Annotated in this window: 110 protein-coding genes (2 of these 110 only partly in view); 54 read left to right on the top strand and 56 right to left on the bottom strand. The window is 65.8% G+C overall.

The window, feature by feature from the left end; genetic code table 11:
* From tpiA to rpsO, 4 genes are all read right to left on the bottom strand, one after another.
* Positions 1-58: the 5' end (the start) of a triose-phosphate isomerase gene (gene tpiA, locus AC07OC_RS15260; RefSeq protein WP_218340156.1), read on the bottom strand. Its footprint begins 692 nt before the window's first position; only the first 58 of its 750 coding nucleotides appear in the window; its start codon is at positions 56-58; its stop codon lies off the left edge, out of view.
* 2 nt (positions 59-60) lie between these two features.
* Complete coding sequence (locus AC07OC_RS15255) at positions 61-1,047, bottom strand: NAD(P)H-quinone oxidoreductase (protein ID WP_218340155.1); 987 nt, start codon at positions 1,045-1,047, stop codon at positions 61-63.
* Positions 1,048-1,151: 104 nt separating this feature from the next.
* On the bottom strand, positions 1,152-3,398 hold the full coding sequence (pnp, locus tag AC07OC_RS15250; protein WP_494601637.1) for a polyribonucleotide nucleotidyltransferase: 2,247 nt from the start codon (positions 3,396-3,398) through the stop codon (positions 1,152-1,154).
* Between the two features lie 207 nt (positions 3,399-3,605).
* Entirely contained in the window at positions 3,606-3,872 is a 267-nt protein-coding gene (rpsO, locus tag AC07OC_RS15245; RefSeq protein WP_005793232.1) for a 30S ribosomal protein S15, read from the bottom strand.
* Between the two features lie 173 nt (positions 3,873-4,045).
* On the opposite strand from rpsO, the gene AC07OC_RS15240 reads away from it, so the two are divergent.
* The 10 genes from AC07OC_RS15240 to AC07OC_RS15195 all read left to right on the top strand — a co-directional run bounded on the left by AC07OC_RS15240 (position 4,046) and on the right by AC07OC_RS15195 (position 16,300).
* Complete coding sequence (locus tag AC07OC_RS15240; protein ID WP_218340304.1) at positions 4,046-4,330, top strand: hypothetical protein; 285 nt, start codon at positions 4,046-4,048, stop codon at positions 4,328-4,330.
* A gap of 108 nt (positions 4,331-4,438) precedes the next feature.
* Positions 4,439-5,038 carry a GspH/FimT family pseudopilin gene (locus tag AC07OC_RS15235; protein WP_218340154.1) on the top strand — a complete coding sequence of 200 codons (600 nt, stop codon included), beginning with the start codon at positions 4,439-4,441 and terminating at the stop codon, positions 5,036-5,038.
* Positions 5,039-5,043: 5 nt separating this feature from the next.
* Positions 5,044-5,688, top strand: coding sequence for a type IV pilus modification protein PilV (gene pilV, locus AC07OC_RS15230; RefSeq protein ID WP_218340153.1), 645 nt, complete (start codon positions 5,044-5,046; stop codon positions 5,686-5,688).
* Positions 5,689-5,727: 39 nt separating this feature from the next.
* Positions 5,728-6,621, top strand: a complete 894-nt coding sequence (locus AC07OC_RS15225; protein ID WP_255591108.1) for a PilW family protein — start codon at positions 5,728-5,730, stop codon at positions 6,619-6,621.
* A gap of 24 nt (positions 6,622-6,645) precedes the next feature.
* Positions 6,646-7,482 carry a pilus assembly PilX family protein gene (locus tag AC07OC_RS15220; protein ID WP_255591107.1) on the top strand — a complete coding sequence of 279 codons (837 nt, stop codon included), beginning with the start codon at positions 6,646-6,648 and terminating at the stop codon, positions 7,480-7,482.
* 82 nt (positions 7,483-7,564) lie between these two features.
* Entirely contained in the window at positions 7,565-11,308 is a 3,744-nt protein-coding gene (locus tag AC07OC_RS15215) for a pilus assembly protein (RefSeq protein WP_218340152.1), read from the top strand.
* Between the two features lie 28 nt (positions 11,309-11,336).
* Positions 11,337-11,774 (top strand): type IV pilin protein, encoded by a 438-nt coding sequence (locus AC07OC_RS15210; RefSeq protein WP_218340151.1) that lies wholly within the window; start codon positions 11,337-11,339, stop codon positions 11,772-11,774.
* A 24-nt stretch (positions 11,775-11,798) separates the two neighbouring features.
* On the top strand, positions 11,799-12,908 hold the full coding sequence (ribD, locus tag AC07OC_RS15205; protein WP_218340150.1) for a bifunctional diaminohydroxyphosphoribosylaminopyrimidine deaminase/5-amino-6-(5-phosphoribosylamino)uracil reductase RibD: 1,110 nt from the start codon (positions 11,799-11,801) through the stop codon (positions 12,906-12,908).
* A gap of 154 nt (positions 12,909-13,062) precedes the next feature.
* Complete coding sequence (locus AC07OC_RS15200; protein WP_218340149.1) at positions 13,063-14,265, top strand: ammonium transporter; 1,203 nt, start codon at positions 13,063-13,065, stop codon at positions 14,263-14,265.
* Between the two features lie 118 nt (positions 14,266-14,383).
* A complete protein-coding gene (locus AC07OC_RS15195; protein WP_494601632.1) occupies positions 14,384-16,300 on the top strand; it encodes a phospholipase D family protein in 1,917 nt (638 codons plus the stop codon).
* Between the two features lie 46 nt (positions 16,301-16,346).
* Here the strand turns inward: AC07OC_RS15195 and AC07OC_RS15190 are convergent, their stop codons facing one another.
* A complete protein-coding gene (locus tag AC07OC_RS15190; protein WP_369642971.1) occupies positions 16,347-17,306 on the bottom strand; it encodes a tRNA dihydrouridine synthase in 960 nt (319 codons plus the stop codon).
* A gap of 244 nt (positions 17,307-17,550) precedes the next feature.
* Between AC07OC_RS15190 and AC07OC_RS15185 the strand changes: the two genes are divergently transcribed.
* Positions 17,551-18,066, top strand: coding sequence for a hypothetical protein (locus AC07OC_RS15185; protein ID WP_218340146.1), 516 nt, complete (start codon positions 17,551-17,553; stop codon positions 18,064-18,066).
* 41 nt (positions 18,067-18,107) lie between these two features.
* Here the strand turns inward: AC07OC_RS15185 and AC07OC_RS15180 are convergent, their stop codons facing one another.
* The 3 genes from AC07OC_RS15180 to AC07OC_RS15170 form a co-directional block, all read right to left on the bottom strand.
* Positions 18,108-19,283 (bottom strand): methyltransferase, encoded by a 1,176-nt coding sequence (locus AC07OC_RS15180; RefSeq protein WP_218340145.1) that lies wholly within the window; start codon positions 19,281-19,283, stop codon positions 18,108-18,110.
* A 185-nt stretch (positions 19,284-19,468) separates the two neighbouring features.
* Entirely contained in the window at positions 19,469-19,990 is a 522-nt protein-coding gene (locus AC07OC_RS15175; protein WP_055393295.1) for a GNAT family N-acetyltransferase, read from the bottom strand.
* Between the two features lie 199 nt (positions 19,991-20,189).
* Positions 20,190-20,789 carry a hypothetical protein gene (locus AC07OC_RS15170; RefSeq protein WP_218340144.1) on the bottom strand — a complete coding sequence of 200 codons (600 nt, stop codon included), beginning with the start codon at positions 20,787-20,789 and terminating at the stop codon, positions 20,190-20,192.
* Positions 20,790-20,952: 163 nt separating this feature from the next.
* Here AC07OC_RS15170 and AC07OC_RS15165 point away from each other — a divergent pair, with 163 nt between their 5' ends.
* Entirely contained in the window at positions 20,953-21,588 is a 636-nt protein-coding gene (locus tag AC07OC_RS15165) for a response regulator (protein WP_218295534.1), read from the top strand.
* The gene (locus AC07OC_RS15160; protein WP_255591106.1) at positions 21,575-23,455 is read left to right on the top strand and encodes an ATP-binding response regulator; all 1,881 of its coding nucleotides are present in this window, start codon (positions 21,575-21,577) and stop codon (positions 23,453-23,455) included. The genes AC07OC_RS15165 and AC07OC_RS15160 overlap by 14 nt, the downstream gene beginning before the upstream one ends.
* Here the strand turns inward: AC07OC_RS15160 and AC07OC_RS15155 are convergent.
* The 6 genes from AC07OC_RS15155 to AC07OC_RS15130 form a co-directional block, all read right to left on the bottom strand.
* The gene (locus tag AC07OC_RS15155; RefSeq protein WP_218295535.1) at positions 23,427-24,866 is read right to left on the bottom strand and encodes a coniferyl aldehyde dehydrogenase; all 1,440 of its coding nucleotides are present in this window, start codon (positions 24,864-24,866) and stop codon (positions 23,427-23,429) included. The two genes, AC07OC_RS15160 and AC07OC_RS15155, sit on opposite strands and share 29 nt — an antisense overlap.
* Positions 24,867-24,986: 120 nt before the next feature.
* Positions 24,987-25,346, bottom strand: a complete 360-nt coding sequence (locus tag AC07OC_RS15150; protein WP_218295536.1) for a hypothetical protein — start codon at positions 25,344-25,346, stop codon at positions 24,987-24,989.
* A gap of 75 nt (positions 25,347-25,421) precedes the next feature.
* Positions 25,422-28,028 (bottom strand): ATP-dependent chaperone ClpB, encoded by a 2,607-nt coding sequence (gene clpB, locus AC07OC_RS15145; RefSeq protein ID WP_218340143.1) that lies wholly within the window; start codon positions 28,026-28,028, stop codon positions 25,422-25,424.
* A gap of 159 nt (positions 28,029-28,187) precedes the next feature.
* Positions 28,188-31,436: an IPTL-CTERM sorting domain-containing protein gene (locus tag AC07OC_RS15140; protein ID WP_218340142.1), complete on the bottom strand. Its 3,249-nt coding sequence runs from the start codon at positions 31,434-31,436 to the stop codon at positions 28,188-28,190.
* Between the two features lie 183 nt (positions 31,437-31,619).
* Entirely contained in the window at positions 31,620-32,096 is a 477-nt protein-coding gene (locus AC07OC_RS15135) for a molybdenum cofactor biosynthesis protein MoaE (protein WP_218340141.1), read from the bottom strand.
* 57 nt (positions 32,097-32,153) lie between these two features.
* Positions 32,154-32,384 (bottom strand): hypothetical protein, encoded by a 231-nt coding sequence (locus AC07OC_RS15130; protein ID WP_218295540.1) that lies wholly within the window; start codon positions 32,382-32,384, stop codon positions 32,154-32,156.
* Between the two features lie 76 nt (positions 32,385-32,460).
* Between AC07OC_RS15130 and AC07OC_RS15125 the strand changes: the two genes are divergently transcribed.
* The 4 genes from AC07OC_RS15125 (at position 32,461) to dapA (ending at position 35,252) form a co-directional block, all read left to right on the top strand.
* On the top strand, positions 32,461-32,715 hold the full coding sequence (locus tag AC07OC_RS15125; protein ID WP_218295541.1) for a hypothetical protein: 255 nt from the start codon (positions 32,461-32,463) through the stop codon (positions 32,713-32,715).
* Positions 32,716-32,744: 29 nt separating this feature from the next.
* Positions 32,745-33,656, top strand: coding sequence for a hypothetical protein (locus AC07OC_RS15120; RefSeq protein ID WP_494601628.1), 912 nt, complete (start codon positions 32,745-32,747; stop codon positions 33,654-33,656).
* Between the two features lie 60 nt (positions 33,657-33,716).
* Entirely contained in the window at positions 33,717-34,076 is a 360-nt protein-coding gene (locus tag AC07OC_RS15115) for a hypothetical protein (RefSeq protein ID WP_218295543.1), read from the top strand.
* A 279-nt stretch (positions 34,077-34,355) separates the two neighbouring features.
* Positions 34,356-35,252 (top strand): 4-hydroxy-tetrahydrodipicolinate synthase, encoded by an 897-nt coding sequence (gene dapA / locus AC07OC_RS15110; RefSeq protein WP_218340139.1) that lies wholly within the window; start codon positions 34,356-34,358, stop codon positions 35,250-35,252.
* Here the strand turns inward: dapA and moaD are convergent.
* From moaD to AC07OC_RS15070, 8 genes are all read right to left on the bottom strand, one after another.
* Positions 35,239-35,493 (bottom strand): molybdopterin converting factor subunit 1, encoded by a 255-nt coding sequence (gene moaD / locus AC07OC_RS15105; RefSeq protein ID WP_218295545.1) that lies wholly within the window; start codon positions 35,491-35,493, stop codon positions 35,239-35,241. The genes dapA and moaD overlap by 14 nt on opposite strands.
* 79 nt (positions 35,494-35,572) lie before the next feature.
* On the bottom strand, positions 35,573-36,814 hold the full coding sequence (locus AC07OC_RS15100) for a molybdopterin molybdotransferase MoeA (RefSeq protein ID WP_218340138.1): 1,242 nt from the start codon (positions 36,812-36,814) through the stop codon (positions 35,573-35,575).
* Complete coding sequence (gene mobB, locus AC07OC_RS15095; RefSeq protein WP_218340137.1) at positions 36,811-37,368, bottom strand: molybdopterin-guanine dinucleotide biosynthesis protein B; 558 nt, start codon at positions 37,366-37,368, stop codon at positions 36,811-36,813. The genes AC07OC_RS15100 and mobB overlap by 4 nt, the downstream gene beginning before the upstream one ends.
* A 148-nt stretch (positions 37,369-37,516) precedes the next feature.
* Positions 37,517-38,956 (bottom strand): threonine synthase, encoded by a 1,440-nt coding sequence (thrC, locus tag AC07OC_RS15090; RefSeq protein WP_218340136.1) that lies wholly within the window; start codon positions 38,954-38,956, stop codon positions 37,517-37,519.
* Positions 38,957-38,973: 17 nt separating this feature from the next.
* A complete protein-coding gene (locus tag AC07OC_RS15085; protein WP_218340135.1) occupies positions 38,974-39,288 on the bottom strand; it encodes a response regulator in 315 nt (104 codons plus the stop codon).
* Between the two features lie 28 nt (positions 39,289-39,316).
* A complete protein-coding gene (locus tag AC07OC_RS15080; RefSeq protein WP_218340134.1) occupies positions 39,317-40,651 on the bottom strand; it encodes a homoserine dehydrogenase in 1,335 nt (444 codons plus the stop codon).
* Positions 40,652-40,718: 67 nt separating this feature from the next.
* Positions 40,719-41,741: a DUF1176 domain-containing protein gene (locus AC07OC_RS15075; RefSeq protein WP_218340133.1), complete on the bottom strand. Its 1,023-nt coding sequence runs from the start codon at positions 41,739-41,741 to the stop codon at positions 40,719-40,721.
* 31 nt (positions 41,742-41,772) lie between these two features.
* Positions 41,773-43,014, bottom strand: a complete 1,242-nt coding sequence (locus AC07OC_RS15070) for a pyridoxal phosphate-dependent aminotransferase (RefSeq protein WP_218340132.1) — start codon at positions 43,012-43,014, stop codon at positions 41,773-41,775.
* Positions 43,015-43,164: 150 nt separating this feature from the next.
* On the opposite strand from AC07OC_RS15070, the gene AC07OC_RS15065 reads away from it, so the two are divergent.
* The 4 genes from AC07OC_RS15065 (at position 43,165) to AC07OC_RS15050 (ending at position 46,594) form a co-directional block, all read left to right on the top strand.
* The gene (locus AC07OC_RS15065; protein ID WP_218295551.1) at positions 43,165-43,536 is read left to right on the top strand and encodes an Mth938-like domain-containing protein; all 372 of its coding nucleotides are present in this window, start codon (positions 43,165-43,167) and stop codon (positions 43,534-43,536) included.
* Positions 43,537-43,772: 236 nt separating this feature from the next.
* Entirely contained in the window at positions 43,773-44,258 is a 486-nt protein-coding gene (locus tag AC07OC_RS15060; RefSeq protein ID WP_184858228.1) for a peroxiredoxin, read from the top strand.
* Between the two features lie 190 nt (positions 44,259-44,448).
* Positions 44,449-46,206, top strand: coding sequence for a PhoH family protein (locus tag AC07OC_RS15055; protein ID WP_218340131.1), 1,758 nt, complete (start codon positions 44,449-44,451; stop codon positions 46,204-46,206).
* A 1-nt stretch (position 46,207) separates the two neighbouring features.
* Positions 46,208-46,594 (top strand): hypothetical protein, encoded by a 387-nt coding sequence (locus tag AC07OC_RS15050; protein WP_218340130.1) that lies wholly within the window; start codon positions 46,208-46,210, stop codon positions 46,592-46,594.
* Between the two features lie 125 nt (positions 46,595-46,719).
* On the opposite strand, the gene dnaB is transcribed toward AC07OC_RS15050, so the two are convergent.
* The 5 genes from dnaB to rpsF form a co-directional block, all read right to left on the bottom strand.
* Positions 46,720-48,132, bottom strand: coding sequence for a replicative DNA helicase (gene dnaB / locus AC07OC_RS15045; protein ID WP_218295554.1), 1,413 nt, complete (start codon positions 48,130-48,132; stop codon positions 46,720-46,722).
* A 249-nt stretch (positions 48,133-48,381) separates the two neighbouring features.
* Positions 48,382-48,834, bottom strand: a complete 453-nt coding sequence (gene rplI / locus AC07OC_RS15040; RefSeq protein ID WP_218295555.1) for a 50S ribosomal protein L9 — start codon at positions 48,832-48,834, stop codon at positions 48,382-48,384.
* Between the two features lie 12 nt (positions 48,835-48,846).
* The gene (gene rpsR / locus AC07OC_RS15035; protein WP_005795932.1) at positions 48,847-49,128 is read right to left on the bottom strand and encodes a 30S ribosomal protein S18; all 282 of its coding nucleotides are present in this window, start codon (positions 49,126-49,128) and stop codon (positions 48,847-48,849) included.
* Between the two features lie 17 nt (positions 49,129-49,145).
* Positions 49,146-49,436 carry a primosomal replication protein N gene (priB, locus tag AC07OC_RS15030; RefSeq protein WP_218295556.1) on the bottom strand — a complete coding sequence of 97 codons (291 nt, stop codon included), beginning with the start codon at positions 49,434-49,436 and terminating at the stop codon, positions 49,146-49,148.
* 15 nt (positions 49,437-49,451) lie between these two features.
* Positions 49,452-49,841 (bottom strand): 30S ribosomal protein S6, encoded by a 390-nt coding sequence (rpsF, locus tag AC07OC_RS15025; RefSeq protein ID WP_094285575.1) that lies wholly within the window; start codon positions 49,839-49,841, stop codon positions 49,452-49,454.
* Positions 49,842-50,150: 309 nt separating this feature from the next.
* Between rpsF and grpE the strand changes: the two genes are divergently transcribed.
* The 3 genes from grpE (at position 50,151) to dnaJ (ending at position 53,987) form a co-directional block, all read left to right on the top strand.
* Positions 50,151-50,702: a nucleotide exchange factor GrpE gene (gene grpE, locus AC07OC_RS15020; RefSeq protein ID WP_218340129.1), complete on the top strand. Its 552-nt coding sequence runs from the start codon at positions 50,151-50,153 to the stop codon at positions 50,700-50,702.
* A 94-nt stretch (positions 50,703-50,796) separates the two neighbouring features.
* The gene (gene dnaK, locus AC07OC_RS15015) at positions 50,797-52,752 is read left to right on the top strand and encodes a molecular chaperone DnaK (protein WP_218295558.1); all 1,956 of its coding nucleotides are present in this window, start codon (positions 50,797-50,799) and stop codon (positions 52,750-52,752) included.
* 89 nt (positions 52,753-52,841) lie between these two features.
* The gene (gene dnaJ / locus AC07OC_RS15010) at positions 52,842-53,987 is read left to right on the top strand and encodes a molecular chaperone DnaJ (RefSeq protein ID WP_218295559.1); all 1,146 of its coding nucleotides are present in this window, start codon (positions 52,842-52,844) and stop codon (positions 53,985-53,987) included.
* 40 nt (positions 53,988-54,027) lie between these two features.
* Here dnaJ and AC07OC_RS15005 read toward each other — a convergent pair whose 3' ends face one another.
* A complete protein-coding gene (locus AC07OC_RS15005) occupies positions 54,028-54,966 on the bottom strand; it encodes a lytic transglycosylase domain-containing protein (protein ID WP_218340128.1) in 939 nt (312 codons plus the stop codon).
* 245 nt (positions 54,967-55,211) lie between these two features.
* Here AC07OC_RS15005 and AC07OC_RS15000 point away from each other — a divergent pair, with 245 nt between their 5' ends.
* The 6 genes from AC07OC_RS15000 to leuB all read left to right on the top strand — a co-directional run bounded on the left by AC07OC_RS15000 (position 55,212) and on the right by leuB (position 61,094).
* Complete coding sequence (locus AC07OC_RS15000; RefSeq protein ID WP_218340127.1) at positions 55,212-56,582, top strand: MBL fold metallo-hydrolase; 1,371 nt, start codon at positions 55,212-55,214, stop codon at positions 56,580-56,582.
* Positions 56,583-56,721: 139 nt separating this feature from the next.
* Positions 56,722-57,675 carry a LysR family transcriptional regulator gene (locus AC07OC_RS14995; RefSeq protein WP_218340126.1) on the top strand — a complete coding sequence of 318 codons (954 nt, stop codon included), beginning with the start codon at positions 56,722-56,724 and terminating at the stop codon, positions 57,673-57,675.
* A 32-nt stretch (positions 57,676-57,707) separates the two neighbouring features.
* Positions 57,708-59,129 carry a 3-isopropylmalate dehydratase large subunit gene (gene leuC, locus AC07OC_RS14990; RefSeq protein ID WP_218340125.1) on the top strand — a complete coding sequence of 474 codons (1,422 nt, stop codon included), beginning with the start codon at positions 57,708-57,710 and terminating at the stop codon, positions 59,127-59,129.
* A gap of 12 nt (positions 59,130-59,141) precedes the next feature.
* Positions 59,142-59,267 (top strand): entericidin A/B family lipoprotein, encoded by a 126-nt coding sequence (locus AC07OC_RS14985; RefSeq protein ID WP_010463809.1) that lies wholly within the window; start codon positions 59,142-59,144, stop codon positions 59,265-59,267.
* A gap of 13 nt (positions 59,268-59,280) precedes the next feature.
* Positions 59,281-59,931 (top strand): 3-isopropylmalate dehydratase small subunit, encoded by a 651-nt coding sequence (gene leuD, locus AC07OC_RS14980; protein ID WP_218340124.1) that lies wholly within the window; start codon positions 59,281-59,283, stop codon positions 59,929-59,931.
* Positions 59,932-60,020: 89 nt separating this feature from the next.
* Positions 60,021-61,094, top strand: a complete 1,074-nt coding sequence (leuB, locus tag AC07OC_RS14975; RefSeq protein WP_218295565.1) for a 3-isopropylmalate dehydrogenase — start codon at positions 60,021-60,023, stop codon at positions 61,092-61,094.
* 75 nt (positions 61,095-61,169) lie between these two features.
* On the opposite strand, the gene AC07OC_RS14970 is transcribed toward leuB, so the two are convergent.
* Positions 61,170-61,844 carry a dihydrodipicolinate reductase gene (locus tag AC07OC_RS14970; protein WP_494601621.1) on the bottom strand — a complete coding sequence of 225 codons (675 nt, stop codon included), beginning with the start codon at positions 61,842-61,844 and terminating at the stop codon, positions 61,170-61,172.
* A gap of 297 nt (positions 61,845-62,141) precedes the next feature.
* Between AC07OC_RS14970 and asd the strand changes: the two genes are divergently transcribed.
* The 7 genes from asd to accD all read left to right on the top strand — a co-directional run bounded on the left by asd (position 62,142) and on the right by accD (position 70,955).
* On the top strand, positions 62,142-63,272 hold the full coding sequence (asd, locus tag AC07OC_RS14965) for an aspartate-semialdehyde dehydrogenase (RefSeq protein ID WP_218340122.1): 1,131 nt from the start codon (positions 62,142-62,144) through the stop codon (positions 63,270-63,272).
* Between the two features lie 289 nt (positions 63,273-63,561).
* Positions 63,562-66,222: a motility hub landmark protein FimV gene (locus AC07OC_RS14960; protein WP_218340121.1), complete on the top strand. Its 2,661-nt coding sequence runs from the start codon at positions 63,562-63,564 to the stop codon at positions 66,220-66,222.
* Positions 66,223-66,271: 49 nt separating this feature from the next.
* Positions 66,272-67,093 (top strand): tRNA pseudouridine(38-40) synthase TruA, encoded by an 822-nt coding sequence (truA, locus tag AC07OC_RS14955; RefSeq protein ID WP_218340120.1) that lies wholly within the window; start codon positions 66,272-66,274, stop codon positions 67,091-67,093.
* Entirely contained in the window at positions 67,090-67,845 is a 756-nt protein-coding gene (locus AC07OC_RS14950; protein ID WP_218340119.1) for a phosphoribosylanthranilate isomerase, read from the top strand. The genes truA and AC07OC_RS14950 overlap by 4 nt, the downstream gene beginning before the upstream one ends.
* A complete protein-coding gene (gene trpB / locus AC07OC_RS14945) occupies positions 67,823-69,100 on the top strand; it encodes a tryptophan synthase subunit beta (protein ID WP_218295571.1) in 1,278 nt (425 codons plus the stop codon). The genes AC07OC_RS14950 and trpB overlap by 23 nt, the downstream gene beginning before the upstream one ends.
* Positions 69,097-69,906 carry a tryptophan synthase subunit alpha gene (trpA, locus tag AC07OC_RS14940; protein ID WP_218295572.1) on the top strand — a complete coding sequence of 270 codons (810 nt, stop codon included), beginning with the start codon at positions 69,097-69,099 and terminating at the stop codon, positions 69,904-69,906. Before trpB ends, trpA begins: the two co-directional genes overlap by 4 nt.
* A gap of 176 nt (positions 69,907-70,082) precedes the next feature.
* Positions 70,083-70,955 (top strand): acetyl-CoA carboxylase, carboxyltransferase subunit beta, encoded by an 873-nt coding sequence (accD, locus tag AC07OC_RS14935; RefSeq protein ID WP_218295573.1) that lies wholly within the window; start codon positions 70,083-70,085, stop codon positions 70,953-70,955.
* Positions 70,956-71,194: 239 nt separating this feature from the next.
* Here accD and AC07OC_RS14930 read toward each other — a convergent pair whose 3' ends face one another.
* Positions 71,195-71,743 carry a YggT family protein gene (locus AC07OC_RS14930; RefSeq protein ID WP_218295574.1) on the bottom strand — a complete coding sequence of 183 codons (549 nt, stop codon included), beginning with the start codon at positions 71,741-71,743 and terminating at the stop codon, positions 71,195-71,197.
* Between the two features lie 79 nt (positions 71,744-71,822).
* Between AC07OC_RS14930 and AC07OC_RS14925 the strand changes: the two genes are divergently transcribed.
* The 12 genes from AC07OC_RS14925 to AC07OC_RS14870 all read left to right on the top strand — a co-directional run bounded on the left by AC07OC_RS14925 (position 71,823) and on the right by AC07OC_RS14870 (position 84,276).
* The gene (locus AC07OC_RS14925; protein WP_218295575.1) at positions 71,823-72,464 is read left to right on the top strand and encodes an LON peptidase substrate-binding domain-containing protein; all 642 of its coding nucleotides are present in this window, start codon (positions 71,823-71,825) and stop codon (positions 72,462-72,464) included.
* A 46-nt stretch (positions 72,465-72,510) separates the two neighbouring features.
* Positions 72,511-74,421, top strand: coding sequence for a polysaccharide biosynthesis protein (locus tag AC07OC_RS14920; protein ID WP_218340118.1), 1,911 nt, complete (start codon positions 72,511-72,513; stop codon positions 74,419-74,421).
* Positions 74,418-75,650: a lipopolysaccharide biosynthesis protein gene (locus AC07OC_RS14915; protein ID WP_218340117.1), complete on the top strand. Its 1,233-nt coding sequence runs from the start codon at positions 74,418-74,420 to the stop codon at positions 75,648-75,650. The genes AC07OC_RS14920 and AC07OC_RS14915 overlap by 4 nt, the downstream gene beginning before the upstream one ends.
* The gene (locus AC07OC_RS14910) at positions 75,634-76,212 is read left to right on the top strand and encodes an acyltransferase (RefSeq protein ID WP_218340116.1); all 579 of its coding nucleotides are present in this window, start codon (positions 75,634-75,636) and stop codon (positions 76,210-76,212) included. Before AC07OC_RS14915 ends, AC07OC_RS14910 begins: the two co-directional genes overlap by 17 nt.
* Position 76,213: 1 nt before the next feature.
* Positions 76,214-77,269 (top strand): glycosyltransferase, encoded by a 1,056-nt coding sequence (locus AC07OC_RS14905; protein WP_218340115.1) that lies wholly within the window; start codon positions 76,214-76,216, stop codon positions 77,267-77,269.
* 5 nt (positions 77,270-77,274) lie between these two features.
* Positions 77,275-78,306, top strand: a complete 1,032-nt coding sequence (locus tag AC07OC_RS14900; RefSeq protein WP_218340114.1) for a glycosyltransferase family 2 protein — start codon at positions 77,275-77,277, stop codon at positions 78,304-78,306.
* Positions 78,303-79,001 carry a class I SAM-dependent methyltransferase gene (locus tag AC07OC_RS14895; protein ID WP_218340113.1) on the top strand — a complete coding sequence of 233 codons (699 nt, stop codon included), beginning with the start codon at positions 78,303-78,305 and terminating at the stop codon, positions 78,999-79,001. Before AC07OC_RS14900 ends, AC07OC_RS14895 begins: the two co-directional genes overlap by 4 nt.
* A gap of 28 nt (positions 79,002-79,029) precedes the next feature.
* Positions 79,030-80,205 (top strand): DegT/DnrJ/EryC1/StrS family aminotransferase, encoded by a 1,176-nt coding sequence (locus tag AC07OC_RS14890; protein ID WP_218340112.1) that lies wholly within the window; start codon positions 79,030-79,032, stop codon positions 80,203-80,205.
* A 1-nt stretch (position 80,206) separates the two neighbouring features.
* Positions 80,207-80,818, top strand: a complete 612-nt coding sequence (locus AC07OC_RS14885; RefSeq protein ID WP_218340111.1) for a sugar transferase — start codon at positions 80,207-80,209, stop codon at positions 80,816-80,818.
* Between the two features lie 87 nt (positions 80,819-80,905).
* Positions 80,906-82,450 (top strand): lysine--tRNA ligase, encoded by a 1,545-nt coding sequence (gene lysS, locus AC07OC_RS14880; RefSeq protein ID WP_218295584.1) that lies wholly within the window; start codon positions 80,906-80,908, stop codon positions 82,448-82,450.
* Between the two features lie 81 nt (positions 82,451-82,531).
* Positions 82,532-83,557: a GGDEF domain-containing protein gene (locus tag AC07OC_RS14875; RefSeq protein WP_369643777.1), complete on the top strand. Its 1,026-nt coding sequence runs from the start codon at positions 82,532-82,534 to the stop codon at positions 83,555-83,557.
* A gap of 62 nt (positions 83,558-83,619) precedes the next feature.
* Positions 83,620-84,276, top strand: a complete 657-nt coding sequence (locus AC07OC_RS14870) for a mechanosensitive ion channel family protein (protein ID WP_218295818.1) — start codon at positions 83,620-83,622, stop codon at positions 84,274-84,276.
* 60 nt (positions 84,277-84,336) lie between these two features.
* Here AC07OC_RS14870 and nagZ read toward each other — a convergent pair whose 3' ends face one another.
* The 9 genes from nagZ to lepA all read right to left on the bottom strand — a co-directional run bounded on the left by nagZ (position 84,337) and on the right by lepA (position 92,469).
* Positions 84,337-85,428 carry a beta-N-acetylhexosaminidase gene (nagZ, locus tag AC07OC_RS14865; RefSeq protein ID WP_494601614.1) on the bottom strand — a complete coding sequence of 364 codons (1,092 nt, stop codon included), beginning with the start codon at positions 85,426-85,428 and terminating at the stop codon, positions 84,337-84,339.
* A gap of 50 nt (positions 85,429-85,478) precedes the next feature.
* Complete coding sequence (acpS, locus tag AC07OC_RS14860; protein ID WP_494601612.1) at positions 85,479-85,895, bottom strand: holo-ACP synthase; 417 nt, start codon at positions 85,893-85,895, stop codon at positions 85,479-85,481.
* A 66-nt stretch (positions 85,896-85,961) separates the two neighbouring features.
* Positions 85,962-86,741: a pyridoxine 5'-phosphate synthase gene (locus AC07OC_RS14855; protein WP_494601610.1), complete on the bottom strand. Its 780-nt coding sequence runs from the start codon at positions 86,739-86,741 to the stop codon at positions 85,962-85,964.
* Complete coding sequence (gene recO, locus AC07OC_RS14850; protein WP_218340107.1) at positions 86,738-87,502, bottom strand: DNA repair protein RecO; 765 nt, start codon at positions 87,500-87,502, stop codon at positions 86,738-86,740. Before recO ends, AC07OC_RS14855 begins: the two co-directional genes overlap by 4 nt.
* A gap of 95 nt (positions 87,503-87,597) precedes the next feature.
* On the bottom strand, positions 87,598-88,602 hold the full coding sequence (gene era, locus AC07OC_RS14845; protein ID WP_218295590.1) for a GTPase Era: 1,005 nt from the start codon (positions 88,600-88,602) through the stop codon (positions 87,598-87,600).
* On the bottom strand, positions 88,599-89,282 hold the full coding sequence (rnc, locus tag AC07OC_RS14840; protein WP_218340106.1) for a ribonuclease III: 684 nt from the start codon (positions 89,280-89,282) through the stop codon (positions 88,599-88,601). The genes era and rnc overlap by 4 nt, the downstream gene beginning before the upstream one ends.
* On the bottom strand, positions 89,282-89,647 hold the full coding sequence (locus tag AC07OC_RS14835) for a DUF4845 domain-containing protein (RefSeq protein ID WP_218340105.1): 366 nt from the start codon (positions 89,645-89,647) through the stop codon (positions 89,282-89,284). The genes rnc and AC07OC_RS14835 overlap by 1 nt, the downstream gene beginning before the upstream one ends.
* A gap of 39 nt (positions 89,648-89,686) precedes the next feature.
* Positions 89,687-90,661, bottom strand: a complete 975-nt coding sequence (gene lepB, locus AC07OC_RS14830) for a signal peptidase I (RefSeq protein WP_218295593.1) — start codon at positions 90,659-90,661, stop codon at positions 89,687-89,689.
* Complete coding sequence (lepA, locus tag AC07OC_RS14825) at positions 90,661-92,469, bottom strand: translation elongation factor 4 (protein WP_218295594.1); 1,809 nt, start codon at positions 92,467-92,469, stop codon at positions 90,661-90,663. The genes lepB and lepA overlap by 1 nt, the downstream gene beginning before the upstream one ends.
* On the opposite strand from lepA, the gene AC07OC_RS14820 reads away from it, so the two are divergent.
* Positions 92,459-92,857 carry a hypothetical protein gene (locus tag AC07OC_RS14820; protein WP_218340104.1) on the top strand — a complete coding sequence of 133 codons (399 nt, stop codon included), beginning with the start codon at positions 92,459-92,461 and terminating at the stop codon, positions 92,855-92,857. The genes lepA and AC07OC_RS14820 overlap by 11 nt on opposite strands.
* A 119-nt stretch (positions 92,858-92,976) precedes the next feature.
* Here the strand turns inward: AC07OC_RS14820 and AC07OC_RS14815 are convergent, their stop codons facing one another.
* From AC07OC_RS14815 to AC07OC_RS14755, 13 genes are all read right to left on the bottom strand, one after another.
* Positions 92,977-94,443, bottom strand: coding sequence for a Do family serine endopeptidase (locus AC07OC_RS14815; protein ID WP_494601607.1), 1,467 nt, complete (start codon positions 94,441-94,443; stop codon positions 92,977-92,979).
* Positions 94,444-94,609: 166 nt separating this feature from the next.
* Positions 94,610-95,491 carry a MucB/RseB C-terminal domain-containing protein gene (locus AC07OC_RS14810; RefSeq protein WP_370627793.1) on the bottom strand — a complete coding sequence of 294 codons (882 nt, stop codon included), beginning with the start codon at positions 95,489-95,491 and terminating at the stop codon, positions 94,610-94,612.
* Between the two features lie 231 nt (positions 95,492-95,722).
* Positions 95,723-96,391, bottom strand: coding sequence for a sigma-E factor negative regulatory protein (locus AC07OC_RS14805; protein WP_218295597.1), 669 nt, complete (start codon positions 96,389-96,391; stop codon positions 95,723-95,725).
* 9 nt (positions 96,392-96,400) lie between these two features.
* Positions 96,401-97,027 (bottom strand): RNA polymerase sigma factor RpoE, encoded by a 627-nt coding sequence (gene rpoE, locus AC07OC_RS14800; RefSeq protein ID WP_218295598.1) that lies wholly within the window; start codon positions 97,025-97,027, stop codon positions 96,401-96,403.
* A 6-nt stretch (positions 97,028-97,033) separates the two neighbouring features.
* Positions 97,034-97,546 (bottom strand): hypothetical protein, encoded by a 513-nt coding sequence (locus AC07OC_RS14795; protein ID WP_218340102.1) that lies wholly within the window; start codon positions 97,544-97,546, stop codon positions 97,034-97,036.
* 135 nt (positions 97,547-97,681) lie between these two features.
* Positions 97,682-98,926 carry a beta-ketoacyl-ACP synthase II gene (fabF, locus tag AC07OC_RS14790; RefSeq protein ID WP_218295600.1) on the bottom strand — a complete coding sequence of 415 codons (1,245 nt, stop codon included), beginning with the start codon at positions 98,924-98,926 and terminating at the stop codon, positions 97,682-97,684.
* Between the two features lie 48 nt (positions 98,927-98,974).
* Complete coding sequence (gene acpP / locus AC07OC_RS14785) at positions 98,975-99,214, bottom strand: acyl carrier protein (protein ID WP_003058049.1); 240 nt, start codon at positions 99,212-99,214, stop codon at positions 98,975-98,977.
* Between the two features lie 103 nt (positions 99,215-99,317).
* Positions 99,318-100,064 (bottom strand): 3-oxoacyl-ACP reductase FabG, encoded by a 747-nt coding sequence (gene fabG / locus AC07OC_RS14780; protein WP_218340101.1) that lies wholly within the window; start codon positions 100,062-100,064, stop codon positions 99,318-99,320.
* On the bottom strand, positions 100,061-101,011 hold the full coding sequence (fabD, locus tag AC07OC_RS14775; RefSeq protein ID WP_218295602.1) for an ACP S-malonyltransferase: 951 nt from the start codon (positions 101,009-101,011) through the stop codon (positions 100,061-100,063). The genes fabG and fabD overlap by 4 nt, the downstream gene beginning before the upstream one ends.
* Positions 101,012-101,071: 60 nt before the next feature.
* Positions 101,072-102,049, bottom strand: a complete 978-nt coding sequence (locus tag AC07OC_RS14770; protein WP_494601604.1) for a beta-ketoacyl-ACP synthase III — start codon at positions 102,047-102,049, stop codon at positions 101,072-101,074.
* A complete protein-coding gene (plsX, locus tag AC07OC_RS14765) occupies positions 102,049-103,104 on the bottom strand; it encodes a phosphate acyltransferase PlsX (protein WP_218340100.1) in 1,056 nt (351 codons plus the stop codon). Before plsX ends, AC07OC_RS14770 begins: the two co-directional genes overlap by 1 nt.
* Before the next feature lie 108 nt (positions 103,105-103,212).
* Positions 103,213-103,395, bottom strand: a complete 183-nt coding sequence (gene rpmF / locus AC07OC_RS14760; protein ID WP_005794249.1) for a 50S ribosomal protein L32 — start codon at positions 103,393-103,395, stop codon at positions 103,213-103,215.
* Positions 103,396-103,503: 108 nt separating this feature from the next.
* Positions 103,504-104,055, bottom strand: a complete 552-nt coding sequence (locus AC07OC_RS14755) for a YceD family protein (protein WP_218295605.1) — start codon at positions 104,053-104,055, stop codon at positions 103,504-103,506.
* Between the two features lie 25 nt (positions 104,056-104,080).
* Here AC07OC_RS14755 and AC07OC_RS14750 point away from each other — a divergent pair, with 25 nt between their 5' ends.
* The 3 genes from AC07OC_RS14750 (at position 104,081) to AC07OC_RS14740 (ending at position 106,761) form a co-directional block, all read left to right on the top strand.
* A complete protein-coding gene (locus tag AC07OC_RS14750; RefSeq protein ID WP_494601601.1) occupies positions 104,081-104,680 on the top strand; it encodes a Maf family protein in 600 nt (199 codons plus the stop codon).
* 121 nt (positions 104,681-104,801) lie between these two features.
* Positions 104,802-105,578 (top strand): SAM-dependent methyltransferase, encoded by a 777-nt coding sequence (locus AC07OC_RS14745; protein ID WP_218295607.1) that lies wholly within the window; start codon positions 104,802-104,804, stop codon positions 105,576-105,578.
* Positions 105,579-105,660: 82 nt separating this feature from the next.
* A complete protein-coding gene (locus AC07OC_RS14740) occupies positions 105,661-106,761 on the top strand; it encodes a toxin-antitoxin system YwqK family antitoxin (RefSeq protein ID WP_494601600.1) in 1,101 nt (366 codons plus the stop codon).
* Positions 106,762-106,925: 164 nt separating this feature from the next.
* Here the strand turns inward: AC07OC_RS14740 and AC07OC_RS14735 are convergent, their stop codons facing one another.
* From AC07OC_RS14735 to AC07OC_RS14720, 4 genes are all read right to left on the bottom strand, one after another.
* Entirely contained in the window at positions 106,926-107,972 is a 1,047-nt protein-coding gene (locus AC07OC_RS14735; RefSeq protein ID WP_218340097.1) for a S49 family peptidase, read from the bottom strand.
* Between the two features lie 101 nt (positions 107,973-108,073).
* Positions 108,074-108,451 (bottom strand): Rieske (2Fe-2S) protein, encoded by a 378-nt coding sequence (locus tag AC07OC_RS14730; RefSeq protein ID WP_218340096.1) that lies wholly within the window; start codon positions 108,449-108,451, stop codon positions 108,074-108,076.
* A 32-nt stretch (positions 108,452-108,483) separates the two neighbouring features.
* Positions 108,484-109,158 carry an HAD family hydrolase gene (locus tag AC07OC_RS14725; protein ID WP_218340095.1) on the bottom strand — a complete coding sequence of 225 codons (675 nt, stop codon included), beginning with the start codon at positions 109,156-109,158 and terminating at the stop codon, positions 108,484-108,486.
* A gap of 20 nt (positions 109,159-109,178) precedes the next feature.
* The gene (locus tag AC07OC_RS14720) at positions 109,179-110,192 is read right to left on the bottom strand and encodes an RluA family pseudouridine synthase (protein ID WP_218295611.1); all 1,014 of its coding nucleotides are present in this window, start codon (positions 110,190-110,192) and stop codon (positions 109,179-109,181) included.
* A 598-nt stretch (positions 110,193-110,790) separates the two neighbouring features.
* Here AC07OC_RS14720 and AC07OC_RS14715 point away from each other — a divergent pair.
* Positions 110,791-113,077 carry the 5' portion of an Rne/Rng family ribonuclease gene (locus AC07OC_RS14715; RefSeq protein ID WP_494601598.1) on the top strand. Its footprint extends 848 nt past the window's final position, so 2,287 of the gene's 3,135 nt are visible here — the first part of the coding sequence; its start codon is at positions 110,791-110,793; the stop codon falls past the right edge of the window.

Below are 113,077 nucleotides of genomic sequence, written 5' to 3'. Positions count from 1 at the left end.
CAGCCAGGCTGCCGTTCATCTTCCAGTTGCCTGCGATGAGTTTTTTCTTGCTGTTCATGGTCACCACGTCAAAACAATCTTGCCGATGTGCTGGTTCGACTCCATCAGGGCATGGGCCTTGGCGGCATCCGCCGCGGCAAACGTGCTGTGGATGACGGGACGCACCCTCCCCTGCGCCAGCAAGGGCCACACATGCTCGCGCAACGCGCGGGCGATGGCGCCCTTGAATGCCACGGGACGCGGGCGCAGGGTGGAACCCGTGATGGTAAGCCGGCGCCGCAGCACCAGGCCCGCATTGAAGTCACTCTTGACACCACCCTGCACCGCGATGATGACGATGCGCCCGTCTTCGGCCCCGCACTCCACCTCGCGCGCCACATAGTCGCCAGCGACCATGTCCAGCACCACGTCCACGCCCTTGGCCTGCGTGATGCGCTTTGCTTCCGCCACGAAGTCCTGCGTCTTGTAGTTGATGGCATGGTGGGCCCCCAACTGCAGACAGGCCGCGCACTTGTCGTCGCTGCCCGCCGTGGCAATGACGGTCGCTCCGAACGCCCGCGCCAGCTGTATGGCAGTCACGCCAATGCCGCTGGTGCCCCCCTGGACCAGCAGGCTTTCGCCCGCCTGCAGACGCCCCCGGTCGAAGACGTTGCTCCACACGGTAAAGAACGTTTCCGGCAACGATGCCGCCTCGACGTCGCTCAAGCCCTCGGGCACGGGCAGGCACTGCGCGACAGGTGCCACGCACCACTGCGCATACCCCCCGCCCGCCACCAAGGCACAGACGCGGTCGCCCACGCCAATGCCCGCCTGCGCCATGGCAGCAGGATCACCCGACTCCACCACGCCCGCGACCTCCAGGCCCGGCAGGTCCGAGGTGCCGGGCGGCGGAGCATAGTGCCCCAGTCGCTGCAGCACGTCAGGGCGGTTGATCCCGCTGGCGGCAACACGGATCAGCAACTCGCCGGCGCCCGGCTGCGGCATGGGGCGTTCCCCCAGCTGCAACACCTCCGGCCCACCAAAGGATGTGATCTCGACAGCACGCATGTTGCGATTCCTTGGACAGTTGGTTGGTTTGTTTGAGTGATTTTGATTGCCAACGCCCTTTTCACAGGCGCCAGCAGCTACAAAATCAATAGCAAATCACCAACTCAGCCCACGATCTGCCCGGAACCGTTGTCCGAAGGCAGAGATTGCTGTTGTTGTTGCTGCTCCGCCGGCTGGCGGCCGCCGTCGCGCCCTTGGTCACGGCGAGGCTCACGGTCACCGCGCTCCGCGGGAGCAGGACGATCGCTGCCACCCGCCGGGCGGTCGGCCAGCACCTTCATCGACAGTTTGATGCGGCCCTTCTCATCGGTCTCCATGACCTTGACCTTCACGATCTGGCCTTCGGTCAGGTAGTCGGACACCTTCTCGACACGCTCATGGGCGATCTGGCTGATGTGCAGCAGGCCATCCTTGCCGGGCAGCAGGTTGATCAGCGCGCCGAAGTCCAGGACCTTGGTCACGGGACCTTCGTAGATCTTGCCGATCTCGACCTCGGCCGTGATCTGCTCGATGCGCTTCTTGGCTTCGTCCGCCTTGGCAGCGTCGGTGGCCGCGATGGTGATGGTGCCGTCTTCCTCGATGTTGATCTGGCAGCCCGTTTCCTCGGTCAACGCACGGATCACGGCGCCGCCCTTGCCGATCACGTCGCGGATCTTCTCGGGGTTGATCTTCATGGTGTAGAGCTTGGGCGCGAAGGTGGACACCTCGGTCTTGGCTTCGCCCATGGCTTCCTGCATCTTGCCCAGGATGTGCATGCGTGCTTCCTTGGCCTGCGCCAGGGCGATCTGCATGATCTCCTTGGTGATGCCCTGGATCTTGATGTCCATCTGCAGCGCGGTGATGCCGCCGGTGGTACCCGCCACCTTGAAGTCCATGTCGCCCAGGTGATCCTCATCACCCAGGATGTCGGTCAGCACGGCGAAGCGGTTGGCATCCTTGATCAGGCCCATGGCGATACCCGCCACGTGGGCCTTCATGGGCACGCCGGCGTCCATCATGGACAGGCAGCCGCCGCAGACCGAAGCCATGGACGAAGAGCCATTGGACTCGGTGATTTCCGAGACCACTCGCATGGTGTAGGGAAATTCTTCCTTGGTGGGCAGCACAGCCACCAGGGCACGCTTGGCAAGGCGGCCGTGGCCGATTTCGCGGCGCTTGGTCGAACCCATGCGGCCCACTTCGCCCGTGGCGAAGGGAGGCATGTTGTAGTGCATCATGAAGCGGTCTTCGTACTCGCCAGCCAGGGCGTCGATGCGCTGCGCATCGCGCTCGGTACCCAGCGTGGTCACGACCAGCGCCTGGGTTTCGCCACGCGTGAACAGCGACGAGCCATGGGCGCGCGGCAGCACGCTGCTGCGGATTTCGATGGGGCGCACAGTGCGCGTGTCGCGGCCGTCGATGCGGGGCTCGCCGGCCAGGATCTGGCTGCGCACGATGCCCGCCTCGATGTCGAACAGCATGCCTTCGACCTTCACGGCATCGAACTCGACGCCATCGGCCTTGAGCGCTGCCATCACGGCGGCGTAGGACTCGCGGCAGGCCTGGGTGCGGGCCTGCTTGTTGCGGATCTGGTAGGCGGCGCGCAGCTTGTCGTCGGCCAGCGCAACCACCTTGGCGATCAGGGCTTCGTCCTTGGCGGGCGCTTCCCACTGCCACACGGGCTTGCCAGCATCGCGCACCAGTTCATGAATGGCGTTGATGGCCACATTGCCTTGCTCATGGCCAAACACCACGGCGCCGAGCATGATTTCTTCGGACAGTTGCTGGGCTTCGGATTCGACCATCAGCACGGCTGCTTCGGTGCCGGCCACGACCAGATCCATCTGCGAGCTCTTGCGCGCCGTCTGGCCGGGGTTGAGCACGTACTCGCCATTGATGTAGCCCACGCGTGCGGCGCCGATGGGGCCGTTGAACGGGATACCGGAGATGGCCAGCGCCGCACTGGTGGCGATGAGGGCAGCGATGTCAGCATCCACTTCGGGATTCAGCGACACCGTGTGGATCACCACATGCACTTCGTTGAAGAAACCCTCGGGGAACAGCGGGCGGATCGGGCGGTCGATCAGGCGGCTGGTCAGCGTTTCGTGCTCGCTGGGCTTCGCTTCGCGCTTGAAGAAGCTGCCGGGGATCTTGCCGGCGGCGTAGGTCTTCTCGATGTAATCCACCGTCAGGGGGAAGAAGTCCTGGCCGGGCTTGGCGCCCTTGGATGCCACCACGGTGGCCAGCACCACGGTGTCATCAATGTTCACCAGCACGGCGCCAGAGGCTTGGCGTGCGATTTCGCCGGTTTCCATGACGACGGTCTTGTCGCCCCATTGGAAGGTCTTGGTGACTTTGTTGAAAATGCTCATGTTCAGCTCCTTTTTTAATAGCTGGTAGCGCTCTACCAGACTGCGGCGGAGAGCAATTCAGAACACGATGCCATTCCAGTGGACCTGCCTGCTGCACTGCGGCGGCAACCCCATTGGAATGACACAGCTTCGCTCTGTTTTGCGGCTCCGAAGTAAAAAACGCCTGAGCTAGCGGACTAACCCAGGCGTTTTCGCATGCAATGAAGATTACTTGCGCAGACCCAGCTTGGCGATCAGCGCGGTGTAACGGTCAGCGTCCTTGGCCTTCAGGTAGTCCAGCAGCTTGCGGCGGCGGCTCACCATGCGCAGCAGGCCGCGGCGACCGTGGTGGTCCTTGGCGTGCGTCTTGAAGTGAGGGGTCAGTTCGTTGATGCGGGCCGTCAGCAGGGCCACTTGCACTTCTGGACTGCCAGTGTCGTTGGCAGCACGGGCATTGGCCTTGACGACTTCGGCCTTGATGGAGGATGCGATCATAATTTTTCCTTGATGGAGTCTCGACAGACTTGCCGAGCCTTGGTTTTTACTTGCGCCAGCAGCTGGAACGGCCGCAGGCGTGCGTCTTGCACCATGCAAAACTTGTCGATTATAACCCCCACGTGGAATTCTTGCCCCGCCCAGGTTCCCGCCCCACACCTGAAAGCCCCCTCATGACGCAACTTGACGCTTTCCTTTCACACACCACAGTCCGCCATGCCTTGCTGGCCACAGGCGTCGCTTTGGTCCTGATCACAAGCCCTGGCTACGCACTGGCCAAGCGCTCTGCCAGTGACACCGCCACCACCGCCAACACCTCTTCCAAGAAGAAAAGCGTTAGCAAAGTCACCTATCAGCGCAGCAGCTCCGAAGAGACACCCGCCCAGCGTGATCGCCGGATGTACCGGGAATGCAAAGGCATGCACAACGCGGGGGCTTGCCGGGGGTATACGAGATAGGGAGAAGGAGCGCTCGGTGCACACCAACAGCACCGTTCATCTCGGCCTGCCAGCCACTCGTCAGACTTAGCCCCTGACATCAATGAGACAGGCCTAGCATCCACCAATATGCAGGTATCGCAATATCAATTCAGCACGCTTGGCGCCCACCACGGCGGTTGGCAACAACCACACGCTTTCCGAGGGTTCACCGTCATCGAATTGATGGTGGTGGTTGCCATTCTGGCCATTCTCACCGCCCTGGCGACGCCCAGTTTCACTCCGTTGATCGAACGTTGGCGCGTGCGACAGGCGGTGGAGGGCCTCCAATCCTCGCTGTACTACGCGCGCTCCGAGGCTATCAAGCGCGGGGGTAGAGTTTCCATTCGCAAGGAGCCCACGGGAACCAGCGGCTGCACCTTAGCAGCAGATAATGACGAATGGGACTGTGGCTGGGTTGTCTTTGTTGACACCGACAGCGACGGCACCCAGGACCCAGGCGAAGAAACCCTACAGAGTTTCACCATGCCGCCCAATGTGACAGCCTCTCGCACCAGTGGGGGCGCCAGCATTCAATTCGACCGGTGGGGCCGGGTCACCGGACCCTTCATTGGATTCAGCGTGGTTCCATTGCATAAAACGCTTTCGGACCCTGCTGCCCGAGGCCTGTGCATGAGTTCGGGCGGACGCATCAGAGTCATTACAGATCTCCCTTGCACTTCCGGTTGAACAACATGCAAACCCCCTTCATCCACCCCCAACGCGGCATCACCCTGATCGAATCCTTGGTGGCCATTGTTGTTGCCGCACTGGGCATTCTGGGAATCCTGGGTGTGCAGATGCGCACTCTTACTGACACTTCAACCACCGTACGGCGCGCACAGGCTGTCAGACTGATAGAAGACTTGGGCGAACGCCTTAAAGTCAACCCCAACGCCCTGGGCAACATCAACAACTACGCGGTAGGTTGGCGCTCGGGTGCCGCCCCTACTGCGCAAGCCTCCAAGCTCTGCGATACCGGCACCTGCACCCATGCCGAGTTCGCCGCCTACGATGTGCGCGAATGGAAACGAACCGTAGAGCGCGCCCTACCTCTAGGCAATGCCAGTATCTTTTTTGCCCCAGGAGACAACACCGTCGGCAACCGTCGCCAGCTAGGCGTTTTGATTAGTTGGCGCGAGAACGAGCGTGAAACCAGCAGTGCATACAAGGACAGCTTGAGCACCACATCCGCAGCCCTGGGGGGCGACGGTACTACTGCGACAACCTGCCCTACAGACTTCACCTGCCACTTACAGTACATCCCAGTTAGCAGCCGTTGCGCACCGTACTTTGCAGATACGGCAGTCCAGTATTTCTGCCCAGGTCCCAAATCCTGAAGGAGACATTCATCCATGTGTACTCCATCATTTGTAAGCATGCTGACAACAAAACACATGCACCCAGGGCATGCCGTTCAGCGCGGCGTCACCTTGATCGAATTGCTGGTGGGCATTGTCATAGGCCTGCTCACCGTCGCTGTGGCAATGGGCGCCCTCATGGTCTCGCGCGGTATTTCAGGCACAGTCAGCGATTCCAGCGACATCCAGCAACAGGCATCCTATGCTTTTCGCGTCATGGGCCAACAGCTTCGTCAAGCCGGCTCCCTCAAACTCAAATTGTCGGCAGCCAAGGTAGAAGGCGACACCACTCCCACCATAGTAGGGGACCGTGTGGCCTTTGAAACCGACTTCGTGGCGACCTCAGGAGATGGCAGCGCCTTCACCCTTTCCACGGATACTCTGAGCGGTAAGGATTCGCCCAGCGCGACAGAATACAAGCTCACAACCGGCTACCGCAACTATAAAGAACTTGTTTACCACCCCAAGGACCCTCTCAAGCCGAGCGAATCCCTGCAGCGCAATTGCTTGGCAGAAAACGGCACCGACGCGTTGATACAAAGCCGCTTTGTATTGAAGAACAACGAACTGCACTGCGCCGGTACAGGCAATTCGCAACCCCTTGTACGCAATGTCGCCAACTTTCAGGTCCGCTATCTCATGCAAAGCAGTGCGGGAACAGGCAACCCGCAGATGCGCTACGTCGATGCCACCACCGTGGGCGCTACAGGCTGGCCTCAGGTCTTTGGCGTGGAGGTGTGCCTAGTGCTCTATGGCAGCGAATCCCTCGACCTACCCACGAACAGCACCTACACCGACTGCGACGGTACGACGGCCGTCAACATGACCTCCCTCGCCGCCCCCCGCAACCGGCGCATGCACACAGTGTTCCGCAACGTATACCAACTGCGCAGCCAAGGGCTGTCAGGCTGATCCACACACCACACAACCACGTTCATGCAACGCATGCCCTCCCCCTCTTTTCGACAATCTCAGCGACACCAGCGTGGCATCTCGCTGTTCATCGTCATCGTCTTTGTCATGCTCTCCATGCTGTTGGCGTTGTGGGCCTCGCGCACGTCGATGTTCAACGAAATGGTGGTAGGCAACGATGCCGACTATCAGCGCGCGTTTGAAGCCGCCCAGGCCTTGCTACTCGACGCAGAGTTGGACATTCGCGGTGAAAAGGCCGATGGCAGCGACTGCCGCATACCCACCGCCACGGCGTGCCGCAATGGCAATTCCACCCAAGCACAAATTCCGTTGGAAGCCAAGGAGACCGCAGCCCTTTTGGCAAAACTGGAAGGAATCACCTCAGGCCCGCGCTGCATTGATGCCCTCTGCCTCAAGCGCCCTGGTAGACAGGATTTTTGGAACAACACCGGTAGCACCCCCGACCTCACTACCCCTGGCGAAGACGTGTCGCTGGAACAAATGATGGTTAGTACCAATGCCAACCGTATAGGTGCACGCTACGGCCAATACTCCGGTGCCAACGTTGGCAGCGCTAGCAACCCCATCCTGCAAATAGGCAACAAAGGCGCGGATACCACCAGGAACAATGAAGGTGGCTGGTACTGGATTGAAGTGCTGCCCTACGACAGTGATGCCGACAAATCACGCCTGATTGCTGATGGCCTCAACAACTTGGCTCTCAACCTGCAACCCAGCGTTGTGTACCGAATTACTGCAGTGGCGCACGGACGCAAACTCAGAAACGAGGGCGGTGTAGATGTGCCCGTTACCCGCGTGGTGCTGCAGCAAACCTATGCTCGTCAAAAACTCGTGGACTGAATTACTATCAAATCAAGAGCATTCAGCCCTCAGCACTTAAGCCCTGCAGTAGATTTCAACCCAATTCGACTTGGAGCACATAATGCCCCGTCCGACGCAACCTCACCCCAATTTCAAAAAGACGCTGCTCGCCATCGCGGCTAGTGCGGCACTTGCACCGCATGGTGGGTGGGCGCTTGATTTTGCACAATCTCCACCAGGCACAGTCACGCCCTACGTTGCACCCAATGTGATTATTTCTGTCGATGACTCAGGCAGCATGGACTTCCGTCTGGACATGGAAAGCGAAAACGGGGCAACCGGAGAAACTGCTCCACTAGCAACTCCGACCCCCACGGACCCAAACAAGAAGACTTGGCCTACGACCAGCCGCCGCATCAACGTGTTGAAGTACGCACTGAAGAATGTGTTCAACGATACAACCTTGCTGCCTGATGGAAAAATCCGCCTCGCTTGGCAAGTCATGTGGAACAACGGGGGCTCACCCGGTGTCGGCCCCCGGCAAAGGGATGACAGCAATACTCTTCGTGGCCTTGCGGGAGCTACTAGCGTAGACAGCGCTACGATGGGTGAAAACTCGATGCGCGTGCTCAAAGACGACGCAACAGTTACCCATCGCCAAAACTTCAAGAATTTCATTGACAAATTGAAGCCTGGCAATGGAACGCCAACTCATCGTATGTTTAAGCAGGCCGATGACTACATGCGGCGCACGCTAAGCGCGAACGGTCCTTGGGCCACCAAACCAGGCGATAGCAGTACTACCGCAGAGTATCTTGGTTGCCGTCGAAACTACCACATTGTGATGACTGATGGCAGATGGAACAATTACGTCAACACTTATGCGGCAGGCGGCAACATAGATACCCCTGGAACAGTGGACTTGCCAGATAGTACTAAGTATGGTTCCAGCACCACTACCGGCACCACAAATTACACAAAAATGTACCGCGATGGCACGGACAACACCTTGGCTGATTGGGCCTTTAAAAGTTGGTCACAAAGACTCCAGCTTCCCGCTGACTTGACCGGCACGATATTGCCAGAGCCGGAGTATGACCAGGCACCGGCAACTGAGACCATCGGGGGCGTGGCTCTGCCAAAGTACTGGAATCCAAAATACAACCCTGCGACTTGGCCTCATATGGTGACCTACACCATTGGCTTCAGCAAGATGGCCTATGAATGGAAGACCGATTTTTCCGACGCCAAGTACAACATCACACGCCCCACGGAGATGGTGCCGTTCGGTTATGACGGCGACTTTCCAAATCTGGTCAAGGGAGACAAGACTTGGCCTGCCATGAGCAACGAAGACCGCCGTTCGCTAGACCTATGGCACGCTGCTCTCAATGGCCGCGGTCGCTTCTTCGCCGTAGAACAAGGCGAAGATCTGGAAAAAGCCTTCCGCATGATCATCCAGCAGATCAATACCCAGAACGAACCTGACCGGGGTTCCACCGCCACTAGCGGTAGCAATGCGTCCCGTAACGACGTGGGTAAATACGTGGCGAACTACATGCCCAAAGAGGCTTGGAGAGGTTGGGTTGAAGCGGAAACCGTGAAAAAGGACGGCACCACAGTGCCCGCGGTGGGGTGGGCAGGCAAAACAACGGCCGACCTGCTGGATGCCACAGGTTTCAGTGTCGGCAGTCGCCTTATCTTGAGTTGGAGCAGCAAACAAATTGACGCTACGACGGGTCAGGAAAAAGGGGGGGTGCCATTCAAATGGGCTAGCGATGAAACTAACCTTAGCACCGCGCAAAAAGCATTTCTCAATATGAAGAGTGATGGCACCACTGATGCCCTAGGACAGGACCGCCTGAATTATGTGCGCGGTGATCGCACCAAGGAGGGAACGGAAAGCCCGGCCAATTACCCATCCACCAACCCCTTCCGTCAACGCAAATCTCGCCAAGGGGATATCGTCAACTCCGAGGTCTGGTATGTGGGCGCACCCGTCAGCAACTATGCTTGGAAAGGCTATACCGCTTTTACGCGCGCGCAGAAGGATCGCTTGCCCATGATCTACGTGGGTGGAAACGATGGCATGTTGCACGGTTTTTCGGCCGAGAATGGCTCAGAGAAGGTGGCCTACGTGCCCCGTGGGGTGATACCTGCCGTGGGCCGCCTCGCTGACCCCGCTTTCAACCAGAATCATCGCTACTATGTAGATGGCTCTCCCATGACCGGTGATGTGGACATGGGCACCGGTGACACCACGGATCCCACTTACGCCCCCAACTGGCACACGCTACTGGTCGGATCGCTAGGCGCTGGTGGGAAGGGGTTCTTTGTGCTGGACGTGACCAACCCGGGCAATATCGCGGGTGATGACGCTGGCAACTTTACCGAAGGCAATGCCCAGCAACTGGTAGTGATGGACAAGACGCGTCATGCCACCGAGGCCACCACCAGCGTGGAGGATTGCGAGAACACGGTCATCACCCCTGTCACCAAGAAAGAGGCATGCCTGGCTCTTGCCGACATGGGACACATCTTTACCAAGCCGGTGATGGACGAGGCAAACCCGCAGCGTACGACGCAAATCGTGCGCTTGAACAACAACCGCTGGGCGGCGGTGATGGGTAACGGCTACAACAGCAAAAGCGGCCGGCCCGTGCTGCTGGTCCAGTACTTGGATGGCAGCAAGGAACTGTTGCGTTTAGTGGCTACGGGTACCACCGCCACGAATGCCCACCTCGATACCACCGACAATGGCCTCTCCGCACCGCGCCTCGTAGACATCAACGGCGATGGCCGCCCCGATGTTGTGTATGCAGGTGATCTCAAGGGCAACATGTGGAAGTTCCTGCTCACCAGCAATGACGATACCGCCTGGGGTGTGGCGCGATGGGGTAGTTCTGCCGCGACCACCACCAACCATACGACCAGCGGAGTGCCACTGTTTACCGCCAAAGGGGGCACGGAAGGCTCCCCTGATTCGCGCACGTTGGCGCAACCGATAACCATCGTGCCCACAGTGCGTGCCAATGACCGAAAGAAGGAAATCGATATCGGTGGCGGCAAAAAAGAAACTGTATCGGTGGGTGGACTGATGGTGGCCTTTGGCACAGGAAGCAACTTGGCAACGTACAACGCGAGCAACCCGAACGACCCCAACACCCCCGTCAACGCGAACAAGCAGACCTTGTACTCGGTGCTCGATAACACACGCTACAAGCTGGTAGGCACCAAGAAGGACCGTGTGGAAGTTTGCGCATCCTCTACCGACGCACCTTGCAACAAGCTGGTGAAGTCGAGTGCGGACCTGCCAGCACCGGTTACCCAGTCGAGTCTGGTCCAACGCACAATTCCCACTGCGTCCGTGAACACCCGCGATGGTCATGAGTTCTGGACCATTACCGATGCCACCGTACTGAATTGGGGAACCAGCAGCGGTTGGTACATGGACCTGCCCCAGACCCGCGAACGCCTGCTCAAGCCTATCGAATTCTATGACGGCAGCAACCTGCTGACCGTCTTCTCGCAGGTGCCGGCCAAGGGCTCCAGACTAGACCCTGCCGTTGAAACATGCGAAGCAGGCACGGTGGACAAGGAACGCCAATACATGACCCTTATCAACATCATGGATGGCAAGAAGCCCAGCGTGCAGATCATGGATACGGATGGCAATGGCAAATACAACTTGGCAGCCGACCAAGGAGCATCGAGAGTGTCCGTCACTGCTGGCGCACAGACCATGATCAAGCGTGGAGAAAAGATGCGAGTCACTGGGAAAAAACCTGACGGGACAGACGACAGTTTGGACAACGCCCTCCTCCCAGAACAATCCATGCGCCCCAGCTGGCGTCAAATGCAATAAACCAGCTTTAGCAGGAGCACACTGTCTTATGAAAAGGCAACATCGGGGCTTTACGCTGATTGAGCTAATGATTGTGGTGGCAATCGTTGGCATCCTCTCAGCCATCGCTTTCCCCAGCTACACGGAGTACATCCGGCGGGGTCACCGCGCCGATGCTCGCGCAGGCCTTCTTCAGGCGCAGCAGTGGTTGGAGCGGGCCTCCACGGCGAACGGCGTGTACCCGACGACTCTTCCAAACTCTCTTCAATGGCGTCTTGCGGATGGAACCCTCGATCCAAACAAACGGTACACCTTGTCCATTGGTGGTCCCGCGACAACATCCTCATTCACATTGACCGCCACACCCCGAGGCGCGCAAATTGGGGACAAGTGCGGGAACTACACATTGACCCACACGGGCATACGCGGCGCGAACGGCAAGATTCAAACTGACGCTGGCTTTGACGCCACATGCTGGAGCAAGTAAGCACTGCGCTACCATCCTGGAGCAATGACCACTACAGCGCTCCACTATGCGAACCAAGCGCTTGGGCTAGCCGCCCAGGCACTTTTTCTTTCCAGCCCCAATCCTCGCGTTGGTTGCGTCATCACCGCTCCCGACGGTGAGGTGCTGGGCCGAGGATTCACTCAGCGTGCTGGTGGCGCCCATGCAGAAATCATGGCGCTGCGCGATGCCGCAGCAGCTGGCCGCGACGTGCGCGGTGCCACCGCCTATGTCACCCTGGAGCCATGCTCTCACCATGGCCGCACCGGTCCATGCTGCAATGCATTGATCGAAGCCGGGATTGCAAAAGTGGTGGCATCCATCACCGACCCCAACCCTCTGGTCGCAGGCCACGGATTCGAGCGATTGCGGGCGGCGGGTATCGAGGTTGTCGTGGGCCCAGGGGCAGAAGAATCACGCGAACTCAACATCGGTTTTTTCAGCCGCATGGTTCGGGGCACGCCATGGGTGCGGCTCAAGACGGCAGCGTCCCTGGACGGCACCACGGCGCTTCATAACGGCGCCAGCCAGTGGATCACCTCGCGCACGGCACGCGCGGATGGGCATGCCTGGCGGGCAAGGGCCTGTGCCATTTTGACCGGCATTGGTACCGTGCTGGACGACAACCCCCGCCTGGACGTCCGGGAAGTACCTACACCCCGCCAGCCCCATGTGGTCTTGGTGGATAGTCAATTGCAGCTGCCCCCGCATGCCAACCTGCTGATGGGCGGACGTGATTGCCTTGTCTACACAGCCAACACAAGCAAGGAAAAGAAAGCCGCCTTGGAAGCTCGCGGTGCCACGGTGATCCATCTGCCCAATGCCAGCGGCAAAGTGGATCTGGCAGCGATGCTGAAAGACCTTGGCCAGCGGGGAATCAATGAGCTGCATGTGGAAGCAGGCCACAAGCTCAATGGATCCCTCGTCCGAGAAGGCCTCGTCGATGAACTGCTTGTGTACTTGGCCCCTCGCCTGCTGGGCCCCGGGCTGGGCATGGCGAACCTGGACCCGCTCCATGCGCTGGCGGACGGGCTTGCGCTGCAGTTCACATCCGCAGAGATGATCGGACCGGACCTTCGCGTCCTGGCACGGGTCCAGGGTCGGGATAGTTTTTAATCCGGCCCTCGCGATCGCCTTCGGCCGCACCGCCCCAAGGCAGTGCAAAAGCCACGCACCAACCTCTGGCGCGCTTCTTGCTTCAATTTGGTGCAAATCTGGTGCACCCACTCAAACCGCACCAGAACGGATCAATTTACTGCAAGAGGACGTTATGGAAGCACTCAAACAGGGCACGGATGCCCTGTTCATTCTTCTGGGGGCCATCATGGTGCTGGCCATGCACGCCGGTTTTGCCTTCCTGGAGCTGGGCACGGTCCGCAAGAAGAACCAGGTGAATGCGCTGGTGAAGATCCTGGTGGATTTTTCTGTGTCCACGGTCGTGTACTTTGCCGTGGGGTACAGCGTGGCCTACGGCACGCACTTTTTCGTGGGGGCCGAGTCGCTGGTGCAGCAAAGCGGCTATGCACTGGTGAAGTTCTTCTTCCTGCTCACCTTTGCAGCGGCCATTCCGGCCATCGTGTCGGGGGGGATCGCGGAACGCGCCAAGTTCTGGCCGCAGCTCATGGCCACGGCGGTCATCGTCGGCTTTGTGTATCCATTCTTCGAGGGCATTGCCTGGAACCAGCATTTTGGCGTGCAGGCCTGGATCAAAGGGTTCGCCGGCGAGGAGTTCCATGATTTCGCCGGCTCCATCGTGGTGCACGCGATGGGCGGCTGGATCGCCCTGCCTGCCGTGATCCTGCTGGGCTCCCGCGCCAACCGGTATCGCAAGGATGGCGCCATCTCCGCGCACCCGCCTTCCAACATTCCGTTTCTGGCGCTGGGCGCATGGGTGCTCGTCGTGGGCTGGTTCGGCTTCAATGTGATGAGCGCGCAGACCGTGGACAAACTTTCCGGCCTGGTGGCGGTGAACTCCCTGATGGCCATGGTCGGCGGCACGCTGGCCGCCCTGGTGCTGGGCAAGAATGACCCCGGCTTCGTCCACAACGGCCCGCTGGCGGGGCTGGTGGCGGTGTGCGCGGGCTCCGACCTGATGCACCCGCTGGGTGCGCTCGTGGTGGGTGCGGTGGCTGGCGCCATTTTTGTGCTGATGTTCACGCTCACGCAGAACCGGTGGAAGATCGACGACGTGCTGGGTGTCTGGCCGCTGCACGGCCTGTGCGGCACCTGGGGCGGGCTGGCGGCTGGCATTTTTGGCAGCAAGGCGCTGGGCGGGCTCGGCGGGGTGAGCTTTTCCGCCCAGCTTGTCGGCACCGCCCTGGGCGTGGCCTGGGCACTGGCGGGCGGCTTCGTGGTGTATGGCATTCTCAAAAGCACGGTCGGCCTGCGGCTCTCGCAGGAAGAGGAGTTCGACGGTGCGGACCTGTCGATCCACAAGATCAGCGCCACACCCGATCGCGAAGTGAGCTGGTAGCCGCCGCGGCGCCAGGGCACCGCACCGCGATGCGCCCGCATCCACCCGATCGCCACCGTGGCTGCGTTGGCGCCGCGTCTGACAAGCGCGAGCGGCGCCGCACGGTCACAATCGCGCCATGCCTGCACTGCCCCCTGCTCCCGCCGCTCCAGCGCCGTTCCTGGGCACCACCGCCCGCTATGGCTGGCTGGCCGTCCTGGCCATGTGCATTGCAAGCGCCATCACCGGCTGCGCCGGCCTGCCCAAGGATGTGGACCGGCCGGTGTCGAGCGCATTGGCGTCGCCTGCGGACACGGCCCTGGGCCAATTGGTGGAAACGCGCCGCGCGTCGGTGGGCGGCCGCCATCCTTCCGGGTTCCTGCTGCTCAGCGGGCCCCAGGCGGCCTACAGCAGCCGCCTCGCCCTGGTCGACGCCGCACAGAAGACGCTGGACCTGCAGTACTACGCCATCCACGCTGACGCCAGTACCGAGCGCCTGCTGCTGGGCGTGATCGCGGCGGCCCAGCGCGGCGTGCGTGTGCGTGTGCTGCTGGACGACTTCCACAGCACGGGGCGTGATGCGCAGGTCATGCGGCTGGCCTTCGTGCCCAACATCGAGATGCGCATGTTCAACCCGCTCACGGGTGCGCGCGGCTCGCCCCTGGGGCGCATGCTGGGCGCGCTGGGGGACTTCTCCCGCGTGCAGCAGCGCATGCACAACAAGCTCTTCATCGCCGACAACGCCATGGGCGTGACGGGTGGCCGCAACCTGGGCGACGCGTACTTCGGCAACGCCGATTCCGGCAACTTCGTGGATCTGGACGTGCTGGCGGCCGGGCCCGTGGTGCAGGACCTCTCCCGCAGTTTCGACAGCTACTGGAACAACGAGCGCGCCTATCCCGTGCAGTCGCTCGTCACGCAGCAGGAGCTTGACACCCTGCGCGAGCGCACGCGCACTTCCGACGCGGCGCGGCGGGACCGGATCGCCGGCCAGGGCGGCACCCTGGCGCCCGACAGCCAGCCGGTGCAAGACGGCAGCCAGACCACCACCGCGCAACGCGCCCGCATCTGGGACTACCAGCCCATGGACCTGGCGCAAGCGCAGTTCACCTGGGCCCCCGCGGCGGTGCTGGTGGACAAGCCCGCCAAGATCCCCCCAGACGGCACGTCCACGGGTGCGCTGCCGGAAAAAGCCCCCGCCAGGGCATCCCCCATGGCGATCACCTCGCGCGGGCCGCGTGCGGCGACGGCTGGCGCCGTAGCATCGGCGCCAGTACCTGCACGTGCCACGGACACCGCCAGCGGCACCCTCCCCGGCCCCAACCCACCCTCCACCGCCTCCGCCGCGCCCGGGGTGCCCGGCGCCGAAGCCCTTGATGCCCAGACCGACACCGTGGTGGACGGCCTGCTGCAGCTGATGGGCCAGGCACGGCAGGATCTGCTCATCATCTCGCCCTACTTCGTGCCCGGCCCGGACATGAAACAGGCCTTCGCGGCGGCGCGCGCGCGCGGCGTTCGGGTGCGGGTGCTCACCAACTCGCTCGCCTCCAACGATGCGCCCATTGCCCACGCAGGCTATGCGCGCCACCGCCCCGACCTGCTGGCCATGGGCGTCGAGCTGTATGAGATGCGCAGCGAACTCACGGGCGTGCTGCGGGGCGCCCTGGGCTCCACGGGCAGCACCGGCGGGGGCGGCAAGGCTGGCGCTTCCGGTGCCGTGGGCAGCTCGCGGGCCATGCTGCATTCCAAGCTTCTGATCCTGGATGGCCGCCTGCTGGCCGTGGGCTCGATGAACCTGGACATCCGGTCGCAGCGCCAGAACACGGAAATCGCGCTGCTGATCCGCAGCGGCGACCTGTCGCGCCGCGCCACCGCGCAGATCGAGGCCGCATTGCGCGAGGTCGCCTGGCATGTGCAGCTGAACGACGGCCACCTTGTATGGCGCGCGCCCGAGGGCAGCGGCCTGGCGGACGCGACGTCCGAACCCGACGCCAGCGCCCCGCTGCGGTTGATGCTGCAGCTCCTGGGCCCGCTGGCGCCCGACCACCTGCTCTAGGCACCTGTCCAGGCGCCTCTTTGCGGCACCGCGCCGCGATGCGCGGCTAGTCCCCGGCCCGCAGCGCCTCCACCCAGGCGGTGATCGCCCGCTGGTCCGTCATCGTGCGCACGTGCTGGTAGGCGGCCTCGGCTTCCGGAAAGCGCCTGCGCAGCAGATTGAGCCACTGCTTGAGACGCCCCGCGCGCTGGCGGGGCTCCAGGTCCTCGCACACCAGTTGCCAGAAGGCCGCGATGTGCGCCAGCAGGTCGCTCCAGGCCACCGTGTCCGAGCCAGGCCGGCCCGCATCGGCCGCGCGGATGGCGCGGGCCAGCCCCGGGTCTGCCACCATGCCGCGCCCGAGCATGAGCGTGGCGCAGCCCGACACCTCGCGGCAGCGCAGCGCATCGGCCACCGTCCAGATCTCGCCATTGGCCACCACCGGTATCTGCACCGCCGCGCGGATGGCGGGAATGTGCTCCCAGTACGCCGGGGGCCGGTAGCCATCGGCCTTGGTGCGCGCATGCACCACCAGCTCGGCGGCGCCGCCCGACTGCATCGCCTGGGCGCATTCGCGCATCAGCCCGGTGTCGTTGAAGCCCAGCCGCATCTTGGCGGACACCGGCAGGTGCGAAGGCACCGCGCGGCGCACGGCGGCCACGACGGCGGCGATGCGTTCGGGCTCCTGCAGCAGCGCGGCGCCGCCACCATGGCGGTTGACGACCTTGGCAGGGCATCCAAAGTTCAGGTCGATCCCCTCGGGCCCCAGGTCCGCCAGGCGGGCCGCGTTCTCGGCCATGCTGACCGGATCGGAGCCCAGCAACTGCGCACGCACCGGCACACCCGCGAGCGTGCGGCTGCCGTTGCGCAGCTCGGGCACATAGCGCAGGAACACCTTGTCGGGCAGCAGGGTGCCGGTGATGCGGATGAACTCGGAGACACAGCGATCCACCCCGCCCACGCGGGTCAACACATCACGCAGCACAAAATCCAGAAGCCCCTCCATGGGGGCAAGCAGCAAGGTCATCGCGAGAAAGGCCGCCGCGCCCTGCGCCCCGCACGGGGCGCGGCCGGCACACAGCCAGGATATGAGTCAAAAAGGGCCACAATGCTTGATGCACAAGCGCTAGAAGCTATTAAATATATAGCATCCATCCCCCCAGGGCCCTGCACGGCCGGGGAGCAGCCCGCCATTGTGCGGCAGCGAGGTCATCACCGCGTCACGGCGGACTGATGCAATCGCCGCCATCCACCCGTGAATGGAGGCTCCCATGCTGCTACAAAAAACCGAAAAAGCCCGCCTGGAACTCTTGCCCGGCGTCCGCACCCTGAGCCTGCGCGAGCGCTCTCTGCTGCTGCTGGTCGACGGCAAATCGCTGTCGGACCTGCAGGCCATGTACAACGGCATCGGCGCGCAGATCGTCGACAACCTCATGCGCCAGGGCTATCTGGCCGGCCCCGCGGCCGGGCTGCCCTCCGCCGCGCCCTCGCCCAGCACCGCGCCACCGGGGCCATCGGTCCAGCGCCCGGAGCCTGGCGAATCCCTGCGCTCGCTCGCCGGTGCGCGCATGTACCTTTTCGACACCTGTGAGCGGCTGTTCGCGCGCCGCGACCCCACGCTGGCAGAGCAGTTCCGCCAGGCGCTGCGCGCCGCCAAGGACCGCACGAGCATGCTGGACGTGGGCGAGGCCATGTTCGAGGAAGTGGCGCTTGCCGCCGGCGCCGAACGGGCCGCGAGCCTGCGCGAAAGGTTCGAGCAGCTGCTGCCCCGGCATGCGCAGTCCTAGAGGCCCCGGGGCAATGGAGTGGAGACGGGCCGGGCCGTCCGTCAGGCGGCGGCCAGGCGCCACAGCGACGTGACCTCGGCCGCGCGGGCCGCATGCAGCGCATCGCCCGCATCTGCCGCCTTGGCATGGCCCGGCTTCACATCGTGCCGGCCCCGCACCACCAGCCCCGCATCGGCAATCCACTGCAGCAGCTGCTCACGCGGGCGCAAGCCCAGGTGCTCGGCCAGGTCCGACAGGATCAGCCAGCCTTCGCCGCCTGGCTCCAGGTGCTCCGGCAGGCCCGCCAGGAAGCCCTTGAGCATGCGGCTGCCTTCGTCGTACACCGCGTGTTCGATGGGCGAGCTGGCGCGGGCCGGCACCCAGGGCGGGTTGCACACCACCAGCGGCGCGCGCCCCGGGGGGAACAGGTCGACCTGCAGCAGTTCCACCTGGGCAAGCACACCCAGGCGCTGCAGGTTCTCGCGCGCGCAGGCCAGGGCGCGCGGGTCCTGGTCGGTGGCCACCACGCGCTGCACGCCACGGCGCGCCAGCACCGCAGACAGCACCCCGGTGCCCACGCCAATGTCAAAGGCCAGTGTCTTGGTGGGCAGCGCCGTGTCGGCGACCAGGCCCACATATTCGCCGCGCACGGGCGAGAACACGCCGTAGTGCGGGTGGATGCGGTTGAGCGGCGGCGCACCCAGGGCGGGCACTTCCACGCCTTTCTTGCGCCACTCGTGCGCGCCCACCAGGCCCAGCAGCTCGCGCAGCGTGGCCACCGAACGCTCGCCCGTGGCCGGGCCCCAGGCCTCGGTGCACGCCTGGCGCCAGTCGGGCGCACGGCGCAGGTCGATGCCGTAGTCGCCTTCGAGCGGGATGAGCACCGACGCCAGCACCCGCGCGCGCTGCGCCTGCGCCTGGCGGTGCAGGTGAAAGGCCTCGGCCGGGGTGGCGGCAGCGGCTTTGTCGGCCGCCCTGGCGGCGGACTTACGGGGTCTGGCCGACTTGCCCCCCTTGCCGGACCTGGCATCGGCCCGGCGCATCAGCGCCTGCAGCAGCATGCGGGCGTTCTGGAAGTCGCCCTGCCACAACAGGCCGGTGCCTTCACAGGCCATGCGGTAGGCCGTGTCTGCGGCCAAGGTATCGTCGGCGGTGACGACCCGGCGCGGGGCCGGGGCACCGCTCTCGGAGCGCCACTGGACTTGTTGAATCTGGCCCTGGCGGCTCCATTCGATCATAGGAAGAAGTGTGGGCATCAGATTGCTATTGCTTCGGGCGTTAACAGCAGCCCGTGAAACTGGCGCGGCCCCTGCCAAGGCCGCCGCGCAAGGGCCGCCCCGCCGCGCTGGCGGCGTCCCCCTTCCCGCGCAAAGCGCGAGAGAAGGAGGAAGCGACGAAGTCGCTCAGGGGGTGGTTGTTCATCCTACGCGTTGATGGGGCGCTTCAGGCGCACTTCTTCGATCTTGACGCCCCCCACCACGGCCGTCTTGGCGGTGGAGAGTTCGCGCTTGAAGCCCGCCAGCTCGTGGAACCGGATGGCGCGCTCGTTGCGCAGGGGCACCCACGCCGTGACGTTGGTGCAGCCTTCTTCCTGCAGGCCGTCGCGGGCGGCATCCCACAAGGCCAGGCCCACGCCCTGGTTCCAGTGGGTGGGGGCGGCGTAGATGGCCCAGATTTCACCGGTGGTGGGGCGGGATTTTTCATCGCGCGAGCGGTCGTAGCCCACGAAGCCGACGATCTTCTCGCCGTCCACGGCCACCTGGACCTGGGGCTCGCAATATTCGATGGCCTCGCGCCAGTAGGCCTGGCGCTTTTCGACCGACATGGATTTCAACTGCTCGTCTGGCACCAGCCCTTTGTAGACCTCTTGGGCTGAGACGGTATGGATCTGGGCAATGGCTTTGGCATCGCGAAGCGTGGCGGGACGAACCTGGATACTGGACATGGAAAAACCGAACGAAAACGGGGAATGAAAAAACGAAAGGACCGGCATTGTCGCCGCAAACGGTTTTTACCCTTGTACGGCCCCCCGCCCGGCCCCCCATTCACGCCCTATCCACCCCCTGCGTCCACCGCGTCCAGCCAGGGCTGGCACACCGCTGATGCTGCACCGCAGCACGCTGGCGCGGGCGGCCCTGCGCGCGTCAGGCCAGCGCCATGGAACCCGAGAGCGAGGCACCGGCCGCGGCGGCGGCGGCACGCTGGACCAGCGCACGCTTGTTGCGGGGGCGCGGCACATGCACCGCCGGGGGCGTGCCATTAATGGCCGCAAGACCCAGCACCAGCGTGACCGTGCGCGACCCGTCCTCGCGTTCGTCGCTGGCATAGGCCCGGTAGCTGCCATTGCCCTGCGCATGGCTGCGCTGCACGGTGTGAAATGCCACGCGCGCCCCGCTCACGCGGTGGCCCCCAAAGGGCAGCACGCGCAGCCGCGCATCCCGGTCCAGCGCCAGGCCCAGGTTGCCGGGGCGGTTGACGAGGTCGGTGCGGATGGCGCGCCATGTGCACCCGTCGTCCGTCGAAAACTGCCAGGTCCCGGCCTGGGCGTCCAGGTGCTCGATCACCACCCCGGCCGATGCCAGCATGCCGGGGCAGTTTTCCTCCACGATCCGCGCCACCGTATTGCCCCCCAGGCCCGAGGAGGCCGTGCCATGCCCTCCCCCTGCGGCGGCCGGTCGTCGCTCATCGCGGCGGTGGGACGCATCGGGGGAAGCTGAACCATCGAGGAAGGCATTGGCTGTCATGGGAGCACCTTTGAAAAACGAAGGATGAAGACGAGGTTTGCGCATTGGTGCGCACTCCAGGTGCTTTTCAATGCTTGACGGAAAGTCTAGAAAGTGCATAACCGGGCGTCCATCGCACAAATGGACTAGTCCGCAACAGCGTGTTGTGCGCAATACTTGCCGTATGACTGCCCGCCTTTTGCTTGTGGATGACCACAACCTGTTCCGCACAGGCCTGCGCCTGATCGTGCAGGACCATCCGAGCGTCGGCACGATTGCGGAGGCGGGCTCCATCGCCGATGCCTGCGCGCAGCAGCTGGCGGACACGGATCTGGTGCTGCTCGATATCCAGTTGCCCGGCATGAGCGGCCTGGACGGCCTGCGCCTGCTGCGCCAGGCCTGCCCCAGGGCCCGCATCGTCCTGGTCTCGGCCAGCGTGGCGCCCGATGCGATCCACGAAGCGCGCGCGCGCGGCGCCGATGGATTCCTGCCCAAATCCGCCAGCGCCGAAGACATCCTGGAAGCCATCACCTGCGCCCTGTCGGGCCAGCCGTGTTTTCCGATCAACAGCGGCAACAGCGCCACCACGCGCGGCCCCGACACGCCCTCGCTGACCGCGCGCCAGCTCGACGTGCTGTCGCTGCTGTGCACCGGCAAGCCCAACAAGGTCATCGCGCGCGACCTGGGCTTGAGCGAGAACACGGTGCGCGTGCACGTGGCCGCCATCTTCGCGCAGCTGGGCGTCAACAGCCGCAGCGCGGCCTTGCTCGCCGCGCAGCGCCTGGGCCTGTCCACACCCCAGCTCCATGACACACTCTGAGGCCCTGCGGGGGGCGCCTGCCGCCGATGCCGTGCTGCCCCCCACCCGCTGGGGGTGGCCGGTGTGGGAGCGCGACGAGGTGCTGCGCGAACAGGTGGCCCTGCTGCGGCAAAACTTCCCGATGACGCTGCTCGCGTCGCTGGCCACCGCCCTGGGCACGCTGTGGGTCATGGCGCGGGTGGCCGACACGCAGGCCATCACGGTCTGGCTGGTGTCGCACACGCTGGTGGTGGCCGGGGTGTACCTCACCCTGCGCAGCATCGCGCCCTTCACCGACCCGGCGCCGCAGGCGGCGCGCAAGCTGATCGCCTGCATGGCCGCCATGGGCCTGAGCTGGGGCAGCCTGGGGTATGTGGTGCTCTACTGGGGCACGTCCGACAGCGTGATCTACGCCATCGGCATCATCAGCACGGTGTCGTCCGGCGCGCTGGGGCTGGGCGCCCCCCTGTACCGCGCCTATGTCACCTACCTCACCTGCGCGATCGGCGGCGTGATGATGGCCGTCGCCCTGGCCGGCGGGCCCGTGATGTGGCCCGCGCTGTTCCTCACGGGGGTCTACTACGCGCTCACCGGCATGCAGGCGCGCACCGCCGACCGGGCCACCCGGCGCAGCATCGCGCTCAAGCTGGAGAACGACCGGCTCGTCAACGAGCTGCGCGCCGAGTCGCAGCGCGCCCTGGCCGCGCAGGGGGCCGCCGAGCAGGCCGACCGCGACAAGTCCCGCTTCCTGGCCGCCGCCAGCCACGACCTGCGCCAGCCCCTGCATGCCATGGGCCTGTTCCTGGAGTCGCTGCAGCGCAGCCCGCTCAACGACCACCAGCTCACCGTGCTGGGGCACGCCCATGCGGCCTCGGGCGCCGCCGCCGAGATGCTGACCACCCTGCTCGACTACTCGCGGCTGGAAGCCGGTGTCGTCAAGGTGCGGCCCGAAGCCTTTGCCGTGCAGCCGCTGCTCACGGCGCTGGAGCAGGAATTCGGCGTGCAGGCGGATACGGCGGGCCTCGTGTACCGCACGCGGGAGACCTCGGCCGCGGCCCATGCCGACCGCTCGCTGGTCGGGCTGGTCATGCACAACTTCATCTCCAACGCCCTGCGCTACACCGCCCGGGGTGGCGTGCTGATCGCGTGCCGCACACGCGGCAAGCGCCTGGCACTGGAGGTGTGGGACACGGGGGCCGGCATCCCGCAGCACCAGTGGGAACACATCTTCAAGGAGTTCCACCAGCTCGGGAACCCCGAGCGCGACCGGCGCAAGGGCCTGGGGCTGGGCCTGGCCATCGTGCAGCGGCTGGCGCGGGAGATGAACACCTCCGTGGAAGTGCTCTCCCAGCCGGGACGGGGCTCGGTGTTTCGGCTGTGGCTGGACCGCTGGCAGGGCGCGCTGGAAGACGACACCGCCCCCGCGCCGGATGCCCGAAGCCTTGCGGGCCTGAAGGTGCTGGCCATCGACGACGACGAAGCCGTGCGCATCGGGATGCAGTCGCTGCTGCAAAGCTGGGGCTGCCAGTGCATCACCGCGGAATCGAGCGCCGATGCGCTGGAGCGCCTGGAAGACATCACGCCGGACATCATCATCACGGACTTCCGCCTGCGCCACGAAGAAACCGGCAAACAGGTGCTGCAGGCCCTGCGCGCCTACCTGGGAACACCGGTGCCCGCGATCATCATGACGGGGGACACATCGCCCCAGCGCCTGCGCGATGCGCAGTCCACGTCAGCGCTGCTGCTGCACAAGCCCGTGTCCACGGGCCAGCTGCGCAGCGCCATGGTCCAGCTCATCACGCACCCTCAAACCGCCAGCACGATGGAGCCCTTGCCGCCGGACGGCGGCACGGAGGCTACAGCCAGCGCCGCAGCAGCCCCATGACCTGGTCGAACTTCGCGCCGTACGGCGGATAGAACAGCGAACCCATCGCCCAGCGCGACTGCACCAGCACGGATTTCTGGTGGCAAAAGCGCAGAAAGCCCTGCTCGCCATGGTAGGCGCCCCAGCCGCTGTCGCCCACGCCGCCAAACGGCAGGTTGTCGTGGGCAATGTGCATCAGCGTGTCGTTCACCGTCACGCCGCCGCTCACGGTGCGGCGCAGCACGTCGTCGCGCACCGCTTCGCTCTGGCCGAACCAGTACAGCGCCAGCGGGCGCGGCCCGGCATTGATGTGGGCAATGGCGTCGTCGAGCCGTTCATAGGAAATCACGGGCAGGATGGGGCCGAAGATCTCCTCCTGCATGAGCTGCATCTGGGACGTGGCCCCGAACACCAGCGTGGGCAGCATCTGGCGGCTGGCGCCATCGCCCAGCGTGCCCACGGTGTGGACGACAGGCTTGCCCTCGGCCGGCTCGATGGTCTGCACCTCGGCGCCCTGGGTCTGCGCCTGCTGCAGCATGGTGCGCAGGCGGGCATGGTGGCGCGCCGTGATGATGGAGGCGTAGTCCGCATTGCCCTCGATGGTAGGAAACAGGCGGCCCACGGCGGCCCGGTAGGCCTGCGCGAACTCCCCCTCGCGGCCCCGGGGAAGCAGCACATAGTCGGGGGCAATGCAGGTCTGGCCGGCGTTGAGCAGCTTGCCGTGCGCGATCTTGAGCGCCGCGTCCTGCATGTCGCAATGGCCGTCGATGATGCACGGCGATTTGCCGCCCAGCTCCAGCGTGGTGGGCGTGAGGTGCTGCGCCGCCGCCTGGGCCACCTTGCGGCCCACGGCGGTGGAGCCGGTGAACACCAAGTGGTCGAACGGCAGCGACGCGAACAGCGCCGACAGGTTCGCATCGCCCTGCACCACGCAGAACTCGTCGGGCGAAAAGAACTGCGCCACCAGCAGCGCCAGCTGCGCCGAGGTGTGCGGCGTGAGCTCGCTGGGCTTGAGCATCACGCGGTTGCCCGCCGCCAGCGCGGTGATGGCGGGCGCCAGGGCCAGCTGGACGGGGTAGTTCCACGGCGCGATCACACCGACCACCCCCAGGGGCTGGCGCTGGATCCAGGCACGGGCGGGCTGCAGGTACAGCGGCGTGCGCACTTTCCGGGGCTTCATCCATTTCGCCAGATGGCGCAGCGTGTGCGACAGCAGGGTGCGCAGCACGAAGAAATCGGCCACCTCGGTCAGGCGCGGGGACCGCATGCCGAAATCGGCCTGCACCGCAGCCGCCAGCACCGGGCCGTGCTCGTCGAGCATCTTGGACAGGCGCAGCAGCCGCTCGCGGCGCACCAGCAGCGGCACATCGACATGCTCGCGGCTGGCCTGGCGTTGAAGATCGAAGTGGGCGTGGATATCGGCAGGTGTCATGGTCGGATCATAGAAGACGCCCCGACAGGCGCGCCACGAAAAAACCGGGGAGGCAGGGCGCGGACGGGCCGCGCAGGCGGGGGCGCCGCGCAGTGCAAGAAGGCAGGGTGCGGCGCCGGGTCAGCGCACGTCCCGCGCTTCGACGTCGGTCACCTCGGCGGCGCCGGGCAGGATGCCGCCACGGCGCGACGCGGCCGCGGCCTCGCCGCCGGCATCGTCGGGCGCGGGCGCCGGGCCACGGCGGCCGGACGACCAGCGCTCGGTGGAGCGGAACACGGTGCTGAAACCCGTGCGGGGGTCCATGCGCATCACCCAGGGGGTCACCGGCTGGCCGGTGAGGCGCGCCCAGCCTGCGCGCAGCGCCCACACCAGCGCGAGCACCATCACGGCGACCAGCAGGCTGGCGAACAGCACCAAGCCCATGGCGATGACCACCACCCGCAGCAACAGGCGCACAACGCCCGCAACAAATTCATTCAAACGACACCTCTCCTTCACAACTTGGGGTCGGGATTGCAGCCCTGGCCAGCGCCGCAATCCCTTTCCCGGCCCACATCACTCCTGCGGGGCCACGCCGAACTGGAACACACCCGGCTCCAGCACGGGGTTCACGGTGACCGGAATCACGCTCTTGGGCGGGAAACGCCCTTCCAGCAACAACTTGGACAGCGGGTTCTCGATGCGCTGCTGGATCGCCCGCTTGAGCGGCCGCGCGCCGAACACCGGGTCGAACCCCACCTTGGCCAATTCTGCCAAGGCCGCATCCGACACCTGCAATTCCAAATCCATCTTGGCCAGCCGGGATTGCAGCAGCTGCAGCTGGATCCTGGCGATCGAGGCGATGTGCTGCGCGTCCAGCGCGTGGAACACCACGGTCTCGTCGATGCGGTTGAGGAACTCGGGCCGGAAGTGGTTCTTGAGCTCGCCCCACACCGCTTCCTTGATGTCCTCGGAGTCCTGTCCGACCATGGCCTGGATCAGGTGCGAGCCGATGTTGCTCGTCATCACGATCACCGTGTTCTTGAAGTCCACGGTACGTCCCTGGCCGTCGGTCAGGCGGCCGTCGTCCAGCACCTGCAGCAGCACGTTGAACACATCCGGGTGGGCCTTCTCCACCTCGTCGAGCAGCAGCACGCTGTAGGGCTTGCGGCGCACGGCCTCCGTGAGGTAGCCACCCTCCTCGTAGCCCACGTAGCCGGGCGGCGCGCCGATCAGGCGGGCCACCGAGTGCTTTTCCATGAACTCGCTCATGTCGATGCGCACCAGGTGGTCCTCGCTGTCGAACAGAAAGCCCGCCAGCGCCTTGCACAGCTCGGTCTTGCCCACGCCCGTGGGGCCCAGGAACAGGAACGAGCCCGTGGGGCGGTTGGGGTCACTCAGGCCCGAGCGCGAACGGCGGATGGCGTTGGCCACGGCGGCGATCGCCTCCTCCTGGCCCACCACGCGTTCATGCAGCTTGGCCTCCATCAGCAGGAGCTTGTCCTTTTCGCCCTGCATCATCTTGGCCACCGGAATGCCCGTGGCGCGGCTCACCACCTCGGCAATTTCTTCGGCACCCACCTGTGTGCGCAGCAGGCGGCGGGTGGCGGGGGCGCCGTCCTTGCCATCCTCCTGCGCCTGCGCTTCCTTCAGCTGCTTTTCCAGGTCGGGCAGCTTGCCGTACTGCAGCTCGGCCACCTTGTTGAAGTCGCCCTTGCGGGTGAATTCCTCGATCTGGAACTTGAGCTTGTCGATGGCCTCGCGCACGTGCGCGCTGCCCTGCGCCTGGGCTTTTTCGGACTGCCAGATCTCGTCGTAGTCGGCGATTTCCTTTTGCAGCTTGGCGATCTCTTCCTCGATGAGCGCAAAGCGCTTTTGCGAGGACTCATCCTTCTCGCGGCGCACCGCTTCGCGCTCGATCTGCAGCTGGATCAGGCGGCGGTCGAGCTTGTCCATCACCTCGGGCTTGGAGTCCATCTCGATCTTGATCTTGGACGCGGCCTCGTCGATGAGGTCAATCGCCTTGTCGGGCAGGAAGCGGTCGGTGATGTAGCGGTTGGACAGCTCGGCCGCGGCCACGATGGCCGGGTCGGTGATGTCCACGCCGTGGTGCACCTCGTACTTTTCCTGCAGGCCGCGCAGGATGGCGATGGTCGCCTCCACGGTGGGTTCGCCCACGAGGATCTTCTGGAAGCGCCGCTCCAGCGCGGCGTCCTTCTCGATGTACTTGCGGTACTCGTCGAGCGTGGTCGCGCCCACGCAGTGCAGCTCGCCGCGCGCAAGCGCTGGCTTGAGCATGTTGCCCGCATCCATCGCGCCCTCGGCCTTGCCCGCGCCCACCATGGTGTGCAGCTCGTCGATGAAGACTATTGTTTGCCCCTCGTCCTTGGCCAATTCGTTCAGCACGGTCTTCAGGCGCTCCTCGAACTCGCCGCGGAACTTGGCGCCCGCGAGCAGCGCCGCCATGTCCAGCGACAGCACGCGCTTGTTCTTGAGCGACTCGGGTACCTCGCCGGCCACGATGCGCTGGGCCAGGCCTTCGACGATGGCCGTCTTGCCCACGCCGGGCTCGCCGATGAGCACCGGGTTGTTCTTGGTGCGGCGCTGCAGCACCTGGATGGCGCGGCGGATCTCGTCGTCGCGGCCGATCACGGGGTCGAGCTTGCCGATGCGCGCGCGCTCGGTCAGGTCGATGCAGTACTTGGCCAGGGCGCCGCGCTGGCCCTCGGCCTCGGCACTGTCCATCTTCTGGCCGCCGCGCACGGCGTCGATGGCGGCTTCCAGGCTCTTGCGCGTCAGGCCGTTGTCCTTGGCGATCTTGGCGGCCTCGCCCTTGCTGTCGATCACGGCCAGCAGGAACAGCTCGCTGGCGATGAACTGGTCGCCGCGCTTGATGGCCTCCTTCTCGGTGGCCTGCAGCACGCGGCCGAGCTCCGGGCCGCCCTGCACCTGCTCGTTGCCCTGCACCTGGGGCAGGCGCTTGACGGCGGCCTCGGCCGCCGCCAGCAGGCCGGGCACATTGGCGCCCGCACGCTGCAGCAGCGCCTTGGGGCCGTCGTCCTGCTTGAGCATGGCCACGAGCATGTGCACGGGCTCGATGTAGGCGTGGTCATTGCCCAGGGCGATGCTCTGGGCATCGCTCAGGGCTTCCTGGAACTTGGTGGTGAATTTGTCGAGACGCATGGTGGATGTCCTCCGAATTGCAGAGCACTTGAGGCGGGGTATGCCTGATTTCAAGACACTGCCCCCGCCCACCGATTGACCTGCGTCAGCGAATCATCCAGCCGATGGCTTCCCCATTAGCTACCATTTTTATAGCTTCCAGCGCTTTACCATCAAGCGCTAGCGGCTGATTTCTCTCGAAACTCCGGACCAGGTACCGGCCCAGTGGGCCCGCAGGGCCGTGCGCCGGCCGCCCCGCAAGGCCAGCAACCCCAGAAGGGCAGCCAGCCCACCCAGGCCCCCGGCCGACAGCGTGGGGATCGCCACCGGGCCAGGCGCCAGCAGCACGGGGACGACAGGGTCGTTGATGGTGCCATCCTGCGCGCCAAAGCTGTCGTCCCCCCAGCCACCGTCCGTCACATCGTAGGTCACGGTGTTGCCGCTGATCTGCAGGTTCACGGGGTCGTAGTATCGGCTGGAGGAAGGGCTGTCGGGTGTGGGCCCGTACTTCTTCACGGTGAAGCCCGTGAGGTCTGGAAAGGTCACCGCCACACGCACCGTCTCACCCGGCTGGCAATGGATGAGCCGCAGGCGGAACGCCCCGTGCGGCAAGGTGGCGCCGGGGTACGGCGCCGGCACCGCCACCGGGCCGGTGCCCGCCAGATCCAGCTGACAGCCCGTGCTGCCATCCACCACGCCCACGTTGACGGGCCCCGACCCGGTGTTCGTCGGTGTGGGCAGGGTTTCAAAACGCGCCTGCACGGTGCAGGCGGCCGTCACCGCTGCCGTGGTGTAGGTGCTACCGGCCAGGCTGCCGCCACAGCCCGCCACGGACGCGATGCGGTAACCCGCGCCGGGCGTGACGGTGAAGGCCTGCGTCTGTCCCTGCGCCACGTCGACCGTGCCGGCCGGGCCGATGCTGCCACCCGAGCCCGCCAGGGCCGTGACCGCGTGCCGGACCGTCTGGTCGCGGACCACGGTGATGGTGTACGTCCGGCGGGCCACGCCGTTCTGCGCGAGCACCTCCACCTGGATCACATTGGTACCCGGCACCAGGGCCAGGGGCGGCGTCGCGGAGCTGCTGGCCACGGGCGTGCCGTTCACGGTGATGGAGGCCCCGGCATCGGCGGCGACGGGCGTCAGGGAAAGCGCGGTCACCGCATGCGGCACGCCAGCCGCATACGCCACTACCTGCGGCTGGAACGCGGGGCTGAGGACACCCTGCGACAGCGCCAGGGAGGCCAATGCGGCATCGGCCGACGGGGAGGCATTCATCAGCACCGTGATGCCCGCGATACCGTTGGCAATGGCGACGTCCGGCCTGCCGTCGCCATTGAAATCGGCCACCGCCATCTGCTCGGCCGTGCCTCCGGCGAACCGCGCGACAGGCAGGCCCAGAGCGCCCACCCCGGCCTGCCCGCGCAGGATGGCGATCCCACCCGACGCGTCGGCGCCCACCACGTCGGGCAGCCCGTCGCCATCGAAATCCGCGGCCGCGAGCGCCTTGGCCGCGAGCCCTGCGCCGTACTGTCCCACCACGCCCAGCGCCTGCCCGGGCGCCGCGGCCAGGGACGCGATCTGCGTGCCGGCGGCCGTGAACACCCCCGCCCGCCCCGCGACGCCCCACCCCGCGACCGCGCCCAGCGGGCCAGCCGAGACAGGCAGGTAGACCGGCTCCAGCGGCTGCGAAGCGGCGGACAGCGAAGTGCCCACGGTGCCCGCCGAGGTCGCGGCCACCAGGTCGGTGCGCCCATCCTGGTTGACATCGACCGGCGCGAAGCCCCGCACGCCCTGCCACACCGTCATGTCCAGCATGTCGACGGCGCCTTGGGGCGTGACGCCCACCCATCGGATGGCTTCGAGCGAGCTGGTCGTCTCCAGCGCCCACACGGCGGCATGGGCAGGGTAGCCCGGCCCGCGAAATGTCCCGGTGACGATCGACCTGGGCGACAGCCCGGTAAAGAAACCCTGGCCCGCCAGGGAGAAGTCGCCCGCCCCCCGGCCCAGATAGACCATGACGCTCCGGTCGGTTTCGCTGACCACCGCCAGGTCCGCGTGGCCATCCCCGTCGAGGTCGCCAGCGGCCAGCGCGCGCACCTGCGCCCCGGTATCGAGCCGCGTGGACAACACGAAGCCGCCCTGGCCATCGCCCCGCAGGATCCAGACGCTGGATTCATCCGCGTAGGCGACGGCCAGGTCGATCCGCCCGTCCTCGTTGAAGTCGGCCACCGCCACAGCGCGCGCGTCCCGCTCGGGGATGCCGTAGCTGCGTGCGGCGGCAAAGCGGCCCGCGCCGTCTCCCAGCAACCGGACCATTCGCCCGCCCCACCCGTTGGCCACGGCAATGTCCGGGTGGCCGTCGCCGTTGAAATCGGCCACCGCCAGGGTGCTTTCGTCATCACCCACCGAGTACTCCTGGCCCCCTGCGTTGAAGCCGAACCCGCCACCGGCGAGGCCGGGCCACACCACAACGGTGCCGCTGGAGCGCGCGAGCACCAGGTCCGCCCGTCCATCGCCCGTGGCATCCACGATGGCAGCGCTCGAGAACCATCCGGGGGAGCCCACGCCGCGGCGTGAAAAGTTTCCCGTGCCGTCCCCGGTCAGGAGGATCGGGCTGGCCGAGGTGTTCTGCACCAGCGCCAGGATGTCCAGGTGGCCGTCTCCGTTGGCATCGCCGACGGCCACGAAAGGCACGTACTCATCGCCCGTCAGGCGCTGGGCCGCCGCGAAGCCGCCCGCGCCGTCTCCCCGCAGCCAGAAGACGCCATCGCCCGAGCCCACCACGATGTCGGCATGCCCGTCTTCATTCCAGTCGCCCGAGACGATGCGTGTCGTCGACACACCCATGCCGATCTCCGTGCGGGGACGCCCATCCAGCCGGCCTGTCCCGTCGCCCCACAGCACCGAAACCCCCTTGGCCGCGCCCGAGAAGACCGCAACGGCCACGTCCAGCCGCCCGTCGCCATCGAAGTCCGCCACCGCCAGGCCATAAGGATTGGGGCCGGCGCCGAAGGCGGTTGCTGCAGACAGCCCGCCATGGCCGTCGCCCAGGCGGACCGTGACGGTGCCTTCGTTGAAGCTGGCCACCGCGATGTCCAGATGCCCATCCCCATTGAAGTCGGCCGCCACCAGGCCGTAAGGGGCCGCGCCCACGCCGAACGAACCCGCGGCCGAAAAGCCCGCAGCGCCGCCGGTATTGAGCAGGATCCTGACGGTGTTGTCTTGCCGGTCCACCACGGCAAGGTCCGGCTGGCCGTCTTCATTGAAGTCGCCGCGCGCCGTCTCGCCGAGCAGCCCCCCCAGGGAAAGGCTGCTGGCGGCGACAAAGGCCACGTCGGCCCGGGCCGGACCCGAAAGCGCCAGCATGAGCCCCACGGCCGCCAGGCACCATCGGCACGCGCGTGAAAATGCCCGCGCTTGAAGTTCCATGACACATTCCTCCCTGTCAGCCCTCGCCGGGCAGAAGAAAGGTGCCAGCGGGACAGCAGGCGATTCTCAAAAGGGGACCAGCGCCGCACAAGTCCAAAGATTGCATCGATCTGCGAAACCGCCGGCCTGGCGCGCGGCTGCAGCGCCGGCAGCAGGGGCATTCCGGCCGGCCGGCGGGTGCGTTCAGGCGTTGGTGGCCACGATGCCCCAGCGCGCCAGCGCAGCGTCGTCGCTCACCCGCGCGTCCACCCAGCGCGCGCCCTGGGCGGTTTCTTCCTTCTTCCAGAACGGGGCCTGGGTCTTGAGGTAGTCCATGAGGAACTCGCAGGCCTGAAAGCTCTGACCCCGGTGGGCGCTGGTCACGGCCACCAGCACGATCTGGTCCAGCGGTTGCAGCAGCCCCACGCGGTGGATCACGCGGGCGCCAAAGATGTCGAAACGCCGGAACGCCTCGTCCACCATGGCCTCGATGGATTTTTCGGTCATGCCGGGGTAGTGTTCCAGCTCCATGGAGGACACCTGGTCGCCTTCGTTGCGGTCGCGCACCGTGCCCACAAAGCTGCACACCGCGCCCACGCCCTTGTTCTCGCGGCGCAGGGCGGCGATTTCGGTGGACAGGTCAAAGTCCTCGGTCTGGATGGAAACGCGGGGCAAGGTCATGGCAGAAGCTCTCTACAGGGCGAATGGCGGCAAGGCGGAATGGCGCGGCGTGGCCGCTTACGGCGAACGGTGCAGCCGTGGCGCGGCCAGCAAGGCACGCTCTTCTTCCACCACCTTGTTCAGCTGCGCCAGCGCGGGCGAAGGGGGCAGCTGGGCCAGCAGGGTCTGCAGCCGGGTGACGTCGCCGACGGTGGGTGCCACCTTGATCTGCGCGATGGCGGCGGGCAGGTTGCCGCCGCGGACCAGCGCCAGCACCTTGGAGGGCCATTCACTTTTGTTGCGTGCCATAGATTGGTAAAAAGGTTTGTCTGTACGATTCGCCCGCACTGTACCCGTACTGCAGCCACCCTCGCACCTTAAGCCCATGGCCACACAAACGATCGAGACCGATCTCTACAAGCTCTACCCGTCCCCGCGCAACACGGTCCGCGATGTGTTCAAGCACCAGGTCTTCGTGCCCCACCCCTACGCCATCATCGACCTGGAGGTGATGGAGCTGGCAGGCAAAACCACCCTGTTTGGGGCCTGCCGCCTGTCGGACATGAAAATGGGCCAGGTGGTGACCTTCGAGCTGGCCGCAGACCAGGCCAAGTTCGAGCGCCTGTTCACGCCGGACTGAAACAGCAACCCTGCACCGCAACACGCGCCATGGACCTGCAAGAATCCTTCGAAGCGCTCGACTCCCAGGCTCCGGACACCTACACCCAGGCCGTGGAGGCCTACTGCGACGGCATCCTGCGCCTGCACTGGAACGAACGGCTCATCAACAAGATCTTCGGCCGGGCGCTGCAGTCGCACGCGGCGGGCCGGCTGGTGGTGCAGCACTACCAATGGCAGCTGCGGGGCGCGCCACGCCCCACGCTGACGCTCCTGCAGCAACGCATGCCGGGGGGCGCCCGCACGCTGGCCACGTTCTTCGCCGTGCTGCGGCTGGCGGGCATGGTGGCGGTGGACACCGATCCCGCCGACCGCCGGCTCCGCTACCTCGCGCCCACCCCCCGGCTGCTGGACGGCCTGCGCACCTGGGTGCGGCACCACCTGCACTGCGCCGAGGCCCTGGGCGCCCTGCCCGCGGGCCATGCGCAGCGGCTGGACAGCGACGCGGACTACTTTGCCGCCTTTCTGGCCGGGGCCGACCACATCCTGGATCGCCTGGCCGAAACCCGGGGCCGCTTCGGCGGCTGGGACTGGTTTGACCAGCGCGAAGGCGGCGGGCGCATTGCCATGCTGCTGCTGCGCGAACACTGCCGGGTGCACCGCCCCGGCGATCAAGGGCCCAAGCCGTTTGCCCTGCGCGCCAGCGAGCTTGCGCAGCGCCTGGGCTTTTCGCACTCGCATGTGCGCAACCTGGTCAACGAGGCAACGGCGCAGGGCCACCTCACCCAGGATGCCCCCCGGGGCCTGGTCGCGCTCACGCCCCGCTTTCAGGCTGAACTGCGAATCTGGCTGCAACACCTGCTGGGCTGGTTTGCCGAGACAGCGGCCATGGCGCACAACCACCTGCAAACCTGCTCGCAAGCCCCCGCGCACCACCAAGCCGCGGATATGCAAAGCCCCTGACTGAACCGCTCTGGCGGGCATTTTTTCTGCCGCCTGATCGCTCCCACCATCTACCCAGCCATGTACGACGACAACCAGATCCACGTGCCGCCCTCCTTCATGGCGGTGTACACCGACACCCGAGGACGCCTGACGGAAAAGGCAGACGGCGTGCGCGCCCGCTACGAGCTGTGCGAAGACCTGGCGGGCCACCTGGTGGAGCACGCACAGACGCTGTACCACGTGCAGGCGCCTTCCGAGGCCGAGATCCTGCGGCGCATCCATGCGGGGCTGTGCACCCTTGAATCCGGCGTGTCGGTGCCCGAGGCCACGTGGATCGTCACGCGCCTGGCCGAACTGCTGGCGTGGCCATGCCCCGGGCTGGTGCCGCCCCAGCCTGAACCTGCACACGATGCGGCCCAGCCACCGCAGGCAGGCTGACCACTCCTGGGACACGGCAGGCGCTTCGCTATACTGCGGCGCATGTCCACACACACCCCCTTTGCCATGACCGCCGCACCTGCGGTGGCGTTGCGGTGCGTGGGCAAAGCCAAAAAACCAGAGCTCATCTGACCGGAGCTGTGGTTCCGTCCGGATGAGCGACGGAACCACCTGGTAGAGAAATTCCCTTTTTTCTTTTCTCTTTTCACTCCCCGGCATTCCGCACGCACTCCCTCCGGACGGTTCTTCCCCTGGTCGAACCCTGAAAGGATGCTTCGCATGTCTGCCACCGATACCGCCACCTCCCACCAGCCGCCGTTCAGCGGGCTCTGGATCGCCCTGGTCACGCCGTTCAAGGACGGCGCCGTGGACCATCCGGCCCTTGCCGCCCTCACCGCCCGGCTGTGTGCCGACGGTGTTTCGGGCTTCGTTGCCTGCGGCTCGACCGGTGAGGCTGCGGCCCTCGACAAGGCCGAGCAGCTGCAGGTGCTGGAAACAGTGCTCAGCGCCGCACAGGGCTTGCCCGTGGTGATGGGCGTGTCGGGCTACCACCAGGGCCGGGTGCTGGAGCAGGTGCAGGCCCTTGCGCACTACCCGGTTGCAGGCCTGCTGGTGTCCGCCCCCCACTACATCCGTCCCTCGCAAGAAGGCCTGCTGCACTGGTTCCGAACCCTGGCCGACGCCAGCGCGGCGCCCGTGCTGATTTATGACATTCCTTACCGCACGGGCGCCACGCTCACCACCGAGACGCTGCTGGCGCTGGCGGGGCATCCGCGCATCCAGGCCATCAAGGACTGCGGCGGCAACCCCGCCAAGACGCAGGCCCTGATCGCCGATGGCCGGCTGCAGGTGCTGACGGGCGAAGACGCGCAGATCTTCCATACGCTGGCCCTCGGCGGCGCGGGTGCCATCTCTGCCTGCGCGCACTGGCAGACACCGCGTTTCGTGGAGTTGATGGCCCTGCTGCGCCTGGGCGATCTGCCCGCGGCCCGCGACTTGTGGCAGGCCCTGCAACCCTGGGTGGAAGCGTGTTTTGCAGAGCCCAACCCTGCCCCGCTCAAGGCCATGCTGGCGCACGCAGGGGAGATCTGCAATGGCCTGCGGGCACCCATGACGGCGGCCTCCAAGGCATTGGAGCAGCGCCTGCGGGCGCTGCCTGGCGTCAGCCGCCCGTAACCGGAGGGAAAAATGCCACCTCGGCCCCCTCGGCCAGGGTGGCGGATTCGTCGCTCAAGGTCTGGTTGAGCGCCATGCGCACCGCCCTGCCGCGCGCCAGGCTGCTGGCGTGGGCGCCGCCGCGTGCGATGAGTTCGTCGCGCAAGGCACCCAGCGTGGTGGCGGAGGTCTCCAGTGCCTCGCTGCCCTGCCCGATGGCCTCGCGGATCGAGGCGAAGTAGCGCACGGTGATCTTTTTCATCGCCGGGCCGCCCCAAGATGAAAAGCGGCCCCCTCGGGGGGCAGCGACCACACACAGTGGGGAGCGTGGGGCTGGTTTCTCATGACAACAACTCCGCAAAGGAGATAAATCGCACCGTATCGCCAGATGCAATGGTCTGGCCCGCCGGGTTGTCCACCACGCCGTCGCCCCAGGCGGCGGAGGTGAGCACGCCCGAGCTCTGGTTGTTGAACAGCTCCAGCCCCCCCGCCGCGTTGTGCCGCACGCGCAGAAATTCGCGGCGTTTGTCGGCCTTGGGCCAGGTGAAATCAGCGCGAGCAGCCAGGGATTGAGGAGCGACGTCGTGCACACCCTGCAGGCGCAGCACAAACGGCCGCACGAGGAGCGCAAAGGTCAGGAAGCTCGACACGGGATTGCCCGGCAAGCCCATGAAATGGGCCGCACCAATGCGGCCATAGGCGAAGGGTTTGCCGGGCTTCATGGCGATCTGCCACAGGTCCAGCGTGCCCAGCGTCTCCACGGCGGGCTTGATGTGGTCTTCCTCGCCCACGCTCACGCCGCCGCTGGTCAGGATCAGGTCGTGTGCGGCACTCGCCTCGCGCAGGGCGTCGATGGTGGCGTCGCGCCGATCCGGCACGATGCCAAAGTCGGTCACCTCGCAGCCCAGGCGCAGCAGCATGGCGCGCAGGAAGAAGCGGTTGCTGTTGTAGATGGCTCCCGGCCGCATCTGCTCGGGCGGTACCTGGCCGGGCATGACGAGTTCATCGCCCGTGGAGAACAGCGCCACGCGGGGGCGGCGGGCCACCTGCAGCTGGTGCAGCCCGATGCTGGCGGCCAGCCCCAGTTCGGCCGGGGTGAGGCGTGTGCCGGCCGGCAGCACCACGGCACCCCGGGTGATGTCCTCGCCCGCACTGCGGATCCATTGGCCCCGCCGGGGCACGGCGTTGATGCGCACCTGGCCCAGGCCGTCCTCCATGGCCAGGGCTTCGCAGTCTTCCTGCATCAGGATCGCATCGGCCCCGGCAGGCACGGGCGCGCCCGTGAAGATGCGGGCGGCGCTGCCCGGCACCAGCGGATCGCCCGCGCTGCCCGCCGCAATGCGCTGCGACACGGGCAGCACCACCCCCACGGCCGCCACATCGGCGCAGCGCACCGCGTAGCCGTCCATGGAGCTGTTGTCCTGCGGGGGCACCTGCAGGGCCGAGACGCAGTCCTGCGCCAGCACGCGGCCGTCCGCATCGAAGGTGGTGACCGTCTCGGTGCCCTGCAGGGGCGCGGCCTGCGGCAGCAGGTCCTCCAACGCTGCGTCGAGGGGCTTCAAGGGGTTGTTCGGGCGGTTCATGCGAGACCGGCTCCATAGAGTTCGCAGTCGTAGTCGAAGCGGTGCTGGTTCTCGATCAGCCAGTCCACCACCTGCCCCGGCGCATTGAGGTCCAGCAAGGGCAGCTGCGTGGACACGGGCAGGCCCCGCGGTGCATCGGTGGCGATGGCGACCACGAAGTCGTCCTCGGGGTAGCGCACGGGCTTGGCCACCTGCCCGGGCTCGGGTGCACGCCACACCTCCACCTTGAGCAGGTCGCTGTCCTTGAAGCCCTCCACCAGCACCCAGTCCACGCCCGGGTACAGCTCCGCGATCAGGTGGTGCACGCTGAGCGTGGCGGGCCGCTCGAACTCGCGCACGAGCATGAGCCGCTTGTCGGAGGCCGCCACCACCTCGAAGGCGCCTGCCTCGCGGTGGCGGTAGGTGTCCTTGCCCGGATGGTCGAGGTCAAAACTGTGGTGGGCATGCTTGACCACCGACACGCGCAGCCCCCGCAGCCGCAGCTCGGGAATCAACTGCTCGACCAGCGTGGTCTTGCCACTGCCGGAAAAACCGGCGAAACCGACAACCTTCATCCACTGCTCCTTGGTTAGCTATTGTATTTATAGCTGCTAACGCTTATCAGACAAGCGCCAGGGGCATTTTTCATATCAAATCAAGCCATCCAGAGCCGTCCACCGCCTGCGCAGCGGCATAACGTCTCTGGATTGTCTGGCCACCCGCCTACAGGGCTGGCGCGCAGTGGCGCTCGATGTATTGCTTCACCAACTGCACGTTGGCAGGCATGACGTGCACCCGCTTGGGCAGGTCTTCGATGCCCGCGAACTTGGCGGGCCGCTCGGGCGCATGGCCCAGGGCTTCGACGATGGTCTCGGCGAACTTGATGGGCAGCGCGGTCTCCAGCACGATCATGGGCACCGTGGCGTCCTGGTGGTGTTCGCGCGCCACCTTCACGCCATCGGCCGTGTGGGTGTCGATGGTGACGCCATGGCGCTCATAGTTGTCCTTGATGGTGGCCAGGCGGTCGGCATGGGTGCTCTTGCCGCTTTCAAAGCCGTACTTGGTGGCGGCCTCGGCAAACAGCGGGTCGGCGCTCAAATCGAACCGGCCATATGCGGGCAGTGCTTTGGCAAACAACGCGTTCGTGCGCTGGCCGTTGCGGCCCAGCAGGTCGAAGATGAACCGCTCGAAGTTGCTGGCCTTGCTGATGTCCATCGAGGGGCTCGATGTTTCGTGTGTATCGGCCGCGGCGCGCACGCGATACGCACCAGTGCGGAAGAACTCGTCGAGCACGTCGTTCTCGTTGGTGGCCACCACCAGCTTGTCGATCGGCAGGCCCATCATGCGCGCCACATGGCCGGCGCAGACGTTGCCGAAGTTGCCCGAAGGCACCGTGAAGCTGACCTTCTGGCTGTTGTTCTCCGTGGCCTGGATGTAACCCGCGAAATAGTACACCACCTGCGCCAGCAGGCGCGCCCAGTTGATGGAATTGACGGTGCCGATCTTGTACTTGCGCTTGAAGGCCAGGTCGTTCGAGACGGCCTTGACGATGTCCTGGCAGTCGTCGAACACGCCTTCGATGGCGATGTTGTGGATGTTCTCGTCCTGCAGGCTGAACATCTGCGCCTGCTGGAAGGCGCTCATGCGGCCGTGCGGGCTGGTCATGAAGACACGCACGCCCTCTTTGCCGCGCATGGCATATTCGGCCGCGCTGCCGGTGTCACCGCTCGTGGCGCCCAGAATGTTCAGCTCTTCGCCGCGGCGCTTGAGTTCATATTCGAAGAGGTTGCCCAGCAACTGCATGGCCATGTCCTTGAAGGCCAGCGTAGGGCCGTTGGACAGGGCTTCGAGCCACAGGCCGTCTTCGAGATGGCGCAGGGGCACGATCTCGCCCGTGCCGAAGACTTCGGCCGTGTACGTCTTGGCGCACAGGGCCTTCAGGTCTGCAGCGGGGATGTCGTCGATGTACAGCGACAGGATCTGGAAGGCCAGCTCGGCGTAGCCCTGCTCGTGGTAGGCCTTGCGCAGGCGCGTGAGCATGGCGTCGTTGACCTGCGGGTAGTGCTCGGGCAGGTACAGGCCGCCATCGGGGGCTAGGCCTTCGAGCAGGATGTCGCAGAAATGCTTGCGGTCGGCATGGCCGCGGGTACTGATGTATTTCATGAGGTTTCCGTCTGTGATCACAAGCTGATGCCGTATACCCGGATATCGATGTATAGACGCGAGGCAATTAGCAAAAAAAAGCCACTGACCAGCACGAGCCAATGCAGTGCCCGATCGATCCGATTGTCCGTGCGATCAAGCAATACAAAATACAGCCATGCAGCGAGGAAGCTACCAAAGCCGTTGAGAATCGCATCGACGCGCGGCATGGACCTGAAGAGTGCAAGCCCCACCAACAACCCAAACCAGAACGCCAAATGCCATCGTGGTAACTCTACCAACGACAGTCGCAGCAAGGCGGCAAGGGTCAGCGCAGCAACCAGTGTGGGCATGGCTATCGCCTAGCGAACGCACCAAAGGTTAATTGAGTTCCTCTTTGCGGATGCGCGTGATGGGCGCCAGCACCGTGGGCAGGGCCTGCATCTGGGCGATGACGGCGTCCATGGTGCCTTCGCGGGTGTCGTGCGTGAGGATGATGAGGTCGGTCTGGGTGGAGCCTTCGCCGCCCACTTCATCGGCCTCGCGCTGCAGCACCGCGTCGATGCTCACGCCCGCCTCGGCCAGCAGGCCCGTGACCTTGGCGAGCACGCCGGCCTGGTCGGCCACGCGCAGGCGCAGGTAGTAGCTGGTGACCACTTCGCTCATGGGCAGCACCGGCGACGCGCCCATGGCGTCGGTCAGCGTGTGCGGCTGGAAGGCCAGGTGCGGCACGCGGTGCTCGGGGTCGGCCGTGTGCAGGCGGGCGATGTCCACCAGATCGGCGATCACGGCGCTGGCGGTGGGCTCGCTGCCCGCGCCCTTGCCGTAGTACAGCGTGGTGCCCACGGCATCCCCCTGCACCACCACGGCGTTCATGGCGCCCTCCACGTTGGCGATGAGGCGCTTGGAAGGCACCAGGCTCGGGTGCACGCGCAGTTCGATGCCCTTGTCGGCGCGCTTGGTGATGCCCAGGAGCTTGATGCGGTAGCCCAATTGCTCGGCGTACCTGATGTCGGCGGCACCGAGCTTGGTGATGCCTTCGACATAAGCCTTGTCGAACTGCACCGGGATGCCGAAGGCGATGGCGCTCATCAGCGTGACCTTGTGCGCGGCATCCACGCCTTCGATGTCGAAGGTGGGGTCGGCTTCGGCGTAGCCCAGGCGCTGGGCTTCCTTGAGCACCACGTCGAAGTCCAGGCCCTTGCTGCGCATCTCCGACAGGATGAAGTTGGTGGTGCCGTTGATGATGCCCGCGATCCACTGGATGCGGTTGGCGGTGAGGCCTTCGCGCAGCGCCTTGATGATGGGGATGCCCCCCGCCACGGCGGCCTCGAAGGCCACCATCACGCCCTTGGCCGATGCGGCCGCGAAGATCTCGGTGCCGTGCACGGCCAGCAACGCCTTGTTGGCGGTGACCACGTGCTTGCCGGCGGCGATAGCCTCCAGCACCAGTGCGCGGGCGATGCCGTAGCCGCCGATGAGTTCGATGACGATGTCGATGTCGGGGTTGGCGATGACGGCGCGGGCATCGTTGACGACCTGGATGCCGGCGCCCACGACCGATCTGGCACGCTCCACGTCCAGATCGGCCACCATGGTGATCTCGATGCCACGGCCAGCGCGGCGGCTGATCTCGTCCTGGTTGCGTTGCAACACGTTGAATACGCCGCTGCCGACGGTGCCGATGCCCAGAAGGCCTACTTGGATGGGTTTCATAGCCATGGTGGTGGAGTAACTAAGGATTTTTTAAAGGAACCAGGAGCGATGGGGTGCAGCACCCGGATCACCGCGTGACATAGGTGGGCAATTGCCATGCGCCACCGGCAAAGCCACGGCACATGCTGTCTCCGGATTCGCTGGCCAGCACAAAGCCCTGGCCATCGAACTGCCACTGGCGCACCCACCAGCAGTCGCCGATGCCGCGCCCTTTCATCGCCGAATGCACGCTGCCCGTGGCGGGGTCGAAGTCCCCGTCCACATCGGCCAGGAACACTGGCTTGTGGGGAGGCCGGTCGCTGGCGATCCAGAGCAGGCTGCTGAAGTTGTAGGCTCCCATGCCGCAGGGCACGGACAGCAGCACCTTGCGCTCCGTCAGGCGGTGCACCTGCGCATTGGCCGGGTTGAACGGGTCGCCATTGCACTGGTCTTCCACGCTGGCACGGTCCAGCGCCGCGAGCAGGGGCTTGGCCAGGGCGGCATCCCCCGGGCGCGTGGGCAGCGGGCTCACGGCCTTGACCACCGGGGCCGGCACGGGTGGCAGCACGGAAGACTCGGGCCGCGTGCCACGGCGCACCAGCGCGCCCGGGGTGCCCACGCGGCCCTGGGCCTCGTCCATCTTGAGCAGCACGGCACTGGCCCCGGCGAGCGAAAGCGCCCACTGGTCCTTGCCAGCGCTCACGGTGGCCTCTTCATTCTTGAGCAGTTCCTGCAGCAGGCGGGGCACCTGGTCCGCGGGCACCTGCGGGGCGCCGCCTTTCAGCCCGACCAGCGACAGCCTGCCCACCTTGAGGTGCAGCGCGGCGGGGCTGGCTTTTTCCGTGGACACCTGCAGATCGACCCGCACCGGCGTGCCGGGCCCGGCTTCGCGCACCAGGAGGATGGAGACGGGCCCGGAGTCGCCGGACTCGGACTGGTAGCCCACGGCCCGGCAGGCGAGGGTGTTGTCGCATTGCAGGGCCCAGTCCTTGTGCCGGAAGCTGACGGCGCCCTTGCCATCCGCCTGCGCAGGCGGCAGGAATGCGGCGGCGAGCGCCAGCGCATACGCCAGGAACACCCCGGTGCGGCAGGCAGCTGAGCGGATGCGCATGGAGCAGGCCTTCACGCCGCGGCGCGCCGCCTCATGCGGCCACCGCAGCCGCCTGCGCGCGCTTGCGGTATTGCTCCAGGAAGCGCGCCACGCGGCCGATGGCGTCGCGCAGGTCGTCTTCGTGGGGCAGGAATACGATGCGGAAATGGTCCGGCGCGGCCCAGTTGAAGCCCGTGCCCTGCACCAGCATGACCTTGGTCTCCTGCAGAAGCTCCAGGAAGAACTGCTGGTCGTCCGCGATGGGATAGACCGCAGGGTCCAGGCGAGGAAACATGTACAGCGCCGCACGCGGCTTCACGCAGGTGACGCCGGGGATGGCGGTGATGAGCTCATACGCCAGATCACGCTGCTTGCGCAGGCGCCCGCCTTCGTTCACCAGCTCATTGATGCTCTGGTAGCCGCCCAGCGCCGTCTGCACCGCCCACTGGCCCGGCACGTTGGCGCACAGGCGCATGTTCGAAAGCATGTTCAGGCCCTCGATGTAGTCCCTGGCGGGCTTCTTGTCGCCCGACACCACCAGCCAGCCGGCGCGGTAGCCGCAGGAGCGGTAGCTCTTGGACAGCGAGTTGAAGGTGAGCGTGAGCACGTCCTCGCTCAGCGAGCCAATGGCCGTGTGCTTGGCGCCGTCGTACAGCACCTTGTCGTACACCTCGTCGGCAAAGATCACCAGGCCATGCTCGCGCGCGATGGCCACGATGCCCTTGAGCAGATCGTCCGAATACAGCGCGCCCGTGGGATTGTTCGGGTTGATGACCACGATGCCCTTGGTGCGGGGCGTGATCCTCGCGCGGATGTCATCGAGGTCCGGCATCCAGCCATTGGCCTCGTCGCACAGGTAGTGCACGGGCGTACCGCCCGACAGGCTGGCGGCCGCCGTCCACAGCGGGTAGTCGGGTGACGGCAGCAGCAGTTCGTCGCCGTTGTCCAGCAGGGCATTGGTGGCCATCACGATGAGTTCGCTGGCGCCGTTGCCCAGGTAGATGTCATCGAGCATCACGCCCTTGATGCCCTGCTTTTGCGTCTCGTGCATCACCGCCTTGCGCGCCGCGAAAATGCCCTTGCTGTCCGAGTAACCCGCCGAATTGGGCAGGTTGCGGATCATGTCCAGCTGGATTTCCTCGGGCGCATCGAAGCCGAACACGGCCAGGTTGCCGATATTGAGCTTGATGATCTTGTGGCCGTCTTCCTCCATCTGCTTGGCCGCGTCCATGATGGGCCCCCGGATGTCGTAGCAGACGTTGGCGAGCTTGGCGGATTTTTGGACGGTTTTCATGCGCTGACGGTGGTGCAGTGAGGTCAGGTGGCGGCCAGAGCGGCTGGCACCTTGGCGAAACCTATAATTTGACCACAGATCACCACCGCTGCCGGGCCGTGTGCCCTTGCGCACCCGCTGCGCCAGCGCCTGCAACCCGCACCAACGCCCATGAAATTCCAGCCCGACCGCTCGAACGCACAGACCATCAGCGGCTACGGCCCCGGCTGGATCGGCATCGACGCGGAAAAGATCACCCACAGCGTCATCGTGGGGTCTGGCGGATTGCGCCAGGCGTGGCCGTGTGCCCGCTTCGAAGACCTGACGCCGGAACACTTCGCACAGCTGGCGCAACTGGAGACGGAACTCATCATCTTCGGCAGCGGCACGCGCAACCGCTTTCCGCCGCCGGCCTGGCTCGCCCCCCTCATTGCGCGGAGGCTGGGCCTGGAGACCATGGACACGCCCGCGGCCTGCCGCACCTACAACATCCTGGCCAGCGAAGGCCGCAACGTGGTGGCCGCGCTGATCCTGGAAGACTGAAACGCCGCCAGAGGGCAGGCCGCCCGCCGGCGAAGACCCGGCTCCCCAGCCCCGCAGCGCCACGGCAGCCCCTCCCTCCATACCCGCAGACGCCGACGCGGACACACTGTCTTACATTTGGCTGGCAATCGATTTCGGGGTAAAATCACCGGTTGCGGTCGGGGGCACTTCCAAGAGCAATAACACACCCGCTCCCCCGGCTTACCAACGACTACATCCTGAGAGATTGAAGTGATATGGCGATCGTTGTCAACAAACCCCTCCCTGAATTTGAAGCCAACGCAACCGGTGGTATCAAGGTTTCCAATACCTCCCACCTTGGCCAGATTCTGGTTCTCTACTTCTATCCCAAGGACAACACGCCTGGCTGCACGACGGAGGCCATGCAGTTCCGCGACAAGTACAAGGACTTCGTGAAGGCAGGCGCCGCGGTGTTCGGCGTTTCGCGCGACAACATGAAGTCGCACGACGATTTCAAGGAAAAGCTGGAACTGCCCTTCGAACTGATCGCCGACACCGAAGAGAAGATGTGCCACATGTTCGGCGTGGTCAAGAACAAGATCATGTACGGCAAGAAGGTCAAGGGCATCGAGCGCAGCACCTTCCTGATCGGCCCCGATGGCCTGCTGGTGCAAGAGTGGCGCGGCCTGAAAGTGCCGGGCCACGTGGACGAAGTCCTGAAGGCCGTCAAATCCATCAAGGCCCTGAAAAAAGCCGCCTGATCCGCACCTTGGGGCTTCAAAGCGACAACCCGCTGGTTTTGCCCAAGCAAGACATCGCGAGTAGGCATAATGGATTTATGCCCCTGGTTACCGCAACGCCTGCCCCCTGCCACCCCAAAGCCGCCTTGGTCTCCAGGCGGCTTTTTGCTTTCTGACCGTCTTTCCCATTACCGACCGAGGCCCCGCCACCATGCCCCTGCCCCCCGCCCCCAGCCGGCGCGCCGCACTCCTCGCGCCAGAAGCCTTTGAAGTCGCAGCCCGCCCCCGGGTGTCGCAAGCCTCCGCCAATGAACCCGTTGTGGCGCCACCAGCACGTGCGGCCACACCCGCTGCCCGCTCGGGGCGCAAGGCGGACAGCGTGGCTTCGGCCACGGCCGCACCGAGCACGGCACCCCTTGTCCAGGTGGAGACCCGCTCCCGCGCGCCGGAGCCCGCAGCCGTGCCCGCCTCCCGCCCGACCAGCACCCGCAAGGCACGCACCACCGGCGGCAACTCCGTGGCGGCCGGCGCTGCTGCCGCACCCGCCAGCACGCGCGGCAGAAAGTCCGCGCCGCAAGGTCCCACCAAGCTCTTCGTGCTGGACACCAACGTGCTGCTGCACGACCCGACCAGCCTGTTCCGCTTCGAGGAACACGACATCTTCCTGCCGATGATCGTGCTGGAAGAACTCGACGGCCACAAGAAGGGCATGACCGAAGTGGCCCGCAATGGCCGCCAGGCCAGCCGCACGCTGGATGCGCTGGCAGCCGCACAAGGCGCCGACATCGCGCGCGGCCTGAAACTTGACTCCACGGGGCAGCGCGCGGCCGGCGGCTGCCTGTATTTCCAGACCGCGCCCCTGGACTACAGCCTGCCCACCAGCCTGCCACCGGGCAAGGCCGACAACCAGATCCTGGGCGTGGTCGAGGCCCTGCGCAAGCTGCACGCCCCGCGTGAAGTGGTGCTGGTGTCCAAGGACATCAACATGCGCGTGAAGGCGCGCGCGCTGGGCCTGACGGCGGAGGACTACCAGAACGACAAGACGCTGGAGGACGGCGACCTGCTCTACGCCGGTGTGCTGGCCCTGCCCCCGGACTTCTGGGCCAAGAGCGGCAAGAACGTCGAAAGCTGGCAAAGCGGCGCGCACACCTACTACCGCATCGGCGGGCCCATCGTGCCGCAGCTGATGATCAACCAGTTCGTGTACTTCGAAGCGCCCGGCGAGCCCAGCCTGTTCGCCCGTGTGAGCGAGATCCGCGAGAAGACGGCGGTGCTGCAGACGCTCAAGGACTACGGCTCGGCCAAGCACGCGGTGTGGGGCGTGACCACGCGCAACCGCGAGCAGAACTACGCCATGAACCTGCTCATGGACCCCGAGATCGACTTCGTGACCCTGACGGGCACGGCGGGCACCGGCAAGACCCTGCTGGCCCTGGCCGCGGGCCTGACCCAGGTGCTGGACGACCGCCGCTACACCGAGATCATCATGACCCGCGCCACGGTGAGCGTGGGCGAGGACATCGGCTTCCTGCCCGGCACCGAGGAGGAAAAGATGGGCCCCTGGATGGGCGCGCTGGACGACAACCTGGAGTTCCTGGCCAAGGGCGACGGCGGCAATGCGGGCGAGTGGGGCCGCGCGGCCACCAACGAACTCATCCGCAGCCGCATCAAGATCAAGAGCATGAACTTCATGCGCGGGCGCACCTTCCTGAACAAGTACGTGATCATCGACGAGGCACAGAACCTGACGCCCAAGCAGATGAAGACGCTGATCACCCGGGCCGGCCCCGGCACCAAGATCATCTGCATGGGCAACCTAGCGCAGATCGACACGCCCTACCTCACCGAAGGCTCGTCAGGCCTGACCTACGCCGTGGACCGCTTCAAGGGCTGGCCACACAGCGGGCACATCACGCTGGCGCGCGGCGAGCGCTCGCGCCTGGCGGACTTCGCCAGCGAGGTGCTCTGAGTTGGCGGCGGGCTGGGTCGCGGCACTGAAACTGGTGCCCTGGGGCGACGTCATCGAGGCGACGCCCCAGATCCTGCAGGCGGCCAGGAAGCTGCTGGGCACCACGCAAAAAGGGAATGCCGATGCTGCGGCAGGTGCACTCGAGAGTGCCGGCGGCGAGCCCGCCATTCCGGTCGCGCTGCAGTTGCAGCATCTGCGGGACCGCGTCGCGCGGCTGGAGCAGGAGCAGCAGGAATCAGCGGTGCTGATCCAGTCCCTGGCCGAACAGAACGCCCAGGTGGTGCAGGCGGTGGAAGTGCTGCGCCAGCGCCACCGGCGGCTCACGGTGGCCATGGGTGTTCTGGCGGCCGGCTGCGCTGGCTTGCTGGTGTGGGCGCTGCGACAGTAAGGGCAACCACCACACAACTCAGCAGCCACGCAGGCGTTGCACAGTCCCTCACCCGGGTACTGCGAGATTGCTATCAATTCAATAGCTTCCAGCGCTTATACAACAAGCGCTGGCAGCTATTTTCATTAGAAATCGTCGCCCGAGCCCATCGCCAGGTTCTCGAAACGCGTCTGGTTCTTCTGGAAGAACAGTTTCACGGTGCCGGTGGGGCCGTTCCGCTGCTTGCCGATGATGACCTCCGCGACGTTGGGCTCCTTCGAGTCCTTGTTGTAGTAGTCGTCGCGGTAGATGAACATGATGATGTCGGCATCCTGCTCGATGGCGCCGGATTCGCGCAGGTCGGACATCATGGGGCGTTTGTCGGTGCGCTGCTCCACCGAGCGGTTGAGCTGCGACAGCGCGATCACCGGGCACTGCAGTTCCTTGGCCAGCATCTTGAGGCCCCGGGAGATTTCGCCCAGCTCAGTGGCACGGTTGTCGGAGCTGCCGGCCCCCGAGCCGCTCATGAGCTGCAGGTAATCCACCACGATCAGTCCGAGCTTGCCGCATTGGCGCGCGAGGCGCCGGGCGTTCGCGCGCAGCTCGCCAGGTGTCAGGCCCGGCGTCTCGTCGATGTGCAGCGACACGGTGCGCAGCTTTTCGATCGCCTCGGTCAGGCGGGGCCACTCGTCGTCGGTCAGCTTGCCCGTGCGCAGGTTGCCCTGGTTCACGCGGCCGATGGAACCCACGATACGCACCGCCAGTTGGGCGGCGCCCATTTCCATCGAGAAGATGGCGACCGGCAGGCCTTCGTTGAGCGCCACGTGCTCGGCGATGTTCACCGCGAACGAGGTCTTGCCCATGGACGGACGCGCCGCCAGCACCACCATGTCGCCCGCCTGCAGGCCCGAGGTCATGCGGTCCAGATCGGCAAAGCCGGTGGGAACGCCAGTCACGTCCACCGGGTTGTCCGCCATCTCCTGCACCCGGTCGAGCAGGTCGATCACCAGGGTGTCGAGCGACTGGAAGCCCTGCTTGGTGCGGGAACCCTCCTCCCCGATCGCAAAGATCTTGGCCTCGGCCTCGTCCAGGATGCGCTCGACCGTCTTGCCCTGCGGGTTGAACGCATTGGTGGAGATTTCATCGCTGGCCGTGACCAGCTTGCGCAGGATGGCGCGCTCGCGCACGATTTCCGCATAGCGGCGGATGTTGCTGGCGCTGGGTACGTACTGGGCCAGGTTGTTCAGGTAGGCCAGCCCGCCCATTTCCTGCGCCTTGCCCTGGTTTTGCAGGTGCTCGAAGACGGTGATGACGTCGGCCGGCTTGCTGGCATTGATCAGCGCACCGATGGCCGAATACACCATCTGGTGCTCGTGCCGGTAGAAGTGGCTCTCCACCAGCAGGTCGCCCACGCGGTCCCAGGCGTTGTTGTCCAGCAGCAGGCCGCCGAGCACGCTGGATTCGGCCTCGATGGAGTGCGGCGGCACGCGCAGCTGCGCCACTTCACGGTCGGGCACGGGCGTGAAGCCATCATCAAGGGCAGGAAAGACGGCGGACATGGGCAACAGTTTCTTGAAAGCGGAAAGGGATGCGTCGACGGCCGGCTGGGCGCGTGGTCCGGCGGCAAACCGCAGCGCACGGCAAGCCTTGCATGCTAGCGTGCGCACGGCGCGCCGTCATGGCACAAGTCTGTGGATAACGGGTGGGCAGCCGGTGGGCAAGCCTGTATGGCGCAGTGGGGCCAAAAAAACAAAGGCCGCCCGAAGGCGGCCTTGCGACATTCCAGCTCCAGGGCCGGAAATGGCCGATCAGGCGGTTTCGCCGTAGACCGACACGGTCACTTCCACCACCACATCGGTGTGCAGAGCAACGTTCACGGTGCTTTCGCTCACGACCTTGATAGGGCCGTTGGGCAGGCGGATCTGCGACTTCGCGACCTTGTAGCCTTGCTTGTTCAACTCTTCGGCGATGTCGTGGTTGGTCACGGAACCAAACAGACGGCCGTCCACGCCAGCCTTTTGCGTCAGCTTGACGGTGGTGCCAGCCAGCTTCTCGCCTTGGGCCTGGGCTTCTGCCAGCTTGGCGGCAGCTGCCTTTTCGAGTTCAGCGCGCTTGGCTTCGAATTCTGCCTTGGCAGCTTCGGTGGCACGGCGGGCGCGGCCAGCGGGGATCAGGAAGTTGCGGGCGTAGCCGTCCTTGACCTTGACGATTTCGCCGAGGTTGCCGAGGTTCACAACCTTGTCGAGCAGGATGATTTGCATGGGTTGTGCTCCTTAGATCTTGTGCTGGTCGCTGTAAGGCACCAGGGCCAGGAAGCGGGCGCGCTTGATGGCGGTGTTCAGCTGACGCTGGAAGATGGCGCGCGTGCCGGTCAGGCGCGCGGGGATGATCTTGCCGTTTTCGGCGATGAAATCGCGCAGCGTGTCGACATCCTTGTAGTCGATTTCTTCAACACCCGTCACCGTGAAGCGGCAAAAGCGCTTGCGCTTGAACAGCAGGGACTGGGTGTTGCGCTTTGGGCGCTTGTCTTTGTTGAACTTCTTGAACGTGGCCATTGCGGACCCCTTGCAAATTAATTTTGTTGAATATCCTGGATGTGGAGCACTGCGTTCTTGCCATTGCGCGGTGTGGCGAGGAATCCACTGAAAGTCCAGAGACTTCCGATGTTCTGCCTTGCCAGGCGCTCGGCCATCGCACCAAAGGCGACGGCTTTCATGGTGGCCTTGACCTCGCGGGGATGGCCTGCTTCGGTTTGCTGGGACTCGTGTTCGAGCCGCAGGGCGATGGCAGGCAATCCGGCGGGCGTGTAGCGCAAGGGCTCAGCCTCTGCGATACAGGCGGTCAAGACAACGCGGTTCTCCACTCCAACGAGGAAGGATCAGCGCTCGCCGCGCTCGCCGCCGGCCGCTGCGTATTCAGCTTGGCTGGCCTTGCGGGCTTCTTCGCGCTCGACGGTCTTCATCATGGAAGACGGGCCGGTATCGGCCTTCTTCTTCTGAACCGTCAGGTGGCGCAGCACGGCGTCGTTGAACTTGAAGGCGTGCTCCAGTTCAGCCATCACGGCCTGGTCGGCTTCGATGTTCACGCACAGGTAGTGGGCCTTGGCCAGCTTGTTGATCAGGTACGCCAGTTGACGGCGGCCCCAGTCTTCCACGCGATGCACCTTGCCACCGCCAGCGGTGATCATGCCCTTGTAGCGCTCCAGCATGGCTGGAACCTGTTCGCTTTGATCCGGATGGATCAACAAAATGATTTCGTAATGACGCATGCATACTCCTTTTGGGTAAGACCACCTGCTGCGTCGTGAGCAGTGTGGCAAGGCAAAGCCGGCAATTATAGCCCGCTCCTGGCCGCTTGTACACTCAGGAGCTTTCCAAGAGCGGCATCCCTCCCGAAAATGCGGCCTTGTCGCGCCCTGGCCCTTGCAAATCCGCCGGGCGGGACGACATGCTTTACAGCAAAACACGCCGGGCATGGGCCCACAGCCACATGCCCCTTCGCCAGACCTTGAAATGCGCGGGCATGTCCCCACCTCCCGCGCGTACTACTGTTTGTTTATCCACTTTTAGACCACGACATGTCAGACACCAGCCAACCCATCCCCCCACAGAGCGCCCCCGCCCCCGAAGAAGTTGAAGCCGCCATGGCAGCCCACGCCTCCGACGAGCTGGCGCGGCTGCAGGGCGAGCTGGCCGAACTCAAGGCCAAGAGCGCTGACCTGGCCGACCAGTTCCTGCGTGCCAAGGCCGAGGCCGAGAACGCCCGCCGCCGCGCCGAAGACGAGGTCTCCAAGGCGCGGAAATTCGGCATCGAGAGCTTTGCCGAAAGCCTGCTGCCCGTGGCCGACAGCCTGGATGCCGCGCTGGCCATCAAGGAAGCCACGCCCCAGCAGCTGCGCGAGGGCGCCGACGCCACCCTGCGCCAGCTGACCTCGGCCCTGGAGCGCAACAAGGTGCTGGCCATCAACCCTGCCGCCGGCGCCAAGTTCGACCCCCACCAGCACCAAGCCATCAGCGTGGTGCCTGCCGAGCAGGAAGCCAATACCGTCGTGGCCGTGCTGCAAAAGGGCTACGTGATCGCCGAGCGCGTGCTGCGCCCGGCGCTTGTCACCGTCACGGCCCCGAAGTAAATCCTCAAATAAATCAGCACGGATGACTTGAACCCCCACGAGTTATCCACAAGTTACTAGCCATCCAAACCATTCCAGCATTCGGAGAAAAATCATGGGAAGAATCATCGGCATTGACCTCGGTACCACCAACAGCTGCGTGTCCATCATGGAAGGCAACACGACGCGCGTGATCGAGAACAGCGAAGGCGCGCGGACCACGCCCTCCATCGTGGCCTACCAGGAAGACGGCGAGATCCTCGTCGGCGCCTCGGCCAAGCGCCAGGCCGTGACCAACCCCAAGAACACGCTGTACGCCGTCAAGCGCCTGATCGGCCGCAAGTTCACCGAGAAGGAAGTGCAAAAGGACATCGACCTGATGCCCTACAAGATTGTGGCCGCCGACAACGGCGACGCCTGGATCGAAGTGCGCGGCAACAAGCTGTCGGCCCAGCAGGTGTCCGCCGACATCCTGCGCAAGATGAAGAAGACGGCCGAGGACTACCTGGGCGAGCCCGTGACGGAAGCCGTCATCACCGTGCCCGCGTACTTCAACGACGCACAGCGCCAGGCCACCAAGGACGCCGGCCGCATCGCCGGCCTGGACGTCAAGCGCATCATCAACGAGCCCACCGCCGCGGCACTGGCCTTCGGCCTGGACAAGCAGGAAAAGGGCGACCGCAAGATCGCGGTGTATGACCTGGGTGGCGGCACGTTCGACGTGTCCATCATCGAAATCGCCGACGTGGACGGCGAAAAGCAGTTCGAAGTGCTGTCGACCAACGGCGACACCTTCCTGGGCGGAGAAGACTTCGACCAGCGCATCATCGACTACATCATTGACGAGTTCAAGAAGGAGTCGGGCGTCAATCTCAAGAACGACGTTCTGGCCCTGCAGCGCCTGAAGGAAGCGGCCGAGAAGGCCAAGATCGAGCTGTCGAACTCGGCTTCGACCGACATCAACCTGCCCTACGTGACCGCCGATGCCTCGGGCCCGAAGCACCTGAACATCAAGCTCACGCGCTCCAAGCTCGAAGCACTGGTGGAAGAGCTGATCGAGCGCACCATTGCGCCTTGCCGCATGGCGATCAAGGACGCCGGCGTGTCGGTCTCCGACATCCATGACGTGATCCTGGTGGGCGGCATGACGCGCATGCCCAAGGTGCAGGAGAAGGTCAAGGAATTCTTCGGCAAGGAACCCCGCAAGGACGTGAACCCCGACGAAGCCGTGGCCGTGGGCGCCGCCATCCAGGGCCAGGTGCTCTCGGGCGACCGCAAGGACGTGCTGCTGCTGGACGTGACGCCGCTGTCGCTGGGCATCGAGACGCTGGGCGGCGTGATGACCAAGATGATCACGAAGAACACGACCATCCCGACGAAGTTCGCGCAGACCTTCTCGACGGCTGACGACAACCAGCCCGCCGTGACCATCAAGGTCTACCAGGGCGAGCGTGAGATGGCCACGGGCAACAAGCTGCTGGGCGAGTTCAATCTGGAAGGCATTCCACCCGCATCGCGCGGCGTGCCGCAGATCGAGGTGTCGTTCGACATCGACGCCAACGGCATCCTGCACGTGGGCGCCAAGGACAAGGGCACGGGCAAGGAAAACAAGATCACCATCAAAGCCAACTCCGGCCTGTCGGAAGAAGAAATCCAGCAGATGGTGAAGGACGCCGAGCTCAACGCCGCCGACGACAAGAAGAAGCTGGAGCTGGTGCAGGCCCGCAACCAGGGCGAGGCCGCCGTGCACAGCGTGAACAAGAGCCTGGCCGAACACGGCGACAAGCTCGACGCGGGCGAGAAGGACGCGATCACCGCCGCCGTGAAGGCGCTGGAAGAAGTCCTCAAGGGCGAGGACAAGGCCGCGATTGACGAGAAGACCACGGCCCTGATGGCCGCCAGCCAGAAGCTGGGCGAGAAGATGTATGCCGACGCACAGGCAGCGCAGGCGGCAGCCGGCGCCGGTGCGGGCGACGCATCGGGCGGCCAGCAGGCATCGTCCTCCTCCAGCAGCAAGCCCGACGACGACAACGTGGTCGATGCCGAGGTGAAGGAAGTCAAGAAGGGCTGAACACGCCCCGTTTGACCCGAGCCGCCGCGCGAGTTTCCTGACAGGGGGGCTTGCGCGGCGTTCCTGTTCCAACCGGGCTCAGAAAGACCATGTCCAAACGAGACTTTTACGAAATCCTGGGCGTTCCCAAGAACGCCTCGGACGAAGAAATCAAGAAGGCCTATCGCAAGCTGGCGATGAAGCACCACCCTGACCGCAACCAGGGGGATGCGGCCAAGCCTGCCGAAGAGAAATTCAAGGAGGCCAAGGAGGCCTACGAAATGCTCTCCGACCCGCAAAAGCGGGCCGCGTATGACCAGTACGGCCATGCCGGGGTGGACCCCAACATGCGCGGCCCCGGGGGCCCGGGCGCGGAAGGCTTCGGCGGGTTCGCCGAGGCCTTCGGCGACATCTTCGGCGACATGTTCGGCCAGCAGGGCGGGCGTGGGCGCGGTGCTGGCGGACGCCAGGTGTACCGGGGCAGCGACCTCAGCTACGCCATGGAGATCACCCTGGAAGAAGCCGCGCGCGGCAAGGATGCGCAGATCCGCATCCCCTCGTGGGAAAGCTGCGACACCTGCCACGGCAGCGGCGCCAAGCCCGGCACCAGCGCCAAGACCTGCGGCACCTGCCAGGGCGCGGGCACGGTGCAGATGCGCCAGGGCTTCTTCAGTGTGCAGCAGACCTGCCCGCACTGCCGCGGCACGGGCAAGATCATTCCCGAACCCTGCACCACCTGCCACGGCCAGGGCAAGCTCAAGAAGCAAAAGACGCTGGAAGTGAAGATCCCCGCCGGCATCGACGACGGCATGCGCATCCGCAGCACGGGCAACGGAGAACCGGGCACCAACGGCGGCCCGCCGGGCGACCTGTACATCGAGATCCGCCTGAAGAAGCACGACATCTTCGAGCGCGACGGCGACGACCTGCACTGCCAGGTGCCCGTGAGCTTCATCACGGCGGCGCTGGGCGGCGAGATCGAGGTGCCCACGCTCGCGGGCAAGGCGGCCATCGACATCCCCGAAGGCACCCAGGCCGGCAAGCAGTTCCGCCTGCGCGGCAAGGGCATCAAGGGCGTGCGCGCCAGCTACCCCGGCGACCTGTACTGCCACATCGCGGTGGAAACGCCGGTCAAGCTCACCGAGCACCAGCGCAAGCTGTTGCGCGAGCTGGAAGACTCCCTCAAGAAGGGTGGCGCCCGCCACTCGCCCAGCGGCGAGAGCTGGACGGACCGGCTGAAGAACTTCTTCAGCTGATCCGGGCGCCAGCGCCTGCCAAAAACCGCCTGCGGCCTATCTACGGCCCAGGCGGTTTTTTTGCGCGCGCCGACGCCAGCGATGCCGGGCCGGCCACAGGCCGCTCGTGCTGCGCAGAGCGGTAAAAACCCAGGATGCGGCGCACGTACTCGCGGGTCTCCGCATAGGGAGGAACACCGCCGTGGCGCTCCACGGCCTTTTCGCCAGCGTTGTAGGCGGCCGATGTCAGGGCGACATCGCCGGCAAAACGGTCCAGCAGCCAGCGCAGATAGGCCAGCCCGCCCCGCACGTTCTGCTCGGGGCTCCAGGCGTCCCGGACGCCAAAACGCTCCGCCGTCTCCGGAATCAGCTGCATCAGCCCCTGCGCATTGCGGGGCGACAGCGCACGGGCCTGGAAGTTGGACTCCGACCGCACGATGGCCAGCGCCAGCCGTGGGTCCACGTCGAAGCGGGGCGCGAGCCGCCGCACCAGTTCCGCGTGGCGGCGCTTGTCGTCCGGCAGGTTGCTCACGTAGCGGTCCACCACCTCCTGCGGCACCACCTCCTGGGCGGAGTCCCTGACCTCCAGCCGAGGGGCCTCACCCGTGGTGAGGCAGTCGGGGAGGTGGTCGCCGGGCACCATGCCCTGCGCCAGGCTGCGGGCCTTCTCATGCCCACGCTGGGCGGCCATGGCGAGCAGGGTGGCCGCCGCCGCGGGATCGGGCATCACGTCACGTCCATGCAGCAACAGGCGGCCCAGGCGGTACTGCGCCTCCACGCTGCCATAGCGCGCCGCGTCGCAATACCGCGAGGCAGCGCGGTGCGGCTGGCGCCGCACCTCCGCGTCGTAGCCCTCTTCCAGCCAGCGCGACAGCACGGGGGGCTCGTCGGCCCACTCGGGCGGCTCGTCCGGCACCTGCGCGTGCACACCCGTGCCCGCGGCGATCAGGACCGCCGCCAGCACGGGACCGTGCGCTGGAGGGGAAAACCAGGGTTGCATGCCAGAACCCGCCTGCGGAGACAACCGCCCAAAACCCCGCCCCCGACTGGAAGCGGCGCCCCACGGTAGCACCGAAGTCCCCATGGCAACAGGAAAACATTGCCAGCCGCCATTTCTTGATCTGAGGCAAGAAGCTGCCGGCAGGCCGCCCCCGCCCACCCGCCCGCGAAGTAGCATGGAAATCCACGCTGCCGCCCTCCAGGGCGGCGCCACGGCCCCAGGAACATCGCGCAGGAGCATCCGGCATGAACAACGACGTCAACCTCACCTTCCTGGGCGGCTCCGGCACGGTCACAGGGTCCAAATACCTGGTCCGCCACAACGGCAGGTGCCTGCTGGTCGATTGCGGCCTGTTCCAGGGGTACAAGCAGCTGCGCCTGCGCAACTGGCAGCCCTTGCCCGTCACGCCCCGGCAGATCGACGCGGTGGTGCTGACCCATGCGCACCTGGACCACAGCGGCTACCTGCCCCTGCTGGCCCGCGACGGCTATGCCCGCGCCATCCACTGCACACCGGCCACACGCGACCTGTGCACCATCCTGCTGCCCGACAGCGGACACCTGCAGGAGGAAGACGCCGCGTACCTCAACCGGCACCAGCTCAGCAGCCACACCCCCGCCCTGCCCCTGTACACCCGGCTCGACGCACTGCACTGCCTCAAGCAGTTCCAGGTCCATGCCTTCCACCAGGTGTTCGAGCCCCTGCCGGGCTGGCGCGTGACCTTTTCCCCCGCAGGCCACATCCTGGGGGCGGCCAGCGTGCTGCTGGAAGCGGGGGGCCGCCGCATCCTGTTCTCGGGCGACCTGGGGCGACCCGACGACCTGCTCATGAACCCGCCCGATGCTCCGCCCCCGGCGGACACGGTCCTCATCGAGTCCACCTATGGCGACCGCGAGCACCCCGCAGAAGACTTGCAGGGCGATCTGGGTGCCGCCCTGCAGCGCCTGGCGGCCCGTGGCGGCATTGCCGTGGTGCCGGTGTTCGCCGTGGGCCGCGCGCAGGTGGTCCTGCATGCCATCGGCCAGCTCAAGGCGCGCGGGGTGGTGCCCGCCTCGCTCAAGGTGTTTTTGGACAGCCCCATGGCGGTCAGCACCACGGGGCTGTTCCAGCATCACATGCAGGAACACCGGCTGAGCGGCCGCGAGGTGCAGGCGCTGGAGCATGGCGCCACCATGGTCCAGACGCCCGAACAATCCAAGGGGCTGGCCAGGCTGCATGGCCCCATGGTCATCCTGTCGGCCAGTGGCATGGCCACGGGGGGCCGCGTGCTGCACCACCTGGCGCTGCACGCGGGTGACCACCGCAACATGGTCATCCTGACCGGCCACCAGGCCCCCGGCACCCGGGGCGCGCGCCTGGCGGCGGGCGAGAAGAACATCCGCATCCACGGCCAGGACGTGGCCGTGCGCGCGGAGGTGGTGCATCTGTCGTCCGCCTCGGCGCATGCGGACGGCCACCAGCTCATCGCCTGGCTGCGCAGCATGGGCCATGCGCCGGACCAGGTGTACGTGGTGCACGGAGAAATGGGCGCTGCCGACATGCTGCGCCAGCGCATCGAGCACGAACTGCGCTGGCACGCCCTGGTGCCGGAGCACGGCAGCACCTGCGCCGCCTGAGCCCGGCGGCTTCTTGAGCACGCGTCGCCCGCTGGGGTCACAGCGGAGCGGCAGCCCAGCCATCGCGCACAACGATGGCAACCAATTCATAATAGGACGAAAATACAGAACCTTCTCTTTTCGAGAAGACAATGACACGATGAAAAGCTCCGAGCGCAGTTTTGCGCGCCGTATCGACCTGACCTCGCTGCAGCTGTTTGTGGCGGTGTGCGAGCTGGGCAGCATCGGCCGGGCGGCCGAGCGGGAGTTCATTGCCGCATCGGCCGTGAGCAAGCGCCTGTCCGACCTGGAAACAGCCGTGGACACCGCCCTGCTCTACCGCCACAGCCGCGGCGTCACGCTGACGCCCGCGGGCGAAAGCCTGCTGCACCACGCGCGCACCGTGCTGTTCGGGCTCGAACGCATGCAGGGTGAACTCAGCGAATACGCCGACGGCGTGCGCGGCCATGTGCGCATGCACGCCAACATCTCGGCCATCTTCCAGTTCCTGCCGGAAGACCTGGGCGCGTTCGCCCGGGAGCACAGCCAGATCAAGATCGACCTGCAGGAACACCTGAGCAGCGACGTGCTGCATGCCGTGCAGGAGGGCGCGGCAGACCTGGGCATCTGCAATGTCAGCATGGCCAGCGGCAACGGCACCATGGAACTGCAAAGCCGCCCGTACCGCGCCGACAACCTGGTGCTGGTTGTGCCGCAGGCGCATGAACTGGCGGGACGTGACGCTATCAATTTTGAAGACATCCTGGACTGGGACATCGTTGGCCTGCATGCCAACAGCAGCATCAGCCTGGCCATGCGCTCGGCGGCTGCGGCGGCCGGGCGCCCGCTGCGCCAGCGCATCCAGGTCACCGGGCTGGACGCCATGTGCCGGATGATCGACAGCGGCCTGGGCGTGGGCTTGCTGCCCGACCGCGCCTTTGAGCTCATGCGCGGCGTGGGCCGGCTGCAGGCCATTGCACTGACGGACGCCTGGGCCCACCGCGAGCTGCGCGTGGTGGCCCGCGATTTCGATGCCCTGCCCGTCACCGCCCGGCTGCTGGTGGAGCACCTTGCTCCCCGCGCCGCGGCCATGCCGCCCAGACCCCAACACTAAAATCACCCCACCTGAAGGAAGAGAGCCACCCCATGGGACGCACCCTGTACGACAAGATCTGGGACGAGCACGTCGTCCATACCGAAGAGGACGGCACCTCCATCCTCTACATCGACCGGCACCTGGTGCACGAAGTCACCAGTCCGCAGGCCTTCGAAGGCCTGCGCGAGGCGGGCCGCAAGGTCTGGCGCATGAGCTCCATCGTGGCCACCGCCGACCACAACACGCCCACCACCGGCTGGGAAAACGGTTACGACGGCATCACCGACCCAATCAGCAAGGAACAGATCACCACGCTGAACGACAACATGGCGCAGATCTCGCCCGCTGCGTTCTTCCCGTTCATGCACAAACGCCAGGGCATCGTGCACGTGATCGGCCCGGAGAACGGCGCCACCCTGCCCGGCATGACCGTGGTCTGCGGCGACAGCCACACCAGCACCCACGGCGCCTTCGGAGCACTGGCCCACGGCATCGGCACCAGCGAGGTGGAGCACGTGATGGCCACGCAAACCCTGCTGGCCAAGAAGGCCAAGAACATGCTGGTGCAGGTGGACGGCACGCTCGCCAGGGGCGTGACCCCCAAGGACGTGGTGCTGGCCATCATCGGCAAGATCGGCACGGCCGGCGGCACGGGCTACACCATCGAGTTTGCGGGCTCCGTCTTCCGCGCCATGAGCATGGAAGGCCGCATGACCGTGTGCAACATGGCCATCGAAGGCGGCGCGCGCGCGGGCCTGGTGGCGGTGGACGACAAGACCATTGACTACGTCAAGGGCCGCCCCCTCTCGCCCACGGGCGTGGAATGGGACCAGGCCGTGGCGTACTGGAAGACCTTGCATTCGGATGCCGACGCGAAGTTCGACACCGTCGTCAAGCTCGACGCCGCCGACATCGTGCCGCAGGTCACCTGGGGCACCTCGCCCGAGATGGTGCTGGGCGTGGACGCCCGCGTGCCCGACCCCGACAAGGAAAAGGACGCCAACAAGCGCGGCGCCATCGAGCGCGCGCTGACCTACATGGGCCTGCAGCCGGGCAAGCCGATCAACGACATCACCATCGACAAGGTGTTCATCGGTTCGTGCACCAACAGCCGCATCGAAGACATGCGCGAAGCCGCCGCCGTGGTGAAGAACCTGGGCCGCAAGGTCGCCAGCAACGTGAAGCTGGCCATGGTCGTGCCCGGCTCGGGCCTGGTCAAGGAACAGGCCGAGCGCGAAGGCCTGGACAAGATTTTTGTGGCCGCGGGCTTTGAGTGGCGCGAACCCGGCTGCTCCATGTGCCTGGCCATGAATGCCGACCGCCTGGAGCCCGGCGAGCGCTGCGCCAGCACCAGCAACCGCAACTTCGAAGGGCGCCAGGGCGCTGGCGGCCGCACGCACCTGGTGAGCCCCGCCATGGCCGCCGCCGCCGCCGTGCACGGCCACTTTGTGGACATTCGTCAATTTGCCTGAAGGAGCCCTGTCATGAAAAAGACCGCAACCCTCATCGTGCTCGCCATCACCTTCGTGCTGGCCGGCTGCAACACCGTCAAGGGCGTGGGCCAGGACGTACAGCGTGCCGGCGGCGCCCTCGAGCGCGCCGCCAAGTAATCCAGAGAACGCCATGCAGAAATTCACCTTGCTCAAAGGCCTCGTGGCCCCGATGGACCGCGAGAACGTCGATACCGACGCGATCATCCCCAAGCAGTTCCTCAAGTCGATCAAGAAGACCGGCTTTGGCGTGAACCTGTTCGACGAGTGGCGCTACCTGGACCACGGCGAGCCCGGCCAGGACCCCGCCAGCCGTAAGCCCAACCCCGACTTCGTGCTGAACCAGCCGCGCTACGCGGGCGCCTCCGTGCTGCTGGCGCGCAAGAACTTCGGCTGCGGCTCCAGCCGCGAGCACGCGCCCTGGGCGCTGGACCAGTACGGCTTTCGCGCCGTGATCGCGCCCAGCTTCGCCGACATCTTCTTCAACAACTGCTTCAAGAACGGCCTGCTGCCCATCGTGCTGCCCGAGGCCACGGTGGCCCAGCTGTTCGACGAAGTGCTGGCCTTCCCCGGCTACCAGCTCACCATCGACCTGGAGCGCCAGGTCATCGTGCGTCCGCAGGGCCAAGAGATTCCGTTCGAGGTGCAGGCCTTCCGCAAATACTGCCTGCTCAACGGCTTTGACGACATCGGCCTGACCTTGCGCCAGTCCGACAAGATCAAGGCCTTTGAAGTAGAGCGGCTGGCCACCAAGCCCTGGCTGGCGCACACCATGGTGTCGTGAGACGGCGCAGGCATCCAAAATATCATTCAAATTGGCTTCTAGCGCTTTACCCATAAGCGCTGATAGCTATCAAAAACAAAGCAAATTCAATGAAAATCGCAGTTCTGCCGGGTGACGGCATTGGCACCGAAATCGTCTCTGAAGCCGTCAAGGTTCTGGAGGCCCTGGAACTCCCGTTCGAGATGGAGTCCGCCCTGGTGGGCGGCGTGGCGTACGACGCGCACGGCCATCCACTGCCCGAGTCCACGCTCAAGCTCGCCAAGGAAGCCGACGCCATCCTGTTCGGCGCCGTGGGCGACTGGAAATACGACAAGCTCGACCGCCCCCTGCGCCCCGAACAAGCCATCCTGGGCCTGCGCAAGAACCTGGGCCTGTTCGCCAACTTCCGCCCCGCCATCTGCTACGAGCAGCTGGTGGGTGCATCCAGCCTCAAGCCCGAGCTGATCGCGGGCCTGGACATCCTCATCATCCGCGAGCTGACGGGCGACATCTACTTCGGCCAGCCCCGCGGCCGCCGCGTGGCCACCGACGGCCACTTCCCCGGTGCCGAGGAAGCCTTCGACACCATGCGCTACAGCCGCCCCGAGATCGAGCGCATCGCCCACGTCGCCTTCCAGGCTGCGCGCAAGCGCAACAAGAAGGTCACCAGCGTGGACAAGGCCAACGTGCTCGAAACCTTCCAGTTCTGGAAGGACGTGGTCACCGACGTGCACAAGGAATACCCCGACGTCGAGCTGCAGCACATGTATGTCGATAACGCCGCCATGCAGCTCGTGAAGGCGCCCAAGGCGTTCGACGTGGTGGTCACGGGCAACATGTTCGGCGACATCCTGTCGGACGAAGCCTCCATGCTCACCGGCTCCATCGGCATGCTGCCCTCGGCCAGCCTGAACAGCACCAACCAGGGCCTGTACGAGCCCAGCCACGGCAGTGCGCCGGACATCGCCGGCAAGGGCGTGGCCAACCCGCTGGCCACCATCCTGTCGGCCGCGATGATGCTGCGCTTCAGCCTGAACCAGGAAGCCGCCGCCCAGCGCATCGAAGCCGCGGTGCAGAAGGTGCTGGCCCAGGGCCTGCGCACCCCCGACATCTACAGCGAAGGCACCACCAAGGTGGGCACGGCGCAGATGGGCGATGCAGTGGTCAAGGCGCTGGCCGCCTGAACCCCACCGCCCGGCGGTCACGAAAAAGCGCCGGTCCTCCGGCGCTTTTTTATTGTTGTGGCGCCCGCGTGCCGCCTACACCCACGCGTTGTCGATGAACTCCATGATGGAATAGCACCGGTTTTCCAGCGGCCGCTCGCGCACGGCCGCCACGATGTGCGCGACACCCTCCGCATACGGTGCATCGCCATAGACACGGGTTTCCAGCGTCACGCTGCACGCGCCATCCTCGATCAGCACCCGGTGGTAAGCGTGGCGGGCGAGATGCTCCTGGGGAATGTGCAGCACGTCCCGTTGCACCCCGGCATCGCGCACGGACCGGATGTCCCCCGGCGCCAGGCCCAGTGCCTGCGCCATGCTGACGGCCGTGCCCGGCACCGAGGACTTCTGGGCCTGGTGGGATTCGGTCAGCCCGGTGCGGTAGCCGCGAAACAGAGGCCCGCCGCGCTCCAGCATGGCCATGAACTTGAGCATGAGGATGTTGGTGTTCGGACACAGGACGACCGGAAAACCCACCACACGCCCTTCCAGCCCGGACCCGGTGGCCAGTTCTACCAACGGGGAGTGCGTGGATTCGCAAAAGGCGCAGGCAGCCTCCAGCTCCCTGCCGGAACCGGCATGCAGCACGACAGATTTTTCTGCACGCTGCCCCTCACCGGCCCATGGCAAAACCTGCGCTTCGCCACGGGCAGGCAGCGCCCCCAGAAGCTCCTTGGCCAGCTTGCCTGACCCCACAACGATGACTTGCATTTCTACTTTCGAATTGAACAAAGGAGGCAAAGGCAGCACTGTAGACCGCCGCAGGGCCGCCAGCGCACCCGGATCCAGGCCGTATCCGGTACAATATTCGCCTATGTTTGCCGCCCGCCCGTTCGCCCTGAACATCGCACCCGCCGCCCTGGCCGGTGTGGCTGCGCGCGCAACCATCACCAAAACCACGACCATTAAGGGCTGACTCAGCCTGGTTCGTCGTGCGCCCTCCCTGGCCAGACGAGCCAGGCGAGCAGTCCGGTCTGGCACTGTTTCTTATTTAGAAAGGGCGTTGAAATGAGCAAGTTGGTAGGGTTGGTTGGCTGGCGCGGAATGGTCGGCTCGGTCCTGATGGACCGCATGGCGCAGGAGAAGGATTTCGACCTGATCGAGCCGATGTTCTTCTCCACCTCGAACGCAGGCGGCAAGGCTCCCGCGCAGGCAAGGAACGAGAGCACCCTGCAGGACGCGTTCGACATCGAGGCCCTCAAGCGCTGCGAAATCATCATCACCGCCCAGGGCGGCGACTACACCAACGAGGTCTATCCCAAGCTGCGCGCCGCCGGCTGGAACGGCCACTGGATCGATGCCGCCTCCTCCCTGCGCATGGAGAAGAACGCCGTCATCGTGCTGGACCCGGTCAACATGCCCGTGATCAAGAACGCCCTGGCCCAGGGCGGCAAGGACTGGATTGGCGGCAACTGCACCGTGAGCTGCATGCTGATGGGCGTAGGCGCCCTGTACAAGGCGGGTCTCGTGGAATGGATGAGCACGCAAACCTACCAGGCGGCCTCCGGCGGCGGCGCGCAGCACATGCGCGAGCTGCTCACGCAGTACGGCACGCTCAACGCCGAAGTGAAGGCCCTGCTCGATGACCCCAAGAGCGCCATCCTGGAAATCGACCGCAAGGTGATCGCCAAGCAACGCGCCCTGACGGGCGCTGAAACCGCCAACTTCGGCGTGCCGCTGGGCGGCAGCCTGATCCCCTGGATCGACAAGGACCTGGGCAACGGCATGTCCAAGGAAGAATGGAAGGGCATGGCGGAAACCAACAAGATCCTGGGCCAGGGCGAGGGCTTCAGCGCCCCCGCCGTGCCGGTGGACGGCTTCTGCGTGCGCGTGGGCGCCATGCGCTGCCATAGCCAGGCGCTGACCTTCAAGCTGAAGAAGGACGTGCCCCTGGCGGACCTGGAGGCAATGATCGCCGCCGACAACGAGTGGGTGAAGGTCGTGCCCAACACCCGGGAAGCCACCATCAAGGACCTGACGCCCGTGGCGGTGACCGGCACCATGGACATCCCCGTGGGCCGCATCCGCAAGCTGGCCATGGGGCCTGAATATGTCGGCGCGTTCACCATTGGCGACCAGCTGCTGTGGGGCGCGGCCGAACCGCTGCGCCGCATGCTGCGCATCCTGCTCGACGCCTGAACTCCGGCCCCCCGAAAAGCGCGCGCAGCCCCGGCTGCGCGCGCTTTTTTGCGCCAGGAGCCTTGACACACTCAGTTACGCCACGTTGGCAATTGGCAACATCTTGGCGCCCCAAGTTGGGGCGCCAGGACCCCTCTCAAAGCTTCGGCGCCACCTCAGCTTGTCAGTGCAAAACATTGATGCTATGGTGCTTTTTACATATTTTCACGCGCCGGGGCGGGACCAGACCATGAGAAAAAAAGCACCGCTCGACCGAGCCGCACAAAAACCTACTCAGTTGTTGGCAAACATGCATCGTTGGAAATTCTCTGCCCTGGCGGCGGCAGCCGTAGTGTCGGCCGGCTTGTACGCGGGCGACGCCTCGGCCCTGGCGCTGGGCCGCATCACCGTGCAGTCTGCCCTGGGCGAGCCCCTGCGCGCTGAAATCGACCTGCCCCAGATCACTCCCGCCGAAGCGGACAGCTTGCGGGCCACCACGGCCTCCCCGGACGTGTTCCGCGCCCAGGGCATGGAATACACGCCCACCATCAACAATCTGCAGATCCAGCTGCAGCGCCGCCCGGATGGCACGGCCGTGCTGCGCCTGACGAGCAGCCGGCCCGTGAACGAACCCTTCCTCGACCTGGTGCTGGACGCCAACTGGGGCTCGGGCCGCATCGTGCGCAGCTACACCATGCTGTTCGACCCGCCCACGCTGCGTCGTCCCGCGCCAGCGGTGACGGCCTCTCCGCAGCTGCCTGCGCCGGCCACCCAGCAGGCTCCTGCCGTGCGCGCGCCGGTCGCCCCGCGGGCCAGCGAATCTCCCGCAGCGGCGGCCCCTGCCGCACCGCCGACGCCGCGTCCGCCAGCCGTGGCCGCCCGCCCCGCCCCCGCCGATGGAGTCAGGGTGCAGGCAGGCGACACGGCGGGCCGCATTGCGAATACCCACCGCCCCGCCGACGTGTCCCTCGACCAGATGCTGGTCGCCATGATGCGAGCGAACCCCGATGCCTTCATCCAGGGCAATGTCAACCGCCTGAAGGCTGGCGCGGTCCTGCAGATGCCCGACCAGGCTGCGGCGCAGTCCACGCCGGCACCCGAGGCGCGCCAGATCCTTGCCGCGCAGGCCCGGGACTTCAACGAATTCCGCCGCAAGCTGGCGGGTGCCGCCCCCACCGCCGCGGTCGCCGCCGCAGAACGCTCGGCCTCCGGCGCGGTGCAGGCCCGTGTGGAGGACAAGAAACCTGCCACGGCCGCGCCCGACAAGCTCACGCTGTCCAAAGGTTCCGTCAAGGGCCAGAAGGCGGCCGAGGACCAGCTCGCCAAGGACAAGCAAGCCGGAGAGGCCGCCACGCGCATGGCCGAGCTGTCCAAGAACATCACGGACCTCAACAAGCTGGGCGCCGCGTCGGCCGCTGCGGGCAGCGCCGCACCGGCGCCCGCCGGCGCCGCCAGCGCTCCTGCCGCGGTGGCAGTGCAGGCACCCGCCGTTCCTGCCACACCCACGGCCCCTGCCGTGCCGGAAACCCCGGCACCAGCCCCTGCTCCCGCAGCCAGCGCGCCGGCAGATGCAGCCGTGCCGGCGGAAGCCGCGTCCGAGCCTGCCTCCGCACCCGCTCCGGCCGCATCGGCGCCAGCGAAGCCAGTCCGCGTTCCCGCACCGGCTCCCGCACCAGTTGAAGAGCCGGGTTTCCTGTCCGGCCTCATGGACGACCCGCTGCTGCCGCTCGCCGGTGGCGGGCTCCTGGCCTTGCTGCTGGGCTATGGCGCCTACCGCGTGGTTCAGCGCCGCCGCCAGAATGCGGGCGTCGACAGCTCCTTCCTGGAAAGCCGCATCCAGCCGGATTCGTTCTTCGGCGCCAGCGGCGGGCAGCGCGTCGATACCGCCAACAGCGAGATGACCACGGGCTCGTCCATGGCCTACTCACCCAGCCAGCTCGATGCCGGCGGCGACGTGGACCCTGTGGCCGAAGCCGACGTGTACCTGGCCTATGGCCGTGACCTGCAGGCCGAGGAAATCCTCAAGGAGGCGATCCGCCACAACCCTGCCCGCGTGTCGGTGCATGTGAAGCTCGGTGAGATCTACGCCAAGCGCCAGGACCGCAAGGCCCTGGAGGCGGTGGCAGGGGACGTGTTCAAGCTGACCCAGGGCGAAGGCCCGGACTGGAACCGCATTGCCGAGCTTGGCCGCGATCTGGATCCCGAAAACCGCCTTTACCAGCCTGGCGGCCGCCCAGGCATGGCCGAGGACGAGTCGCCATCGCTGCCCCCAGGCGGATTCCCGAGCACGTTCACGGGCGTGGGCGGCGCGGCGGCGACGGCTGCGTTGCCCCCCGACCTGGACCTCGACCTGGATCTGGACCTGCCCGACGACGCGCTGACCGATGCGCCAGCGGTGGCCCCGGCACCTCCCGGCGGATTTGCCGCAGCGGCAGCCGCGGCCGCGGCATCGGGCGGTGCCCGCCGCGCAGCGGACCCGGCCGACGAGCCGCAGACACTGCGCCCTGAACTGGACCTGCCGGAGTTGCCGTCGGCGACCGCTCCCGCCTGGAATGCGCCAGAAGTGGCACCAGCCTCGGGCACGATGGCGCCTCCGCCCGTGGCCAATCTGGACTTTCCTTCGGCGGACGACCTGAGCATGGCACCCTCGGGCCCCATGCCGCTCACCGCGGATGCCCAGGACTCCGGCCCGATGGAGTTTGACCTCGGCGACCTGTCGCTGGACCTGAACGCCCCCTCCAAGCCCATGGCGGCCCCCGCAGCCAAGGCCCCTCTGCCGACCCCTGAATTGAGCGACGACGGCTCGGCGGCGGCGCAGGACGACCCACTGGCCACCAAGCTCGCGCTGGCCGAAGAGTTCAATGCCATCGGTGATACGGATGGTGCACGCACGCTGATCGAAGAAGTGGTTGCCGAGTCCAGCGGCGCCCTCAAGACCCGCGCCCAGCGCATGCTGGCCGAACTGGGTTGATGCGGCCCGCCCCGCAGGCCGCCCCCGCCCGCCCCCAGGCCGCCACCCCATGACCCGGGTGGCGCTGGGTGTCAGCTACAACGGCCAGGCCTACAGCGGCTGGCAAAGCCAGCTGTCCGGCGACACCATTCAAGACAAGCTCGAAGCGGCCCTGGGCCGCTTTGCCACGCACCCCGTCAGCACGCTGTGCGCCGGCAGAACGGATGCCGGCGTCCATGGACTGATGCAGGTGGTGCACTTCGACACGCCACTGAACCGCCCCTGCGCTTCGTGGGTGCGCGGCACCAATACCTTCCTCCCTGCCGACATTGCCGTGCAATGGGCGCAGCCCGTGCCGGACAGTTTTCACGCCCGGGCCAGCGCCGTCGCGCGGCGCTATGCGTATGTGCTGCTGCAATCACCCGTGCGGCCCAGCGTGGACTCGGGGCGCGTGGGATGGGTATTCCACCCGCTCCATCACGATGCGATGCGCCAGGCCGCAGACCACCTGCTGGGCGAACATGACTTCACCTCGTTTCGTGCATCCGCGTGCCAGGCCAAGTCGCCCGTCAAGACCCTGCAGCGCATCGATATCTCGCGCCGGGGCCTCAACGCCCCGCACCCGGAACTGGGCTGGAGTTCCTGCTACTGGCGCTTCGAGTTCGAGGCCAACGCGTTCCTGCACCACATGATCCGCAACATCATGGGCTGCCTGGTGGCCGTGGGCCAAGGCAAATACCCTCCGCAGTGGGTAGCGCAGGTACTCGCGGCAAGATCGCGCGACGCCGCGGCACCCACGTTCTCTCCGGATGGACTGTATTTTCAAGGCCCTGTCTACGACGCCTCGTGGGGCCTGCCCCAGCGCACGGCTGCGTATGATTGGCTGCCATGAAAGCCAAAGAAGTCCCCTCCCCGGCCCGCACCCGCATCAAGATCTGTGGCCTGACCCGCGAAGAAGACGTCGACGCGGCCGTGGCGGCTGGCGCGGATGCCGTCGGATTCGTGCTCTACGCCCCCAGCCCACGGGCCGTGACACCCGAACGCGCGGCACAGCTGGCCTGGCGCCTGCCCCCTTTTGTCACGCCGGTTTTGCTCTTCGTGAATGAAACCGCTCCCAAAGTGATAGCTGCCAGCGCTTTGATAGCGGGCGCCACCATACAATTTCATGGTGACGAGACGCCCGAGGATTGCCTGGCCGCCACCGGCCAGGGGGCACGGCCTTACCTGCGGGCCGCGCGCATTCCCCTTGGCGACGGTGCGGCACGGTTCGACCTCGTAAAATACGCGCACGATTACTCCCACGCCCAGGCCATCCTGCTCGACGCCCATGTCGAGGGGTACGGCGGCGGCGGCAAGGCATTCAATTGGTCACTCCTTCCACCAAGCGTCAGCTCTCACCTCGTTTTGTCTGGTGGACTCACGCCTGCAAACGTGACCGATGGCATTTTGCAAGTCCGCCCGCGTTGCAAGACGCTGGCGGTTGATGTCAGCTCCGGCGTCGAGGCCGTAGATCCGAACAGCCCCGATGGCAAGCCCCTGAAGGGCATCAAGGACGCCGGAAAAATCCATCGGTTCATCGCCGCCGTGCGCGCGGCCGATGCCCAACTTGCAAAGAACCCTCATGAATTCCTATCAGCAACCTGATGCTTCAGGCCATTTCGGCTCCTACGGCGGCAGTTTCGTCAGCGAGACACTGACCCACGCCATCCAGGAACTGCGCGAGGCGTATGCCCGCTACCAGAACGACCCGGAGTTCCTCGCAGAATTCCACTACGAGCTCAAGCACTTCGTGGGCCGCCCATCGCCCGTGTACCACGCCGCGCGCACCAGCCGCGAAACGGGCGGCGCGCAGATCTACCTCAAGCGCGAAGACCTCAACCACACCGGCGCCCACAAGATCAACAACGTGATCGGCCAGGCCATGCTCGCCAAGCGCATGGGCAAGCCCCGCATCATTGCCGAGACGGGCGCCGGCCAGCACGGCGTGGCCACGGCCACGATCTGCGCGCGCTACGGCCTGGAATGCGTGGTCTACATGGGCAGCGAGGACGTGAAGCGCCAGAGCCCGAACGTCTTTCGCATGAAACTGCTGGGCGCCACCGTCGTGCCTGTCGAGTCGGGCAGCAAGACCCTGAAGGACGCGCTCAACGAGGCCATGCGCGACTGGGTGGCCAATGTGGACAACACGTTCTACATCATCGGCACGGTGGCGGGCCCGCACCCCTACCCGATGATGGTGCGCGATTTCCAGAGCGTGATCGGCAAGGAAGCCATCGAACAGATGCCCCCCATGCTCGCCGCGCAGAAGATCGCCGCCGAGCAGCCCGATGCCGTGATCGCCTGCGTGGGCGGCGGCAGCAATGCCATGGGCATCTTCCATCCGTACATCCCGTTCGAGAAGACGCGCCTGATCGGCGTGGAGGCCGCCGGCGAAGGTCTGGACAGCGGCAAGCACTCGGCATCGCTGCAGCGTGGCTCCAGTGGCGTGCTGCACGGCAACCGCACCTTCATCCTGCAGGATGCCAACGGCCAGATCACCGAGACGCACAGCATCAGCGCGGGCCTGGACTACCCCGGCGTAGGTCCCGAGCACGCATGGCTGCAGGAGATCGGACGCGCCGAGTACGTGGGCATCACCGACCAGGAAGCGCTGTCCGCCTTCCACCACCTGTGCCGCACCGAAGGCATCATCCCGGCGCTGGAATCGAGCCACGCCTTCGCCTATGCCCTCAAGCTTGCACCCACGATGCGGCCGGACCAGTCCATCCTGGTCAACCTCTCGGGCCGGGGCGACAAGGACATCGGCACCGTGGCCGACCTGTCAGGAGAAGATTTCTACGACCGCCCCTCCATGCGCGGCCTGACCGTCAAGGGCGCCCCAGGAGACGCCAAGCCATGAGCCGCATAGACACCACTTTCGAACAGCTGAAAGCCCAGGGCCGCAAGGCGCTGATTCCCTATGTCACCGCCGGTTTTCCGTTTGCCGACATCACGCCCGCCCTCATGCACGGCATGGTGGAGGCCGGTGCCGACGTGATCGAACTGGGCGTGCCCTTCTCCGACCCCATGGCCGACGGCCCCGTCATCCAGAAGGCGGGCGAAAAGGCGCTGGGCCTGGGTGTGGGCATGGTGCAGGTGCTGGACCACGTGCGCGAGTTCCGCAAGCGCAACAGCACCACGCCCGTGGTGCTGATGGGCTACGCGAACCCGGTGGAGCGCTATGACCAGATCCACGGCGCAGGCGCCTTTGTGCGCGACAGCGCCGAGGCCGGTGTCGATGGCGTGCTCATCGTGGACTACCCGCCCGAGGAATGCGAGGCCTTCGCGGCCAGCCTGCGCGCGCACGGCATGGACCTGATCTTCCTGCTGGCCCCCACCAGCACGGATGAACGCATGGCCCAGGTGGCGCGCGTGGCCAGCGGCTATGTGTACTACGTATCGCTCAAGGGCGTGACCGGTTCGGGCGCGCTCGACACCTCGGCCGTGGAGCAGATGCTGCCCCGCATCCGCCAGCATGTGACCATCCCCGTGGGCGTGGGCTTCGGCATCCGCGATGCGGCCACGGCCCAGGCGATCGGCAAGGTGGCGGATGCCGTGGTCATCGGCAGCCGCATCATCCAGCTCATCGAGGACCAGGAACACGCCAAGGTGGTGCCCCTGACCATCGACTTCCTGCGCGGCATCCGCAAGGCTTTGGACGCGTAGAATAAAGAGCATCTCCCTGAGCGGCTTTGCCGTTTCCCCCTTCTCTCGCGCTTCGCGCGGGAAGGGGGACGCTCCCAGCGCGGCGGGGCGGCCCTTGCGCGGGAGCCGTGGCCTTTGGGCCGCGCCAGTTTCAAGGCCGTGCCGCCGCTGCTGGCCCATTCATACAGAGGAAAACCATGTCCTGGCTCGAAAAACTTCTGCCCTCCAAGATCCAGCAAACGGACCCCACCGAGCGCCGCCAGGTGCCTGAAGGCCTGTGGATCAAGTGCCCGAGCTGCGAGACGGTGCTTTACAAGGCCGATCTGGAGCACAACCAGAACGTCTGCCCCCACTGCAGCCACCACCACCGCATCGGCGCCCGCGCGCGGCTCAATGCCTTCCTGGATGCCGAAGGCCGCTACGAAATCGGCCAGGAAGTGCTGCCCGTGGACGCCCTCAAGTTCAAGGACAGCCGCAAATACCCCGAGCGCCTGAAGGAAGCCCTGGAGAACACCGGCGAGACCGACGCCCTCATCGTCATGGGCGGCGCGGTCAAGAGCATCAACGTGGTGGCCGCGTGCTTCGAGTTCGACTTCATGGGCGGCTCCATGGGCTCCGTGGTGGGCGAGCGCTTCGTGCGGGGCGTGGAAACCGCCATCGAGCAGAAAGTGCCTTTCATCTGCTTCACCGCCACCGGCGGTGCGCGCATGCAGGAAGGCCTGCTGTCGCTGATGCAGATGGCCAAGACCAATGCCGCCCTGACCCGCCTGGCCAAGAAGGGCCTGCCCTACATCAGCGTGCTGACCGATCCGACCATGGGCGGCGTGAGCGCGGGCTTTGCCTTCGTGGGCGACATCGTGATCGCCGAGCCCAAGGCCCTGATCGGCTTTGCCGGCCCGCGCGTGATCGAATCCACCGTGCGCGTGACGCTGCCAGAAGGCTTCCAGCGCGCCGAATTCCTGCAGACCAAGGGCGCCGTGGACTTCATCTGCGACCGCCGCGAGCTGCGCAACACCGTGGCCAGCAGCCTGGCCATGCTGCAGCGTTTGCCCGCTGACGCAGTGATGTAAGTCATCCGCGGGACAGCGGGTCCGCAAAGGTACCTCACGAGAGGATCGCTTCTTTTTTGATAGCTGTCAGCGCTTACCAGATAAGCGCCAGAGGCATATTTGATCACCCACCGGACAGCACGCAGCCGTTGATACCGCGCGGTGCCTGCCAGAGAGGGCAAGGAAGGGCTGCTCCGCAGCGAGGCCCGCGTCCCCCTCATCCCCTTGAGCGGGAAGGCGCCGAAGGCGACTCAGGGGGGTTACCTCATCACGCTGGCCTGCAGATGGCCCAGCACGATCATGGCCACCTGCAGCAGCACCAGCACGGCCAGGGGCGACAGATCGATCCCTCCGACCAGCGGGATGATGCGGCGAAATGGCCGCAACACCGGCTCGCACAGCCGGGCGATCACGTCCGAGAGTTGCGACCGTGCCTGCACCCAGGACATCACGGCATGGACGATCAGGAGGCCGATCAGCCCCGACACCGCCACACGCGCCAGCCCGAACAAGGCAAGCCACGGCAGCCACGCCCATGCGGACGCCGCGCCCAGCAGGAGCGTGAGCAGGAAATACTGCAGCAGTTGCAACAGCGCGGCCGCGACGAGGCTTGACACATCCCAGCGCCCCACGGGCCGAATCACCTTGCGCAGCGGCATGACCAGCCAGTCCGTCAGTGCAAAAACCAGCCCGCCGACAGGGTTGGAAAACGGGATGCGCTGCCATTGCATATACAGGCGCAGCAGGCAGGCCCCCGTGAGCAGGCCACCAACAACGTCGAGCAGGAATGAGGCGATCTGGTAGAGCATGGATGAGACAAAAGCAAGGGGCCGCTGCGAAAGCAGGCTGCGCCATGGGATGATAGCGGGCCAAGGCATTCCCCCATTCATGACACAACCCCTCACCCTGTCATCCTTGCCCCTTTTCCCCCTGGGTTCCGTGCTGTTCCCGGGCGGTGTGCTGGCCCTGCGCGTGTTCGAGGTGCGCTACCTGGACATGGTGCGCAAATGCCATCAGGCCGGTGCGCCTTTTGGCGTGGTGGCCCTCACGCAAGGCCGCGAAGTGCGCCAGGCCGGCGCGCCCGAAGAGCAATTCAACGACGTGGGCACCCTGGCGGTCATCGAGCAGATCGACACGCCGCAGCCCGGCCTGATCACCCTGCTGTGCCGGGGCGGCCAGCGCTTTCGCATCACCCAGCGCAGCCACCTGCCCCATGGCCTGTGGATCGCCGATGTGGGGCATATCGACCAGGACCTGACCGTCGCGGTGCCAGAGGATCTCAAGAAGGCCGCGACGGCGCTCGCGCAGGTGCTCCACACCCTGCACCAGCGTGACCCGGACACCCCGACCGCGATCATCCCGACGGCTGCGCAGCTGGACGACTGCGGATGGGTGGCCAATCGCTGGTGCGAACTGCTGCCCGTGCCCCTGGAACTCAAGCAGCGCCTGATGGAACTGGACAACCCGCTGGTGCGGCTGGAGCTGGTCGGGGACGTGCTCGAGCGTACGGGGATTGCGCCAACACAATGAGCCGCAAACCCGCCGCCATCCCACCCAGCCTCCCCTTTGAACGCCCATGCTGAACCGCATCCTGGGCTGGTCGCGCGCAGCCAAGCGCGTTGTGGTGGTGGCGATGGACGTTTGCCTGGGCCTCGTCGCCATGTGGCTCGCCTTCACGCTGAGGCTGGAGACACCGCACTGGCCCGAAGGCATGCAGTGGCTCGCGTATGCACTGGCCCCGGCCCTGGCGTTTCCCATTTTCGCCAAACTGGGGCTGTACCGCGCGATATTCCGCTATACAGGAATCACGGCACTCATCACCACCGGCAAGGCGGTGGCCATCTATGGAGCACTCCTGCTGGGCTGCCTCCTGGCAGCGCAATGGGAAGGCGTGCCACGCAGCGTCGGCGTTCTGCAGCCCCTGCTGTTCATGCTCCTGGTGGGCTCCAGCCGCGCACTGGGGTGGCTGGCGCTGGCCGGCCACAGCAGCCATGCCCCCTACCGCCTGCTGATCTACGGAGCCGGCAGCGCTGGCGCCCAGACCGCAGCGGGACTGGGCGCCATGCGCCAGTACGTGCTCAAGGGCTTTGTCGATGACGATCCGAGCAAGGTCGGACGCAGCATCAACGGAGTGCGGGTGCATTCCCCCACTGCACTGCCCGAGGTGGCGCGCCGGCTCGCGATCACCGATGTGCTGCTGGCACTGCCCAGCACCACGCGCCTGCGGCGCCGGCAGATCATCGAAAGCCTGCGCCAATTGCCCGTTCGGATACGCACCCTGCCCGGCCTGTCGGACCTCGCCAGCGGCCGGGTCACGGTCACCGACTTCCAGGACCTCGAGATCGAGGACCTGCTGGGCCGCGAACCGGTGGCCCCGGACCCTGGCTTGCTGGGGCGCGATCTCGAGAGCGCCGTGGTGATGGTCACCGGCGCCGGCGGCAGCATCGGCAGCGAACTGTGCCGGCAGATCGTGCGCGAGGGCCCCCGCCAGCTGCTGCTCGTGGATCACAGCGAATATGCGCTGTATTCCATTCACCACGAGCTGCAGGCGCTCGCCCACCAGGGCGCGCACCAGTGCGCCCTGGTACCCCTGCTCGCCAGCGTCAACCAGAAGCAGCGCATGGACGACATCTGCCAGCAGTACAGCCCCACCTCCATCTACCACGCAGCCGCCTACAAGCACGTGCCCATGGTGGAAGCCAATCCGGGCGAAGGCATCCTGAACAACGTGTTCGGCACGCTCAATATGGTGCAGGTCGCGCTGAAGCATGGCGCTCGCCACTTCGTCCTGATTTCCACAGACAAGGCTGTTCGCCCCACCAACATCATGGGCGCCACCAAGCGTGTGGCAGAAATGGTGCTGCAAGCCGTCGCGGCGTCCCAGCGCATGCCTTTCGGGCTCTCGGCCGAAAGCCCACCGGGCTGGAGATGCCCGACACGCCTGTCCATGGTGCGCTTTGGCAATGTGCTGGGCTCCAGCGGCAGCGTGATACCGCTGTTCCGCCAGCAGATCGCGGCCGGCGGCCCCCTCACGGTGACGCATCCCGATGTCACGCGCTATTTCATGACCATCGCCGAAGCGGCCCAGCTCGTGCTGCAGGCGGGGACGATGGCGGACGGGGGCGACGTATTCCTGCTGGACATGGGCGAGCCGCTACAGATCCTGGACCTCGCGCAACGCATGGTGGCCCTGTCGGGCCTGACAGTGCGCGACGACCAGCACCCCGAGGGCGACATCGAAATCGTCTTCACGGGATTGCGCCCCGGCGAGAAACTCTTCGAAGAGCTGCTGATTGGAGACAACCCGCTGCCCACCGTCCACCCCCGCATACTGCGGGCCCGCGAGGAGTTTCGCCCCTGGGCCGAACTGCAGGCCCTGCTGCAGTCACTGCAGCAGGCCGCGCGCGATGGCGATCGGGCCGCCATGACGGCCCTGCTGGGCCAGCTGGTGCCGGGCTACCGTCCTGAAACACAAGCACTGCCATGAAGCCGGGACTCCTGCGGGCAACGCTGACCCTGCTCACGGGCAGCGTTGCGGCCCACGCCATTCCACTCGTGCTGGGCCCGGCGCTCACGCGCCTGTACAGCCCGGAGGCCTTCGGGCAGTTCGCGCTGCTGTGGGCGTTGGCCACCAACATGGCGGTGGTCGGCTGCGCGCGCTACGAATTCGCACTCCCCCTGGAATCCACGGAGCCACGGGCTGCCGAACTCATGGCTTTGTGCGCGCGCGTGCTGCTCGCGGTGACGGCGGCTTCCGCCGCAACTGCTGCCGTGCTCATGCTCTGGCAACCCATGCCGATGGCCTGGGCACTGCCCTTCGCGGTGCTGGCGGGCGGCGCCATGCAATGGCTCACCATGTGGGCCACCCGGTCGCAGCGTTTTGGACTGCTGTCGGCGGCAAGGCTGCTGCAGCAAGGTGGGGGCGCCATCCTGCAGCTCGTGCTCGGCCTGCTGAAGGCCGGCCCCCTGGGCCTGGTGCTCGGGGCCACGCTGGCCAGCCTGGGAGGGGCTTGGATGCTGGCCCGGCCGGCGCCAGCCGGGGGCTGGACGGCCATGTGGCGCCAGCCCCTTGCCAGGCTGCGGTCCATGGCCCTGCAGCACAAGGACTTCCCGCTGCTCAACACGCCACACGCGTTCATGGGTGCGCTGCAGGATACGCTCACGCTGGTGCTGGTGGCGGCGTGGACAGGGGACGCCTCAGCGGGGTTCTGGGCCCTGGCACTGCGCTATCTCAAGGCCCCGGCAACCCTCGTCGGGGGTGCGCTGTCGCAAACCCTGTACCCGCGCCTTTTGAAGGCAGAGAGCCCTGGCGACGCCCGGGCGCTGGTGCGCCGGGCCATGCTGGGGCTCGCTGCCCTGGCCTGCCCGCTCGCGGCGATCCTTCTCCTCTGGGGGCCGGATATTTTCGCCCTGGCCTTTGGGGCAAGATGGGCCCAGACGGGGGAACTTGCACGGGCCATCGCCCCGTACATCGCCCTGCACTTCGTGGCGTCACCCCTCGCCGTGGTCACCATGGCCTGGAATGCACAGGCCTGGGCGCTGCGCCTGGCATTGATCGGACAATGCCTTTTCTTCGCCGGACTGCTGCTGGGCCTGTACCTGGGCGGCCTGCAAGGTGCCGGATGGGGCGTGTCAGCGAGCATGCTGGCCTACTTTGCCTATTATTTCTGGGTGTTGGCGAACTGGAGGGAGGTGCCCCATGAGAGCCGTGTTTAACCGATGGCGCCGCCGCCTCTGGCATGCGCTGCTCCATCGCATCGTCTTCGGGGAAAGCAACCACCTCGGCCAGCCTCTGCCAAACACCCGCATCGCCCCCAGCACCTGCATCGAGGGGGAGCATGCACTGCGGCTGGCAGACCACGTGTTCATCGGCCAATTCAATTTCATCGACGCCACAGCGGGCCTGCAGATTGGGCAAGGGGTCCAGATCACCAACTTCGTCAGCATCGTGACGCACAGCTCCCACCGCGCCATTCGCCTCCTGGGCAGCGGCTACGCAGTCCACGAGGGCTCCAAGCCTGGCTACATCAGCGCGCCCATCGAGATCGGCGCCTACACTTTCATCGGCCCCCACAGCCTGATCGAAGCCGGCACGCGCATCGGCAAGGGGGTGGTGGTGTGTGCCTACTCGCAGGTGCGCGGCGAGGTGCCCGACTTCGCCATTGTTGCGGGGGTCCCGGCGCGCCAGATCGGCGACGTGCGCGAACAGGATGAGCGCCTGCTTTCGCAGCATCCAGAACTGCGCCCGCACTACGAATCCTGGACGCGGACGATCTGACATGGCAACACACCTGTGCCTCCTGGGTGATGCCACCAGCCCCCATGTTCAGCGGTGGGCGCGGGAAATGCTCCAGCGTGGCTACCGCGTTTCGCTGATCACGGCACGCCCCGCGTCCATCGATGGCGTCACCGTGCGGGCCATCCGGCCCGTGCACCGCTCGCTCGACTGGCTGTTCCGTGTCCGGGAAACCAGGCGCCACGTGGCCGAACTGGCCCCCGACCTCCTGCATGCCCATTACGTCACCTCCTACGGCTATCTGGCCGCACGTTGCGGCAAACATCCGCTGGTGATGACCGCCTGGGGAAGCGACCTGTTGGTGACCCCCGGCAAGAGCGCCTGGATGCGCTGGCTGACCGGCTGGATACTGCGCCAGGCCGACCTCATCACCGGCGACTCCGCCAGCCTGATGAGCGCAGTGGCCCAATTCCAACCCCGCTGCACCACCGAGGAAATCCACTGGGGGGTGGAACTGCAGCGCTTCCACCCCGTTCCCTGGAGCCACAAGCAAGGCAGCCAGCTGGTGAGCCTGCGCGCCTGGGAACCCAACTACAACATCGACACCATCATCGAGGCATTCGCTCTTCTGCAGGCGCGGTTGCCCTCGGCCGACCTGCGCTTGCACCTGCTCGGAGGAGGCAGCATGGAAAGCGCCCTGCGCAGCCAGGTGCACAAGGCGCAGCTGGACAACAAGGTGCAGTTCCACGGCCGACTCGATGATGCGGGCATGACCCGGGTACTGGGCGAAGGCAAGATATCTGTCTCGGTGCCCAGCAGCGACGCAACATCCGTCGCCATGCTGGAGAGCATGGCGTGTGGCCTCGCGGTGGTCGCCAGCGAACTGCAGGCCAACCGGCACTGGATCGACCCGCAGTGGCTGGTTGAGGCGGGGAACGCCACAGCGCTCGCCGCCCGGCTGGAAGCCCTGATCGCCAACGACACCCTGGCGGAACAAGCCGGCCTGCACAATGCCACCCGCATCGCCCAGGACGGCGACCGCGCGGTACAGATGAACCGCATGCACGCGCTGTACCAGCAGTTGCTCCGTACACCTTGAACTCCATGCCCAAAGGCCCTGAATTGGACACATTGCTCAGCGTCATCGTGCCGTGCCGCAATGAGCGCCAGTACATCGACGCTTTCTGCGACTCGGCCCTCCGCCAGCAACTGCCGGCGGGCTGGCGCATGGAAGTGCTGATTGCAGACGGCGACAGCGATGACGGCACGCGCGATCACCTCCTGCAGCGCTGTGCTGCGGACCCACGGCTCGTTCTGGTGGACAACCCCGGCCGCATTGTCTCCACCGGTCTCAACGCCTGCATTGCCCGCGCGCGGGGCGGCACCATTGCCCGCATGGACGTGCACAGCCAGTTTGCCCCCGACTACCTTGCGCAGTGCATCGAGGCGCTCGAACGCACCCGCGCTGACAACGTGGGCGGCCCGTGGGTCGCCCAAGGAACGGGCCCCACCGGGGCCGCCATCGCCGCCGCCTTTCAGTGCCGCTGGGTGGTGGGAGGAGCGCGCTCGCGCGATGACCAGTACGAAGGCGAGGTGGACACCGTCTACCTGGGATGCTGGCCCCGCAGCGTGTTTGACCGGTTCGGACTGTTTGACGAAGCCTTGGTGCGCAACCAGGACGACGAGCACAACCTGCGCATGCGCCTGGGGGGGGCACGCATCTGGCAGAGTCGGCTCATCCATTCCACCTACCACCCGCGCAATTCGCTGCGGCACCTGTTCGCGCAACAACGGCAGTACGGCTACTGGCGGCCTTTTGTGATGCGCAAACATGGGCAGCCAGGCTCCGTGCGGCAGCTGGTGCCTGCAGCATTTGTGGCCAGCGCGGTGGCCAGCGCCGTGGTGTTGCCCTGGTCCGCCTGGCCCGGGGCCGCGCTGGGCCTCGCCTACGCAACCTATCTTCTGGCGGCATCGGTGGCGGCAGCCCGATCGGCCCGCAACTGGGGGCTGCTGCCCCGCCTCCCGGCGACGATTGCGGCGTTTCATGTGGGCTACGGCCTGGGCACCTGGCGAGGGCTGTGGGACGTTGCACGCTCGCGCGCGCCTTCCTCCGACTTTGCACGCATCACGCGATGACCGACAACGAACCCCAGGCCGTCAAGGCCCGCTACGCACGGCGCGACCCAGCGGCCGATGAAGCCCGCTACAGCCTGTATGCCAATGCGGCGGCGCTGCAGGCGCAGCAGGAGCGCCTGCGCGCCATGGCACGCATCTGGCGGGCCCACGGCTGGAGCAGCCTGGCCCAGCGGCCCATGCTAGAGGTTGGCTGCGGAAGCGGGGGCAATCTGCACGACCTGGTGCGGCTGGGTGCCACCCCCGCCTGCCTGACGGGCCTGGAGCTTCTTCCCGAACGAGCCGCCGCAGCGCGCGCCTCGCTGCCAGCGGACGCGGCCATTGTGGAAGGAGATGCCGTCTTGGCCCCGGTGCAGCCTGCCAGCCAGGATGCCGTGCTCGCCTTCACGCTCTTCAGCTCTTTGCTCGACGAGGGCTATCGCCGCCATCTGGCCCAGGCGATCTGGCAATGGGTCGCGCCCGGCGGCGGAGTGCTGGTCTATGACTTTGTCGTCAACAACCCTGCCAATGCCGATGTGCGAGGCATGCCCCTGCGCGAATTGAAAACGCTGTTTCCCGCCGCGCAGATACACTCGTGCCGCCTTACCCTGGCGCCCCCGCTCGCGCGGTGCCTGCCCCCACCGATGATTCCTCCCGCATCCACCTTGCTCTGGTTCCTGCGCACCCACCGCCTGACCTGGGCCGTGAAGCCCCGCTGAGCACCGCCTGCCCGTCTGGACGCCCTCCATGCCCCACCCTTCTTCCCCTGACCTGCCCTTCCTGCCGTTCGCCCGCCCCGATATCGGTGCTGCGGAAATCGATGCCGTCAGCGCAGCCCTGCTTTCGGGGTGGGTCACGACCGGGCCCAAGACCAAGGAGTTCGAGCAGGCATTCGCCGCCTTCCTGGGGGGCGGCGGGCTCCAGAGCCTTGCCGTCAACTCCGCCACGGCGGGTCTGCACCTTGCGCTGGAAGCCCTGGGCATCGGCCCCGGCGACGAGGTGATCGCGCCCACACTGACCTTCACCGCCACCGTGGAGGTGGTGCGCTACCTGGGCGCCGAACCGGTACTGGTGGATGTGGACCCGGTGACCCTCAACATCGACCCGGCCAAGGTGCGCGCCGCCATCACGCCCCGAACAAAAGCCATCATGCCCGTGCACTACGGGGGCCTGGCCTGCGACATGGACGCCATCCTGTCCATCGCCAAAGAACACCAGCTCAAGGTGGTGGAAGACGCAGCCCATGCCTTGCCCACCACCTGGCGCGGCACCCTGGTGGGACAACTGCAGTCCGATGTCACGGTGTTCAGCTTCTACGCCAACAAGACCATCACCACCGGAGAAGGCGGCATGGCGATGACGCGCGACCCGGAGCTCGCCAAGCGCATGCGCGTGATGCGCCTGCACGGCATGAACCGGGATGCCTTCGACCGCTTCACGTCCAAGACGCCCGCCTGGTACTACGAGGTGGTGGCTCCGGGATTCAAGTACAACATGACGGACGTTGCAGCCGCCATGGGCGTGGAGCAACTGGCGCGGCTGCCGCAATTCGTGCAGCGACGGCAAGACCTGGCAATCCGCTACCACGAACAGCTGGCGCCCCTGCCCCTGACCTTGCCAGCCACTGCGCCACCAGGCGACACCCATGCGTGGCACCTCTATGTCATCCGGCTGCGGGCGGACGCGCCACTGGGGCGTGACGAGGTCATCCAGGCACTGTCGGACAGGGGCATCGGCACCAGCGTGCACTATGTGCCGCTGCACCGGCACCCGTACTGGCGCGACCGGTACCAATTGACGCCCGCCATGTTCCCCCAGGCCGATGCAGCCTACCAGGCCATGATCAGCATCCCCTTGTTCACCGCCATGAGTGACAGCGACCAGGACCGCGTGATTGCAGCGCTGCACGAGGTGCTGCGCTGACATGCCCAAGCGGCTGTTCGACCTTTTCTTTGCTGCCCTCGGCTTGCTGCTGCTCGCCCCCGTGCTGCTGGCCGTGGCACTGTGGGTGGTGCGGGATTCGCCCGGTCCAGCATTCTTTCGCCAGCAGCGCGTGGGCCGCGCAGGCAGGTTGTTCCGCATCTACAAGTTCCGCACCATGCACCCGCGCGCCGAAGCCTTGGGCCCGGCGATTACCGTAGGGGCCGATGCCCGCATTACCCGGGCCGGCCACTGGCTGCGGCGCACCAAGATCGATGAATTGCCCCAGCTTTTCAACGTGCTGCTGGGCCACATGAGCCTCGTCGGCCCCCGGCCTGAGGTGCCGCACTATGTCGCGCTCTACCCGGATTCCGTGCGGGAACTGGTGCTCAGCGTGCGGCCGGGCATCACAGACCGCGCCTCCATCGAATTCCGCGACGAAAGCACCTTGCTGGGCCAGAGCGGCGATCCGGAGCGCACTTACGTGGAGCAGATCCTGCCCATCAAGCTCCGCTACGCCGCCGACTACGCCCGCTCGCACACGCTCTGGACCGACCTGAAGATCATCGCCGGAACGGCATCCGCGCTGTGGAGCGACCGTCCGTCCAGGGGATAAGGACCAGTCGGCACCCCGTAGCCGATAAAATCAGGGGTTTGGCTGAACCCAGCCCCAAAATTTCACGCCCCCGCACCGACGGCACCTATGTCAGACCAAAACCACGCCCCCGCTCCCCAGGACGAAAACCAGCTCATCGCCGAGCGCCGCGAAAAGCTCCGCGCTCTGCGCGAGGCCCAGGCCAACGGCGGTGGCGTTGCCTTCCCAAACAACTTCAAGCCCGGCCACAAGGCCGCCCAGTTGCACCTGGAGCACAGCGCTGCCACGAACGAGGCCCTGGAAGCCACGCCGGTGAACGTCTCGGTGGCCGGCCGCATGATGCTCAAGCGCGTCATGGGCAAGGCCAGTTTTGCCACGGTGCAGGATGGTTCGCTGGGCGACGTGGGCGGGCGCATCCAGCTTTACGTGACCCGCGACGCCGTGGGCGAAGAGCTGTATGCCGCCTTCAAGCACTGGGACCTGGGCGACATCGTGGGCGCCGAAGGCACGCTCATGAAGACCAAGACGGGCGAGCTGTCGGTCAAGGTGACCGGCCTGCGCCTCTTGACCAAGAGCCTGCGCCCCCTGCCCGACAAGTTCCACGGCATGGCCGACCAGGAGCAGAAGTACCGCCAGCGCTATGTGGACCTGATCACCGACGAGCAGGCCCGCAAGCGCTTCATGGCGCGCAGCAAGGCGGTGAGCGGCCTGCGCGAGTTCATGGTGGGCCACGGCTTCCTTGAAGTCGAAACGCCCATGCTGCACCCCATCCCGGGCGGCGCCAATGCCAAGCCGTTCGTCACGCACCACAACGCGCTGGAGCAGGAGATGTACCTGCGCATCGCGCCCGAGCTGTACCTGAAGCGCCTGATCGTGGGCGGTTTCGAGCGGGTGTTCGAGATCAACCGCAGCTACCGCAACGAGGGCATCTCGGTGCGCCACAACCCCGAGTTCACCATGATGGAGTTCTACGCGGCGTACTGGAACTACCTGGACCTGATGGACTTCACCGAGACGCTGATCCGCGAAGTGGCGCTCAAGGCCACGGGCTCGCTGCAAATGACCTACCAGGGCCGCGCCGTGGACCTGACGCAGCCGTTCGCGCGCCTGACCATCCGCGAAGCGATCTTCCAGTACACCGAAGCCGGCGCCCATGTGGACGATGCCGCGTGGCTGGTCAGCGCGCTCAAGAAGCTGGGCATGACCGAGGAGAAGGACAAGCTCTCGGCACGCACGCTGGCCAGCCTGCAGGTGCTGTATTTCGAAGAAACGGTGGAAGACAAGCTCTGGCAGCCGACGTTCATCATGGAGCACCCGACCGAGATCTCGCCACTGGCACGCGCCAACGATGCCCGCCCCGAGGTCACCGAGCGTTTCGAGCTGTACATCACGGGCCGCGAGTTCGGCAACGGCTTCAGCGAGCTGAACGATGCCGAAGACCAGGCCGCGCGCTTCCATGCCCAGGTGGCCGCCAAGGACAGCGGCGACGACGAGGCCATGTTCTACGACCATGACTTCGTGCGGGCGCTGGAATACGGCATGCCCCCCACGGGGGGTTGCGGCATCGGCATCGACCGCCTCATGATGCTGCTGACCGACAGCCCCAGCATCCGCGACGTGATTCTTTTCCCAGCGCTGCGCCGGGAGTCCTGAGACCGCATCCGCAGCGCCCGGCCGCCACGTCCGCCTGATCGCGCCGTTTCACAGGACACACCAGGAGCCACCGTGCCATTCATCTCCAGCACCGCCCCTTATCCGGCCAACGCGCCACTGCCCGCGGGCGCAGGCTTTTCGGTGCTGGTGGTCGAGGACCAGGGCTCCGTGCGGGCCGCGCTGGTGGCCGAACTGCGGCGCGCGGGCGTGTCCGCCATCTTCGAGGCCCCGGAGGGCAGTGCGGCACTGCACCTGTTCAAGGCCCACCGGCCCGACCTGGTGCTGCTGGACATCAAGCTGCCCGGCAAGGATGGCTACTGGGTGGCGCAGCAGATGCGCGAGAGCGAGGCCGGCGACTGGACGCCCATCATCTTCCTGTCGGGCCTGGACAACGAGCTCGACGTCTGGCGCGGCATCGAAGTGGGGGGCGATGACTACCTGGTCAAGCCCGTGAGGCCCATCGTGCTGATGGCCAAGCTGCGGGCCATGCGGCGGCTGCTGGACATGCGCCGCAGGCTCGTGTCGGTGTCGGCCGAGCTGCACCTGGCCAACCAGCGCCTCAACGAAATGGTCGAGGTCGACGCACTCACCGGCCTGGTCAACCGCCGCGGCTTCGACCGCATCCTGCACAACGAGATCCTGGCCGCACGCCGCGATGCCACGCCGCTCACGCTGATGCTGTGCGACCTGGACCACTTCAAGCTCTTCAACGATGCCAGCGGGCATGTGCAGGGCGATGCCTGCCTGAAAGAGGTGGGCCGCCTGCTGCGCGAGGTCTGCGTGCGCCCCCGGGATGTGGCTTCGCGCTATGGCGGCGAGGAATTCGCACTCATCCTGCCGAACACGCCGCGCTCGGGCGCGATGACCTTTGCAAGGGCATTGGCGCAGCTGCTCAAGGTCCGCGCCATACCGCATGCGGATTCGCCACTGGGCAGCATCCTGACACTGTCGGGTGGCATCACCACCTGCGTGCCCGACGACAGCACCAATGCCGAAAGCATGATCATGCGGGCCGACCAGGCCCTGTATGCCGCCAAGGCCCAGGGCCGCAACCGCTTCTTCAGCTTTGAAATGCAGATGGACACCGTGGAGCAATTGCGCAATTGAGTTTCTTTTCCGCCTTCTCGTTCGACGCCACCGAGCGCAGCGCGCGCACCGCCGTTTCGCGCATGCAAATCCTGAAGGCCCGCCTGCCCGACTGGGTGCAGGACTGGCTGGAGGTCATCATCCCCGGCACGCAGATCCTGCTGATCCTGTTTGTCGCCTGGCTGCTGCAGCGCATGCTGCGCCGCATCGTGCGCCGCGCCAGTGCGCACTACCAGGTGCCCGACGAGCTGGTCGTGCCCATGAACGGGCTCATCCGCTGGTTCATCGTGGCGGGCGCCCTGCTGCTGGTGCTCGAGCGCATGGGAGTGTCCGCCACCGTGCTCTGGACGGCATTCACGGGCTTCGCCACGGTGGGCGCCGTGGCGTTCTTTGCCGCGTGGAGCGTGCTCTCCAACCTGTTCTGCGCGCTGCTCATCTTCACGGTACGGCCCTTTCGCATCGGCGACTACATCGAGGTGCTGGACACCGCGGAGAAACCGGGCGCCAAGGGCCGGGTGGTGGACATCAACCTGCTGTACACCACGCTGGAGGACCATGGCGCAGCAGCGGGGCAGGTGGCCTGGCTGCAGATTCCGAATGCGTTGGTGTTTCAGCGGGTGGTGCGCAGATTCCAGGGGGTGCCACCGCCGCCCGCGCCCCCCGCCAGCGCTGCGCATGCCGCGGAAAGTGCGCCGGCGGCCCCGCCACCGGTCACGCCCGGGCCTTTCAACACGCCATAGCGCAACCAACCGGGCGCGGCACGGCCCTGCGCCGGGCCGCGCGAAAGCGGTTGCTCTGCGTCAGGGCAGCAGGTCGAGCGCCTGCAGGTAGGCGGGCTGGTACATCAGCTCGTCCCACGCCTGGGGCAAGGTTTCGGGCAGCAGCGCCAGGCGGCGGGACTCGCTGTCCACGCTCGGCTGCCAGCGGCCCTGGGCGCGGGCCTGGTCCAGGCCGGCGATGAGTTCATCCACCGCGCGGCCATCGCCCACGCTCTGGTTGCACAGCAGCACGAGGTCGCAGCCGGCCTGGAGCGCCGCCACGGCCGCATCGGTGTAGCCGACCACCTGGCCGTCCAGGCGGCGTGCGCCTTCCATGCTGAGGTCGTCGCTGAAGATCGCGCCATCAAAGCGCATCTGGCGGCGCAGGATGTCCTGCAGCCAGCGCTGCGAGAAACCCGCGGGGCGGCTGTCGACCTTGGGGTAGATCACATGGGCCGGCATCACGCTGGTGAGCGTGCTGCTGAGCCAGGGGTACGGGGCGGCGTCGTCGGCCAGGATGGCCTTGAGGCTGCGCTTGTCCACGGGTACCTCGGTGTGCGAGTCGGCCTTGACGAAGCCGTGCCCGGGGAAGTGCTTGCCACAGTTGGCCATGCCGGCCTGCAGCAGACCATGCATGAGGCTCTTGGCGAGCAGCGCCACCACGCGCGGGTCGCGGTGAAAGGCGCGGTCGCCGATCACACCGCTTTCACCCCAATCGAGGTCGAGCACGGGCGTGAAGCTGAAGTCCACACCGCAGGCGCGCAGCTCGGCGCCCAGCACATAGCCCGCCGCCGTGGCCGCATTGGTCGCACGCAGCGCGCCGCTGCCGGGCACGGCCCTGGCACCCTTGCCGTCGTCCATCCACATGTCGCCCAGCGCGCGCATCGGCGGCAGGTGCGTGAAGCCATCGGTGCGAAAGCGCTGCACGCGGCCGCCTTCGTGGTCCACGCAGATCAGCAGGTCGTCGCGCACGGCCTTGATGGCGCTGGTGAGCTGCAGCAACTGCGTGCGGTCGGTCCAGTTGCGGGCAAACAGGATGATGCCGCCGGTCAGCGGGTGCGCGAGGCGGCGGCGGTCAGCGCTGGTCAGCTCTTTGCCAGCCACGTCGAGGATGAGGGGTGCGTGTTCGGTCATGGGTTCCACAATGATTTGCTATACAAACAATAGCTGCCAGCGCTTGCCAATCAAGCGGTAGGGGCCGATTTATCTTGCATTTTCTCGACCACGCAGAAGCTGGCGGCGTAGTCGGTTTCGTCGGTCACGCTCAGGTGCGCCGTCAGGCCCCGTGCTTCGAACCATTCCTTGAGCGCACCGTGCAGCACGATCACGGGCTGGCCGCTGGGCAGTTTCGCCACTTCGCAGTGGCGCCAGGTCATGGGCATGCGCATCCCGAGGCCTATGGCTTTGCTGAAGGCCTCCTTGGCCGAAAAGCGGGTGGCCAGGTAGCGCAGGCCCCGGTCGGGCCAGCGGCTGCTCCGCTCGCGCCAGGTCGCCAGTTCGCCATCGGCCAGCACCTTCTGGGCGAAGCGCTCGCCGTGGCGCTCCAGGCTGGCGGCGATGCGCCGCACGTCGCAGATGTCGGTACCAATGCCGTAGATCATGGTTGTGAGTCAAAAAGGTGGCTACCGCTTGCCTGTCAATCGCCACCAGCTATCAAATAAGGAGCATCAACGGCTCGCAGCCGCACCCGTGTGGATGCACGCCAGGTAGGCCTGCACCGTGGCCGCGTAGCCCAGCTCCAGCGCGTCGGCGACCAGCGCGTGGCCTATGGAGACTTCCAGCACGCCGGGCACGTCGCGCACGAAGGCGGCCAGGTTGTCGCGGTTCAGGTCGTGGCCTGCGTTGACCCCCAGGCCAGCATCGAGCGCCGCCTGGGCGGCATCGCGGTAGCGTGCCAGCTGCTCGTCCTGCTGGGGCGTGCCCCAGGCGGCGGCATAGGGCTCGGTGTACAGCTCGACGCGGTCGGCGCCTGCCGCCTTGGCTGCGGCCATCTGCTCGGGCACCGGGTCCATGAACAGGCTCACGCGCACGCCCAGGGCCTTGCATTCGGCGATCAGGGGTTGCAGGCGCTCGGCATCTTGCGGAAAGCTCCAGCCGTGGTCGCTGGTGAACTGGTCTTCGCTGTCCGGGACGAACGTCGCCTGGTGCGGGCGCACCTGGCGGATGAAGTCCATCAGGTTCTGCGACGGATTGCCCTCGATGTTGTATTCGCGATCGGGCCAGGCCTTCATCAAGGCCGCCAGCTCGAACACGTCCTGGCCGCGGATGTGCCGCTCGTCGGGCCGGGGATGCACGGTGATGCCCTGCGCGCCCGCCCGCAGGCACAGCTCGGCCGCGCGCGTGACGCTCGGAATGCCCAGGTGGCGCGTGTTGCGCACCAGGGCGACCTTGTTGACGTTGACCGACAGGGCGGTGGTCGGGTGCGAGGGGCGGTGTGGCTGGTTCATAGGGCCTGCAGGTCGATCATGAGCTGGCGGGTGCGCAGCGTCGGGCTGCCGCAATGGTATTGCAGCAGGGCACGCAGCTGGGGCTTGAGTTCGGCCGAGACGGCAACGCAGGCCCGCAGTGTGGCGGTATAGCTGGCGGCATCGTCCAGCGCCCGCTGCAATGCCTGCCACTGGCTGCCCGGCAGCCCGCCCCGCTCGGCCGCCGAGGCAGCGCGCAGGCCTCCTTCGGGGACCAGCGTGTAGCGCGTGCCGGCCTGCAGGGGGGCCAGGGTCATGGTCTGGACGTCGAGGCTCGGCAACAGGCCGATCTCGCGCAGCAGCAGCAGCTCGAAACTGCGCAGCACGGGCTCCAGGGCGTCGCCATGCTCGCTGGCCAGCACCCGCACCACGCCCGCGTAGGCGTCGAACAGCGCGGCGTGCGGGTCCGCGCGGGCCAGCAGGCGCAGCAGCAGTTCGTTGAGGTACAGGCCCGACAGCAGGGCGTCGCCCGTGGGCATCACGTGGCCGCCCACCCACTCGGCGCCCTTGAGCGCGTGGATGTCCGCGTCGCCATTGCCGGCCAGGGTGTAGGTCAGCAGCAGGGGCTGCAGCGGCAGCAGCACCGGGCGGAAGTTGGAGCTGGGCTTCTTCGCGCCCTTGGCCACCAGGGCGACGCGGCCGTAGTGGCGGCTAAAGACCTCCAGGATCAGGCTGGACTCGCTCCAGTCGTAGCTGTGCAGCACGAAGGCAGGTTCATCGGAGATGCGCTTGGCGGCAGCCACGTGGGGGGTCGCAGGGATAGGCGTGAGGATGGAGTGTGGCTGCGGCTCAACCAACGCCGGCCACCCGGCGGGCAGCGGGCGCTGATGGCATGCACTTACTCGTAGCCGAAGGAACGCACCCGGGCTTCATCGTCAGCCCAGCCGGAGCGGACCTTGACCCACAGCTCCAGGAACACCTTGGCATCCATGAGCTTTTCCAACTCCTGCCGCGCCTCGGTGCCGATGCGCTTGAGCCGCTCACCCTTGTCGCCGATGACCATCATCTTGTGGTTGTCCCGCTCCACCACGATGGTGGCGGCGATCTTGACCAGTCGCTTGTGCTGCTTGCTCGCCTCTTCCTCGAACTTGTCGATGACGACGGTGGAGGTGTAGGGCAGTTCATCCCCGGTGAAGCGGAACAGCTTTTCGCGCACGGTTTCGGAGGCCAGGAATTTCTCGCTGCGGTCGGTCAGTTCGTCCTCGCCGTACCACCAGCCCTGCTCGGGCAGGTATTTTTCGCAGATGCCGAAAAGGCGCTCGATGTCGCCCTTGTTCTTGGCCGACATGGGCACGAATTCGGTGAACGGATGGCGCTCCTGCATGCTCTTGAGCCAGGGCGCGATCTCCGCGCGGCGGTGCACCATGTCGAGCTTGTTCGCCACCAGGAGCGTGGGAATGCCGGGCTTGAACAGCGAGAGTACCTTGGCATCGGCCAGCGTGAAGTTGCCGGCCTCCACCACGAACAGGATCAGGTCCACGTCGCCGATCGCCCCCATCACGGTCTTGTTCAGGGACTTATTGAGCGCGGTGGCGTGGCGCGTCTGGAAGCCCGGCGTGTCCACGAAAATGAACTGCGTCTGCTCGCGGGTGCGGATGCCGGTGATGCGGTGGCGCGTGGTCTGCGCCTTGCGCGAGGTGATGCTGATCTTCTGCCCCACCAGCGCATTGAGCAGCGTGGACTTGCCCACGTTGGGCTTGCCCACGATGGCGATCACGCCGCAGCGCTGGCCGGGGACGGCCGCGGGGGCGCCCGCCGCCGCGAGCATGGCCTCCAGGTCATTTTGCGCCCCTGCGCTTGCTGCACCTTCGTCACCAGCTACATCTTTGGTAGCATCATTCATAGATTCTTTGCTTTCAATGTGGCCAGCATGGCCACCGCTGCGGCCTGCTCGCCGGCCCGGCGGGAGCCGCCGATGCCACGCTCGGTCAGGCCCAACTCGGGAATGTCGCATTCGACATCGAAGGTCTGGCGGTGCGCCGCCCCGACCGTCGCCACCACGCGGTACTGCGGCAACTTCATTTTGCGGCCCTGGAGCCACTCCTGCAACGCGGTTTTGGCATCCTTGGACGCCGCCTGCATCTGCGGGTTGATCTCGACACCCTGGAACAGGCGGTGCACCAGCGCCTCCGCGCTGCCATACCCCGCGTCAAGGTACACCGCGCCGATGAGCGCCTCCAGCGCATCGGCCAGGATGGACGGCCGCTGCTGGCCGCCGGATTTGGACTCCCCCTCCCCCAAACGCAGCACCTCGGAAATCTTGAGGCCCAGCGCCAGCTGGTGCAGGGTGTCCTGCTTGACGAGGTTGGCACGGACACGGGACAGATCCCCCTCCGGCAGGGCCGACAGCCGCTGGTACAGCAGGCTCGCGACCGCGAGATTCAGCACGGAGTCCCCCAGGAACTCCAGCCGCTCATTGTGATCGGCCGAAAAACTGCGGTGCGTGGTGGCGCGCTGGAGAAGGGATGGATCGGAAAAAACATGCTGCAGGCGGGACTGCAGCGCTTGAAGGCCGGCGTGCACTAGTTGGTCTGTCCTTCAAAGCGGTAGACAAGATAGGCCGGGCCCGCCAGCGCGATTTCGCGGGAGTACTTATAGGACACCACGACCTTGTCGCCACGCTTGCCCACCTCCAAGTCCTTGCCCTGGATGGAGGCAATGTTGTCAATTGCCGCTGAGCGGTCAAAAGCGGCCCGAACACCAGCCACGGAGCTTTCTACTTTGGCCTTTTCAACGGCTTTTTTAATGGCCACATATTCAAGAAAAATGGGAACCGACTGGCCGCCAATGGCGAAAACAGCCACAGCGAGGACACCAATGAAGACCAGACCAAAAAAAGACAATCCGCGCTGGCGCGACCGGCTGGCCACGCGATGGACTTTCACCATGATGTATTCCCTCTCCTTGTTTGCCTTGACGGCCGTGGCTTAGTGGAATGAACCGATGCGCTTGAGGTTACCGAAATTCATCCAGACAAAAAAGGCCTTCCCGACGATATTGCCTTCTGGAACGAATCCCCAGTAGCGCGAATCGAGCGAGTTGTCCCGGTTGTCCCCCATCATGAAATAGTGGCCTTCCGGCACCTTGCAGACGACGCCTTCGACACTGTAGCGGCAGTTTTGCCGGTAGGCAAAATTGCTCGCGCCCTGCACGAAGGCAGGAACATCGGGGTTGTTCAGCAAGCGATGCGGCTGCGGGCCCAGTTGCTCTTCAAACTGCTTGAAGTAGCGCATCGAATCCTCTTCGAAGAAATCCGGCGCTGCCTTGGTATCCACGGCTTGGCCGTTGATCGTGAGGCGCTTGTTGAGGTAGGCGACCTCGTCCCCCGGCACGCCGACCACCCGCTTGATGTAGTCCAGGCTGGGCTGCGGCGGGTAGCGAAACACCAGCACATCCCCCCGCGCAGGCTTGGTGCCTTCGGTGATCTTGGTGTGTATGACCGGCAGGCGGACACCGTAGGTGAACTTGTTCACCAGGATCAGGTCGCCCACCAGCAGCGTGGGAATCATGGAACCCGACGGAATCTTGAAAGGCTCGAACAGAAATGACCTCAGCAGGAACACCGCGACGATCACCGGGAAGAGTCCTGCGGTCCAGTCCAGCCACCAGGGCTGCATGAGCAGCCTCCCCTTGGCTTCCTGGACATCCACATCAACCTTCTGGATGCCCATGCGGTCCAGTTCGGCGCGGCGCTGCACGGCGGCATCTTCCACGGCCTGGGCCGCCCGGCGGCGCTGCGGCAAAAAGTACAGCCGCTCGGCCAGCCAGTAGGCACCCGTGACCACCGTGGCCAGGAACAACAGCAGGGCAAAGTTGCCTTCCACGGCCCCAAAGTACCAAGCGCCGATATACCCGCCAAATGCGGCCAGCACCACAGAGGTGAGAATCTGCATGGCCTGCATCAGTCTTCCACCTGCAAAATGGCCAGGAAGGCCTCCTGGGGCACTTCGACCGATCCAATCTGTTTCATGCGTTTCTTACCTGCTTTCTGCTTCTCGAGGAGCTTGCGCTTGCGGGTGATATCACCGCCGTAACATTTTGCCAGCACGTTCTTGCGCAATGCCTTGATGGTTTCGCGCGCAATGATGTTGGCACCGATAGCGGCCTGGATGGCCACGTCGTACATCTGGCGGCTGATGATCTCGCGCATCTTGGCGACCACGGCACGGCCGCGGTACTGCGATTGCGAGCGGTGCACGATGATGGACAGCGCGTCGACCTTTTCACCATTGAGCAGGATGTCGACCTTCACCACATCGGAGGCGCGGTATTCCTTGAACTCGTAGTCCATGGAGGCATAGCCGCGCGACACCGACTTGAGCTTGTCGAAGAAGTCGAGCACGATTTCGCCCAGCGGCATTTCGTAGGTGAGCATCACCTGGCGGCCGTGGTATGCCATGTTCATCTGCACGCCGCGCTTCTGGTTGGCCAGTGTCATCACCGGGCCCACATAGTCCTGCGGCATGTACAGATGCACCGTGACGATGGGCTCGCGGATCTCCTCCAGCCGCCCCTGGTCCGGCATCTTGGAGGGATTCTCGACCATGATCACTTCGCCATCGGCCTTGACCACCTGATAGACCACGCTGGGCGCCGTGGTGATGAGGTCCTGGTCGAACTCCCGCTCCAGGCGCTCCTGCACGATTTCCATGTGCAGGAGCCCGAGGAATCCGCAACGAAAACCAAAGCCCAGCGCCTGGCTCACTTCGGGTTCGTAGTGCAGCGAGGCGTCGTTGAGCTTGAGCTTTTCCAGCGCATCGCGCAGCGAGTCGTACTCGCTCGCTTCGGTGGGGTACAGCCCCGCGAAAACCTGCGGCTGGATTTCCTTGAAGCCGGGCAAGGCCTCGGCGGCGGGGCCTGCGTTGTTGGGCAGCTTCTTTTCCAGCGTGATCGTGTCGCCGACCTTGGCGGCCTGCAGCTCCTTGATGCCCGCGATGATGTAGCCCACCTGCCCCGCATCCAGCGAATTGCGCGGCTCGTTGGCGGGCGTGAACACCCCCAGGTTGTCGGCGTTGTACACGGCGCCACTGGCCATCATCTTGATGCGCTCGCCCTTGAGCAGCCGCCCGTCCACCACGCGCACCAGCATCACGACGCCGACATAGCTGTCAAACCAGCTGTCGATGATCATGGCCCGCAGCGGACCCTGCGCATTGCCGCGCGGCGCGGGCACCTTGGCGACGATGGCTTCCAGGATCTCCTCGATGCCCATGCCCGTCTTGGCGGAACATGGAATGGCATCCGTGGCGTCGATGCCGATCACGTCCTCGATCTCGGCCTTGGCGTTGTCCGGATCCGCATTGGGCAGATCCATCTTGTTGAGCACCGGCACGACCTCGACACCCAGGTCCAGCGCCGTGTAGCAGTTCGCGACCGTCTGGGCTTCGACGCCCTGGGATGCATCGACCACCAGCAACGCGCCCTCGCAGGCAGACAGCGAGCGGCTCACTTCATACGAGAAGTCCACATGACCCGGCGTGTCGATCAGATTGAGGTTGTAGACCTGGCCATCCTGTGCCTTGTATTGCAGTGCCGCCGTCTGCGCCTTGATGGTTATCCCACGCTCCTTTTCGATGTCCATCGAGTCCAGAACCTGGGCCTCCATCTCACGGTCCGCAAGGCCGCCACAGCGCTGGATCAAGCGATCAGCGAGCGTCGACTTGCCATGGTCGATGTGCGCAATGATGGAAAAATTTCTGATGTGGTTCATCAACGGAAAGCGTCAAGTGATTGAATTAAAACGGAGCACACAAGAAAAAAGGGCGCGTCGAATGGCGACGCGCCCTGAACCAACAATCATTGGCAACTGCGATAGTTGGAGCTTCATTGTAGGCAAAAAGCCCGCAGGAAAAAGCCCATACGACTGCATCCAGGGGGAGTTGCCAGGGTGCAACAGGGCTTTTATTCACAACTTATTCACAGTCTGCACAACAACAACGCTGGACAACTTGTGGGTGAGCTGTGGATCAGCTGTGCATTGCACCAGCGCATCCCGCATCGTGAATCCGCGCCTGGCCAATATACAGATTAGCGTTGAACAGGAGCCTCTATTCTATCGAATCCAGTTGATAGACCTTGAAAAAGTTAGCAAAAGCTAACATTCATGCCTTCGGAGAGGTTCCAGCAAAAACGCCAAAAAACTTTCGCCGCGGTCAAATAGCCCATTGCAAAAGTGGGGAATCGCCGCCCAGGCGCCCCCACCCGCACATCCGACGCCTCAGCGTCCGGGCCGGATCAAGGCATATTGCGCCCACTCTCCGCGTCGGTACAGCACATTGATGGCCTTGCTCTTGTCCGCCTTTGCCAGCACGGCTTCGAACTCCTTGACCCCCGATACCTCGGTGTTTGCGATCGCAAGAATCACGTCACCTTCGCGCAGGCCGGCACGCGCGGCAGCCTCCGTGGCGGTCGCCACCAGTACCCCGCCCTTGACCTTGAGTTCCTTCTTCTGCGCATCGGAAAGTTCAATCACCGCCAGCCCGATTTGCTGCGCAGCGGCCGATGCCTTGGGCTTCTCTTCCCGTTCTGCCGCTTTGGCGGCCGCGGGCTTGTCAGGCTCGATCTCGGCAATGGTGATGCCCAGATCCCGCGAAGCGCCCCGGCGGAATACGGTCATGGTGCTCTTGGTGCCGGGCTTGGTGTTGCCCACCAGCCGGGGCAAATCAGCCACCTTCTCGATGGTCTTGCCATCGAAACGGGTGATGATGTCCCCCGCTTCCACCCCGGCCTTGTCTGCCGGCGATCCAGCCTCCACGCCGGTCACCAGGGCCCCCTGCGCCTTGCCCAGGCCAATCGATTCCGCCACGTCCTTGGTCACCTGTCCGATCTGCACGCCGATGCGACCCCGCGTGACCCGCCCGGACGCGCGCAATTGTTCGCTCACCCGGATGGCTTCATCCATCGGGATGGCAAACGAAATACCCATGAATCCACCCGAGCGCGAATAGATCTGGCTGTTGATCCCCACCACCTCGCCGCGCATGTTGATCAGGGGCCCCCCCGAGTTTCCAGGGTTGATGGCCACGTCGGTCTGGATGAAGGGCAGGTAGTCGCCGGTATCGCGCTGCTTGGCACTGACGATGCCCGCGGTCACCGTGTTCTCCAGCCCGAAAGGCGAGCCAATCGCCATGACCCACTCTCCGACACGCAGGCGCCCCAGATCACCCACCTTCACTGCGGGCAGCCCGGTGGCCTCGATCTTGACCACGGCCACGTCCGTGCGCTTGTCCGCGCCGATGATCTTGGCCTTGAACTCACGCTTGTCGGTCAGCGTGACGATCACTTCATCGGCCCCCTCCACGACATGCGCGTTCGTCATGACAAACCCGTCCGTGGTCAGGATGAAGCCCGAGCCCACGCCACGGGGCTGCTCGTCGTCCTGGGGCCTCTGCGGGCGCTGCTGCCTCGGCACGTTGGGAATCGGCACTCCGAAACGGCGGAAGAACTCCAGCATTTCCTCGTCCATGCCATTCGCGCTCGCGCGGCTCGACGCCTTTTCCACGGTCCGTATGTTGACCACGGACGGGCCCACCTGGTCCACCAGGTCGGTAAAGTCTGGCAGGCCACGCACAGCCGCGGCGGGCTGCGCGAAGGCGGCCTGGGGCAAAAACGCTCCACCGGCAACCCCGGCGAACATGCACGCAAATGCTACGGAGCGCAGCGCATTTCCATCGAACTTCGGCATCATCGACCTTTCGTGAATTGTGACGAACGCAGTCATCAAACTGTATGTAACTGTGAAGAGTGTGCGGCCATTTGGTTCCCGCGCTGACGTGCTGTCTGCATGCCCCTCTGAAGGGCAGGCCGCAACCCGCAGCGGCCCGCCACCCCACGGAGTGGCAGCCGTGCAATCAGCGGGTGCGCTCCAGTTGCCCGGCAAACAGGCGAAGGGTCTGCAGAGGTACCTCTCCGACCGCGGTGAGCCACACATCGGGCAAGACCCGCATCGCCAGCAATTGGGTGGCGCCCATGCTCGACACCTGGGGCTGCGCCGGGTGCCGCTGGGGATCAAACGGCTCCACGAACAGCGAGACCGACGCGAGGCCATCGGAGTACAGGCATTGCAGAACGCCCTGGGCATCGTCCGCGGCAGACACCGCGCGTCGATGGCAACTCACCGGAACAAATCCCGCGACCGGCTGGCGCAAGGCCCACCCCTCTGCCGACGCGGTGGTCTTGACCACGGCCGGTGCCACGACCTTGTAGCCCTCCGTGGCATCCATCAGGCGCGAGAGCTGCTCCACTCGCACGGGCGCATTCAGATCCAGCTCTGAAAAGGCGGCCTGCTCCAGAACGCGGCCATCCGCAGCCAGTGTCTGCAGCTTCACGACAAGGCCGGTGTCCCGCTCGCTCCACAGCCTGTAGCCGAAACGCAGGGAGTCCACCGGCTTGAACCACACCACGTCCGCGACAAAACCCGCCACCCGCTCCTGCCCCACCGAACGCGAGACATAGAACTGGGAGATCGACGTACCGTTGACCACAGGAACGCGCGGAAACTGCCCCGAGGCTTCGCGGCGGTCCGAGCGGACCACCCGGGACTGGGGCCAGAAAGTGCGCACCTCGTCATCGCGCCGGAAAATAGTCCGCGGCGTGCCGCTCAGCGCCTCCACGCGCTCCATCTGCTGCTGCCCTTCACAGGCGTGCCAGATGCGCGAACTGGCCATCGCGCCCGAGGCTGCAAGCACCACGAAGGTTCCCGCATAGGGCCGGATGCAGGGCGCGCTGTGCATGCGCTCAATCCATTGCACGATGGTGCGCGCCGCGGGCACCGGGGCCGCGTCTCCCAACGGACGAGGCGACTTTTCCGGTTGCGCCTCCCCCATCGCGGCGGAAAGCCCCGCCACGCACAGAAGCACCGCCACCCACCCGGACCTGAACCACCGACATGGCGCAATCACGCTAATGCCCGCAACCCCTGTATTGGTCATCGCACGGTCTCAGCACAAAGAGCCATCCTTGACTCAGCGGCCGGGGGTCTCAAATGTCGCATTGCGCAGGAAGCCCGCGGGCATCTGCAGGGCGGAAGTGCTGCCAAACTGCTTGTGCGCCGCCAGCAACTCGTCCAGGCGGGGATCGCGAATCATCACCTGTGCCCCACCTTCGGCATCCGCCACGGCCACCACGGGCGTGCCAGCGGTGCTGGGCGCGGATTCCGGCGCAAGAGCGAGCTGGGCACCGCCCGACGGACCCGCCGCACCAGTGCCTTGCAGGCTGGCCAAGGAGGTCCATCCAATCGCGGCCACCGCCGCCAGCGACGCAAAACCAGCGACCATCTTCCAGCGGAAGACGGACGCATTGGCGGCACTCTCCATCACGGGAGCCACCACCGCCACCTGCACCGGGGGCTGAACGCCCAGGGCAGGCCCTTCCTTGGCGAGCTCATCGCGCAGCCGTGCCATGAAATCCGGGCTGGAGGGCCGCGCCAGATCGGACGAACGCAATACGTCACCCACCAGGTGGTAGAGCTGCCACGCCGCATGCCCCTCGGCTTGCTCCGCGTAGGCCAGGGCATCGGCCAACTCATCCCCCTGCAACTGGCCATCGGCCAGTGCAGACAACTGTTCGCGCCTGTGCATCTCATTCACCACGGCGCCCTCTGCCAATCCATCGCTACGTACAGCCTTGTTCATTTCATTACCTCACCACCGTTTGCCCGACTGGTTTTCAAGCAAGGGGCGCACTTTTGCCGAAATGGCCTCACGCGCCCGGAAAATCCGGGACCGCACCGTGCCAATGGGGCAATCCATGGCCGTTGCGATCTCTTCGTAACTCAGTCCCTCGATCTCGCGCAAGGTCACCGCCTGGCGCAGATCTTCGGGTAATGCCTCCATGGCCGCATTGACGGCTTGCGCGATTTCTCGGGCCGCGAGCACGGTTTCGGGGGTTTCTTCGCTGGTTAGTTCGTGTCCGAGGCGGGAAGTTTCATCTTCATCCTCATTCCCTCGCAGCGCATTCTCCGAAATGACGGGATTGCGTTTCATGTCCATCAGCGCCTTCTTGGCGGTATTGACGGCAATCCGGTAGAGCCAGGTGTAGAACTGCGCATCGCCGCGGAACTGATGCAGCGCGCGGTAGGCACGGATGAACGTCTCCTGTGCGATGTCCTGCACGAGGTCGGTATCGCGCACCATGCGCCCAATGAGGCGCTCGATGCGGCGCTGGTACTTGATGACCAGTAGCTCATAGGCGCGCTGATCGCCCGCCACCGTGCGCTCCACCAGTTGGAGATCGCTGTCTTCGGAAGGGGAAGGCGGAATTACAGTCATGGATACTCAGGATTCACGCCCCACGGCTGCTGCCGGGGCGGTTTCGTCAGCGTTGCCAGCGCCCGGTCTGGGGCGCGAATATACCGCACGGCGCAGATCCATCCAACGTTCAGGCTGGGTGGAACGCTCCAGCCACAGCCAGATGCGGCCGCGCCCCGCGGGCCGCGCACGCAGCCACAGATGCGATTGCACGTCGAGAAGGACTTCCGGGGAAGCGGAAAGTGCCGCCAATGCGTCGCCGGGCTGCCCACTCTCCAGAGCCCAGGACTGTCCGTCCCAGCGAATGGCACCAGAAAACTGGTGAACCCAGAAGTGCAGTGCGCTGGCGGCGGCCACGAGCCAGAGCCCGCCGCCGGCCAGAACAGGCCAGAGGGAGCCCGCACCCGAGCCTCGAAAGAACCACGCCCCGAGCCCGCCCGCGCCTGCCAGCAGCACGCCAGCCAGCACACAGCCCAGGGCACGGCTGCGCCGCAGGGGGTACAGCACCGCCGGCGGCCGCCGCGAGGAGATCACGTCCATGGCGCGCCACCGGTCACCAAAAGCCCACGGCCCAAGCCGGGGCACAGCTTCGCGGCGGGCCCGCCCTCGGGCTCAAGGTAACAACAAGGCAGAAAGGCCTTGTCATCCAGCGCGGCAGGATGTGGTGCCAGAGGATCAGACGCGTTTGAAGACCAGGGTTCCGTTGGTGCCGCCAAAACCGAAGTTGTTCTTGACGGCCACGTCGATCTTCATGTCACGCGCCGTGTTGGCGCAGTAATCCAGATCGCACTCCGGATCCTGATTCAGCAAATTGATGGTCGGCGGCACCTTTTGCTCATGCAGCGCCAACACCGTGAAGATGCTCTCGATACCACCCGCGCCGCCCAGCAAGTGGCCGGTCATGGATTTGGTAGAACTCACCACGGTCTTGTAGGCATGGTCGCCCAAGGCCGCCTTGATGGCATTTGTTTCGTTGATGTCACCCAGGGGCGTGGAAGTACCGTGGGCGTTCAGGTAGTCGACCTGGTCGGCATTCATGCCCGCATTGCGCAAGGCGTTGAGCATGGCACGGCGCGGGCCATCCATGTTGGGGGCCGTCATGTGCCCGGCATCGGCACTCATGCCAAAGCCGCTCAATTCTGCGTAAATCTTGGCACCCCGGGCTTTGGCATGCTCGTATTCTTCCAGCACCATCACGCCGGCGCCCTCGCCCAGCACAAAACCATCGCGGTCCTTGTCCCAGGGGCGGGATGCTGTCTTGGGGTCGTCGTTGCGGGTGGACAGGGCACGCATGGCCGCGAACCCCCCGATGCCCAGCGGCGACACGGTGGATTCCGTGCCACCGGCGACCACCACGTCGGCATCGCCGTACTCGATCATCCGGCCGGCCTCGCCGATGCAGTGCAGGCCCGTGGTGCAGGCAGTGACCACCGCCAGGTTGGGGCCCTTGAAGCCAAAGCGCATGGACACGTGGCCCGCCACCATGTTGATGATGGACGCCGGCACGAAGAACGGCGTGATGCGACGGGGGCCGCGGCTGACCAGTTCCGCGTGGGTGTTCTCGATCAGTGGCAGGCCACCAATCCCCGATCCGATCACACAGGCAATGCGCGTGGCGAACTCTTCGCTGAGCGCCTCACCCGTGGGCAGGCCGGCATCCTGCACCGCCTGCGCAGCTGCCGCGATGCCGAAATGAATGAAGCTGTCCATCGCGCGCGCATCCTTGGCGCTGATGTACGACTCCAGGTCAAGACCTTTGACCTCCCCCGCGATCTTGCAGGCGAAGTTCGACGCGTCGAACTTGGTGATGAGATCAATACCGGATTTTCCGGCAAGGAGGTTGGCCCAGGATTCGGCCACCGTGTTGCCCACGGGGCTGACGCATCCCAGGCCGGTCACGACAACGCGACGACGGCTCATGCGTAAAAAACCTTCTGCTGATCGCTTGAGTCAGGCGCAGAGCGCCGCTCAGGCCTTCTGGTGGGTATTGGCGTAGTCGATGGCGTTTTGCACCGTGGTGATCTTCTCGGCGTCTTCATCCGGAATCTCGATGCCGAATTCGTCTTCCAGCGCCATCACCAGCTCCACCGTGTCAAGCGAGTCGGCACCGAGGTCTGCCACGAAGGCCTTTTCATTGGTGACTTGGGACTCTTCCACGCCGAGTTGTTCGGCAATGATTTTTTTGACGCGTGCTTCGATATCGCTCATGGTTTCCCTCTGGGGGTTGTGAATGAATCCGCGATTCTAGCTGCTTCAGGAGAAGCCCCTCAGCAGCCCGCCGTCCGGATGAACCGGCGTTATCTTCCATCAATTACATATACATGCCGCCATTGACATGCAACTCCTGCCCGGTGACATAGCCAGCCTCGCGCGAAGCCAGGTAGGCCACCGCATGGGCGATGTCTGCGGGCTTGCCCATGTGGCCCAGGGGGATCTGCGCATTGAGCGCTTTTTGCTGGTCTTCGGGCAACACGGAGGTCATGTCGGTCTCGATAAAACCCGGCGCCACACAGTTGACCGTGATGCCGCGGCTGCCCAGTTCGCGGGCCAGTGCGCGCGCCATGCCGGCCACACCCGCCTTGGCGGCCGCGTAGTTGGCCTGGCCTGGATTGCCCGAGGCGCCCACCACGCTGGTGATGCTGATGATGCGCCCAAAACGCTGCTTCATCATCGGACGGATCGCCGCACGGCTCACGCGAAAGACGGCCTTGAGATTGGTGTCGAGCACCGCGTCCCAGTCTTCGTCCTTCATGCGCATGGCCAGCGTATCGCGGGTGATGCCCGCATTGTTCACCAGCACATGCAATCCGCCCTGCTGCTTGACGATGGCATCCAGCAGCGCATCAACGGCGGCCGCATCATTCACGTTCAGGTTGGCGCCGCGGCAGCCCGGATAGGCCGACAGGGCCTGGCTGATGCGCTCAGCCCCCTCGTCGGTCGTGGCCGTGCCCACCACTTGATAGCCACGAACGGCCAGTTCCAGCGCAATGGCCGCGCCAATGCCGCGCGATGCGCCTGTCACCAACGCCACCTGCGCGGCCGATGAGGTTTCCGTCATGCCAGCAACTCCCGGGTTTCGGCCAGCGTGGCCGGATCAAACATTGCACCACCCACCAACTCGGGGTCGATGCGCTTGGTCAGGCCGGCCAGCACCTTGCCAGGGCCACTTTCAACAATATGGGTCACGCCGCGCGCCTTGAGGGCCTGCACGCATTCCACCCAGCGCACGGGGCCAAAGGCCTGCCGGTACAGCGCATCCCGGATCGCATCCGCGTCCTGGCGAACCGCGACATCCACGTTGTTCAGCACAGGGATCTGGGGAACGGCAAACGCCACATCCGCCAGCGCCAGCCGCAGCTTCTCGGCGGCGGGCTTCATCAGGCTGGAATGAAAGGGTGCGGAGACAGGCAACAGCAATGCACGCTTGGCACCCGCCGCCTTGAGAACTTCGCAGGCCTTGTCGACACCCGCCTTGGTCCCTGCAATGACGGTCTGGATGGGGTCGTTGAAATTGACCGCCTCGACCACCTCGGACGTGCCCGCACCCAGCGAAGCCAGCGCCTCGGCGCAGCCCGCGATGACCTTGGAGGCTTCCATGCCCAGAATCGCCGCCATCGCTCCGGTGCCGACGGGCACGGCCTCCTGCATGGCGGCCGCCCGCAGGCGCACCAGTGGCGCGGCCTGGGCCAGCGTCAGCACCCCCGCCGCCACCAGCGCCGAATATTCGCCCAGCGAATGGCCAGCCACAGCGACGGGAGCCGCGCCGCCCTCCGCACGCCACACGCGCCATGCAGCGACCCCCGCCACCAGCATCACGGGCTGCGTATTGGTGGTCAGCGCAAGCGCCTCCTTGGGGCCGTCCTTGATCAGCAGGCCGACGTTCTCGCCCAGGGCATCCGATGCCTCCTGCAGGGTCTGGACGACCACCGGGTGATCGCCCCATCCGTCGAGCATGCCCACCGATTGCGAGCCTTGCCCCGGAAAGACAAATGCAAAAGATTTCATGAAAAATCCAGAAATATGATTGAAATCGAGTCCCAGCGCTTATTCAATCAGCGCTGAAGGCTATAACTTCAGGAGCACCGCGCCCCAGGTAAAGCCACCGCCCACACCTTCGAGCAGCAGGGTCTCGCCCTTTTTGACCTGGCCGGAGCGCACCGCGTGGTCCAGCGCGAGGGGAATGGAAGCGGCCGATGTATTGCCATGCTGGTCCACCGTGACCACCACCTTGTCCATGGACAGCTTGAGCTTGCGGGCGGTGCCCTGCATGATGCGGATGTTGGCCTGGTGCGGGATCAGCCAGTCGATGTCGGCCTCCGTCATGCCCGCCTTCGCGAGCACCGCATGCGCGGCCTTTTCGAGCACCCCGACAGCGAGCTTGAAAACAGCCTGCCCGTCCATCTTGAGGACCGGGTCCCCCAGCACCTGGCCACCGGCCACGTTGCCGGGCACGCACAGGATTCCCACATGCCTGCCGTCGGCGTGCAGGTCGCTGGACAGGATGCCGGGCGTCTCAGACGCTTCCAGCACCACAGCACCCGCCCCATCGCCAAACAGCACGCAGGTGGTACGGTCGTTGAAGTCCAGGATACGGCTGAAAACCTCAGCGCCAATGACCAGCGCGCGATTGGCGGCCCCCGTCTGGATCATGGCATCCGCCACAGACAGGGCATAGACAAAACCGCTGCACACCGCCTGCACATCGAACGCCGGGCAACCATGGGCGCCCAGCTTGTTCTGCAATATGCAGGCAGCCGAAGGAAACACCATGTCCGGCGTGGACGTGGCCACGATGATCAGATCGATGTCCGTGGGCTGCAGCCCCGCGGCCTCCAGGGCGTTGCGCGCGGCTTCCAGCCCCAGATCGCTGCTGGCGACATCAGGCGCCGCGAAATGGCGGGCGCGGATGCCCGTGCGCTCCACGATCCATTCGTCCGAGGTTTCTATGCCGCGCTGGGCCAGCTCGGCCACCAGATCAGCGTTGGTCAGCCGGCGCGGGGGCAGGTAGCTGCCGGTGCCGGTAATGCGGGAGTAGCGTCTCATCAATGTGTGATCGTCGCCGCAACGCCAGGCTGGGGCTGTGCATCTGCAGGCACCAGAAGAGGCGCTGCATGCGCAATCCGGGTCCGGACACGGTCGAGCAAGTTGTTGCGGGCTGCATCATACGCCCGGTTCAACGCCTGCTCGAAGGCCATTGTGTCAGCCGACCCATGGCTCTTGAACACCAGTCCACGCAGCCCCAGAAGGGCCGCACCGTTGTACCGACGGTAGTCCATGCGCTTCATCAGCGCTTTTAAGACCGGATAGGCAGTGATGGCAGCAATTTTGGTGAAGATGTTGCGCGAGAACTCGGTCTTGAGTGCACCGATGATCATCGACGCGACGCCTTCGCTGGCCTTGAGGGCCACGTTGCCGACAAAGCCGTCACACACGACGATATCCACCGTTCCCTTGAAGATGTCATTGCCTTCGACATTTCCATAGAAATTCAGATCGCCAGAATTGGCAGCAGATCGCAGGAGTTCACCTGCTTTTTTAATCACTTCGCTGCCCTTGATGACTTCCTCACCGATATTGAGGAGGCCCACCGTCGGCTCGCCGCCATCCCTGAGGGCGGACACCAGCGCGGAGCCCATGACGGCGAACTGAAGCAGGTGCTCCGCAGAGCAATCCACGTTGGCGCCCAGGTCCAGTACCGTGGTGGCGCCGCCGGCGGCATTGGGCATCTGCGTGGCGATGGCCGGGCGGTCGATGCCGTCGAGCGTCTTGAGCAGATAGCGGGCAATGGCCATCAGGGCGCCGGTATTGCCTGCGGAGACAGCCGCCGAGGCGGCGCCATCCTTGACCTGCTGGATCGCCACGCGCATCGAAGAGTCCTTCTTCCTGCGCAGGGCCACCTCCACGGGGTCATCCATGGCCACCACTTCGGAAGCGGGCACGATGGTGGCGCGGTCGTGCGAGAACGACTGCAGGCTGTCCGCCAGGCCAACGAGCAGCAGGCGGGCATCAGGGTGGTTATCTAGGAACTGACGGCACGCCGCGAGCGTGACGCGGGGGCCATGGTCGCCCCCCATGCAGTCAACAGCCAGTGTGATCATGGGCGACTTGTCCGACCGGCCAGACAGGCCGGAAGATGAAATGCAACGGTCAAAACAAAGGCCCGCGCTACGATTTCAGTAGCAACGGGCCTTTGGATGGGGCGAAAGTCAGGCTTCAGACTTGTTCTTCAGCACCTGGCGGCCGCGGTAGAAGCCGTTGGGGCTGATGTGGTGGCGCAGGTGCGTTTCACCGGTCGTGGGTTCCACGGCAATGCCCGGCACATTCAGGGCATTGTGCGAGCGGTGCATGCCGCGCTTGGAAGGGGACTTTTTGTTTTGCTGAACGGCCATGATGGCTCCTGGTCTTGAATAGGTTGGTAAAAACGCGATCAGCCCATTAAAGACACGAGGGGATTCGCGCGAAGCCCTCGATTATAGCCTAAATGGCTCGCGGCCTCTTCATGACCCTTTGCCGGGTTTTCGCAGGCCCGCCAGCGCGGCAAATGGGTTGGGCTTCTCGGCGTTGGCCTCTTCGAAATCCTCATCCGAGGAAGCCAGGGGCACCGAGGTCGGGCATTCGTCGTGCTTGGGCACCACGGGCAGCGCCATCAGCAATTCGTCTTCGATCAGCTCGCGCAGATCAAATTCGCGGCTCATGGCCAGCAGGTCTTCCTCGCTCTCGTCGTCCAGCGCCTCGGCCGTGGCTTCGTCGGCCACGAAGCGGAACTCGCGGTCCACCTCCAAGGGGACATCCACCGGGGTCATGCAGCGCTGGCACTCCATGGGGAAACTGGCCTGCACCTTGAGATGCAGCCACACCTGGCCCATGCCACCCAGCGCCGTGCGCACTTCGCCGACCGCCTCCCAGTCCACCATCAGGTCCGGGTGCAGGCCCTTGGCCTCCTGGGCCAGGCGTTCGTACTTCAAGAGCGAATCGTGGCCCGACAGCCGACCGCCCGCCTGTGCAAAGGCTTTCACGTCCAGGCGCTGTGCGGAGAATTCCTTGGTCATGGCGGCAGTGTAAGAGAATCGGCGCATGCATCAATCCCCTCCCCTGCAACGCCCTCTGGTATTGGGCTCCACCTCGCGGTACCGGCGCGAATTGCTCCAGCGGTTGAACCTGCCTTTCGACGTTGCCGCCCCCGATGTGGACGAGACGCCCCGCTCGGGCGAGGCCCCGCGCGCGCTGGCCCTGCGCCTGGCGGTGGCCAAGGCCCAGGCGGTGGCCCGCCAGCACCCCGATGCCGTGGTGATCGGCTCCGACCAGGTCGCCGACCTTGCGGGCGAACCCCTGGGCAAGCCGGGCCACCATGAGCGCGCGGTGCAGCAGTTGCGCCAGATGCGGGGCCAGACCGTGGTGTTCCAGACCGCCGTGGCCGTGGTGTGCGCCGCCACGGGCTTCGAGCAGGTGGACCTGGCTGCGGTGGAGGTGAAATTCCGCGACCTGTCCGACGCAGAGATAGAGCGCTACCTGCGCGCCGAGCAGCCCTACGACTGCGCGGGCAGCGCCAAGAGCGAAGGCCTGGGCATCGTGCTGCTCGATGCCATCGTGAGCGACGACCCCACCGCGCTCATTGGGCTGCCCCTGATCCGCACCTGCCGCATGCTGCGGGCGGCAGGGCTGGTACTGCCGTGATGAAACATCCCCCGAGCCGCGTCGCGCAGCCACCCTCTCCTTGCGCAGAAGGGCACGCCCCGGCCTGGGCTGCGCCAGCTGCCTGGACGGCCGGTACCACGCAGCCCCATGGAGCCCAGCGATGAACGCAAGAACCGGAACGCTGTACCTGGTGCCCGCGCCGCTCGATTTTGGCTGCGACAGCCAGGTTCCGCTGCAGGATGCGCTGCCCGCCAGCACCTTGCAGACCGCCGCGCGGCTCACCCACTGGGTGTGCGAGAACGCCAAGAGCACCCGCGCCTACCTCAAGCGCGTCGATGCCCTCCACCCCCTGGCCGCTTCCCTACAGCAGCAGCAGATCACCGAACTGCCGCGCGAGGTGCACAAGAAGGGAGATCATGGCGACAAGGGGTCGGCCCCCTTCGATGCCCGCCCCCTGCTGGCCGCCGCGCTGGCGGGGCATGACATGGGACTGGTCAGCGAGGCGGGCATGCCCGCCGTGGCCGACCCGGGCTCGTCCGTGGTGCGCGCCGCGCACGATCTGCAGATCCCCGTGGCCCCCCTGGTGGGCCCGGTGTCGCTGCTCCTCGCACTGGCGGCCAGCGGCCTGAACGGGCAGAACTTCGCATTCGTCGGTTATCTGCCACAGGACAGCCAGGAGCGCACCCAGCGCATCAAGGAACTCGAAGGCCTGGCCCTCAAGACAGGGCAGACCCAGCTCTTCATCGAAACCCCGTACCGCAATGCGGCCCTGTGGCAGGCGCTGGTCCAGGCGCTGCAACCCCACACCCGGCTGGCGCTGGCCAGCGGGCTGACGCTGCCGGACGCACGCATCCGCAGCCAGCTGGTGCGGCAATGGCGCCAGCAGCCCGAGCCCCCCGACAACCGCACCCCCGTGGTGTTCGCATTGGGCCGCTGACATGCAGTCGCATTCAGTTGCTATATTTTTAATAGCTTGTAGCGCTTATATGACAAGCGCAGAGGCCATTATTCGTTGTGAATTGAACGGCAAGGCCATCAACATCTCCAACGGCGCCGAAACGGCCGGACAGTCCGGGCTCGTGCGCTGCCGCGAAGAGGACACGGGCCATGTCCAGCGAGAGCAGGAGCTGCGCAATGGCAAGTACATCGGCCAGGAGCGCATGTTCGACCGCGAAGGCCGCCTGCAGCGCGAGCGCACGGTGAACGAACGCGGCAACAGCCACGGCCGGGTGGCCGAGTTCTGGCCCAACGGCCAGGTGCGGCGCGAGGAAACCGCCGACAACGGCCGCACCCAGGGCGCGGTGCGCCGCTTCGATGCCACCGGCCGCGTGGAGCGGGTGTCGTTCCATGGCGACGGGCAGGAGCTCTTTCATGTGGAGACCAACGGCAGGGGCCAGCCCACGCGCCTGCTCTGCCCCCGTGCCAGCGTGCTGCCCGAAGACCGCAAGCTCTGCGGCTTCGATGGCGCCACCGACACCCTGCTGCACGCGGAAAACGGGACCCCAACCGCACAGCTTCGGTACGACCAGGGCCGCCTGCTGAGCGCCACCGAATGGAACGGCGACGGCCTCGTCTCCGCCCAGCAGCTCGTGGTGGAAGGCCGGCGCGTTCACCGCAGCTTCCACACCGAAGGCGGCAGGAGCGTGCTGCGCGAGGAACGCGTTTTCGCCCCCGACGAGCGCGCGCTGCGCGACACCCGGGGCCCTCTGTGGAGCACCCGGCGCTACGGCGCATCGGGCCAGCTCATCGAGCAGCGCGGTTTTGACGGCGGGCGCGAGGTGCAGGTGGAGCGCTGGTACCTCAACGGGTCCGTGCGCGAACGCAGCACCTGGAGCGGCACCGGCGAGCAGGCCCGCCTGCTGCGCGAGATGTACCGCGACGACGGCAGCCTCCTGCGGCGCGACCAGCTCACCAAGGACCAGTGGCCCGTGGGAACGCAGCAGGCGTTCCACGACAACGGCCGGCCGGCGATGGAAGAGCAGTATTCCGTCCCCGATGCCCGCGGCCGCACACGCCTCACGGCGCGCAAGCAGTGGGACGAAGCGGGCAAGCTCGTGGCGGACGACACCATCCTTGAAGACGGCTCGCGCCAGCGCAGGGCCGGCGGGCTGGACAGCTGAAGCAGGCATCACACCCCGGCCCCTCCACCCTCCTGCCGCCCCTGAGGCTTGCACGGCCCGGTCAGCAGCGCCATTCGCACACGCCCATACGCAAAAATGCCCCCGGATGGAATCTCCACCCAGGGCATTGGCTGCGAGTGGCCCGCAGGCCAGATCAGGTGGCGTCAGCGCAGCTGCGGCCCCGCCACTGACAGCGACTTGACCGCGCCCACGCCGATGGCGGCGCCAAAACGCTTGACCAGGCGCTCGGCCACGTTGTCGCGGCGGGTGTAGTCGATGATGTCCTCGGCCTTCACCACCTCGCGCGCCACGTAGTCCAGGTTGCCCAGCTTGTCTGCCAGGCCCATTTCCACGGCCTGCTGGCCGGTCCAGAACAGGCCGCTGAACGTGTCGGGCGTGGTCTTGAGGCGGTCGCCGCGCCCAGCCTTCACCACCGCGATGAACTGCTGGTGGATCTGGTCGAGCATGGTCTGCGCGTAGGCGCGCTGCTTTTCGGTCTGCGGGCTGAACGGGTCGAGAAAGCCCTTGTTCTCGCCAGCGGTCAGCAGGCGGCGCTCCACGCCCAGCTTTTCCATGGTGCCGGTGAAGCCGAAGCCATCCATCAGCACGCCGATGCTGCCCACGATGCTGGCCTTGTCCACATAGATGTCGTCCGCCGCGGCGGCGATGTAGTACGCGGCCGAGGCGCAGGTTTCCTCCACCACGGCATAGATCGGCTTGTTGTGCTTGGCCTTCAGGCGCACGATCTCGTCGTTGATGATGCCGGCCTGCACCGGGCTGCCGCCGGGCGAATTGATGAGCAGCACCAGCGCCTGCGAGCCTTCGTCCTCCAGCGCGCTGCGCATCGCGGCCACGACGAACTCGGCGCTGGCCTCGGCGCCCGCGGCGATCTCGCCCTTGATGTCGACCACCGCCGTGTGCGGCGCGCTCTTGCTGGCGCTGGGCGACGCCTGGCGCAGGGCGGCGAAGGCAACGGCGGCGATCAGCAGCAGCCATGCCAGCCGGAAGAATATCTTCCAGCGGCGGGCGCTGCGTTGCTCTTGCAGGGCAGAGAAGGCCAGCTTTTCCAGCGTGGCGCGTTCCCAGCCGGGTTCACGCGATGAGTCGCTCACAGATGCTCCTGAATTCGTAGCTGATTGCGCCCACAGGTCGGGCGCTGGGTTGCTTTTGGGGTCAAAACCCGGGGAACCGGGCGGTTGGGGGTCGGTCATGTCATGCGTCCTGGCGCTGCGCCTGCCTTGCCGGGGCGGCCTGTCCAGGGCACGGGCAAGGCACCGGACGACAGCACATAAGGGTAATTCATCTAGATTTTCTAGAACTCTACGGGTTGCAGGTTGTATGCAGTATGCCAGTGCACCACGCCATCGCTTTCCGACAAGGCAATTTTCACCAGACCGCCCCGGCAGGGCCCCCCCGCGCACTGCCCCGTGCTGGGCAGGTAGGCCGCACCATGGGTGGCGCACAGCAGCCACTGGCCGGTGTCGTCGAAAAACCGGTCGGGCTGGTAGTCCATTTCCATCGCTACGTGCGTGCAGCGGTTGAGGTAGGCATGGGGCGTGCCGCGGTAGCGGATGGCAAAGGCCCGGCAGGTCTGCCCCGCATAGACCACGTCAAACGCGACGGCCAGGCCGCTGTCGGCCAGGTCGGCGCTGTTGCACAACGCAATGGCCCGGTCAGGAAGGTCCGTCATGGGAATGCTCGCTTGCGCATCGTGCCCGCCCGTCAGGCGTATTGCAGCAGCCAGTCGTGCAGATCGCGCACCGAATGGGCCACGTGCAGCGGGTTGAGCGCATGGAACACCTCGGGCTCATGCGCGCCGTAGCTCACCCCCACGCTGGCGCAGCCGGCATTCACCGCCATCTGCAGGTCGTGCGTGGTGTCGCCCACCATCAGCAGCCGCTCGGGCAGCACGTCGAACTCGGCCATCAGCTCCTGCAGCATCAGCGGATGCGGCTTGCCCGCGGTCTGGTCGGCCGTGCGCGAGCCATCGAACACGCCGCGCAGGTCCACCGAATGCAGCGCATCGTCCAGGCCGCGGCGGCTCTTGCCCGTGGCCACCGCCAGCAGGTGCCCGCGATCGCGCAGGTCGGCCAGCAGCGGCAGCACGCCGTCGAACAGGCTCAGGTCCTCCTGGTGCTGGATGTAGTGGAACCGGTAGCGGTTGCCCAGGTCGGTGTACTTCTCGGGCGGCACGTCGGGAGCGGCATGGGCCAGGGCCTGCATGAGCCCCATGCCGATCACGTAGGCGGCCTCCTTGTCGGTGGGCACCGTGCCACCGACATCGCGAACCGCCGCCTGGATGCAGCGCACGATGATGGCGGTGGAATCAAACAGGGTGCCGTCCCAGTCAAAGGCGATGAGATCGAAACGGCGCGGGCGGGAGGTGGTGGAGGGCATGGGGGGTTGTTCGCGCCATTTCAGGCAGGAGAAGGCACAAAGCCGGCCAGTTCGGACGGCAGCTCGGCATGGAGCGCCACGCGCTCGCCCGAGGCGGGATGGTTGAACTGTAACCGCCAGGCATGCAGGAACATGCGCTTCATGCCCAGCTTCTGCAGCCGCTTGTTGAGGTCGAAATCCCCGTACTTGTCGTCCCCCACGATGGCATGCCCCTGGCTGGCCAGGTGCACGCGGATCTGGTGGGTGCGGCCGGTCTTGATGGTCACCTCCAGCAGCGACATGGCGGGCAGCCCCTGCGCGGGGCGCGGGGGCACCGAGCTGCGCACCTTGACGAGCGTGACGGAGCGCATGCCGTCCGGGTCGTCGGCCGTGGTCACGCGCACACGGCGCTCCCCGTCGGCCTGCAGGTACTTGTGCAGCGGCAGGTCGATGACCTTCTTGTTGGCGGGCCAGGCACCCGTGACGAGTGCCAGGTAGGTCTTGCCGGTCTCGCGCTCGCGGAACTGGTCCTGCAGGTGCGTGAGCGCCGAGCGCTTCTTGGCCACCAGCAGGATGCCCGAGGTCTCGCGGTCCAGCCGGTGCACCAGCTCCAGGAATTTCGCGGCCGGGCGCGCCTGGCGCAACTGCTCGATCACGCCGAAGCTCACGCCGCTGCCGCCGTGCACCGCCACGCCGGCCGGCTTGTCGATGGCGATGAGGTGCTCGTCTTCGAGCAGGATGGGAAATTCGCGCGCGGGCGCCGGGCGCTCGGCCTTCTCGGCGACCTTGTCTGAAATTCGAACAGGAGGCAGGCGCACCACGTCCCCTGCTTCCACGCGGGTGTCGGCACTCACGCGGCCTTTGTTGATGCGCACCTCGCCGCTGCGGATGATGCGGTAGACGTGCGTTTTTGGCACACCTTTCAAGTGGCGTATCAAAAAGTTATCGAGCCGCTGGCCCGCGGAATCGGAATCGACCTCGATCAGGCGTGCCGCCGGAGGGCTTGCCGCCGTGGTGCGGTCGGATGGCGGTTTGGCCCCTATAATGTGTTTCACCTGCGCGTTGCTGTGTAAGTGGTTGATTTGTCTGGAGTTTAGTCCACGCAACCCTTTCCCTCGTGCAGGAAGGTCGATGCCAGCGGGCGTCGTGCACGCAGATTGCAGGCCAGATGCCTGCGGTGGCCTGCGCTTCGTTCGGCGGGCTGACAGATTGAAACACTGATACGGAATCCCCAAGCTGGCAGACGCACCCTACCCGGGAGCAGCCTGCCAGCGGATCGAAGCGAGCATGTGGTTGTTGATGGCATGGATGGTGACCTTGTGGCGGTGGCTGTTGCCCCCGGCCGCACACGCACATTCCGCCCCAGCGCCCGTCCTGCAAGCGCAACACGCTACTATTTTGGTAGCAAAACTGCGCCACTCTCACTCGCCCCCATCCACGCGCCCCTGCCTTTTCCTGCCGCGCTAGCGCTCGGCAGACCCTTGGCATTCCCGGCAATTCCCTTCGTTTCGATGCGTCAGTCCAGGCATTCACAGCTCCTGTAGAGCTTGTTGTATTGGTTTGGAAACTGTGGGCGGCAGCCCGCGCAGCCCTCTCCGTGGGTCACGGTTGGCTGCTCCGCTGCTGTCCGCGAAACACTGAAGGAATCGCATCATGAAGCGGATGCTCATCAACGCCACGCAGCCTGAAGAACGGCGCCTGGCCATCGTCGACGGACAGAAGCTCCTCGACTACGAAATCGAAATCGAGGGGCGCGAACAGCGCAAGGGCAACATCTACAAGGCCGTCGTCACGCGCGTCGAGCCTTCGCTGGAAGCCTGTTTCGTCGACTACGGCGAAGACCGCCACGGCTTCCTGCCGTTCAAGGAAATCTCGCGCAGCTACTTCATCCCCGGTGTCTCGCCCAGCCAGGCACGCATCAATGAAGTGATCCGCGAGGGCCAGGAGCTGCTGGTCCAGGTCGAAAAGGAAGAGCGCGGCAACAAGGGCGCGGCCCTGACCACCTTCGTCTCGCTGGCCGGCCGCTACGTGGTGCTGATGCCCAACAACCCCCGTGGCGGTGGCGTCTCGCGCCGCATCGAGGGCGAGGACCGCGCCGAGCTCAAGGAGGCGATGGACCAGCTGGAATACCCCAACGGCATGTCCATCATCGCGCGCACCGCCGGCATCGGCCGCACCGCGCCCGAGCTGCAGTGGGACCTGAACTACCTGCTCAAGCTGTGGAACGCCATCGACGGCGCCGCCAAGGGCGGCAAGGGCGCCTTCCTGATCTATCAGGAATCGAGCCTCGTCATCCGCGCGATCCGCGACTACTTCAACAACGACATCGGTGACATCCTCATCGATACCGACGACATCTACGAACAGGCGCAGCAGTTCATGGCGCACGTCATGCCCGAGCATGCCGCCCGCGTGAAGCGCTACCGCGACGACGCCGCCCTGTTCAGCCGCTTCCAGATCGAGCACCAGATCGAATCGGCCTACGCCCGCACCGTGCAACTGCCCTCGGGCGGCGCCATCGTGATCGACCACACCGAAGCGCTGGTCAGCGTGGACGTGAACTCGGCCCGCGCCATCAAGGGCGGCGACATCGAGGAAACCGCCACCCGCACCAACCTGGAAGCCGCCGACGAAGTGGCGCGCCAGATGCGCCTGCGCGACCTGGGCGGCCTGATCGTGATCGACTTCATCGACATGGAGGAGAGCAAGAACCGCCGCGAAGTGGAAAACCGCCTGCGCGACGCGCTGCGCCAGGACCGCGCCCGCGTGCAGTTCGGCACCATCAGCAAGTTCGGCCTCATGGAGATGAGCCGCCAGCGCCTCAAGCCCGCGCTGTCCGAAGGCTCGTCCATCCCCTGCCCGCGCTGCGGCGGCTCGGGCCATATCCGCGACACCGAATCTTCGGCCCTGCAGATCCTGCGCATCATCCAGGAAGAGTCCATGAAGGACAACACGGCCGCCGTGCACTGCCAGGTGCCGGTGGAAGTGGCCTCGTTCCTGCTCAACGAAAAGCGCACCGAGATCGCCAAGATCGAACTCAAGCAGCGCGTGGCCGTGCTGATGGTGCCCAACAAGACGCTGGAAACCCCCAACTACCGCCTGGAACGCCTCAAGCACGACGATCCGCGCCTGGACCACATCGAAGCCAGCTACAAGCTCGCCGAGGAAGTGGAAGACCCCACGGCCGTGACGCGCCGCTCGCAGGAGCCCACCAACAAGCAGACCCCCGTCATCAAGGGCGTGCTGCCCGATGCTCCCGCCCCCGTGGCCGAGCCCCGCCCCGAAGGCGCGGCCCGCCCACCCCGCGCCGGCCAGCGCCCCGCTGCCGCGCCCGCGGCACCCGCCCAGGCCCCCGTGGCTGCGCCAGCGCCCGCTGCCGCCGCCGCGCCGCAGGAGCAAGGCTTCTTTGCATGGCTCAAGAGCCTGTTCGGCTTTGGCGATGCACCGGCAGCCCCCGCACCGGTGGCAGCAGCCCCTGCCCCCGCCGCCACACCTGAAACCACGGGCCGCGGCGAGCCCCGCCGCGATGGCCGCAACGGCGAAGGCCGTGGCCGCCGTGGTGGCCGCGATGGCAACCGGGAAGGCCAACGCGAAGGCGGCCGTGATGGAGGCAACCGCGAAGGCGCCAGCGAAGGCCGCGGCCGCCGTGGCGAGCGCTCGGCCGAAGGCCGCGCTCCGCGCGACGCCGAGGGCCGCCCACCCCGCGACACCGACCGCCGCCCCGAAGGCGAAGCCCGCGAGGGACGCGAAGGCCGCAACGGGCGTGACGGTGGCCGTGGCCGCCGCGACGCAGAGCCCCGCAACCAGGCCGCCGGACTGAACGGCGACAACACCGCTGCCGCGCAGGCGCAGGTGGAAGGTCCGAACGGCAACAGCGCGGAAGCGGGCCAGCAGCCGCGCGGCGAGCGCGGTCCGCGCCGTGACCGTGGCGAAGGCTCCG

It is taken from the genome of Acidovorax sp. GW821-FHT10E04 (assembly GCF_059415185.1).
The sequence above is the reverse complement of the archived record's forward strand: the minus strand, read 5'-3'. Positions and strand labels throughout refer to the sequence as shown.

Coding starts and splice junctions, on each gene's coding strand:
- AC07OC_RS14985 (WP_010463809.1), top strand. CDS start 59,142: ATGAAAAAGACCGCAACCCTCATCGTGCTCGCCATCACCTTCGTGCTG.
- AC07OC_RS14835 (WP_218340105.1), bottom strand. CDS start 89,647: ATGGTGAAAGTCCATCGCGTGGCCAGCCGGTCGCGCCAGCGCGGATTG.
- AC07OC_RS14960 (WP_218340121.1), top strand. CDS start 63,562: ATGCATCGTTGGAAATTCTCTGCCCTGGCGGCGGCAGCCGTAGTGTCG.
- AC07OC_RS14970 (WP_494601621.1), bottom strand. CDS start 61,844: ATGCAAGTCATCGTTGTGGGGTCAGGCAAGCTGGCCAAGGAGCTTCTG.
- AC07OC_RS15215 (WP_218340152.1), top strand. CDS start 7,565: ATGCCCCGTCCGACGCAACCTCACCCCAATTTCAAAAAGACGCTGCTC.
- rpsO (WP_005793232.1), bottom strand. CDS start 3,872: ATGATCGCATCCTCCATCAAGGCCGAAGTCGTCAAGGCCAATGCCCGT.
- AC07OC_RS15190 (WP_369642971.1), bottom strand. CDS start 17,306: ATGACCTTGCTGCTTGCCCCCATGGAGGGGCTTCTGGATTTTGTGCTG.
- rpsF (WP_094285575.1), bottom strand. CDS start 49,841: ATGCGTCATTACGAAATCATTTTGTTGATCCATCCGGATCAAAGCGAA.
- AC07OC_RS14910 (WP_218340116.1), top strand. CDS start 75,634: ATGAGAGCCGTGTTTAACCGATGGCGCCGCCGCCTCTGGCATGCGCTG.
- AC07OC_RS15200 (WP_218340149.1), top strand. CDS start 13,063: ATGGAAGCACTCAAACAGGGCACGGATGCCCTGTTCATTCTTCTGGGG.
- AC07OC_RS15235 (WP_218340154.1), top strand. CDS start 4,439: ATGCAGGTATCGCAATATCAATTCAGCACGCTTGGCGCCCACCACGGC.
- AC07OC_RS14915 (WP_218340117.1), top strand. CDS start 74,418: ATGAAGCCGGGACTCCTGCGGGCAACGCTGACCCTGCTCACGGGCAGC.
- pnp (WP_494601637.1), bottom strand. CDS start 3,398: ATGAGCATTTTCAACAAAGTCACCAAGACCTTCCAATGGGGCGACAAG.
- AC07OC_RS15120 (WP_494601628.1), top strand. CDS start 32,745: ATGGACCTGCAAGAATCCTTCGAAGCGCTCGACTCCCAGGCTCCGGAC.
- AC07OC_RS15220 (WP_255591107.1), top strand. CDS start 6,646: ATGCAACGCATGCCCTCCCCCTCTTTTCGACAATCTCAGCGACACCAG.
- AC07OC_RS15160 (WP_255591106.1), top strand. CDS start 21,575: ATGACACACTCTGAGGCCCTGCGGGGGGCGCCTGCCGCCGATGCCGTG.
- accD (WP_218295573.1), top strand. CDS start 70,083: ATGTCCTGGCTCGAAAAACTTCTGCCCTCCAAGATCCAGCAAACGGAC.
- AC07OC_RS14870 (WP_218295818.1), top strand. CDS start 83,620: ATGCAAATCCTGAAGGCCCGCCTGCCCGACTGGGTGCAGGACTGGCTG.
- lysS (WP_218295584.1), top strand. CDS start 80,906: ATGTCAGACCAAAACCACGCCCCCGCTCCCCAGGACGAAAACCAGCTC.
- AC07OC_RS14855 (WP_494601610.1), bottom strand. CDS start 86,741: ATGAACCAGCCACACCGCCCCTCGCACCCGACCACCGCCCTGTCGGTC.
- AC07OC_RS15005 (WP_218340128.1), bottom strand. CDS start 54,966: ATGCAACCCTGGTTTTCCCCTCCAGCGCACGGTCCCGTGCTGGCGGCG.
- dnaK (WP_218295558.1), top strand. CDS start 50,797: ATGGGAAGAATCATCGGCATTGACCTCGGTACCACCAACAGCTGCGTG.
- AC07OC_RS14995 (WP_218340126.1), top strand. CDS start 56,722: ATGAAAAGCTCCGAGCGCAGTTTTGCGCGCCGTATCGACCTGACCTCG.
- lepB (WP_218295593.1), bottom strand. CDS start 90,661: ATGCAGGCCATGCAGATTCTCACCTCTGTGGTGCTGGCCGCATTTGGC.
- rpmF (WP_005794249.1), bottom strand. CDS start 103,395: ATGGCCGTTCAGCAAAACAAAAAGTCCCCTTCCAAGCGCGGCATGCAC.
- AC07OC_RS14805 (WP_218295597.1), bottom strand. CDS start 96,391: ATGAACAAGGCTGTACGTAGCGATGGATTGGCAGAGGGCGCCGTGGTG.
- grpE (WP_218340129.1), top strand. CDS start 50,151: ATGTCAGACACCAGCCAACCCATCCCCCCACAGAGCGCCCCCGCCCCC.
- AC07OC_RS14815 (WP_494601607.1), bottom strand. CDS start 94,443: ATGCCGAAGTTCGATGGAAATGCGCTGCGCTCCGTAGCATTTGCGTGC.
- AC07OC_RS14730 (WP_218340096.1), bottom strand. CDS start 108,451: ATGACGGACCTTCCTGACCGGGCCATTGCGTTGTGCAACAGCGCCGAC.
- trpA (WP_218295572.1), top strand. CDS start 69,097: ATGAGCCGCATAGACACCACTTTCGAACAGCTGAAAGCCCAGGGCCGC.
- moaD (WP_218295545.1), bottom strand. CDS start 35,493: ATGAAAAAGATCACCGTGCGCTACTTCGCCTCGATCCGCGAGGCCATC.
- AC07OC_RS15115 (WP_218295543.1), top strand. CDS start 33,717: ATGTACGACGACAACCAGATCCACGTGCCGCCCTCCTTCATGGCGGTG.
- AC07OC_RS15155 (WP_218295535.1), bottom strand. CDS start 24,866: ATGACACCTGCCGATATCCACGCCCACTTCGATCTTCAACGCCAGGCC.
- AC07OC_RS14750 (WP_494601601.1), top strand. CDS start 104,081: ATGCATCAATCCCCTCCCCTGCAACGCCCTCTGGTATTGGGCTCCACC.
- AC07OC_RS14820 (WP_218340104.1), top strand. CDS start 92,459: ATGTGGTTCATCAACGGAAAGCGTCAAGTGATTGAATTAAAACGGAGC.
- AC07OC_RS15065 (WP_218295551.1), top strand. CDS start 43,165: ATGAAATTCCAGCCCGACCGCTCGAACGCACAGACCATCAGCGGCTAC.
- AC07OC_RS14900 (WP_218340114.1), top strand. CDS start 77,275: ATGCCCAAAGGCCCTGAATTGGACACATTGCTCAGCGTCATCGTGCCG.
- acpP (WP_003058049.1), bottom strand. CDS start 99,214: ATGAGCGATATCGAAGCACGCGTCAAAAAAATCATTGCCGAACAACTC.
- AC07OC_RS14930 (WP_218295574.1), bottom strand. CDS start 71,743: ATGCTCTACCAGATCGCCTCATTCCTGCTCGACGTTGTTGGTGGCCTG.
- AC07OC_RS15165 (WP_218295534.1), top strand. CDS start 20,953: ATGACTGCCCGCCTTTTGCTTGTGGATGACCACAACCTGTTCCGCACA.
- AC07OC_RS14950 (WP_218340119.1), top strand. CDS start 67,090: ATGAAAGCCAAAGAAGTCCCCTCCCCGGCCCGCACCCGCATCAAGATC.
- AC07OC_RS15255 (WP_218340155.1), bottom strand. CDS start 1,047: ATGCGTGCTGTCGAGATCACATCCTTTGGTGGGCCGGAGGTGTTGCAG.
- AC07OC_RS14895 (WP_218340113.1), top strand. CDS start 78,303: ATGACCGACAACGAACCCCAGGCCGTCAAGGCCCGCTACGCACGGCGC.
- fabG (WP_218340101.1), bottom strand. CDS start 100,064: ATGACGGAAACCTCATCGGCCGCGCAGGTGGCGTTGGTGACAGGCGCA.
- AC07OC_RS14810 (WP_370627793.1), bottom strand. CDS start 95,491: ATGCACAGCGCGCCCTGCATCCGGCCCTATGCGGGAACCTTCGTGGTG.
- AC07OC_RS14770 (WP_494601604.1), bottom strand. CDS start 102,049: ATGAGACGCTACTCCCGCATTACCGGCACCGGCAGCTACCTGCCCCCG.
- nagZ (WP_494601614.1), bottom strand. CDS start 85,428: ATGACCGAACACGCACCCCTCATCCTCGACGTGGCTGGCAAAGAGCTG.
- AC07OC_RS15060 (WP_184858228.1), top strand. CDS start 43,773: ATGGCGATCGTTGTCAACAAACCCCTCCCTGAATTTGAAGCCAACGCA.
- AC07OC_RS15225 (WP_255591108.1), top strand. CDS start 5,728: ATGCTGACAACAAAACACATGCACCCAGGGCATGCCGTTCAGCGCGGC.
- ribD (WP_218340150.1), top strand. CDS start 11,799: ATGACCACTACAGCGCTCCACTATGCGAACCAAGCGCTTGGGCTAGCC.
- leuC (WP_218340125.1), top strand. CDS start 57,708: ATGGGACGCACCCTGTACGACAAGATCTGGGACGAGCACGTCGTCCAT.
- AC07OC_RS15240 (WP_218340304.1), top strand. CDS start 4,046: ATGACGCAACTTGACGCTTTCCTTTCACACACCACAGTCCGCCATGCC.
- dnaJ (WP_218295559.1), top strand. CDS start 52,842: ATGTCCAAACGAGACTTTTACGAAATCCTGGGCGTTCCCAAGAACGCC.
- trpB (WP_218295571.1), top strand. CDS start 67,823: ATGAATTCCTATCAGCAACCTGATGCTTCAGGCCATTTCGGCTCCTAC.
- era (WP_218295590.1), bottom strand. CDS start 88,602: ATGAATGATGCTACCAAAGATGTAGCTGGTGACGAAGGTGCAGCAAGC.
- acpS (WP_494601612.1), bottom strand. CDS start 85,895: ATGATCTACGGCATTGGTACCGACATCTGCGACGTGCGGCGCATCGCC.
- AC07OC_RS15195 (WP_494601632.1), top strand. CDS start 14,384: ATGCCTGCACTGCCCCCTGCTCCCGCCGCTCCAGCGCCGTTCCTGGGC.
- mobB (WP_218340137.1), bottom strand. CDS start 37,368: ATGAAGGTTGTCGGTTTCGCCGGTTTTTCCGGCAGTGGCAAGACCACG.
- AC07OC_RS15140 (WP_218340142.1), bottom strand. CDS start 31,436: ATGGAACTTCAAGCGCGGGCATTTTCACGCGCGTGCCGATGGTGCCTG.
- AC07OC_RS15185 (WP_218340146.1), top strand. CDS start 17,551: ATGCTGCTACAAAAAACCGAAAAAGCCCGCCTGGAACTCTTGCCCGGC.
- AC07OC_RS14755 (WP_218295605.1), bottom strand. CDS start 104,055: ATGACCAAGGAATTCTCCGCACAGCGCCTGGACGTGAAAGCCTTTGCA.
- AC07OC_RS15080 (WP_218340134.1), bottom strand. CDS start 40,651: ATGAAACCCATCCAAGTAGGCCTTCTGGGCATCGGCACCGTCGGCAGC.
- plsX (WP_218340100.1), bottom strand. CDS start 103,104: ATGATCACACTGGCTGTTGACTGCATGGGGGGCGACCATGGCCCCCGC.
- rplI (WP_218295555.1), bottom strand. CDS start 48,834: ATGCAAATCATCCTGCTCGACAAGGTTGTGAACCTCGGCAACCTCGGC.
- AC07OC_RS14725 (WP_218340095.1), bottom strand. CDS start 109,158: ATGCCCTCCACCACCTCCCGCCCGCGCCGTTTCGATCTCATCGCCTTT.
- AC07OC_RS15125 (WP_218295541.1), top strand. CDS start 32,461: ATGGCCACACAAACGATCGAGACCGATCTCTACAAGCTCTACCCGTCC.
- pilV (WP_218340153.1), top strand. CDS start 5,044: ATGCAAACCCCCTTCATCCACCCCCAACGCGGCATCACCCTGATCGAA.
- AC07OC_RS14885 (WP_218340111.1), top strand. CDS start 80,207: ATGCCCAAGCGGCTGTTCGACCTTTTCTTTGCTGCCCTCGGCTTGCTG.
- AC07OC_RS14890 (WP_218340112.1), top strand. CDS start 79,030: ATGCCCCACCCTTCTTCCCCTGACCTGCCCTTCCTGCCGTTCGCCCGC.
- asd (WP_218340122.1), top strand. CDS start 62,142: ATGAGCAAGTTGGTAGGGTTGGTTGGCTGGCGCGGAATGGTCGGCTCG.
- dnaB (WP_218295554.1), bottom strand. CDS start 48,132: ATGTCCGCCGTCTTTCCTGCCCTTGATGATGGCTTCACGCCCGTGCCC.
- AC07OC_RS15130 (WP_218295540.1), bottom strand. CDS start 32,384: ATGGCACGCAACAAAAGTGAATGGCCCTCCAAGGTGCTGGCGCTGGTC.
- AC07OC_RS15175 (WP_055393295.1), bottom strand. CDS start 19,990: ATGTCCAGTATCCAGGTTCGTCCCGCCACGCTTCGCGATGCCAAAGCC.
- AC07OC_RS15000 (WP_218340127.1), top strand. CDS start 55,212: ATGAACAACGACGTCAACCTCACCTTCCTGGGCGGCTCCGGCACGGTC.
- leuB (WP_218295565.1), top strand. CDS start 60,021: ATGAAAATCGCAGTTCTGCCGGGTGACGGCATTGGCACCGAAATCGTC.
- rpsR (WP_005795932.1), bottom strand. CDS start 49,128: ATGGCCACGTTCAAGAAGTTCAACAAAGACAAGCGCCCAAAGCGCAAC.
- AC07OC_RS15100 (WP_218340138.1), bottom strand. CDS start 36,814: ATGAACCGCCCGAACAACCCCTTGAAGCCCCTCGACGCAGCGTTGGAG.
- fabD (WP_218295602.1), bottom strand. CDS start 101,011: ATGAAATCTTTTGCATTTGTCTTTCCGGGGCAAGGCTCGCAATCGGTG.
- fabF (WP_218295600.1), bottom strand. CDS start 98,926: ATGAGCCGTCGTCGCGTTGTCGTGACCGGCCTGGGATGCGTCAGCCCC.
- AC07OC_RS15135 (WP_218340141.1), bottom strand. CDS start 32,096: ATGACCTTGCCCCGCGTTTCCATCCAGACCGAGGACTTTGACCTGTCC.
- AC07OC_RS15075 (WP_218340133.1), bottom strand. CDS start 41,741: ATGCGCATCCGCTCAGCTGCCTGCCGCACCGGGGTGTTCCTGGCGTAT.
- AC07OC_RS15210 (WP_218340151.1), top strand. CDS start 11,337: ATGAAAAGGCAACATCGGGGCTTTACGCTGATTGAGCTAATGATTGTG.
- AC07OC_RS14925 (WP_218295575.1), top strand. CDS start 71,823: ATGACACAACCCCTCACCCTGTCATCCTTGCCCCTTTTCCCCCTGGGT.
- AC07OC_RS14905 (WP_218340115.1), top strand. CDS start 76,214: ATGGCAACACACCTGTGCCTCCTGGGTGATGCCACCAGCCCCCATGTT.
- AC07OC_RS15180 (WP_218340145.1), bottom strand. CDS start 19,283: ATGATCGAATGGAGCCGCCAGGGCCAGATTCAACAAGTCCAGTGGCGC.
- AC07OC_RS15055 (WP_218340131.1), top strand. CDS start 44,449: ATGCCCCTGCCCCCCGCCCCCAGCCGGCGCGCCGCACTCCTCGCGCCA.
- truA (WP_218340120.1), top strand. CDS start 66,272: ATGACCCGGGTGGCGCTGGGTGTCAGCTACAACGGCCAGGCCTACAGC.
- AC07OC_RS15070 (WP_218340132.1), bottom strand. CDS start 43,014: ATGAAAACCGTCCAAAAATCCGCCAAGCTCGCCAACGTCTGCTACGAC.
- rpoE (WP_218295598.1), bottom strand. CDS start 97,027: ATGACTGTAATTCCGCCTTCCCCTTCCGAAGACAGCGATCTCCAACTG.
- clpB (WP_218340143.1), bottom strand. CDS start 28,028: ATGCGTCTCGACAAATTCACCACCAAGTTCCAGGAAGCCCTGAGCGAT.
- AC07OC_RS14735 (WP_218340097.1), bottom strand. CDS start 107,972: ATGACCGACCCCCAACCGCCCGGTTCCCCGGGTTTTGACCCCAAAAGC.
- AC07OC_RS15170 (WP_218340144.1), bottom strand. CDS start 20,789: ATGACAGCCAATGCCTTCCTCGATGGTTCAGCTTCCCCCGATGCGTCC.
- leuD (WP_218340124.1), top strand. CDS start 59,281: ATGCAGAAATTCACCTTGCTCAAAGGCCTCGTGGCCCCGATGGACCGC.
- dapA (WP_218340139.1), top strand. CDS start 34,356: ATGTCTGCCACCGATACCGCCACCTCCCACCAGCCGCCGTTCAGCGGG.
- AC07OC_RS14795 (WP_218340102.1), bottom strand. CDS start 97,546: ATGGACGTGATCTCCTCGCGGCGGCCGCCGGCGGTGCTGTACCCCCTG.
- AC07OC_RS14920 (WP_218340118.1), top strand. CDS start 72,511: ATGCTGAACCGCATCCTGGGCTGGTCGCGCGCAGCCAAGCGCGTTGTG.
- thrC (WP_218340136.1), bottom strand. CDS start 38,956: ATGAAATACATCAGTACCCGCGGCCATGCCGACCGCAAGCATTTCTGC.
- AC07OC_RS15085 (WP_218340135.1), bottom strand. CDS start 39,288: ATGCCCACACTGGTTGCTGCGCTGACCCTTGCCGCCTTGCTGCGACTG.
- AC07OC_RS14745 (WP_218295607.1), top strand. CDS start 104,802: ATGAACGCAAGAACCGGAACGCTGTACCTGGTGCCCGCGCCGCTCGAT.
- lepA (WP_218295594.1), bottom strand. CDS start 92,469: ATGAACCACATCAGAAATTTTTCCATCATTGCGCACATCGACCATGGC.